Genomic DNA, 115,343 nt, shown 5'->3' with positions numbered 1-115,343 from the left:
GGCAGCACAAAACGAGGCTGTATGTCCCGATTTTTTTCAGCCTCGCCCTGTTTCCCACTGCCCGTAAACGGAGTAAGGAAGATATTCTTGTCAGATGTTCACTTAATTCACACTCGAGAACTTTCAATTCCCGCTGTATTACGATATCAACATGACGCCATTAATCAAAAGTTTCATAATATTCTTCTTCATACACTTCCATACTGTACTTCAAATCTACGGCCTTCCACTCACCATCTTGATACTCATAAGTAAATGTCAGATCACCCGCATATAAAGCTGCGCCGTAAGATCCTGCTGCTGATACGACAAGCTGGCCATCTTCTATACTGTAATAGGTTACTCCACCGAATCCCAACTCTTCGTTATATACGCCGCCACTCGTATCTTCCTCGATCCGTAAAGGTTCTGCTTGAACGCCATCAACGGTGACATCAACATCCACACGGTCTGATCTAACCGTAACTTTTGACTTCACATGCTGTTTCGCAATCTCGTCCAGAGATTGCATCTTTATCTCTTCCAGCGTTACCGGATTAATAATACGTGCTTGTCCCAAATAAATACCTGTTCCATGACCTTCCGTGTACAGAACAATAATTTCTTTCTGACCGTCTCCATTCAGATCCAGCGCGTGCACTTCGGGTTTGTAAGACCCGCCTTCTCCCTGCCAATCCCTAAATTCTCGCGTTTTGCCGTCCACTTCCAAAATCATTCCGTTATATATATAACCTGAACCCTCAACTTTCATAGGGTATAATCTGACTTTCTTATTCTCTGGAGCTACCGAAACGTATTCCTCTTTCACGGGAATGGATTCCTGTGTTGTCTTCGCTGTGTCATGCAGTTTATCTATATTGGAAGCCTCGACCACTGCGGTCTGGCTGGATTGATCATCTATGTTAAGCTGTTTTTGCGATTCATTCATGGTTCTGGCAGCCGAAGTTGTACTAATCGTAGCTACCGCCAAAATAATCATCAGCAGGATACCTGTCCAAGTTTTCAATATACTGGGCTCCTTTATCTGTTGTGATAATCCTATTATATCTTCATTTATCGCCTGCAAGTTGCGAATTTGTTAATCTTTCATAAAATAATCTTTACAAATTTTCGTTTTCACGAAAGAACGTTCGGCTTTAACCAGAATAAGCAAATTATCATGCCAAAACTGTTCTCCAAAAACAAAAAAAATCCCGAACACAGCTTAAGGCTGCATCCGGAATGCTTTGGTTTTGTCCAATAACCGATCGGTTAATTGTCTCAGTTCTTCAGCCGAGGATGAAATCTCCTCCATGATGGCTGTCTCTTCGTGTGCGGCATCCATAATTCGTCTCGCCTCATCCGAGAACGATCCGGCTTTCCCCTGGATCTTCTTCACATGACCGTGCGTTTGCTCCACGCGACCGGTCTGTTCTGCGATCTTGGAACCGATATCATGAGCACCCTTCATAAATACTTCCACTGTGCCTGTCAGCTCATGCAACGTCTGATCCACAGAGATGGTCCGCTCCGATTCATTGACCACGAGACCATGCTGCTCATGAGACAGTTGGGCTGTCTCCCTGATCCGTTGCTGCACACGACTTATCAGCTCATTAATACGATGTACCGATTCCTTACTTTCGTCTGCCAGCTTGCGGATCTGCTGCGCCACGACTGCAAAACCAGAACCCTCTTCTCCAGCTCGTGCAGCCTCAATTGAAGCATTCAGGGCAAGTAACCCTGTTTCCTCAGCAATGTTTTTGACAGAATGGGTAATTACCTCGATATCGGAGGCTTCCTTCTCCAGCAGCAGCATAATGTCACGGGAACGATTGTGCGACTCGGCCAGCTCGTCCATCCCTTTCATCAACGATGAGAAAGTCTGTTTGGTATGATCCACTGATCGTTCCATCTGACCGGACATCTCTGTCATGTCCATGGACTGGCTATGCATACGCTGGAAATCGTTCAGCATCTCATCCGCAGTGATCAGAGATTGATGGGAAGTGACCTTCTGCTCTTCTACGCCTAGCGCAATATGATCCACCGCATCCGACATCATCTCGATCTGTTCGGCGGCCTGGGTAATCGCTTCACTCAGAGACTGTGCGTTCTGTGAAGTCGTTCTTGTGCTGTCTGCAATATCATTTACAATGCTTCGAAGGTTAGAAACCATTGCGCGAAAAGCATCATATAATACGGTAAGTTCATCCTGCGTGCGTCGCTGCGGAATTTCGGTTGTCAGGTCACCCGCTGACACCTGCTGTGCAGCCCGGGACAGGTGAACGATTGGACGAGTCAGCCAGCGTGAGGCAAACCATCCCAGAATCCCGTTCCAGCATACTCCCATGATCAGGATAATCGATATGTATACCCAATTCGGAATATCTAACGTAATCCAGTCTTTGACAAAAAATATAAAAAAGCCGCTAGTTCCGTAGGTAATAATCGAAATCAGTACCAGACCTGCGACAGTCTTTGCTCCTAAAGTCCATTTCATGTGCACACCCCGTAGTCCTTTTTTCCTATTTTACCAATCAAGTACCAAATTTCATGTGACATACATCACTGAAAACGTTCTATCCCTTCCATACTTGCCGTTCATGCATGACTTCTCTACCATAAAGCGCATAATGTATAAGACAAGCTTGGCCCCCCTCCCTTTCTTAAAAGTTGAATAATATCCCAATTTAATATCCCTAATTTTATTTATTATCGGCACAAGAGGACAAATGATTTAGATTGGCATCCATTTTGCTTAAATGATATACTGAGTGCGCTTCAGCAACACTGAAGCCGAACTATTTTTATTGATGCCACTGGAGGCGAACGAGATGTCTACTATGTCCACACGGACGGAGAAAGATTTTATCGGTGAAAAAGAAATCCCGGCTTATGCTTATTACGGAATTCAGACGGTACGGGCCGTGGAAAACTTCCCGATTACCGGCGTTCCGGTACACCGGGAGCTGATCACGGCTCTGGCTGCGGTGAAGAAGGCAGCAGCGATTACCAACATGGAGTTGAAAATGCTGCCGAGCAAGATTGGCGATGTGATCGTCATGGCGGCTGAAGAAATGATGAAAGGCCATCATTTGGATCATTTTATTGTAGACTCCATTCAGGGTGGTGCAGGCACCTCCATGAATATGAATATGAACGAAATTTTGGCCAACCGCGGGCTGGAACTGTTAACGAAAAGCAAGGGAGACTACTTCCATTGCAATCCAAATAATCATGTGAACATGTCCCAGTCTACTAATGACGTGGTTCCTACAGCACTGCGCATTGCGGCGTACCAACTGTCGGAGACGTTACTCGCTACCATGAGAAGACTACAGGATGCATTCCGTAAAAAAGAACTGGAATTCAACGATGTGGTCAAGGTTGGCCGTACCCATCTTCAGGATGCCGTACCTATTCGCCTTGGACAAGAATTCGGAGCCTATGCCCGTGTAATCGGACGGGATATTGAGCGTCTTGAATTCGCCAATCGCCGCTTGCTTACCATTAATATGGGTGCAACTGCCGTAGGTACAGGACTTAATGCCAAACCCGAATACATCGTCAAGGTTACAGAGCACCTGTCTGATGTTACCGGACTTCCACTACAAACAGCTGAGGATCTCGTGGATGCAACGCAGAACACAGATGCCTATCTGGAACTTTCAGCGGCGCTGAAGGTATGTGCGGTTAGCCTTTCCAAAATCTGTAATGATATTCGCATGATGGCTTCAGGTCCGCGTGCAGGATTCAATGAATTGCGCTTGCCACCACGTCAGCCAGGTTCGTCCATTATGCCGGGCAAAGTTAACCCCGTTATGGCGGAAGTCATTAACCAGGTATCCTTCCAGGTGATGGGGAACGACCATACAATCTGTATGGCGTGTGAAGCCGGTCAATTCGAGCTGAATGTCATGGGCCCAGTTATTGCGTTTAACTTGCTGCAATCGCTGAAAATTATGAATAACGGCATTGATGTTTTCACGCGTTATGCAGTTGAAGAGATGGAAGCTAACCGTGAGCGCTGTGAATTAATCATGAACCAAAGTTTCAGTGTGGTTACGGCGTTGAACCCGCATTTAGGTTATAATGTAGCAGCTTCCATCGTGAAGGAAGCGCTCAAGACTGGACTTTCCTTGCAAGAGATTATTCTGGAACGCGGATTGCTCACACCGGAAGAACTGGAAGAGATTCTTCATCCGGAACAGATGACTACACCAGGGATTGCCGGAGAACACTTCCTGCGTAATATGGAACGTTTGTAGGTAATCAGGAAAACTGGTACAGCAACCCATACACGAATGATTAACAAGAACCCCCGCAGACCGTTCATCCGGTTTGCGGGGGTTCTTGTGTATTCAGAGATGATAAGACGCCAGTTATTCGATTAAGCCCACCGTTTACGCTCAAGGGAAGGCAGAATCTGAAGTTCCTCCCTGTACTTGGCAACCGTTCTGCGGGAGATGACAATCCCTTCCTCGGCGAGCAGTGTAGCCAAACGACTATCCGAGTATGGACGCTGAGCCTGCTCCGTGCGAATGATTTCTTTTAATCTGCGTTTTACCACTGATGCTGATGTTTTATCCCCTGACGTTGTACTGATTCCCGAGGCAAAAAAAGCCTTGAGTTCATATACACCATGTGGGGTCTCAATGTATTTACCGTTCACCGCACGACTTACCGTTGATTCATGCATGCCAATCTTCTCTGCAATAACAGCCAGATTAAGCGGTTTTAGCGCGGATGGGCCTTTGACCAAAAAATGCTTCTGCTCTTCCATCACTGCCGCCAGCACACGTACTAAAGTCCTGCGCCGCAAGTGTACACTCCGAATAATAGCCCTCGCCTCTGCCACCCGGGTAGACCAGATAGCGTCCGGAGCCTCTTCCCTGATCCAGCGGAAGCACGCTTCATTCATCGATACCCGAGGGTTACCTGCTGCATGCAAACTGTAATGGACCTCACCGTTACGCAATCCAACAATGGCATCCGGAATAATGTAATGTGGCCGTTCTGTACATCCGATGGATCGACAGGGCTTGGGGTCCAGACGTGTAATATAGTCATAGGCAGTCTGAGCTTCCTGTGAAGTCATACCTAATCGACTCCCTGTTCTACTTGGGTGAAAAGGAACCAGTGCTTCCAATCCGGCTTCCACCATACGTTCAGCGTACTGAACAGCCAATGGATCGCGTCTGATCTGAAGCAATAGACATTCTTGCAGATTCCGCGCACCTACACCAGCAGGGTCCAGCGATTGGAGAAGCCCCAGTCCTGCTGCAATCTTGCTCATCGGAAGCTCAAGTGTTGCTTGCACCTCTGCCAGTTCAACCGTCAGATAACCATCATCATTAACGCACCCTGCCAAATATACGGCCATATTTTCCAATTCGTCTGGAATTGTCATCACTCGAATTTGCGCAATCAGCAATTGTTCCAGAGTAGGTTCGGCACCTTTGGCCTGAAGCAGCGGATCATAGGAACCATACCTGCGCTGATCCATTCGCCGCGGAATCCGGGCGAGGGGCCCGGCTTGTTCTTCCAGTTCGAGCACCGGATTTTCCTCCGCCGCATCCAGCAAGTAACGGGTCAGATCCTGGCCAGACATGGTTAGCAAATGAAAGGATTGTTTCATCTCCGGCGTGATGGACAGCCGAATACGTTGTTCCTGTACCAACTGAACACCTAACATCCGTTTCCCTCCTTATGCCTTCGGCAATAAGCATCTGTGTTTCTTATACGAACAAAAGGATTTGCAGGGATAATAGCATACTATTCAAGCGAATGTAAGAAGTTTTTAGTCGGATCATCAGATTCTGTCTAGTATTTCTCCGATACCAGCTTTGCCTGTGTAAACAGCAGCAGATAGTCTCTTCCACCTGCCTTGGAATCCGTGCCTGACATGTTAAATCCGCCAAATGGATGTGTGCCTACCAGTGCTCCGGTACATTTCCGGTTGAAATACAGATTACCCGCAAAGTACTCGCGTCTTGCCTGTTCCAGATGTTCACGATTACGTGAGATTACCGCGCCGGTCAGGCCATAGTCGGTATTATTGGCGATATCCAATGCATCCTGAAAGGAGTCTGCTTTGATGAACGCAAGCACAGGTCCAAAAATCTCATCTTGAGCAATCCGGGCTTTGGGGTCCACATCCGCAATTATGGTTGGTTCAATGAAATAACCTTCAACGTTCCCTGTACCGCCGCCGTGCACAAGACGCCCCTCCCCCTTGCCGATTTCAATATATTCCGTGATCTTTGCATATGCCTTGTCATCGATAACCGGTCCAACCTGACTGCCAACTTCAAGCGGACTACCCATCGTCAGTTTCTGTGTCCGTTCAATCACTTTTTGCAATACTTCATCATATACATCCTTATGAATAATGGCACGGGAACACGCCGAACATTTCTGTCCTGAGAAACCAAATGCCGAAGCGGTAATGGACTCTGCCGCGAGTTCCAGATCACTGTCACTGTCTACAACGATAGAATCCTTGCCGCCCATTTCTGCAATAACCCGTTTGATCCACTTTTGACCTGGAGCTGTTCGTGCCGCACGTTCATTAATTCGCAGTCCTACATCTCTGGAACCGGTGAAGCTGATAAACCGGGTAAGCGCATGATCCACGAGATAATCACCCACTTCACTGCCTGGTCCTGGTAAAAAGTTCACGACGCCATCCGGCAGGCCAACTTCTGCGAGCAGCTCCATAAACTTCGCGGCAATCACCGGAGTTGTGCTGGCGGGCTTTAATACTACCGTGTTGCCGGAGACCAGTGCAGCAGAGGTCATGCCTGCCATAATCGCCAGTGGGAAGTTCCAAGGTGGAATGACAATGCCCACGCCCAGCGGTATATAACTCAGTTCATTATCTTCCCCTGCAATTCGCACAAGGGGCTGCGATTCACTCAGTCGCTGCATATCCCGTGCATAAAATTCCATAAAATCAATGGCTTCCGCTGTATCCGCATCGGCTTCAGGCCAAGTCTTGCCGGCTTCATAGACCATCCATGCGGAGAACTCATGCTTGCGACGGCGCATAATGGCAGCTGCTTTGTATAGATAACGAGCCCGTTCATTCGGGTCCGTATGTTTCCATGTGTGGAATGTCTCCGCTGCTGTCTGAATGGCCTTTTCGGCCAATTCCTGATCTGCCTGATGGATCGTTCCGACAACTTGATTCTTGGCTGCGGGGTTCACGGAAGTTAACGTGCGGCTGCTTGTTATTTTTTGCCCACCAATAATAATCGGGTATTCCTTCCCAAGTTCAGCTTCTACCTGACGAAGTGCGTCTTCAAATGCTTCCTGGTTCGCCTGGACTGCAAAGGGTGTGAATGGTTCGTTAACAAAAGGGATATTCATCAAATGATTCCTCCTTCAGGATGTGGGATTCGCTGGCTGCTCGCCTGAATTATTTTGCATGTTACTCATCACCAAATATATGTAGCAAAATCCGTGCCAACTCCGGTTGGAATTGAAATATTTTTCTCGTTAAATTTAACTTAAGAAAATTCACACTGCCCACTCCGATGACAGAACAACCTTCAAAGTTCAATTTAAACAGAAAATTTCCATGAAAAATAATAGATCATCGCCAAATCTGGCACGTTTCTTGCTTGAATTAAGGATGCACAATGCTGAAGGAGGAAACAAAAATGAGTGTGGGAACGGAAATATATCGCAAAACCTTATTAACCGTGGCAGGCAACAAAGCTGTAGAAAACCTGTCCATTAGATATGGTAAGAAGCTGGCAGGCAAATTTATTGCAGGAAACACCTTGGAAGAAGCTCTCGAAGAGATCCACATACTCAATAATAAAGGCATTATGGCTACGCTCGATCATCTTGGCGAAGGCATCACCCGCCTGAACGAAGCGGCATTGTACAGGGATGAGTATGTACGACTGGTAGAAGGCATTGCACGTGAAGGGGCAGACTCCAACGTCTCGCTGAAACCGACACAAATGGGCCTCGCACTTGACCCGGAAGAGGGTTATCGAAATATCCGTACCGTTGCCACACAAGCCAAATTGCATGATCTATTTGTCCGAATTGATATGGAGGATAGTCCATTTACTCAAGCAACGCTGGATATTGTTCGAAGATTGCACTCGGAAGGACTGAACAATACAGGCACAGTATTGCAAGCCTACCTGCATCGCACCGAAGAAGATACACGTGATATGATTCGGGAAGGCATTCGGCTTCGGCTGGTTAAAGGTGCTTACAAAGAACCCGGATCAGTCGCCTATCAGAATACTTCTGAAGTCATTCATCAATTCAAAACGATGATTCGTAATCACCTCGATCAGGGTGTGTACACTGCGGTTGCCTCGCATGATGATCACATCATTAACTGGACGAAACAATACGCCAAGGATCGGGGGATCTCGCAGGATGCCTTTGAATTCCAGATGTTATATGGTCTGCGCATGAGCGAACAGGAACGTCTCGCCAAAGAAGGCTATCGCATTCGCTGTTACGTACCTTATGGCACCATGTGGTATCCGTACTATACCCGCCGTTTGGCCGAAAAACCGGCTAATCTTTGGATGGTCGTTAAGAATATGTTCCGATAATTATTCTCCAGCTGGATCAATATATATGAAAAAAGACAAAAGAAAACCATGTTGCCTCTTTTTTTCTGGGCACATGGTTTTTTCAGTACGAACACCTCACCAGAGCATCCAACTTTCCTTTTCTCCGATTCATCTCTTAATGTCTAAAAAATTAGCATCCCCAATTTTAACTGTCTATTTTTCTGGACACATCCATTTATTAATTAAAATTACAAGCTCGAAAAGCCTTTTAACTACTTAATTGTTGAATAAGAATAGAAGCATTAGCATTGGTCTGTGTTCCACCTGCTAGTGTTTGCAGATCAACAGCGGATGCGCTGGAATGATTCCGTAATGTCAGCACATCACCGGGAGCAGCCGTAATAATGACCATGCCTGGATTCGGTTGAGTCCCAGCTCCTGAACCATAGACACTGCCACCTACAGGGGCTCCGTTTTGATAAAGGGTGAATTGGTTTGCCTGCACACCTGCAACGTTGAAAAATACCGCATAGTCCCCGGCATTACCAATAATAATCGCAGCGGTATTGAGTGTGTGAGTAATACCGGTAAGATTTGCGTTGCTGTCGAAGATTACATCCGCTTCAATAGCTACAGTTTGAGCTGAAGTATTAAAAATATAGGCGTACGAGGACAACCCTTGCCCTGCTGTACCGGTTGCTCCAGTGACACCTGTCGTTCCGGTAACCCCAGTGCTTCCTGTTACTCCCGTAACACCAGTCGCTCCTGTCACTCCAGTAGCTCCAGTAGCTCCAGTGCTTCCCGTTACTCCCGTAATGCCCGTGGCTCCTGTTACTCCGGTAGCCCCGGTGCTTCCCGTTACTCCCGTAATGCCCGTGGCTCCTGTCACTCCAGTAGCTCCGGTGCTTCCCGTTGCTCCCGTAACACCCGTGGCTCCTGTCACTCCAGTAGCTCCGGTGCTTCCCTTTGCTCCCGTAACACCCGTGGCTCCTGTCACTCCGGTGGCCCCGATGCTTCCCGTTACTCCCGTAACGCCCGTGGCTCCTGTTATTCCGGTGGCCCCTGTGCCTCCTGTTACTACTGTAACGCCAGTGGTTCCTGTTACTCCGGTAGTCCCCGTTGCTCCCGTAACGCCCGTGGCTCCTGTTACTCCAGTAGCCCCGGTGCTTCCCGTTACTCCAGAAATGCCCGTGGCTCCTGTTACTCCGGTAGCCCCGGTGCTTCCCGTTGCTCCCGTAACGCCCGTGGCTCCTGTTACTCCGGTAGCCCCGGTGCTTCCCGTTGCTCCCGTAATGCCCGTGGCTCCTGTTACTCCAGTAGGTCCGGTGCCCCCTGTCGCACCCGTAAACCCTGTGACGCCCGTGGCTCCTGTGGCTCCAGTTACACCCGTTGTGCTCAGCGTTTCTCCCAATAACTCTTGGGATACCAATCGGTGAGCCGCGACTAATTCGCCTGCGGCATCTTTGCCCCATACAGATATTTGTGCTTCTGGAGCAGCCGTGTCTGAGGTCGAAAATACAAACTCAAAAGCATCAAAATTCCCATTATAAACTTTGGTTATGACCTGATTAGGTGATACATTGAGCAGTTCTTCTACATATAATGTTCTCAATCCATTAAGGTAATAGCCCCGAAGAAGCACCGTGAACATTTCTGTCGCATTCCGGTTATCGATTTTGACAGTAACGGATTGAGTTGGCCGGATCCCCGTTATTCCTGAAATATTATTCTCAATGGGCCCAGTTGATAGAATGGCCATTTCATCACACTCCTTTAGTTCTTCTTCATGCGGATGGCCTTCATACAGCATTATTCAGAAGTTTCTTAATGGTGTGGACAATTCATGTTCTATATGAATAATCACTTCAACTGTCCGTGGAGCAGATTGAGAAATAACAGTTTAATCAGGTAACTCAAATGTCATTTATAATAACTCAACCCTCACCCAAAATACTGAATGGACCGTTAGAATTAGCATTAATTCCTTAAAATAATAGTAAAAGGAAATATCAGAAATGAAAATTCAACATTGATCTCTTCTGTGCCGACAACATGTATGCTTCATGTCAAAAAATATATACACACCTCATTTGGAAAGTTATAATATGGGTAACCATCATTCTCCAGTCATTTCATATGTAGATCACTTATAAGTAACTCGTGTAAAAGAAGTCGTTTCCAAAAGTTATGCCCTAACTGAGGTGATATCGATGAAACATTTACTTCCAGAATTAATGTCTTTATTGCGTACGGATATGGATATTCTGGATACAGACCTCCCCACATTTACCATTCCGTCCTCAACATCGTTGGTAGATGCCTTCTGCTTATTCAACACATCTTCTTATCTATACATTCAGGATGATGGACCCCTATTGGGATATATCGCCGTATCCGATGTTTTGCATGCCATGATGCATGCGCATCGCCTAATAGAAGCTTATTTTGAGACCACACTGGAGACAGCGGGTTCAGCTCTGACATTAATTAATGAAGATGCCAAGGTGGCTTACTGGACAACTGGCGCGGAGCATGTTTTTTCGATCAGCAAAAAAGACATCATCGGACAACCCGCAGCGGACTTTTTTCCTCCAGATCGGCTACAGTCTCTCAAGACGTTGTATACCGGCGAAACGGTCTATCGCAAACAGCATCAGCCACGGCCCGACCTGTTCGCCCTGATTAATGCTCGTCCTGTCCAACTGGATGGACATATTGTGGGTGCAGTTGCTGCCGAAGTGGATATAACAACCGAAATCCGATTACATCAGGAACTATTACATATGACCTCCAAAGTCCAGCACTTGGAGAAAGCCGTTGCTCGGCTACGTCCCGAATTAGATCCATTTGCCAGAATCAAGGGCAGTAGCTTGGTTATTAAGCAGTGCATGGAGACCATTCGCAAGATCAGTACCACCTCAGCAACCGTACTTATACTCGGTGAGAGCGGCACAGGCAAGGAGTTATTCGCCAAAGCTATTCATGATCTTCGTGAATTGCAGACTGCACCGTTTATCGCTATTAACTGCGGGGCAATCCCCGCTTCCTTGTTTGAAAGTGAGCTATTCGGCTATGAAAAAGGCGCATTTTCCGGAGCGGATCCCAAAGGCAAAAAGGGTAAGATTGAGCTTGCCGAAGGGGGCACTCTTTTTCTGGATGAGATCGGTGAGATGCCATTGGAATTGCAAGTGAAGCTGCTTCGGGTGTTACAGGAGAAGAGTTACTTTCCTGTGGGGGGAACGCGAATGAAACAGGCCGACTGCCGGATTATCGCTGCGACCAACCAGAATCTACTAAGTATGATTGCCCGCAATCAATTCCGAGAAGATCTCTACTATCGGCTGAATGTCATTAACCTTGTCATCCCTCCTTTGCGCATGCGCAAGGAAGATATATATGAATTAACCCAGACGTTCCTGCAAGAGTTCTCATTGCTCTATAATCGTCACATTGAGTTGGTTCCACCTGAAGTGTTCAAGTTACTGTTCCAATATGATTGGCCAGGCAATGTACGTGAATTACGCAATGTGATCGAACGCCTGACCATTCTGACGACAGATGGTGAGGTGAAGCAGGAATACCTGCCTGATACCCTCACTTCCCTCACCATGCATGAACAGTCCGAAGTTCAACTGACATCCGGAATTCATTCATATGCCAACAACGAAAATCAGCAACGTCAGGATTCGGCGGGAGCAGAACAAGAACCTCGATCCGTTGCAAATGTGGACGAATTAGATACCTCGAATGATTCCGAACTTGTCTCAGGTGTTACCTACCAGCAAAAATTGGACACCTATGAGGCGCAACTTCTAATTCAATATCTGAAAGCAGCAGGTGGCAACAAACGAACACTCGCCAAGCAACTTGGCATCTCCAGGGCAACGCTCTATAACCGCATGAAGAGGCTTGGTCTATGACCAGCCTCTTCTTATCGTCATTATCGGTATGATGAACGAATAGAACCCTACAAAATCCGCGCCAGGCGAGTCAGCGCTGTTCTGAGATGGCGATAGAATGTCGCCCGACTCATGGAACACGTCTGGGCTGCGGCAGTTGGATTGCCAGCATGCGTCCAGTAAGCCGCGTATAACAGCATCTGATCCTGTGGAGATAGGCCGTGTACCCTGCCTTCCAACAGATCCATGACATACAGCTGTAACTGGATTCCATCCTTTACTCCTCTAACCCTGTCAGCATATTCATGCAATTCTCCTGGGGAACGAAGATCCCCCAACATCTTGCGAACATCCTGTTCAGTCCAGATAACACCATCCACTTCCGTTGTTTCCGGCTGTATACGATCTTCTGTTGATTTCGGATCAAGCAGAGACATGACCCACTCTCCGAATTGCCCGCTACGCAAATCCAAATCAAGTATGTCCGCCCGGTCCCCGAATCTGTCACAGACACGAGTGCGGGTTCTTCGCATCTGGAATCCAATACTTTGCAAAAATAGTTTCAGGTGAGGATTCGTTGCAACGAGCATCGCTCGTGCACCATCACCCAGTAGAGATAGTCGATCCAGTGCCATGTATCCCACCAGTTCTTCTCGTGTATAACCAGGCACATCATCTCTTGCTGCAGCCAGCAATGCAAAGTGAGTATCACTCTGATCCGGGTCATTCTCAAGCTCCTGTAGAGTGAAGCATTCATGCATCTCATTCGGAAAATACTTCAGTAGCAGCCCGCTACTTTCCCTATGTACTAGCACTGTAATGAACATGGCGATCGGCTCTCCAAGCTGGTCACGCATCAATACGATCCCTTCGGGATAACGGTGCGCCAGCTCATCCAGGAACGGGCCATAGGACACAGCCTGCCATGGTTCCACGCTGTACTCGCACCATTGCTGTAACAAGCTGTGCAGAGCGGGCAGATCCTCTTTTCTCATCGTCTCAAGAGGGGAGAACAGGGAATCACGAGACACGTCTGCGTACTTGCGGTATTGAAGCATGGATTCCTGACAGAGCAGAAGCATCTTTCGGGCGATTTGACGACGCGCATGAGCCCCTGCGTGTTCATGTAGCGGTTTCAGCAGCTTCGCAATCTTGATACGCAATGTCTGCAACCGATGTGGCTCACGCTGTCGAAAATCCCGTAGCAGATGCACCCTGGCCATATCATGCAGTCCAAGACCATCCGGACCGGAACGGATAAACGACATCTGTCTCAGCATGTGGTAGTCTTCTTGCGTCACAGTCATATCCAGTACTGATGATAATAATTCCTGATTGGCTGTCTCAAGCAGTGTTAGTACCTCCACCACAGGATGCAGACGGGGTGTCGTAAGTTCCAATAATAATCGAGCACTGATCATATGCGACAGTTCAGCCCATTCGGACTGCGGAAGATTCCTCTTCTGACCCGCAGCTTCTACAGCAAGGGCCAGCCCCAGCGGATGCCCATCGGTCATTCTCGTAATGGTACCTGCCATCCCCTGATTCAGAAAGCCTGCCACCGTGATGTATTCCGTAATCTCATCCACTGTGAAATGTTGAAGCCGCATCTGTATAAACCTCTGATGTAATCGGGGATGTGTCCGCCAGGTGGACGCCAGTTCCGGGCGTGATGCCAGAATGACAAGTATCCCTCTTAACGGAAGTTTGGATACAAAGACTTCCATGAACCAGCTTTCTAACAGAGCAAGCTCTTCATAATTATCCACGGCCAGAACCAATCTCTTCTCGATCGATGTGTCTCTCAGCAGACTCATTGGTCGCGGGTATCCTTCACTATCCATTGTTTCCAAGCCTAATGTAGAGGACAAATAATCCATAAAAACGGAGGGAGTCGCCCCACATGATCGACCATCCATCCAGATTGCCGTCGCACCTCGATCCCGAGAGACAGATAACATCTCTGAAAGCAAGGAAGATTTACCAATGCCTCCCATGCCCGTAATTGAAAATATGGTTAATGGGGCTTCCGGATGATTGAACCACCGCTCCAGTGTCGTCAGTTCCTTGGTTCGACCAATGAAACGTTTGCCATCCTCAACATATTTGTCGTATTTCGCCTCACTACTGTTTCCCATATATGTCCTCCGTACTAGATACTGGTACTTTTAATATACTTTTTTCTCTCACAAAATTGAGACTATATTGAGACGCGCAATTGCATGTGAAGTGATAGAATCTTGTTAAAAGCCAATTTAATGGAAATATTCAAAACAGCGGACATGGAAACGTATAACAAGGTATACATAAACGCCTCTGCATTATTTCTTAACTTAATGAATCATTCCGCCGATCCAGCACAGCCAACATGCATATGAGTATTTACTGATCTCGAATTCATGCTTCCCTTTCATACCCTACTACCAGCCCGATATTCCAGGAAAGGCGGATTTGTGTGAGAATAAACCTCGATATCTGTAATCTGAGCGGACAACTTGGAATCAATCCCAAACGACTTAATGAATGGCTGCACCAAAGTGGCATTTCAATGGAGGACAACGACGCAGAACCGGAAGTACGCCCTGACCGGTCATCCCCCCCGTATCGGCTGGCTGCACCTTCTTCCTTATCACTGGCACCATCCTCCGGTCAAACGAAGCTATATCGGGGCCGACGCTCCACTTCCATTCTGCAACGCCTGCCTGCTTCATTACAACATACCCGGCGGATTAGTAGAAACTGCTAGACTGTGCTCAAAGTAGTGTAAGATGGGTGCACAGTCTGTCTTGCATTTCATTCACCTCATCAAGAGGATTGCCACTGCCCATTCTCAATCATCGCGTGCGCGAGCAGCGCCATCTCCAGACAGATTCTTCTCCCTTGATCCATGTAATCTGGACCCATCAGTTCTTCCAGCTTCTCCAGTCTGTTGTACAACGTTTGCCGATGAATAAATAACTGGGCAGCCGCATCCCGTTTGGAACCAAAGTTCTGCAGGTACGCATCCAACGTATCCACCAATCGCAGGTGATGCGTTTGGTCATGTTCAATCAACATACCCAGGTGATCCTGGACAAAGGGTTGCAGGAAGGATTGGGGTAACGCTTTTAACATTTGATATATACCCATACGTTCGTAAAAGTGAACATGTTCCATCAGATCTACCGATCTTGAAACTTCGATCACCTGATAGGCCTCCTGAAGGCTCTCCGGCAGGCTGGTCAAACGGTTGCGTAACTTGCCAAATCCCACATGAATCATAACCTGTTTCAAGTTACGACTGGCAAACCGTTTCACGTCTTGCGCAATCCCCTCCAGCAATCGCAGCAGTTGATGACGTGCAGCAGCCGTTACCGCTTCCTTCGCACAGCACACATATACCTGGTTGTTCTTCAGCATAATCAGGCTAGGCAGATTGTTCTTCTTGAGCAGGGAACGCAGCAGGACAAGAACATCCTGATGATTGGCTTCCATTCGCTCCCGGCCTGTACCCTTCAATCGATGCTCAATCTCGATGACCCCTCCTGCAAACCAGTACTGTCCCTTCACCAGCAAACGAAGCCCCATTCTAGTCTGTGCCTGTTCCTCCTGATGGATGTTGCCATTCATCAGATCCTGGATCAGCTCGTTCTGATTGCGGACCATCTTCTCTTCAAGAAACTGGGATCGAAGCGTGAGCGCTGCCGCCGCCTTCGCTGTATAGTCGAGCAACAACTTGAGATATTCGACTGGAGCTGCGGGATGCACAATCATGCCTACAGCCGAAAATACCTGGCCAAAACAGACGACCGGATGACACAGCAGAGCCTTCTCTTCGTCGATGTGGAACCATAATTCGGTATCTGAATCATTCAAATCCAGATGTTCTACCTCCTGCTCATACCAGGTATAGATGGCCTGTTCCATCTCCGGAACAAGTTCGGGCACAAAACTGCCTGGCTCCATGGACGAAATGTACACCACCGGTTTGGTAGCATACTCATGCAACAGGTTCAGCAGAGCAGACATATCCGTACTCTGTAATGTTCGTTGCTGAAGCTGACGGGAGTATGCTTCCAGACTTTTCAGCAACTGGTGTTGATGATTAATGAGCAGAGAGTGAATATCCTGTGTAATCTCGACAAAACGGACCGGTTGTTCAAATACGATCAGCGGAAACTGGTGTCTGTCCGCCAGTTCAATCAGTTCTTCCGGGATTCCGTATATGCTGGTACCAAACTCCACACATAGCCCCGCTGCCTCACTGCCAATGAGCTGAAGCAGATACTCTTCGCGCCCTTCTTCCGATTGAAGCCACAGTCCAGTGGATAAAATAAGATCATGGGGGCTTACGAATGGAGATACATTGGTAATCTCCAATACATGAACCCAACCAACCTGACGGTTCACTCCATCCTTCCCTGCCGCTAGTCGTGCTCGGCCAAATACCGGACGTGCAAGGATATCTTTGATCGTAAACACACGGTCATTTCGCAATGTCGATCCCTCTTTGTGTTATTTTTTCTTACATTATAATCTATGGACAAATGTCCTGAACAGTCTTTTTCGACAATATGTTGAGTTCAATTCCTAAAAATTAGACATCAAGTAAGGTGCAAAACGAATATCCAAGTCATAAACTTGTAGTATAATCTAACAACCAATAAATGGACGAGGTGCATGGTGATGAGAATCGGAATTCCCAAAGAAATCAAGAACAATGAGAATCGTGTAGCAATGACTCCGGCCGGGGCTGCTGATTTCATCAGAGCCGGTCACCAGGTACTGATTGAACAAGGCGCGGGGATCGGCAGTGGATTCACGGATCATGAATATCAAGCTGCGGGCGCCGAGATTCAGATTGATGCCAAGTCAGTGTGGACCGAAGCCGATATGATCATCAAGGTGAAAGAACCGCTTGCCAGTGAATATGGATATTTTCGTCCGGGACTAATTCTGTTCACCTACCTGCACCTCGCAGCGGAACCGGAGCTTGCCAAAGCGCTTATTAAAAGTCGGGTAACGGCTATTGCGTATGAGACGTTGGAGGTTAACAATACCCTCCCCCTGCTAACCCCTATGAGTGAAGTTGCAGGCCGCATGGCCTCCCAGATCGGGGCACAGTTACTGGAGAAGACCGAAGGTGGCAAGGGCATTCTGTTGTCCGGTGTACCAGGCGTCAGTCGGGGGAAAGTGGTCATTATTGGTGGTGGAACGGTGGGAACAAATGCAGCCAAAATTGCTATTGGTCTTGGCGCCGATGTGACCATCCTTGATCTGAATCTGAATCGTCTGCGCCAGTTGGATGATATCTTCGGCAATCAGATCCACACGCTGGTATCCAGCCCGTCCAACATCGCAACAGCTGTTGCCGCGGCAGATCTGTTGATCTGTGCGGTGCTGATTCCGGGCGCCAAGGCGCCAACGCTTGTCAGCGAGCAGGTGGTGAAGACGATGGCACCGGGTTCGGTCATTGTGGATGTGGCGATTGATCAGGGCGGGATCGTTGAGACCATTGATCATATCACAACCCACGATGAACCGACCTATGTGAAACACGGCGTCGTGCACTACGCGGTGGCGAACATGCCAGGCGCCGTGCCGCGGACGTCCACGGTGGCGCTGACCAACGCCACCATGCCTTATGCGCTGCAGCTGGCCAACCACGGTGCAGCCGCCGCGATTCGCGGCAGTTCGTCCATTCGCAGCGCGGTCAACGTGCTGAATGGACACATCACGTATGAGGCGGTTGCCCGGGATCTCGGGCATGCCTATGTTCCTGCGGGTCAGGCGCTGGAGAATACCGCCGCCGTCCAGTAATCTTGATATGATCGTTCCACCCCGGCGCCTTGTCGCCAGGCCTGTGGAACGCAATAGAAGCGCAAGTCGGGCAGATGATGTTCCCGGCTTGCGCTTCTTGATTTTTTTCACATATGAAATAACTCATTAGTTGGTATAAGGCCTTTAGGTTCCTCCGGTTTTGGAGCTTTAGATCGCCCGTTCGCTGCATACTTCGCGGAAGTTGCAATCCCGGCAGGACCGGTGCGAAGGCATCGCTGTAAAGTAGGTGACGTCCTTTGGACGGTTATAGTATTCATCCTCAACACAGGATCGCATCTCCTCGATGTAACGACCCACGTTCTCCTCCACCTTCCGGATATCCTCTTCTGTGGCTGTAAACTCTCGGTGTTTTCCGGTTATCAGGTACTCCACTCGCAGCTCAATCTGTTCCAACGGAACCCGGTAATGCTCTCTCACATAGGATGCGTACAGCATTAACTGATCGGAGAAGTCATCTTCCTTGCCCGTCTTCCAGTCCACTATGACAATATTGCCGTTACTGCGCCGATACAATAAATCCATCTTCACATACACACGCGTATCGTGCAGCATCATCGTATCCCATTTCTCAATCTCCAGAATGTCCGTACTTGCCCGGGACAAGTCCTCCCACGTAAGCGTCTGGTACAGGTTGCTGACACAGGCCGAAGCACGTTCCTTAATCGTGGCAATCCGGTCATTCAACGTATCATCCCCATAATAGATCTCGGACAGCATCGCGCGATTCTTGGGGTTCAGCCGCCACTGATCCACATCCATGGATTCCACATACGCCTGATTCAGCAGCTTGCGTATGGTCTGTTCCAGGAAGTGTTCACGCGGTTTATCTTTGCCCTCTTCCCTGCTGCGTACCGCCGACTCACACATCCGATGCGCGAGGTCCCCGAAGACAAGATACAGATTGCTGAGCTGCTTCAGACGGTACAGACGAACCTGCATCTCATCAGCAGAGTCTGTCTTCCAGCCGTTATGGGCACCGTAATAATGATAATAATATTTGCGCAGGCACTCATCGAACATACTCGCCCGCGACTGCGAATAAGACCATTGCGGGTATTGTGCCATAAGGTATTCTGCCTTTCTGTATGCCGGATCTGCATGAGATCCCTTAATGCTCACAGTATAAAGCCCGGGCAACATTGCCGCAAGCATGCTTCCGTTATTTTCTTCTGACGCAACCGTTTCCGATTCGATCCGTATCGTTTATATAGTAACATCACCAAAAGATGAAATTGCGGAGCAGAACGCTTAATATACTCTATAGAGGGCAGCGAATCCGGAACCGGGATGCTTGTACGGGTCCAGCCCGGGGCCAGTGTGGGCCCGGCGCTAACGAATCTCACACACCTTATCACGTGGATCACGAGGTTTTACGGAATCTAACGAACTCCAGACACGCTAATTAGTCTTATTTTGGTTGTAGAACGTGTATACTGCAAGCTATGAGCCAATAACGTGTCTCTGATTCGTTACATTTTCAGATCTGCTAGTTTACGTGAAATAAGACTTACTCGGTTCGCTAGAAAATGATTATATGAAAAAAATTGTACAGGCATATCCTAAAAGGGGGCACCACCCATGAATCGACCGGATTGGTTCCAGGCGGAAGAAGCATTACAACATATCCAAGTCATCGGAAGCGACCGGAATGAGCTCGTGAACATCATCGGCGATGTAGAAGGATTGAATTGCATTGGCACAGGTACGGATGCGGCTGTATTTACGTATGACGGCTTGCCGCAGTATGCCTTCAAGATGTACTCGGATCATGCCTTGGACAAACTCGAAAATGAAAAACAGGTATACGAGCAGCTCAAAGGTCTGCCATACTTCCCTACCTATTACGGCAGCGGCCGGAATGTACTCGTGATCAGTTTTGAACCCGGGGATACACTGCTAGAATGTTTGGAAAAGGGAATCCCCGTCCCCGAGCAGGTGATGCTCGATGTGGACGCAGCGCGAGAAGCCGTTCGCAGCCGCGGGTTGAACCCTCGCGACATTCATCTGAAAAATGTAATTCTCCAGAACGGACGCGGGAAAGTGATTGACGTATCCGAGTATGTTCAGGACGGCAATGACAATCGCTGGGAGCATCTTGTCTGGGCTTATCACAACATCTATCCACGGATCAAAGGAACGCCCATATCTCCACGCATGCTGCAAACGATCAAATGGGGATATAATCAGTTCGATCATGCCAACATCAAAATGGACGATCTCTCCAAAAAGGCGAATCGTCTGTTCTCCAGATTTATGAAATGAGTACGTTGTACACAGTAGAGGATTGTCTTGTTGTTTTTATTGAAACCAAACCGCCCGGATAATAGCCTTGAAATGGCCTTTATCCGGGTGGTTTTTTGTGAAGGTGCGTATACGTATGTGTATGTGTGTATGTGTGTGTGTGCTGACTGTTATGGTAGTCACTGCTGTGCGCTCTGCTTCTGCTTACTTTTGTGATTGTGAGTTGCACTTGTCTACAACCTTCGTTATGGACCTTTTATTCGAGACTACTGGTAAACTGGTCGTGCTCAACCTTCTTTTCTTCCACGTCCCTGCGAGGGGGTCATGCCCTTGTATTGTTTGTATAACTTCGTAAAATAGTTGGCATTGTCGCAGCCGACTCTGGCTGCGATCTCCGTAATGGTCAGACTGCTGCCTTGCAGCAGCTGCTCTGCTTCACTCATCCTGCACCCGTTCACGTATTCCACAAAGGTACGTCCGGTCAGCTTTTTGAACATTTTGCAGAAGTGATACGCATTCAATCCCACATGACTTGCCGCTTCCGTAACAGACATCTTACCTGTGGGGTCCGCTTCAATCTGTGCGATCAACTGTTTGAAACGTTCGCGGTTGGGAAAATACGATCCGACCGTTTTATCCGGTAGCTGCTGCGGCATAAAGGTTCGCGCAAGCAGGGTGAACAAGGCATGCAGCTTGGATTTCACCACGAGCTGATAAGCCGGGGGCTGTAACGCCATTTCCTCCACAGCTTCATTCAATAAAGAATAATAGCCTGTGCAGGCTGTGTTTTCCTCTGCCGGTTTGACCGGAAATCTCACTCTTCCTTCCAAATACGGCGCGACATATTGCTCATGCACAGGATCATGAGTGAAATCATGGAACAGTGCACGGTTGACCACAACGGAATCATAATGCACATCCCCGTCATCCAGAGCATATCCAACATGCAATGTACCTCCAGGAATGATGATGACCTCACCTGCTCGAACTATATAAGGTTTGCTATCAATATGAAAAAGCGCACTGCCCTTACGCATAATAATCAGTTCAAAATGTTCATGCCAATGCAAATACAGAATACATTCTTCAGCTTTCATATCTGAACACCGATTTTGGAACAGCTGAAATGGATGTGATTTATGGTCAATTCGGGTATTTTCGTGAAGCGCTTTCAGATCCAGCACGACTTCTTCCCCCTCTTCACAAGATCCGACTATTAATACACAAGATTGTTTAGAGCCATCCCGTTAATCCACGGCTATAATGAGTGTCACGAAGTACTATAAGCCAATATTGGAGTGAATTACAACCATGAATAAATCATTACGCATCGGTACCCTTGTAGGCGGGCAGGACGCCGTCCGCGTTATCCCGCAGATCATGCAACACGGCTTCGAATCATTTAACCTGACATTCTGGCAAACGACAGGCGATCTGGACCTGGCCGAGACAGCCAAACGTGTCCGTGAAATCGTGGACGAACAAGGCATTGTCATCTCCGCGGTGAGTGTATTTGGTAATCCGCTCACCGGAGCCGGAGACAACGCCGATACATTGGCGAGCTGGGAGCGAGTGATCGATCACGCACAGCTCTTCGGTGCAGATATCGTCTCCGGATTTACCGGACGTCTAACCGATCAACCCATTAATGAGTCCATCCCCCGGTTCAAGGAAGTATTTGGTGAACTGGCACGCCGGGCAGCAGACCGGGGTGTACGGATTGCTTTTGAAAACTGTGATATGGGAGGAACCTGGCAGACAGGCGACTGGAACATTGCCCATAACCCAACGGCCTGGGAGATGATGTTTGATGCTGTTCCGGATGAAAATGTAGGCCTGGAATGGGAGCCTTGCCATCAAATGTCCAGCCTGATTGATCCTATTCCACAGCTACGCAAATGGGCTCATAAAGTCTTCCACGTACATGGCAAAGATGCCACGATTGCCTGGGATATTGTCAAGGAATACGGCGTACACGGTCCACGTGAATTTGTCTGGCACCGCACACCCGGCTTCGGGGATAACAACTGGGCAGACATCATCACCATTCTGCGTCAGAACGGTTATCAGGGCACGATTGATATCGAAGGCTGGCATGATCCCGTCTACAAAGACGAACTCGAAATGACAGGACAGGTACATGCATTACGATATTTGAAACAATGCCGCGGCGGCGATTTTGTGCCCAATCCGGTATAAAGTACTACACAACACAATCCATACGAAGGAGATGAGCTGATGAGTCATCCTTATCGGGTAATTATCGCTGGCTGCGGTGCCATGGCAAACACGTGGGCGGACTATGCCTTGCAAAGGCCGGATACAGAAATCGTCGGGCTGGTTGATCTGTATGAACAGACAGCCCTTGCTTTTGCTACAAGACACGGCCTCACCTGCCCTACGTTCACCGATATCCGTGAAGGCATTCAAGCTACTGGCGCGAATATCGTATTCGATGTCACGATTCCGGCGAGTCATTACGGCATTGCCATGACAGCGCTGAAGGAAGGATGTCATGTATTTGGCGAGAAACCACTAGCAGAGTCCTTCTCCGAATGCACAGACATTGTGCAAACCGCTCGCAGCACAGGACACATTCAAGCCGTCATGCAGAATCGTCGTTTCGATCCGCGTATCCGCGCCTACCAGCACCTCATTTCCGGCGGGGCTATAGGACAGGTAGGTTACGCAGGAGCCGACTTCTTCCTCGGGCCACACTTCAGCGGATTCCGGGATCTGATGGATAGTCCGCTGCTGCTCGATATGGCAATACATACGTTTGATCAGGCACGGTATATTCTCGGAGCTAACCCGGTCTCGGTATACTGCCATGAGTTCAATCCTCCAGGTTCATGGTATCAGGGCAATGCGATGGCGTTATGTATATTTGAGATGTCTGACGGGTCCGTATTCAACTATCGCGGATCCTGGTGCGCAGAAGGCGTACCCACATCATGGGAAGCAAGTTGGCGCGTAATCGGTGAAAAAGGAACCGCCATCTGGGATGGTCACGATGACATCTATGCTGAAGTAGTTACTGCGCAAAGCCTGGATGCTGACGGCAAACCATCCTTTTTCCAGTCAAGTGAGCGAATTGAAGCGGAACTGCCTGTCATGGACAAAACAGGACATCACGGCTGTCTCGAAGACATGTTCGCCGCACTGGAATCCGGACGACTACCTGAGACCGATTGCAGCGATAACCAGTTTAGCATGGCCATGGTCCTCGCATCCTTGGAAAGCGCACGCACAGGCCAGAAAGTGTTCATCGCCGATCTGATGAGAACGGGGAATGTGTAAAAATACTATGCCCCTCCATCACATTATGAGTGCATATTACAATTAAGAAACGAAGAGGGTTCATCACTAGTCAAACCCACCCGTTAACTTTACATAGCAATAAAAGAATCCCTTGCCAGCAAATAGCTGCAAGGGATTCTTGAGGTTAATTCAATTAGTATTTCACATCTACTGGATATTCGATAACAATTGGCTTTTTAGTACCATTTAAATAGGTGTAACCAGCATTTTCAGCAACTCTTCCTTGGAATACTGTTCCAACATATTCATCATAGTAATCATATTTTACTACTACAATATTATATTGATCGTAGTTCATAGCTGCATAATAGTTTCTTGTATTGAAAGCAGAACTTTCAGGGGGGCCAGAGTATACCTCAGTAGTACCCCATTCTTTAGAAATTGTACCGCTTGCCTCGCCTGTCAGACTCTGATTGACTACGTATTTAATGCCTATATCAGCTTTTGCAGAAAACTTCACCGTACCACTTACAGATGATTTAGAAGTCTTTGATGAAGTTTTACCCTTTGGGACACTTATCAAAAGAGTTTGTTGTTCAATGGGCCCTACAGAGTAACCAGTAATTACGGATTTACTTACAGAATAACCTGATTTCACATAAATACGACGATCACCTGCTTGTGGTGTGATCTCACTATTGTTTTTTCTTACAAGCTTAGGATCAACAAATTCATATGTAGCATTCGGGTTGCCAGGCGTCTCATACTTCTTATTACCATCCAAGTCTTGACTAACTATAAATTCAGTACTCGGGGTCGTCACATCAACTATCGGATTAGGGTTTAATTGAATCTCATTGCCAAACTCACTTTCTGCAGAAGCCGCAGGTACTAGAATAGTTAAAGCTGTGGATAAAGATAATAACACCGATGTAATTTTTTTCAATTTAAATCCTTCTTTCCCATGTATTTTTTTGGTATACAACACTAATATACGACAAAAAACTTATTTATCCTTCTTTATTTTTACAAAAAAAATAAATAAATGTATAATAAACCTATAACTACAAAGGAGTGATACATATGTTTAAGGATTCGAAGCTAATTGTCCCCTCATTAATCATTGGCGTTTCATTGATTCTAAGCAGCTTCGTTAACAGCTATTTTACCTCTGAACAGAAATCAGAAAATCTACCGACAATTCAAACTTCAGTAAATTCCACTATGTTAACGAAAGAAGATGCGGCTGAATATTTACGGCTCTCTGTATCTGAGTTGGATGATATCATAAATAAAGATATTGATCGGAAACAGAATACATCATCAGTTTATGACACATATCAGTTTATACCTTATGCTAATTTGAACGGTAAACTCATTTTCACTAAGACTAACTTAGATCAGTGGATCGATTACAACACAGGTAAAAAATAAATAAAGCCCGCACTGCAGTCTTCCTGCAACGCGGGCTTCATTTGCACTATCCCTATATATAAACTGACACACAAGAAAACGGAGAGTACAATCTCATTTTACATCATTTTATAAAATTCCTTTTTTCATTGCCTTATACACCAGTTGCGAGAACAGGCTGTTGGACCAAGCAAACCATGGTCTGGTGAACGTGTTGGGATCATCGACGTGGAAACCCTCGTGCATATATCCCGTATCCGCATCCGTGTTCTCCAGTAGTTCAATCATCGCCAGTATTTCCTCGTCATTGTCTGCAGTCAGACCCTGCATGGATAGCGCCATGTGCCAGATATATCCCGGAGGGGTATGGGGGCTACCAATACCTTTGGCTACCCGCCCTTCATAATAGAACGGATTTTCCTTACTCAAAATGAATCGCCGTGTGTTCTGATACACCCTGTCTTCAATCGAAGCATACTCCATATATGGTATAGACATCAGTCCAGGCGTGCCCGCATCATCCATCAGACAAAAGTTGCCGTAACCGTCCGTCTCATAGGCATAAATCTGCCCATACTCTGGATGACGATAAGTACCGTACAGGGAGATACCGTGTCGTATTTCTTCTTCCAAACGAGCCATCCGGTTTACCAGTTGTTCATCGCGGAACACCCACTTCGCGATCTCTCCCATCTGGCGCAAGGTTACCGCAGCGAACATGTTCGCCGGAATATTATAATGAAAATCACAGGCATCATCACTCGGACGAAATCCGGACCAGATCATGCCCGTGTAATTCACAGGCATACCCGATCCTTCATTTCGCAGCGTATCATGGGCTGGACAATTGCGACGCATGAACCGGTAAGGTGATTGCTCTGTGTGATGCTGTTCTGTCTCCCATAGTTGTACGATATTCTCCATCACTTTCTTGAAGCACTCATCGAATATATCCGTAAGTTCCGTCTCCCGCCAATATGTATAAGCCAGCTTCATGGAAAAACAAAGAGAATCCAGCTCAAACTTCCGTTCCCACACCCAGGGTGACATCTCCGTCTCATCATTAGCATCCCAATGCCATCCATTCGCCGTTTCATTGAATGCATTGGCATAGATATCCTTATCAGCGTAGAACGTATGCCGTTTGATCAGGCCTCCGATAATACGCTGCAACTTCTCATCATCCTTCGCAAGTGGAACATAATGCATGACCTGCTCTACGGAATCCCTTAACCACATGGCGGGAATATCCCCTGTAATCACAAAGGTTGTCCCATCCTCCAGTAGCTTCGTGGTCGTTTCCAGCGTATTCGGAAAACAATTGCGAAACTGAGCCAGCAATCTCGGTCGATGTTGCAAACGCTCGTCCGCCTCAGTCAGAATATCCTGCACAGCTTGTGGCAATTCCAGTTGTGGCATAGAGATTTTCGGTAATCTGAACTGTTCCATAGATGTTGTCTCCTTTGAATTGAAGTTTAGCAAATTGGTTTAGATTAAGCCTAACACTCTCACACTATTGTTATTTTTGTTATGATAAATTATAATAACATTATTATTTGTAAGTGTACTGTGTCAGAAGATGATCGTCAAATGAAGGAGTAATGATATGTCACGCAAAGTATCCATTCAGACGCTGGCTGACCAGCTCGGATTATCCAAATATGCCGTTTCCCGCGCACTCAGTGGCAAGACAGGCGTTAGTGAAGCAACACGTGCACGAGTACTTGAACTCGCTCGGGCTTTGGGATATCGCCAAAGTACCCCGGGGGCTACCAACAGTCCTACCGCCGCAAACCATACGGATCTGTCCGATCCCCCGTTTGTTCTCATATGCATGAATCAGCTCAACCGCGGTGAACCTCACTACTGGCAACGTGTTCTGTCAGGCATGATCTCCGCCTGTAATGAGCGTGGTTGGCATCATGCCATTGTATCTCCCTCACTCGGAGTGACGGACGAGAACACCTCTCCCGAAAAAGCTATTGCTCCTCACTTGGACTGGGAACGTTGTGCCGGGATTATTGTCATGGGGGCTTTCCCTCATACGGTTCTGCAACGACTCTCTCAGACGGGTCGGCCTATTATTCTCGTAGATCATCAGGAGCCATTGCTGAATTGTGATACGATCAGCCATGATAATCTGGAAGCTGGCATCACCGTGGCTAGATATCTAATGTCTATGAATTGCCGAAGGATCGGCCTCATCACAGATGATGGTCGTGCTGCGAGCTTCGCCCAGCGGAAGATCGGGATTGAGTTGGCTTTGAACCATTTCCATGTGGACACCAGTCATACGACCAGCTTCAGAGAATGGAACATTCCGTATGAGAACGGCGAATGGGTTAACCAATTGGCTACCACCATTCAAAACATGCCAGATGACAAACGTCCCGATGCCTGGATTGGTGTTAATGATGATATTGCTTTGCAATGGATGCACAAATTACAGGAGATGGGCATCTCCACGCCTAAAGATTGCCTTGTCATTGGTATCGACAATGTACATTCTGCCGTTACGTCCTCCCCACCACTGACCACGGTTAACCTGTGCAAAGAGGAGCTTGGACAGCGAGCCGTCGAGGCTTTGCAACGCCGGATTGAACGCCCGGGGACACCAAAAGAAACGGTTATGTTATCGACCACGTTGATTCCAAGGGAATCGGCATAATTCGGAAAGGGTACTGTTCTCTTCTGAAGATGAATTCGTTAGATACTTGCCTTCGCCGTAAATCTGGTAACATACAAAAGAGGCCCCACATACCATTATGCAGGGCCTTTTCGTATATTAGGCTTATATCCTTATATTCCTGTACATTTACACTTAAATCTACTGATCCATCCACCCATCCTTATACATCCATTCGAAGCTTCATTTACTTTATGTCTGAGAATTGCACTACTGGTTATTTCAGCCAAGGCAGGCTATCGTACGACGGAAGATCCACTTCCCAATTCACATCGCGATACTCTCTATTGACTACGGTTCTTTTCAAAGTGAATTTTGTACCCTTTTCTTCGTTAAACCCCCGAATTTTTAATTGCAGATCATCTTCAACGTATTCACCGTTATTATTAGGTTGATCTGGATAACCGTTCACTTCAACAGGATACTCTTTTCCATCCGAATCTACTGCAACCCAGCGATCACCCATGAAAGCATTTCGGAACGTCCCACTCCCCTTCAGAACTAGTGAATACCCTTCCTTTACATCAATCTTCGGAGGATCATACGATTCCATCAGTGGCTCGTACTCAAAATCATAGAATAATATTTTATCTCCAAGCTGTTCAAATTCTGCAAAAGTATAAAAATTCGTGTCCTTACGCCTCTTCTCCAGATCAACTTCCACTGATTTCTCTTCTTTCACCGGCAGGGTGTAACCATCCAGAACAAAGCGAATGTTCTTCGCATCTACCGTTACCAACGCAGGGTCCCATGTCTCTGACAACTTCAACGGCCCACCATTTCTTAAGTCACTCTGATCTTGGAGCTGGAACTTGGCTTGACGGGCATCTGGTCTTATTCCATTGAAAATTCGATATTCATTTGTTTCAGGAATCTCAAGATGGTAGATGATACTCATATAGCTCGCCCAATTCTCATCAACTTTGGCACGAAGTTCATCATCCAGACTCACATTCAGGTCAAGCCGGGTTCCGTTTGGCGTGCGTACAAGCTGTGTCATATCAAGCTTTAGTCCTTCTGGCGTCGTATATGTGTTATCCATAGAATTTTCAACAGCCAATGATTTGGCTTTGGTCATATCGATCTTGAATTTGAAGCTCCAATCCACCGTAACATCTCTATCTTCGTAGGATTTCTTCTCGTAATCATAATATCTGCCCACATTTAAATTACGCAGTTCACCCCGCACGACCACTTGATCCGGAATTTCATCATGAAACTGGAATAACAATCGTTCAGTTAGAGGGCCCTTTGTTCTTGCATCTCTTGCAAGAGTGGCAACCTGTCGCCCCTCTTCATCCGTAACATGAATTCTCCCCAAATCAGGCAGAAACCGTGATACCCCTAATCCATCAGGTGTTGTTTGTTGCATGGTCATTACCATATGAGATCGGTCTACAAGCACGTCTTCAATTTTAAGCGTGTAGCCCTGGTCATTGATATTGATATCCGGATTAACCACAAGTCCAAGAGGTTTAAGACGTTTATAATCATCCGCAAAATAGGAATATTTCAATGCTTCAGGCACAGGTATGTTAGGCAATGGCAGACGATCTACAGCATTTACCGCGGGTTGTGCTGGCTCTGCTGTTCGGTCAAAAGCAAACCAGGCCCCTCCGGCAAGTATTACAACTGCCGCTGCAGCAATTCCAGTCCGACGCATCCAATGCGCTCTCATGGATTTTTTCACGAATGGATACTGATCTTCTCCACTTTCCATAGACACGCCATCCAGCTTCTGCATGACCTTAAGCGTAAAATCTGCGTCCGGCTCCTCACGGTACAGGTGCTCCTCCCATAACCGATCTTCATCCCTTGAAATAGGCTTCATACGTAGCTAAACCTCCTTTGCGTTCCATTTGCTTCCTTAGCGTTTTTTTCCCGCGATAAAGGGCGTTACGCACTTTGGTTGAACTCATGCCTGTAATGTCTGCAATCTCTTCATAGCTCAACTCGTTTGTGTACTTCAGTAATAACACCAGGCGATATGATTCCGGTAACTGTTCTAGCTGTCGATATATTTCACGCTGCATCTCTTTATGCAGCACACGTTTTTCCGGTGTTTCATTACTGACAGGTTCGATCCCCTGATCGACCGGAGACATGACGGGTTTCTTTTCCCGTATAAAATCCCGCATCCGATTCACCGCAATGGTGTATACCCACGACGAGAAACTGCTTCCCTCCCGCCGCGATGGGAGATAACGATAGATGCGAATAAACGTATCCTGAGCGAGATCCTGTGCATCCGGATGACTCGCGCCCATTCCGCGCATGATGCCGTAGACTTTATTTTTATATCGATCCACAAGCACAGAGAACAACTGCTTATCCCCTGCAACAATGCGCTGAATAAGCTCCTCCTCCGGTATCTGTTGAGTCATGTAATCCCCCTTCTCTACAGCTTCCATGCATGGTTCTGTACTATATAGACGGAAGCCGTTCCCGAAACCTCTCACTTTATCCAAAAAAAAAGAATTCGCCCTTATCGGCGAAGCCGACTGGGTGAACTCTGCGTACTTGCCTCTTAATCTTCCCTGTTCTTCTCCGTGACAAAATCAGCAAGCTGGGAATAGATCGCCACAATCTCATCCATCGACATGCGCACGAGTCCACTGGACGAGGGAGCAACGAACTCCTGAATCTCCTTGACGACCGGGTCGTCTTGGAATCCCCATTGCACTTTGGCACGTTTGCTGTACTGGGTGTACACTCCTTTTCCGACAAAACAGGCGATGTCCGGTCGGTATTTCTCCAGCTTTTGCCGCAAAATCTGGCGTCCTTCTGCATACTCTTCCTTCGTAATATCTTCCATACCTCTGGTGGGCCGGGCCACGATATTTGTGAATCCGTACCCCAGCTTCAGCAACTCTCCATCCTCCTGTGCATCATATAAACGTGGGGTTAATCCCGAACGTTCAAGAATACGCCAGAACCGGTTTCCTTTGTAAGCATAATGATGGCCCGTCTCTCCAGACGTAATGCTCGGATTGAAACCAATAAACAATATCGATAAACCAACATCCAGATGATCTGGAATCATGATGGGAAGCCCCCTTATCTTTTTTAGCTAATTACATCTTTCGTGTGTGTATAAAATGATATAATAAGCAAAGCATTTTCGAAATCGGATTGAAATTTTCATGAAAAAGGAAGCTGAACTAATGATTGCAGACATCATGCTTGAAGTCGTCCTGCCCGTCTTTCTCTTGATCGCCGTCGGGTCCTGGATGCAAAAGGTGTTCAAGCTGGACTTGTACACACTCGCCAAAATCAATTTCTATTGTATTACCCCCGCAGCCGTCTTTATGAGCATGTACCACTCGGATATGTCCGGCGAACTGCTTGGGACCGTGACACTCTTTTACGCGATATATGTATTGATTCTCTATATTGTAGGTTCTGTATTTGCGCGCTCGCTTCGGATGAATAAAGGCATGAAGGCTGCTTTCAACAACAGTATTATGCTGGATAACGCAGGCAACTATGGTCTGCCCATCAATGCACTGGTATTCCGCGGCGATCCACTCGCCTCTTCCATTCAGGCACTGGTCATGTCTTTACAGGCATTACTGACATTCACCTATGGCGTGTTGTCCATTCAGGGCGCGAAGCTCAAAGGTAATTACCGTGCGGTGATTATTGGATTTCTTAAAATGCCCGTTCCATATGCGCTCTTGCTGGGGATTCTGTTCCACATGTGGAAGGTTCCCTTGCCTACGTTCCTGTCCATGCCGCTGACCTATGCGCAGCAAAGTATGGTCGCTGTGGCACTGTTGACACTCGGGGCACAGATTGTAAAATATCCAATTCAACTGTACCGTCTTGATGTGTATATTAGCACATTTTTGCGTCTCCTGATTGGCCCGGCTATCGGGATTTCGATCGTGCTACTGCTTGGGCTGGAAGGTATCGCTGCACAGGCACTCATTATCGCTTCCGGTATGCCGACGGGTGTCAACGCATCCATTCTCGCGGAAGAATACGATAACGAACCAGATTTTGCAGCCCAGACGGTGCTAATCTCAACGTTGCTTAACATCATTACAATAACGGCACTGATCTCTTATGCCAAAACGTTCTGAAATGAAAAATAAGTCCATGACCCATGAGCAAGGTTGTGGACTTATTTTGCGGTGCTGAAACTATGATTCAAACGTCGTTCGTTCCGGGAACTTGCCGCCTTCCCTGAATAAACATCGTACCAGTCGCTGCGCGGCTCGGTTAAAGAAAAAACTCGGGCTTACCCCATCCACCTGGACAGGTTCCAGTTCCCTCACACTTTCCTTGATCTTATTCATCTCAATGAGCCCCATCTTACGCTCATTCGGTCCGAAGCGATAAATAACCTTCTCATCGTCCTCCGTCTGTTTCACCAGAAGAATCACAGATGCCATACAGGTTACCCCCTATCGTTACGTTATGAGATTCCATTAATCACTTGCCTACTATAATTATTACCCAGATTCTAGTGGAAGGATATAGGACTTAAGTTAGTTATACCTAAATTAAATATCCTGATATAAAGATTCTCTGGAATGAGTCGTTAGGCTCACAAACACCGTGTTTACACTATCCTAATGGATAGTCACTGTCATGAAAGTGCGTACTGCCCAAGTCGTTTTTCTCCGTTTATACTAACCTTATCTTGAAATTCAAAGGAGAAGAACATATATGTCTACAGCTCAAATCTATAACCACGGTGTCCCGTGGGAAGAGGCATTCAGCGTTGCTCAGGGATACAGTGTTAACGGTACGATCTACATTGCAGGACAATTTTCGCATGATATGCAGGGAGACTTTATTGGTGTCGATGATATTGAAGCACAGGTTCGCCAGACATTGGATAACTTGGATCGCGTGCTCGCAGGATTTAACGTGACCAAGTCGAACATTGCTGAACTGGAGATTTTTTTGGTTCACCCGCAGGAGCATCTTGAGCCATGTGTTGCTGTGTATAAAGAGTACATTGGTACGCATCGTCCGGCTGTTACGATGGTTGGGACATCGGGTCTGGCCTTCCCTCATCAACTGATTGAGATTCGCGCCGTTGCTCATACCAACTGATCCAGATCATGTCAAAAGTTGCAGTGCCAATTAAAATGGCCTGATGAGGGTTCGCTTTAACGAAGTTCATATACAAAAAAAGAAGCAGGGCCGGATAAACTCCGAACCTGCTTCATCATTTATTATTCTTTTTCTTTAAAAATTTACAAACGCGGGTCTACTCGCTCTGATTCTAGCGAAAGCGTCGCCAGCACGCATTCATGAATTCGTTCCAATGGCTCTCTGCGTATAAAGCGCTCAATCCCCTCTATGCCCAAAGCACTCTCCATTAAGGCGTGACGTTCTTTTTTGGACGTTTTGCGTTTACGAAGTCGGGACAGATTCTCAGGTGCCAGGTAATCCATACCATAGATGATGTGCAAATATGCACGTCCTCGTACTTTTATCGCAGGCTGGATGATTTTGTTGTTATTCCAGGCGCGGAATGTTTCGGGTTTGATCACAATCCCCTCATGTCCTTCCGCCGTAATCTCATCCCACCAACGAATGACATCCGTTTCATCTGCCTCACTTGCGATCACGCGATATTCCGTCTCCATCATCAAGGTCGACATCCGGGCGAACTCACGGTTTTGTTCCATATGCCATTCATGTGTTTGCTCCCAAAATGCTCCCGTGCTATGTGCAAGTGTATGGAAAGGCGCAATCCGAATGTCCGCGATATCATCCACATCCCAGCAGTATTTCTGGAATACATCGCGGAACGTTTGGGAATTAGTGAGTTTACCTACTGTTTCCTGCAACCACTCCTCTACGTTACGACCTGCTGCTTGAGCTTCGCGCAGTTTGTCCAGTACCGTAGAGCGATCCATCATGGAGGCTTCAGCCACATGTGCATATTGTGAAGCAATCAGCTCACGCGCCTTTAGATTCCAAGGTACAATCTCCGCATCGAGCAGTACAAACTCTGTCTGATGACGCTCAAAATAACCGTCTACTGTCAAGTCCGCATGTAATCTGGAAAGCACATCTTGCTCTGTCGAAGGGTCAAAAAAGGATCGGCCCGTCCGGGTCACAATGTTCCCCAACATCGGCCTACCCACTCGCTGCACCGCAGCTTGCTCATCACGGAAAAGAAGCAAAATGGCCCGGCTGCCCATGTGTTTTTTCTCGGCAACCATACGGGTAACACCCTGTGAGCGATAATATTGGAACGCATCCTGTGGATGCTCCAGATATCCCTCTACAGAACATACACCTGGCGGAGGACTCATTGTAGGCGGGATGTAAATCAGTTCTTCCAGCGGTACAGTATAATGGGAAAACGTATCAATCGCCGTCTTCGCCACCTCACCGTGCACAGACACATCCAGTTTGGATGCTGTCTGAACCGTGAAACCCTCCTTGAACTTACGTATGTTGGGTGGAGCAAAACGCCGCTGTTCCCAGCGCTTTAATGGACTATCTGGATCTCCCGCATAATCCTGCTTCGCCGGAACGCTGACTGCCTCACGTTCTGGCATTCGCCAAGCAGTGAGCATGCCACCAAAAACGACACCTTGATCAATGTTGACCGTATCATTCACAATCGTAGGATATGGACGGGGATCATGTCCCCAGACGATGCATTCACCCGAATTGTGATCCACGTACCAATCCTTGCGCACAGGCCGCCCCTGCTCATCCGTGCCTTCCACATCGCCATATCGGCAGTAATCCTGAATGCGTTTGGACTGTTTTCCGATAAAATGATCTCGAATCCCTGCGTGTGCAACAACCACTTGTCTTACCCCGTTGCGGGAAAAGACCAGATGAGACGGTGCATCAAGCAGAAAGCTCCTTAGCTCTGCACGTACTCGCTTTGCTGTCTCTTGGCCTTGCTCCCGCTCAAACTGTAGCAGTTCCATCTCCACCCGTTCGTCACCATGACTCAACGTAACGTCTCGACCATCCAGATAACGCGCGATCTTCCAGCCGTGATTACTGTCAATCATGTAGGCAAGCTCGGCGGCACAATGTCGTTGCCAGAACAACAGACATTTTAACGATTCTGGCCCACGGCTCGTTACGTCACCAACGGAGATCAATTTGCGTCCTTCAGGGTGACGGTACAGACCAGTTCCATCCTCGTCCACATACCCGAGACGCACGATTAATTCCATCATTTCATCGTAACAACCATGAATATCTCCGATGATATCAATACCTGCACCCATGTCGGTCACCAGCGGATTGGATGTGCGGACAAATGTAATCTCATCCGGCTGCTTCAGCACATAGCTGGCATCGAAGCCATCCTCACGGATCGAGCGCAATGTGCGCTTGAACTGCTGCACCTGTTGTTTCACCCGTGGACGTCCACGCGGATACTCCCGCTGGGCATCACGTTCCAGCAGTTCTTTTTCCGGGATGTCCAGCACCACAGCAATTACAGGCACATGAGCTTTCCTTGCCACCTGAATCAGGCGCTCGCGATCCTCGGGATAGAGATGTGTCGCATCGACCCAGGTCAGCTTGTTCAGACGACAGCGGGTTGCGAGCATCGCTTCCATCGCTTCAAATGCTTTGGCCGATACTTGCTGATACTCCGCATAGATCACATTCGCTTCGCTGCGGGGACGTTGTTTCCAATCCACATACTCATCATCTCCAACCATCATGCGGAATTGATCGGATGAGACGGCTTCCGTGCGGCGAATGACACTTTCTGCAACGAGACGATCCAGAAGCGTACTTTTGCCACTGTTGGATGGGCCGACGAGAACGACAATGCCTGCATGGGGTAGACGAATCTCACGTTGTCTTTCCTCCATCCCATTTTTCCGATCCTGCTGTCCTCTGCCCACACCAACTGTTTCGCTAGAACCCGTTTTTCCACTCATGATAGACTCTCCTTTCTCCGTTCAAAAATGACCAGTTGGGTAGGTTGTCCATAGCCCTCTACATGCTCACCGATACCCTTAATTTCATAGCCATAGTTCCCGTGCTGCGTCCATTCCTCACACCGGGAAGCCAGCTCCGCACGAGTCCATTCAAAGCGATGATCATGGTGACGGAAACTTTCCTGCTCCATTGCATACACTTCGTTATATTCCTTGTTCGGCGTAGTGACTAGCAGCACTTCTGGCTGATATTCGTTCATGATTGTATCCATAATTCCGTTCAGACGATATTCCTCAATATGCTCAATCACTTCGCACAGAATCATAACGTCCTGGTTTTGCATCTGCTCGTCAAAATAAAACAATGAACCGATGATCGGCTCCGGCATAGCCACCACTCCAGAACGACCCTCGAGCTTCGCGAAGCGCTCCATGGCCCGAAGTCGTGACTGGCCCGAAGGTTCAACGGCCAGAATCGACTCCACACCGGGGATGTACGCCAATCGGGCAGATAGCTTGCCTTCCCCTGCTCCCATATCTACAATGCTCCGTTTCACTGGTAACGCTGCAACCACATCTGTGATTGCACGATAACGCAACTCGTTTAACCTCACAGGAGGTTCTGATTGGCTGCCATCGCTAACAGACTCGGACACACGTTGCTCTTGTTCTCCGTCTTCTCGATGTTCCACGTTAACCTCCTGAATAACCGCCTCCGAGGTGTGACCTATTCCTCTCTCCTGTCCAAAAGACGCAGACAAAGCACCCTCTTGACGCTCATACTGCCGAATCAGTTCGGCAAAACGTAGCGTACGCTTCACTATGAGTTCTTTCAGTGGATGAGCATCAAGCCACCCTTCACCATAACGTTTGATTTTATCGATCTCATCTTCACTGATGAAATAATGTTTGTAATTATCCAGCACTGGAATCAGCAGAAAGAGCTGACGTAGTGCATGTTGTACCGTGTTACGTCCACGCAGGATGATATGGCGAACTGTACTTTTATTTTTCAGATCAAATGAATACGATAGCTCTCCGCGCTCCACCGAAACTGCGTATCCTAATGGCGAGAATAATTCCTCCACAACCCGATCCGGCAGATCGGACGCCACCGGGCCAAAGGTCAGTTCCAACTCGAAACCATGCCCTACCCATTGCACATAGTCTTCCTTCGGCTTACCATTCAGGGCCGTCCCAAGCGCCGCACGTATGTAGGAGCAGAACAGACTGCTGGTCACGAACTCACGATCGTTAATATATTGCGTAATGTCATATCCATCAGGTGTTCCTCTGACCAGATCCACAGGATCAGGCTCGGCATGAATCAGCACTTCCGTTTCGTTCTCTGTAGCCGCAGTGTACACCATTCTTACACGCACACCTTTGTCTACGCGGTCATATATATTCAGCGGATTCTTCGCTAACAGATGGGATACAACCCCCGCGTCAGCGCCGCTTGTTTTCAAGATCAGATGCATCGTTTCTCCTCCTTCGGATCAATTCTATTCTCTTTCACGATTTCCGTTGTCATCAAGCCCTAATTAGTTCCCCATACCTCTTGCAATGCAAATCGAAAAATCCGGTCCAATTCTTCAATTTGAATAATTTGCTCATTCTCCATCTGGCCAGCCAGTCGTTCAAAATGCTCGATCTTCTCTGTCAAAAAAGCTTGTATTGCTGGCAACTGCGGCTCCAGATCCAGTTCCTCGCCCGCCCTTTTCCGGCGCAGCAATTCATGAATCTCCGTATATAGCGGTGTAGTCGCAGGTACAAGTTCTTGCACCAGCTCTTCAAATGCCATCGGTGGCATTGCATTATAACGTTCGATCCAGCCACAAGCGAGTAAGGGACGTAACACATAGAAGTACTTTTTGATCTTCACCCGCTCACCTTGTAAATAATCTCGGAAATTACCCTTCGCCATATTCAGATAATGATACATGCAGGACTTGGGCGAGAAGGTTAACGGCGACAGCGCACGGATATGCTGTGCCACGTTATACTGTTCATCATACTGAATGGGGGATTGCAGCCACTCCAATAACGGTGGATTGGATTTGCGAAACAGCTTCAACGCCTTGCGCAGATCCCAACCATTGATGTCGAGCTGATCACTGATTGGGCGTTCGATCACATCCCTTTTATCCTCAATCGACAAATACCATTCCAGCGGTCTCACATACAGAAAACGCACATCATAATCACTCTCCTGTGAAGGAAATCCCCACGCTCGACTGCCCGATTCACAGGCATAGATGATCCGTACCTGCTCCTCCTGTTCAATCTGCTTCAGCTGTTGTCCAATCGTATCTTTCATTTCTTCATGAACGTAGGTCATGTCAGTCGCCTCCTTTTAAAAAATTACATTATGTATCACAGATTCCTAATCCCTTCTCGCATTGTTCACCAGATCGATTAATCGTGTTTCCCTGCCTCGCTCATACCCTCATTATGACCCAAGCATGATACATACGAACATGGCAGAAGTATGGCGACGAATCACTTTCATCACTCATTAAATTATCGTTTACCTTCATAAGTTTAAATGAAACCTGCCGCTCATCCTGCTACAATGAAGGGATAACAAGGAGTGAATGTTCATGGCAAGAGAGAGTTTTGACAAAGAAATTCAGTTCTTACGCATGTTATCCCTAACAAGCGGTGCGTATAACCGCAAACAATATGCCGAGCGGCTTGGCATATCCGTACATACCTTTGATAAAACCAATCGCAGATTAAAAGAAATCATGCAGACCGTTGCCGACCAGCGCTCAGGTGCCGAAGCAAGCCGGGAAATAGCGGATCTCGTTCGCTTCCAGTATGGAGAGTCGGCTGAACCCATGCTGCTCTTCCTCTTCCGCGCCAAGTCGATGAAAGAGACTGAAGTTCAGCGGCTTTCTGTCCTTTTGCATACCTTACAACATAAAGCCTTAACCGCGATGGAACTGCTGGACGCCTGCTGTGCTGATCTGCCGGAAGATCTGGCGTTACCTGACGAGAAAACCATTCGCTCCGATCTAAAGTATCTGGAAGAGGTTGGGGTTATTCGAAAAGAGCCAGGTGGCAGACCATATCGCTATGCTTTACAACAGGATGTCCTTACCGAATTAACAGTGGAGGAACAGCTGGAGTTGTATGATTTTGTGGATATGATGGCAAACACTCAGGTACCGTCCGTACAGGGATATTTATTGCGGGATAGTCTGAAAAAAGCCATTACGGCAAGTTTCCCGCAAGAAGAAGTTACCGAGCCCTATATCTATAAGTATCACTATTATTCTCGTATCCTGGACGAAGCTCATCTCTACACGCTGCTTAGTGCGATTCGTCAGCGTAAACGTGTGCAGTTCCTATACTATTCACCGAAAAAACCATCCAGCTACAGTTCACAGAATACGAATCCACGCTTTGAACGGGAAGCAGGCGGACGATCCAACCGGATCGTGCCCCTTGAAGTGATTTATGACCATCAGTATGGTCGTTGGTATGTAATTGGATATCAGGGCCGCCGCGGCTTTGTAAAATTCCGCATGGAAGGCATAACCCAACTTGAGGAACAGGATTCAGTAGAAGAGCAATACATGCTCGAACTGAAGCAGCAGTGGACCGACATTAGTCGCTACAGTTGGCTCGTGGATACGGGAAATACCGTGACGGTTCAAGCTCGCTTTTTCCACCCGGAGCGTGGTCAGCGCAACTTCATTCTGGATCGGGTTCGTCTGCAAGGTCAATGGGGCAAAATTATACCCGAAACGGATCATACCTTTCTCTACGAAATTCAGGTCAACGGTACCACCGAGATCAAACCATGGTTACGGAGTTTTGGCTCAAGCTGCGAAGTAATCGCACCCCATAGACTACGCCAGGAGATGATTAAGGAATGGAAGGAGATTGCGGAATATTATGAACCTGTTCGAGAAGATGTTCAATTACCAGATGATGACGCGATTGAATGAAACCGGACTATTCACCTGGACCTCTCAGGAACGGGCCTGGCTTCGCATGATGCTGAATCACCCTGCTGCGAGAGAAGCGCTGAGCCCTGTTACATTGGATAAAATGTACAAAATGCTGAATGGTGAGCAGGACCTGAACCTTCAAGATTACCTGACTGAAAAAGCCAAAAGCCAAGAAAACAATGTCTCTCACCCACTTCTTCGACAGTTACGACTAATCATTCTTCATCATCAGGGATTTCGCATGACAGGTCGCGTCCGCAATGGACGCACGAGCCATGATGAATTTGGCTTCCCGTATAAACTGGAGTATTCCATGGTCAAAAAAGAATGGTACGTGCTCTGGTATGCGCCTCGCTTCGACAAACTAATGTCAACCAAGCTGCACAGCATCGTTACCGTGGAAGCCCAACCGGTTGAACCGGATACCGCTTCGGGTTACACTGCCCGAATTGCTGCGATAACGGAGAAGCGCAAAACGACCATCACCATCGAGGTACTGCCCGAGTTCAATCAGGAGCTGTCCCGAATCCTCTATGCATTCTCCTGCTTTGAGAAACAGGTCGAGTACCTGGAAGCCAAGCAGACATATCGGATCGAGCTGACCGTTCCGCGCAATGAGATGGATTACGTCTTATCCAAAATGCGTTTTCTCGGCAAACGGGTTCGCATCGCTGACCACACAGTGCTACGGGAGCGGATGTCCGAAACAGCTGCGAAGGCACTGACACGTTATGCGGAAAAAGATCCTGATACGCACTCCGAATGCTCCAATGAAGTTCAGCACCGCCAACGTGAGGAAGGCTCCCTTGCGAAAGCCGATGGTCAATGATTTTGTAAGATTGGGTTAACCATAACTATTGCTCAAAAGACAAATCCATATCCATATACGAAAAAAGGTCTGGATCATCTCATCCAAACCTTTTATTGCGATACTTGCTTGCTCGTAAAAAGTCATAAACTTATCAGCGGAAGTAACTCTATTCGTTCCACTTACGTCGCTCCGCCACTGCTGGCAGCCGAGTTCCGTCTTTTATTAATCGCGTGCACGCCCATGACCACTGCAATTAATTCATACGTGTCCAGTTGTTCCGACTGGTTATCTAATACAAATGCCCCTGAACTAAACCAGCCGCTGGTACGGCGGAAGCTTGCCACGATGCGGCCACCACTGCCACTTATATCATATTCCTGCGAAAATGCTGGAGCAGACACATCATATGTACCGCGTGATCCTGCGTCATATTCATACTTTTTACTAAAAAAACTGAATCTCGCCCGCAACACACCCAGATGTCTCCCATCTGTTGCAGTGATATCCCAACGATTGGTTAACATGCGGAATTTACCGCTGCAGACTAATCCTGAGTTATCTGATACATCGAGTGAAGAACCAAAGACACTTTTCAAATCCAGATGCCCAGCCTGTTCCTGATTCGGATTCATAATCTCGGTGTAACCTGCGTTAAAAAAGTTATCCCTGAAGTATAATTCCATAACACTTTCTCCTTTCCCTTACAGATCCTTTTGTTCTCTTTAACCTAATCTCGCATCGAGCACACAATATATCTATATTTACGTATCATTAATGGGATTCGATTCAAAAAGTGGATTATTACTGGATGCAAAAAACGAGCAACCCTGGTTGCTCGCATCACGTTCAAGTTATCCTGTTATCAGACTTCGACTTTTTTGTTGTTCAGGTAAATGGTAGCCCACACCAGGATGACCGCCACAATAACTTCAAATACAATGCTTCCCCACATGCCGTCCGACCATAATACGCCATTGGCTGTGATCGAGATCCCTGTACTTTCTTCCGTATACCGGAACATTTCATTTGGACTAAAACGTCCTGTCGTAATGATATTCTCCAACCAGCCAAGCAGATTAACGAGGACCAAGAATGCAACGATTCCGATCCATGGCCCAGTTCTCCAACGGAAGCTGCCTGCAATCGAGATCGAAAGGAAAATGATAACGGTCATGAATACCATAACCCATGCGCTAAACAGCAACAAACTAATATAGTCCGAAACATGCAGACCCGAAAGATCAATATTGGTAGCCATGTTCATTCGTAGCTTCATTGAGATATAGATGTAGGCATGAGTCGCGAATATAATGACTAACCCCAACCCGCAAAGTAGTCCAAAGATCAAAGGAGACAACACATGTGATAGGCCCGTTACGGGTAACAGACGGCGATTATAAGAGCGGATATTGGACGTGTATGTTTTGATCATTTTCACATAAATAGCCACACCAACTCCAACATAACCCATAATGCCAAGCACAATCCCTGTGACCTCAGACACGAAAAGGGAAAGCCCCACTTGAGCGATAATCAAAATAACTAGCCCAGCCAGCAGTGTATTCCAGTTCCTTCTAAAGTCATACTTCAATAATGTCATCATTCCGCATAGACCTCCTTGAACATCTCATCCACACTTTTCCCATATTTCAGACGGAGCGTTTCCACTTCTTCCCGCATCACCAACTCACCCTCGCGAATAAAGACAACTTCATCAAAAATCCGTTCGATATCATTCACAAGATGCGTGGAGATGATCAGACTGCTGTCTTCATCATAGAATTTGACGATCGCATCCAGAATCTTGCCACGCGCAACCGGGTCAACTCCACCGATAGGTTCATCCAGCAAATACAGACGAGCCTTACGAGAAAGTGCCAGTGTTAGTTGTAGTCGTTCATTCATGCCTTTAGACAGATGCCGTACCCGGTCACTCTCGACAAGGTTCATAAAGTCCAGCATCTCCCGTGCCTTCTCTTCATCAAAATCAGCATAGAAATCGCGATAGTATGCAATCGCATCCCGCACTCTCATCCACTTCTCGGTTAATGGGCGATCCGGCATGAACGAAACCAGCGCCTTCGTCTCCAGCCCAACAGGCTTACCTGTGACTTGAATCGTTCCGCTGCTCGGATGCAACAAACCTGCAACCAGCTTCATGAGCGTACTTTTTCCACTACCGTTGCTACCCAGCAGACCTACGATTCGTCCTGGAGCAATATCCAATGTAATATTACTGAGCGCTTTCTTATTGCCATATGTTTTATTGATCTGGTTCAGTTCAAGGATGTTACTCATGCGTTGTTCCTCCCTTTCCTTCCGCAACAGCATCGGCTACGATGGATAAGATGTCCTGCTCTTCGATCCCCAGTTCCTGCATTCCGGTCAGAAAGCGTTCCAGCAATTCACCGGCCATCTCTTTTTTGATCGTCATAATCTTCCGCTCCTCACTGGTTACGTATCTGCCCAAGCCCCGTTTGGTTTCAACCACTTCTTCCCGCTCAAGCTCCTGAAATGTCCGTTGTACTGTATTGGGATTGATCTGTAGTTCAGCCGCCAGTTCACGAACCGAAGGTATTTTGTCACCTGCCTGAAGTGTCCCGGTTACAATCTGTCTTTTGATATACTGCATGATCTGCAGATAGATTGGTAAATTGTTATCAAATTCCATAGTCACAAAGCTCTCGCTCCTCTCTGTACTGGTGTGTTAGTTACATAGTACACTAGTGAAATAGTGTTGTAAAGCCCATTTGTTAAAACCTATTTTCGCTTTGGTCCTGCGGAAGCTTCGGTTATCTGTTTATGGGAGCAGGTCTGTATAGATACATGGACACAAAAAAGAGCAGATCGGGTAGATCTGCTCCGCATGACTTATTAATCGTATTTTCATCTATTTCACACGATATCTAGAGGTACTTTGCCTTCAGGCGCAGGGAATGCCTTATCCAAACGGGTGAGTTCCTCTTGTGTCAAAACGATATTCACTGCTGCTGCATTGTCTGCTACATGATTCAGCTGTACCGCCTTGGGAATCGCCAGCACATCTCCATCCCTGATCACCCAGGCTAATGCGATCTGCGAAGTCGTAACTCCTCGACCCTGTGCAATCTCCTGAATGACGGGATGCTCCAACAATTCACTTCGAAGTCTGCCACCCTGAGCCAGGGGACAATACGCCATTACAGGAACGCTCCGTTCCCGCATCCAGGGAAGCAGATCATGTTCAATACCACGCGAAGCTGCATGGTAGAGCACCTGGTTCACCATGCACTTAGCCCCCTCCGGCAGACTCCATAACTCCTGCATATCCCTTGTATCCAGATTTGATACACCCCAGCGAATGATTTTACCGGATTGCTTCAATTGTTCCAAAGCCTCAACCGTCTCTTCGAGCGGTACTCCTCCACGCCAGTGAAGCAAATACAGATCCAGACGATCTGTACCAAGACGCGTGAGACTACGCTCACAAGCCGTAATCATCTGCTTGCGATCCGCATGATGGGGATATACTTTGGATACGAGAAAAACTTCATCACGATGGCCCGAGATGGCCTTTCCCGTAACAACTTCTGCCCCACCTTCTGCATACATCTCCGCCGTATCAATCACGGTCATTCCCTGTTCAATACCGGAACGAAGTGCTCGTACTTCTTCTTCTTGGCTAGATTGCTTCTCTCCCATGTTCCATGTGCCTTGTCCTATCGCAGGCAGGGCAGTTCCATCCGGAAGTAGAATCGTGCGTGTTGCATCACCATGCATCATCTCTATTCCTCCATTCTGAAGACTTATGGACGTTCTGACCTCTCTAACGACGATTATACGAATCATACATCATGTTATCACTCACATGTCTCCAGTGGCTCATCATCATGATATACAATTGATCCAGTGGCACTGTGAGGCTACTTTGGGCAACGCTGATGGTCGCATCGACCATATTGCTGTTGAACGTCATCAATTTACGTTTCATCCCGTTCTGGCGATCCAGAAAGGCTTTCTCGTCCCGCAATTTGACCCCGATCATTTTCTGTCCCATTAATTCATACATAAAAATATTCTCAACGTCTTTCCAGGCCACGGCTCCTCCTGCAGTATAAGAAGATGCATCCACAAACCCATCCTCATCGATTACAAAAGAAGGTTCCTTCTTAATCATCTTTACCAGACTGTAGCAGAAACATAGCCCAAAAAACAAAATGGAAAGAAGTCCAATCACATCCGAAAGGATGGAATCATTCGTAACTGAAGAACTATCAAAAATCAAAAAAAATCCGGCTGCCACAAAGAGTGCCGCCCCTGCCGTAAGCCACGCCATTCGTTTCCGGCTTGGATATTCCACATGCTGCTCATAGGATGTGCTCAACGTGACGTTCCTCCTCCATTGTGACTGAATCATACAAGTTCTATATAAACGAATGGCTATGAACCAAATAGCTGAATGTAGAACAGGAATTGCATTGTACATTAAACCAAATTCACCAATGTTAAACATTAAAATTAGACCGTTTTTCGTCATTTCTGCGCTTATTCAACATTAGGATTCGTCATCCTTCGAGCAAATCCTTTTAACACACCTATATGAATTGAACTAAAGAATGTTTACACTTGCCACTCCGATGACAGAACAACCTTCCGATCGCTGTTATCCCCAGATTTTTCGATTCCACTTTTTCAAAGTGAAAATCCGGGGATAAAGGCGAACGCTCCGCTTCTTCAGGTTATTTCTGTCCTCTACGTTACGTGCAAATATTTTATTCAATGAATATACATTGTTAAATGTCTTGCCACTCCTTCATTACCCTTATTGTCCTGTCCCTAGCTTTCCGTTAATATAAATGGAAAGGTTAGGAAATTAACCAATTCTAATTCATGGTGGGAGGAAAAACAATGATGAGTCAGCGCGGCATAACATCGGAAGATCTTTATCAGATTACATGGGTTAATGATCCAACTCCGTCCCCTCAAGGCGGACAACTGGTATATGTAAGCCGGAAAACGAATGAAGCACGTGACGGTTATTGTTCTCACCTGAGATTGCTGCATCTGGGGAGTCAAAAGGACAGGCCCTTTACCTCTGGTGAGAAGGATCATTCCCCAGCCTGGTCGCCCGATGGGTCTCAGTTGGCCTTTTTAAGAGAGGTTGATGGGAAATCCCAAGTGTGGATTATCGCATCAGATGGCGGAGAAGCACAGCAAATCAGTCACCTGAAACATGGCGTCAGTTCCCTGCTCTGGTCACCGGATGGTCATACTTTGCTTGTGAAATCATCCGTGGATATGAGCGGAGATGAGGAATCAGAACCTACAGATCCTATAGACGATAAACCCAAACTGCTGCAAGAACATGTCGTAGACCGGATTCGCATGAAATCAGATGCCAGCGGATTATGGAACGGTAGACGTTCCCACCTCTTCGCTCTCGCACCGATCGATGTGGAACCACTCCCTGTAACTACAGGTCATTATGACGTTGGAGACTACGCTTGGTCACCGGACGGAAGATCCATTGCATGGATTGCCCAGCTGCCCGAAGATGGCGAGGATCATAACGATTACACTCTAACCAATCATGTGTACCTTGCCAAGGCAGACGGATCGGATGTGCAGCAGTTGACCCCGGAAGGATATACGTTCAGCCGGCTGGCCTTTGCACCGGATGGACAATCCATTGCACTGCTCGCCAGTGACCGTTCCTATGGAAATGCCACGCTTGTGAAGTTATACAACCTTCCAATATCAGGTGGTGAACTCGTATGTCTGAGCACCGATTGGGACGTACAGTTGAATCACAGCATTGTTGGCGACATGCGATCACATCTGACAACCACGGGGCCTGTATTCAGTCGGGATGGTTCCTCCATCCTGTGTCTAGCAACCATACATGGCAGTGTCCGCATTGCCAAATTCGCACGAGACGGCAGCAGTGCCGACTATATATGGCCTGACGAACGTGAGATTTATCAATTTGCCGAGTTGGAAAACGGGCAGATCGTGGCCGCTGTTGCCGACACACGAAATCCTGGCGATCTCTATATGTATGAACAACCGGAAAATCCCGGTGTAGAGCCGGTTCGGCTCACCCGCAGCAATCCACAGCTTGAGGATGAGATCCATCTCAGTACGCCAGAGACCTTCTGGTTTAATTCCTCGGATGGCCTGCGGTTGCAAGGATGGATCATGAAACCTCATGGCATGGTCGACGGGGTCAAAATCCCGACCATTCTGGAGATTCATGGCGGTCCACACATGATGTATGGTTTTACATTTATGCACGAGTTCCAGATTCTCGCCGCACAAGGCTACGCTGTTATATATATCAATCCACGCGGTGGCCTCGGATACGGGCAGCAGTTTGTAGACGCATGTCGCGGAGATTACGGTGGTGGCGATTATCGCGATCTCATGGAGAGTGTGGATTATGCCCTGTCCCAATATGCGTTTATCGATGAATCCAGACTGGGCGTAACCGGAGGCAGTTATGGCGGATTCATGACCAACTGGATTGTTGGACACACGGACCGCTTTAAGGCCGCTGTTACCCAGCGTTCCATATCCAACTGGCTATCTTTCTACGGCGTAAGTGACATTGGATATTTCTTCACGGAAGACCAGATTGGCGGTAACGCGTGGGATGACACGGAAAAACTGTGGAAACATTCCCCGCTCGCTTATGTCGGTAACGTGAACACCCCGCTGCTCATTTTGCACGGCGAACAGGACCTGCGATGTCCAATTGAACAGGCCGAGCAGTTGTTCATTGCGTTGAAACGGCGCAAACAGACCACAAGGCTTGTTCGTTTCCCAGGTGCCAACCATGAGTTGTCCCGTGGAGGTCACCCTCACTTGAGGGTACGCCGTTTGGAGCATATTGCCGGATGGTTTAACGAGTACCTGTAACGGACTATTAATTAGACTATTAATTTTCAGAGTATAGAACCAAATATGGATTCAACCCTAAAAGCCGCCCAATGAAATCGGTTATGATTTCCACGGGCGGCTTTTGCTGTTCACCTTTTATAGAAGGAAAGATTACTCTTCGCCCCAAACTACGGTGATTTCATTCAGATCCTTGTTGGTTGCAGATACCGAACCTGTGATGGTTACGGCATATTTGCCATCTTCACGACCCACGATGCTGAAGCCGTCTGCCTGGATATCCTGAGTGTTCTCACTCAGATTTTTGGTCTGGTAGTAGTCTTTGTAGGATGTTCCAACGGTTAGCAACGTTTCTTTGGTTGTGTATGTGAGCACTACTTTTTTATTGTCGCCGTCTACATTGCTCTCAATGAGGCTGGTTGCCTTCGCATCCTTCGGTAATGGGAAATCTGCTGGCAGATACTTGGACTTCACGCCTGCAGCCTGTGTGTTAGTACCTGTTGAGGGTGATGTTGATCCGCTGTTGCCTGTGGATGTGGACCCACCGGAGGAGCTTGAGGAGCCGATGCTTACTTTATTGTTTTGGGAATCATACTTCACTTCGGTCTTCAACGCATCGGCAATCGAACGAACAGGGAGATATGTACTGCCCTGATATGTAATTGGCGCAAGCTTTTTGCCCTGATCACCTGTCGGTGTAAATTTCTGTCCGTTCACTTCGATGGCGAGCCCATGGTTCAGATAAGCTTTGATTGTCTCCAGTTGTGTACCTGCATATACACCTGCCGATCCGGTTAACACCATGCCAAACACACCCGCAGCAACCAACCACTTTTTGCTTTTCATCCCTAAACGCCTCCTGAGTTCAAATGTCAGCCTTATGCATAATACGATTCAAGACGATCGCTCGATGTACGCGAAAGACTCATGTAGTTATGCTCATCATGTATGGGTACGAGCTTATTCGGATAACAACCCGTTGTTCCACCAAATGTTAGCAATATAATAGCATCTGACAAGAGGTTGTAAACGATAAATGGACAAAACAGGACCAAGGGCGTACAAAAATAGTCTTTGTCGTATGCCCGCTGTTCTCTGGCTCGTTAAGTTGTTCTTATATGAATAAAGTCCCGAAATCCGGACCATACATATGAAGCTAATCATACACGCACAACAGTTGCGAAATTAACCAATGTATTAGATAATTATTTGTCGATTTGTGGTCGAAGGAACGGAACTCAAGGGGGATTAAATACGATGAACAACAATAACAGTACATTTGACCAGCCTATTAACCGGATCTCTACCGGATCAGAAAAATGGGATGCGCTTGAGGATATCTTCGGAGCCGCTGATGCGCTTCCGATGTGGGTGGCCGATATGGATTTCGCTGCTCCACCATCCGTCATTCAGGCCCTGCAAACACGGATGGAGCACGGGATTTTTGGTTATACAGTACGGACTGAAGCGTATCATGCAGCTGTTGCAGACTGGATGGAACGGCGTCACAACTGGAAAATTAACGATGACTGGATCGTATTCACTCCAGGTATTGTGCCCGCACTCAGCATTGCTGTACAACGATTCACTCAACCGGGAGATGCAGTGGTCATCCAAACTCCGGTCTATGCTCCCTTCTATGAAGTAGTACGTGGTCAGGGCCGTGAACTGATCACCAATCCTTTGGTAGAGAATAACGGTCATTACACGATGGATCTGGAACAACTGGAATCCAGCTTGCAGACCGGTCGGGTCAAAATGCTGATTCTGTGCAGTCCTCATAACCCGGTTGGACGGGTATGGACTCGTGAAGAGCTTGAAGGGCTTACGTCACTGTGTCTGCAATACAACGTACTGATGGTTTCAGATGAAATCCATGCCGATCTTGTTCATCAGCGCGGAACTCATACACCACTGACCCTGATCTCGGACGCCGTCTCTGATCTAAGTATCATCTGTACGGCTCCAAGCAAAACGTTCAACATTCCTGGCCTCTGCACATCCAACATCATCATCCCCAATGCCAAGTTGCGAGAATCGTTTGCGCAGGGTGTAAAAACGATGGGACTTGCCAGTATCAGTACACTGGGAGCTGTGGCAACCGAAGCCGCATACAATGGGGCCGAGGAATGGCTGGATGAGTGCCTTGCCTATATCCGTGGAAATATGGAGTATGTACAACAGTATGTTACGGAACACATGCCACAGATCAAAATGCATCTGCCCGAAGCAACCTATCTGTTATGGATGGATTTCCGGGAATTGAATATTCCCCATGCACAACTATGCAACATGCTGCTTCATGAAGCAGGGCTTGCTTTCAATGACGGGAGCTTCTTTGGAACAGAGGGTACAGGGTTCATGCGTATTAATGTAGCCTGTCCACGTTCTACGGTTGAAGAGGCGATGCGCAGGTTATCTGTGTTGGTCAGCAATGTGTCGGGCAAATAAACTGTCAGTTACATCTATGTACGTTGCGAACAGAACGTGTACTGTTCGTTAAATGACGAATATTTGTCAAAATAGAAAAAGGGGTGCCCCGTAGTCAAGTCCATGACTCACATTCATGGTCAACGACTCCACAAGGGGCACCCTTTTGTATTCGATCTTTTTATTTATTCGAACATATTTAAAATTACAGTGACATCGATATCGGCATCGGTGTCATTCTGTCGCACAACCTGTTGAGCAAATCCCGATCATGGCTTATGATCAGTAATCCCAGATCACGCTGGCGAGCCACTTCCATCACGGTATGCCAGATCTGTGCCTGTGTGATCGCATCCAGCATCGTTGTCATCTCATCTGCGATCACGTAACGTGTCGCTGTCCCAAGTGCTCGCGCCACACAGAAACGCTGCAGTTCTCCACCGGATAATTCACTCGGCCTGCGGTCAAACCAGGTTTGCTGAATACCCAAAGCTTCGAGCAACTGTTCATCTTGCACAGACGCCTCCTGCAACACGCGGCGCATTCGCCAGCGTGAATTCACAGCTTTCTCCGGGTGCTGGAACACCAGCTGAACCGGACATACTCCTGCACGTGGGAGTGGGTTCCCATCCAGAAGCACTTGTCCTGCCACAGGTTCGGCATATCCTGCCAGGATGCGTCCAAGGCTTGTTTTTCCACAGCCACTTGGTCCCCACAAGCCCACGACTTCGCCTTGTTGCACCTGCATATTCATCTGCTGGAACACCCACGATTTCGGATCATAACGGTAACTCACGTCCCGTGCTTCAAGTGACATGGAAACACCTCACTTCTCCGCCCCGTACCTTACGAAGTTCTGGACGTTCGCGGGTACATGCAACGGTTGCTACGCTACATCGGGGAGCAAATGAACATCCTGTCGTAATCTCTTGACCTGCCAACGGCTGGGAGCCTGGGAGTGGCTGAAATCCGTTCTGCGGCAACGCATTCCAGAGCGCTTTTGTATATGGATGACGCAGACATTCTCCATTCCCTTTAAAATCATCCACCTGCGCCGTCTCTACATTGGTCCCCGCATAAAATACAGCGATGCGATCGGCTGCAGTCAGGGCGGTCGTGATATCATGAGTAATCCACAGAATGCCTACACCTTGATCTGCAAGTTCGCGAAATTGCTTCATCGTCTCGGCCAGCACTTCGGGATGAATGCCTGGTGTCGGCTCATCTGCAATGATCAGCTTGGGCTGACCCGTGGTTGCTGTCGCCATCAACACCCGCCTTGCCATACCTCCGGACAACTCAAACGGATATTTGCCGGCTGTTCCTTGAGGAAGATGATATCGCTCGGTCAGCTCCTGCTCCGTCTTTTTCAAGTGGGTTTGATTCATGAATCTACGCTTCCTTCCCAAATCTCGGGTTACCGGCTGAACTTGTCTCCCCACCTTCATCAACGGGTCCAAATAACTAACGGATTGCGGGATTAACATCAATTCATCACCGCGCAGTTGTAACTGCCGCTCTGGAGTCAAAGGCTCGCCACTATAGCTAATACACCCCTCCAACCTGGCATTGGCAGGCAGAATGCCCATGATGGCCTGCGCCAGCACACTTTTACCCGATCCACTTGCGCCTACAACAGCCACGATCTCGCCCTCGTTTATGGAAAGATCCAGATTCTGAATGACATACGTCTGTTCGTGTCCAAACCAACCACGAGCGCGCCGAAATGACACCGATACCCCCTCAATATCAAGAAGAGCCATATTTACCTCACCTCCCTTGAACTACCCGTACCCGTCAATCTCTTCAGACTATTGCCCAATACATCAAACGCACGAACAACCAGCAACAGCGCGAGTCCCGGGAAAAAGGCAAGCCACCACATGCCAGCAGATAAATATCTCATCGACTCTGACAAAATAATTCCAATTGCCGGTTGTTGCGGGGACAACCCCAGCCCCAGAAACGTAATGGCTGCCTCATGCAGAATTGCATGGGGAAAGATTAGCAGTACGCCCACGAACAGCTGCGGGACCAGATGTGGCAGCATATGCTGCATCGCAATCTGTAACCGCGATTGACCCAACTTGTGTGAAATCTGAATGTACTCTGCGGATTTCAGTTGGATCATCTCCGCTCGTACAATCCGGGCCAGATTCGGCCAGTGCGTCATCGCGATCGCTGCCGCTACTCCTGCCAGACCTCCACCGAATACAAAGGCCAGCATGACCAGCGATACCAGATGTGGCACACTCAGAAACAGGTCGATGATCCATGAGATTACCCGGTCAGCAACCTTGCTAGAAGCCGCCCCCAGTCCAAGCAGTAGTGCGATCAGTCCGCCACCACAAGCTGCAAGCAAACCAACTTGAATGCTGGTTGCCAATCCTTTTAACGTACGCATGAACATATCTCTTCCGAGCCAATCTGTGCCAAATGGATGCGCCCAGGTTGGAGCCAAATTCCGATCCATTAGTGAAGTCAGCGTAGAACCAGCCGGAAGCAACCTGCCCGTCAACCACACAACGGCAATCCAGATCACCGCGAGGCTTCCCCAGATCACCGCTCTTTGGCGAGGGTTGCGGAAATTTTGGTCTCTGGTAGCCGTATAATCTTTTCTCGATGGGCGTGATGTTCCTGTTCCATTCCCAGCTTGTAGAGACTCGGTATTAATGTTGTACCGTACCTCTTGATTCGCAGTTTTCACTTTCTGTATTTTGGCTGTTTCTGTCGTCTGCTCGGAGGAGCGTTCTACCGTCTGCTTCATGACATCAGCTCCTCCTTCATCCGTGGATCAATCAAGCGATACAGAATGTCGGCAACCATATTACCTGTGAAAACAAAAATCGCACTGCACATCACAAGTCCAAGCAGCAGTGGAACATCTCCACGCAACCCCGCCTGAACCGTCGCCTGACCAAGGCCGGGGTATGAAAATACCTGTTCTGCAAGCACAGCCCCACCAAACAGTTCACTGAACGAAGCAAATTGTAGTGTTATGGCTGGCAAAACAACATGTCTGAACCCATGTCGACGGAACAGCTGAAATCCACGCTCACCTCGCGCTCTCGCAAACAGAATATAATCTGACTCGAGCACATCTGTGAGCTTCTGCCGGGTATGCAAAGCAATAGAGGCTACCCCGGTCAGGCTGAGAGTCAACGCTGGCAAAATCATATGAATAACCCGATCTCCCCATGTAACCTGATCAGCTGACATCCCGGCGGGTACTCCAAGCCCAACCGGAAGCCATCCAAGCCACACACCAAATACCATCAGCAGCAACAGCGCAATCCAGAATACTGGCGTGGAAGCCAGCGTATAACAATACCAACAGATCAGGCGATCCAGCTTCGAATCCCGTCTCATGGCGGCAACTACACCAAGAGTGAAACCAATGATGCCGGATAATATCCAAGCCACAGCCATAAGCGCAACAGAATTCATGAACCGTTCCTGGATAATATCCGCTACAGGCTGTCTGTAGATCATTGATGTCCCCAGATCTCCCTGAATCAGCGTTTGTCCCCAGGTTAGTAATCGTTCCACGGGAGATTCATTCAATCCCCAACGTTCTTCGATTAAACTGCGCTGTTCGGCGCTTACCCTGATCATGTCTCCACCAATGTAGGCTTCGATCGGGTCCACAGGAGAGAATTGCATTAATATAAAAGACAACACACTGACTCCAACCAATAAAGATACAAGTCGCAACACTTTAAAACCAACAAATCTGGCCCATCCATTCCTGCCCGTCATCCGATCTCTCCCCAATTCAGGCTAAGCTATTGCTAGGTTTCCTATTTCTTGTTCGTACTGTTATCCCAGGACCATTCCTCCAGATTGGATGTCACCGGCCAGCCGTGACCATGGGGATGGATCTGTTGCTCACCAATGTTCAGGCCATTCTTAACCAGATACAGATGATCTATGTTCACAAGCCATGCCCATGGCGCATCACCCTGATAACTGAAACCTGTTGTTCCATCCCATTCCGCTTTCTGCCAGAACGGCAATGCCTCTTCTTCACTTGTTGCCTGAAGGGCTTTGTCCATCCAAGAATCCACGACAGGGTTACTGTACAGCCCCACATTGTAATACCCTTCTCCTTTATGAGCACTGCTATAGAGGTTATAGGTTTCCAAAGGGTCATGACTGCCCCACCCAAACAATACAGCGTTGGAGTAAGCCATCTTTTTTGTCTCTTCACGGCTTTTGCCTTCAACATTGATTTTGATTCCCGCTTGGGCAACCATATCCGCAGTAGCTAACGCCAGAGATTGTCTTGTTAAATCACCTGCAAAATAAAGCAGATTGAATTCGGCCTTAACGCCGTTTTTCTCGACGATACCATCACCATCCGCATCCACCCAGCCACCAGACGCCAGAATGCGCTTCGCTTCTTCGAGATTGGCATCTGTAAATACAGCTTCTGCATTGCTCCAAGGCAGATCATCACTGACGGAATACGCTGGACGACCGTACCCTTCCAGTACACCCTCAACCAAAGCCTCACGATCAATCACAACATTCACCGCCTGGCGAATCGCCAGATCAGATGTCACATCATTCCCTGCGGGAAGACCATCGCCCGACTTGGCACCAGCAGGTTGCATGGGGAACATGATGCCCCGGTTATCTACGGTTTTCACAGCCTCTAATGTCATGCCATTCACCTCTTGCTTGCTAAACGCTGCTGGGATAGCAGCGATATCCACCGTACCAGCCTGCGCAGCAGCGTAGGCTGCATCTTCATCCAGATAGAGGAAGGTGAGTTTGTGGAATGCAGACTTGTTACCGTAATATTCTTCATTCGCTTCCACGATGGCCTGTTGTCCTTTGTCCCACTGAACCAGCTTGTACGGTCCTGATCCGACCGGATGCTCTGCATAATCGGCACCATAGGCGTGTTCAGGCACAATGCCAAGTGTCGTCAGCAGACTGATGAATGTAGACTGCGGCGATTTCAGTGTAAATATGACCGTGCTATCATCAGGTGCCTGCACATCAGCCATATTTGTCAAATCAATCACAGACCCACTCTGAGCAGCCGTATCAAACGTAAATTTTACATCTTCAGCCGTAAGTGGCTCCCCATCAGAGAATTTTACATCGTTCCGGAGTGTAACCGTCCAGGTCAGCCCATCTTCACTAACGGAGTATGCGGTAGCCAGATCGTTAACCAGTTGTAACTTGGCATCCCTCTTCAGCAAGGTACTCTGGAAAAGCGGTGACCCATATTGCCCCCATCCGGTTGTCGGATCAAACCCACCTTCCGGCTCGGTGCCAACGGCCAGCACCAATTCGTCTTTGGTTAAGGCTGGAACTGACTGTCCATTCTCTGCTGATGAAGCTGTTGGCGCTGTGCTCTGTGCACAACCAGATAAACCAATGGAACATACAAGCAAGATACCTAATCCTGTTCTACCTTTTCGTTTTCCCCATCTCCATGAAAATCTGCCCATTCTGGTCGTTCCCCCTCTAAATATGTGTTGCACTCCCTTTTATCGTGTTACTTTTCAGAGAAATTGTAGCACAAAATACAAATCATATGTCAACAAAGTTAACTTCGCAATCCATATTTTTTCATATTTCAGAATTAATAAATAAAAAGTTGTATAACCGAGCATTTGTAGTGCTCTATAAAGTCAGGTATTATAACAAACAAAAAAAAACAGACAGTTGGCATCTAACCACTGGTCTGTTCTTTAGATTTGCTATATTTTCATAGAAATTACATCCGTATTTGTCTTACTCCGCAGAGCGATGATGATGATGGCTGTGACCATGCTGACCTGCACTTTGATTGTGATCCAGACTTTGATCCGGATTGCCCTCCTGACGACTCTGAGCATGAGCCAGTTTGTTGAGTTCATCTACATAAGTCACAGACAGCTCCGCATACAAAACACCTTTTTGTACCTGGATCTGTTGATGCAAATGACGCAATCGTCCCAGGTTACCCCGTACGGCAATTACCTCCAGGCATTGGTCATGGTTCAAGTGCACGTGCATATTGGAAATGATGTCATGATGCGCCTCATGTTGCAGCTCCATCAAACGAATGGGAAGATCACTGATATGGTGATCGTAGACCATCACAATGGTGCCTGCGACATCCTGATCAGATTGCAGTGCAGAAGGTTGAAGTAATGTTTTGCGAACAAGATCACGGAAAGCCTCGGATCGGTTTTTGTATCCCTGTTCCTCAATATACTGGTCAAACTGCTCAATCAGAGGTGTAGGAAACGCCACCCCGAACCGGGTCAAATCTTCTTTATCTGCCATACTTCTCCTCCTGCGCCCTCATTTGCTTCGAGTGTACCACAGACTTGTCTGCTCATCGACTATACTGTTGCATGAATCGTACTGCCGAATGTATCGCCTGTTGTCCAGCATCACTCTCCAGATCAAATTGATAATCATGTCCCAGCTTCTCTGATGAGTTTGAGAAAAACAAGGTTTCCACCTCAACATCAAGGCGCTTCAATACTTGTACCAGCTCAATCGATTGACTGGTCAACGGGTCATCATTGCCTGAGGTGATGAATGCAGGCGGGTACGCTGCTGTGGCCTGAAGCACGGTCGACATTTCATGCAGACGTGGATAGTCTTCGAATGTTTTGACTCCCGTATATGACCAGAGAAATGTCCGTATGAGTGGAAAGCCTGTATTGGCTACTGTGCTTAGATTGTATGGACCACAGAATAGAAGGACCCCGCGTAACTCTTCCGGCTGGGCGGCTGGTGTTATATTCATCAGCTTGGCGAGGGAAGGATTCGTCACCACTGCCGCAGTCTGACTTGCAATCTGGGCACCTGCCGAATTGCCTGCGAGAAATATGTTTTCCGGGTCACCCTGATACTCAATGACATGGTTCTTCACGTAAGTCAAAGCCTGATTCGCCTGGATCACGGGAGTGGGATATTTCGTATCTGGTGCGAGCGCATAATTCATACTGACAACAACGTAGCCCTGCTTGGCTAATTGTACGGCATAATCTGCGATGTCCACTTTGTCTCCCAAGACCCATCCACCACCATGAACCCACAACACAACAGGCAAAGGTTCCGATGTTACGGAAGGATAATAGATATCCAGCGTACTGTCATTACGCCCATCGTCTGCATAGGGTACATCCGCAACACGAGTTATCCCATCCGAGAGCGTAGTGTCCTTGCTATTTGTGTCTGGATTAGCAATTTCAATCAATGATTTTAATAAAAATACTGTTATTTTGGGTGTCCATTGTGTACCAATCCCAATAAAACCTATGATCAAAATTAGTACAACGCTGGGAATCCAGTAACGTTTACGTTTAAAACCTTTGGCCCCCGTACGTTTCGTTTCCAACTTGGACTGCAATAGCTCCACCTCGTTCCATCATCATCGAAGCGTCTTTACATCTAAAGTTGTGTACGTTGCGGAGAGGACCGGGTTTCCTCTTATTTGGGTCTCTTGGCGATTTCCTGTCTGACTTTCACATACGTAGTGGATACTTTTTGCTCCAGTGTGTGGATATGTTGTTTTGTGCCTGCCCACTTCTCTGCTGCAGACGCCAAGGTGTTCAATGAGCTGAGTACACGTGACGGTTGGCCTTGCTTCGTGCTCTGTTTGAACTGTTGTAGAGCGTTGGAATATCGTTCTTTCGCCAGACTTGCCTGTTTTTTAGCCGTTTGAATCTGTTTCTTCGCGGAGTCGGCCCCTGCTAGCATAGTTCGTAAACGTTTTATTTCAGTGCTCTTCCGTTTGCGTGCTTCAGCAAGTTCCTTTTTCTTGATCCGGATATCTTCTCTGGCAAGCTTCACAACCGGTCTCAACGTCTCTGCCTGAGTGCGGATCGCTGCACTCCATTCCTTATTTTTGATGGCTTTGGCTGCATCCAACTGTCTATTGACTGAACTATAGAGGGCGAATAGCGGTTCATATCGGGCCTGTGTTTGCTTTACCTTTTCAGCTAAAGCTGCGACCTTCGCTTCATCGGTTTGTCTTATTTCTACACGTAATCGCTCCAATTCCGCGGTATTGGCAGCATGAAGTGTCTTTATCTTTTGTTCCCAAGCCTGCTCTTGAGCCTTCCAGTTCCCCACTTTCTCGTAAGCTTGCTTCAACGTTAACTTGGTTTGTGCATCGGCTTTGTTCAATACAGAGTCCCATGCTTTTTGCGCGGTTACGCCAAGATCTATATCCGCTGCCTCGACTGAAGAAGCAAAATAGATCGTGCCTGCGCTGAACAGAATCACAAGCCCTATAAGCAGGCGTGATCTGAAAATAAGATGAGTCATCGATGGCAATTGACGATGCCGTACGTTACTTTGTTCCATCATCTGACTATGGCTACCTGCTATTGCCTCCTGTTCATTTATCGTTTCCTTCCACGCTTCTGTTTGCATGCGTCTCTACACCCTTTCTTCTAATATATTTAGTAGAATAGCCAACGAAATCAGCGAACGACAAAAAAGCACCCGCAAGTCAGGCATTTGCCTGCTCTTACGGGTGCTTCCCTCATAAGCCGTTCCATATGGGATTCGATTGAACGAGTCACTCGAACCCTACCTTTTTCTAATATATTCCATTCATTGTGTCTGGTCAAGTAAATCTGGTTTTACTGGTTGAATAAAACTTTCGATCAACGGGAGAACCCTTCCCGCAGATAGTTAACAACTGATACAGCTCAGCTTATTGATTGACCAAAATAGCTTTCATTGCCTCTGTCAGATCCTCTTCTTTCAACATCATATAGATGTTCTCGCCACGTGTTACATTCAACTTGATCTGATAAATGGTATCTTTCTCTGTTAGATAACCAGACCGTTGACGTTTGAGCAAATCACTAATGATTTCTTTGTTTTTAGTCGCTATCTGTTTGTTACCACTTAGATTTCCATCGATATATTCTGGCTGCGGAGCAGTCCACTGAAGCGAACCCGGACTGTTAATCTCCTGCTTCGCAAACTGAGCGGAGACAATCTCATCTGCCTGGACAAGCAACTGGTCGTATAATTTGTTCTCCTTCAGCCAAGTCAATACCCGATCATAGCTAGGTTTGATCTCAAAATTCCACATCTCCCTCGGTTGAAATGGATCTTTCGAAGTAGAGTCCTGATTCATCTCCGCGTAAGCAAACGACTGCCACGAGGAGCGCTGTTCTTCATAGGTCTGATCCAAAATGTCCTGTTTCAACAATGCTTTGAACTCACGGACTTGCTCCGGATTGCTAATATAAACCTTCCGGTATGAACTTATGGCAGAGCGAATGCCGAAACTTAACGCATCTTCATCCAGCTTATACGTTTCAAAGGCGACTCTTTTGTAATCCTGAGACTGTTTCAGAGCCATTAATTCCTGATGGAATTCCGCTTCTGGAATGTAGTATTTACGTTTCATCACTTTGCCGTTATCCAGCTTGTAGTTAATTAATATAGACTCGTCATTACGCATACCTGTATTAATTGGATCATCCAGTAAAGGAAGATCGGAATCCACGATTTTTTGATGAAGAGCGATAACTGCCCCCATGTATTCCGGATCATTAGAATAGAGGTGAGCATCGTCTTTTTTCTGACTGACACCGTTACTGTAAGTATATCTCTCCCCACCAAGCTTGATGCTGTTCACCTTGCTCATTTCAGGCACTCGAGCGGCGTATCCATTCCAGTCGGCAATAGGTACGTACAGTATCAGACCAGCGATGATACCATATAGAATCAGCTTGGGTAGCAGCCTGCTGCTCCAGATCAGCCATGTTTTGCGAATAATCATCTCCGCAACGATATAACCTACAATTCCTCCGAGGATATATCCGAAGATTCCCCATCCAGATGATCCTCTTGGAGCAATCATTGTAAAGTAACCTCCGCCAATCAGAACCAATGTAAACATCAATCCAAAGCGGAATATAGGTTTTATAAGCTTAAACGTAACTGCTTGAGTAGCAGATTCAACCTGTCTCTTCGCATAAAGCACATAGGTTAGAGGAATAAACAGGATTGCAAATATAGCATAGATTATTAACTCCTGACGGATTACAGGGAGGTTACTGATCGAACCCACACGCAGGACAAGTGAGAGTTTCTCCGCATTAAAGCCCACTTCTTCAGAAGCATATCCGAGCAAATAATGCTGGAGATGAAGTGACATAATGAACCATACGACAACAGGTAACAAGACGAGTGCGTACACGGTGAGTCCCTGCAATACAGATTGACCAATACACATGCCCACCGCCACAGTTAGCATGAACATAAACAGCGAGTAGATACTCATGCTCAAGCCCCACATCCAGATTGTACTGCCATCAAACAGAAACGCAGGTTGATCCAGTACCGCCCATACCCAGCCGGTAATCGCAGTTGTAATCCAGATTGGAATCAGGATCATGACAAATCCGGTCAACAGATTCACCGTTAATAGATGTTTACGACGTAACGGCAAACTATGGAACAGATCCGAAGGTGCACCGGACTGAATATACCGAAAAAGAAAGATGCCAGCCGCTACGGGCAGTGTGATAGCGAACAAAATCTGCACTTCACCATTGGCCTGAAACAAACTTGTAATCTGTTGTGGCACGTCCCTGTACTCGGTAGCGATATATAACGGAAGTGAGAACAACAATGTGATGAGATATAAAATGCCTATCCATCCATGCTGTCTGAAATTTTGGATCAGGATGCCCCGGTTACAGAACAATCGGTTGAATATCATACCCTGCGTCCTCCATTTCGTAAATAAAGATTTCTTCGAGCGTCAAAGGCAGTACATCCAGCAGATACGGATCATGTACACGGAATTGATCGGTTACCTGTTGTCGGTTGCCTTTGACAATATACAGGGACACGCTTCCCCGTTTCTCTTCATGCAAAATATCAATCTGCTCCTCCATGGCTTTGGCATGGTCCGGGTGACGGAAAGCAACTTGGATTTTATGCGTATCCGCCTTCAGATCATCGAGATCCTTCTCTACAATAATTCGGCCTTTATGCATAATCGCCACATGGTCACACAGATCTTCGATCTCACGTAAATTGTGCGACGAGATGACAATGGTTACCTGACGTTCAGCTGCTTCCTGGAACAGCAGGTTTTTGATCTGCTGGCGCATGACCGGGTCAAGCCCGTCAATCGGCTCATCCATCAGCAGTACTTCAGGCATACAGCTAAGTCCCAGCCATACGGCTGCCTGACGGCGCATGCCTTTGGACATGCGATGTAACTTGCGTTTTACATCCAGTTTGAACACGGTAGCCAGTTGCTTGAACCGTTCCTCATTCCAGCGCGGATATACCGAACGATAAAATGCAGCCATCTGAGTTATTGAAGATTGCGGGAAAAAGTAGGGCGAATCGGCCATAAAAATTGTGCGGCCTTTGAGATCCATATTTTCATAAATCTCATTATCTTCGATACGAACAGTCCCGCTGTCCTGACGATAGATGCCAGCCATCATTTTGAGCAGCGATGTCTTGCCTGCCCCGTTGGAACCGAGCAAACCATAGATCGACCCCTTATGTATGTGCATACTTACGCCATCCACTGCCTTTTCCTGTTCAAACGCTTTGACGACTTGATTCAGCTCAATCATGAGGCTCCTCCTTCTCTATACGGGCCATCGCTTCCTCAAATAAAAGCGTCATATCCGCTTTGGTCAAACCGGAATACGAAGCTTCTGCAATCAACTTCACCAGAGACTCTCTGATCTCATCTCTCATGGCTTCATTCGGATGTTCCACTGACGATGATACGAAGCTCCCTTTTCCCTGCAAAGAATAAATGTAACCTTCACGTTCAAGCTCACGATACGCTTTCTGAATCGTATTTGGATTCACGGTCAGCTGCGTGGATAACGCACGAACGGAAGGAAGCTGCTCGTCGGGCTTTAGAATACCGTATACGATCATTTCTTTTACTTTGTCCACTAGTTGCTCGTAGATCGCCTTACGGCTGCGTACATCTAATTCGAACATCCCGCACCTCCTTTCTGTAAATGTGTGAAATAACCCATGGGTTTAAATGACTGTATCTGAGGTGTATGTGTAGTTATCTAGGTGTAAAAAGGCGGTACCTAAGCAGTACAGCTGTAGAGCCGTACATATTCAACTCTTAGGTGTATTAACTGTACTACTATTATTAATACAGTTAAATCGAATTGTCAACCGTTGACTTTGACTTCTTGTTTTATTGGGAGTACGTTAATAAAGATAGGTTATATGGTTTAAATGACATATATAATTTGGGGAAGCAGGTTCATTTCGACTTAGGACGGGGCTCGATCAGGATTGCGTTCACATGAAGTGAAGCAAAACCGCTATCTGAAGCGATGTGGCTAGATGTGGCTACTTGAAGTGATACGGCTACCCAAAACTTTGCTTGACCGCTTTTGACAGAATTACATGCAAAGGTTGTTCAGGTCTTTCCCCTTCCGTTATGATGGAAATGAAATATTGTTCAATAATCACTGCATATTGATTATTTTTTTGTGCGCGTTTAATCTGATTGATTGTTAGGTCTGTTATGCGTTAGATGTGTTGTGTTGTGTTGTGTTGTGTTGTGTTGTGTTGTCTCGCGTTTATAGATCTATTGTCTGCACAAACGGTAGGCCGTAAAGTGGGCAGCTATATCAGAGTTAGCAAAACTGTGTATTTGCTTAAATTCGGGTTTGCACAAATGAGCTACTATGCAGTGGTCAAGTGTAGACTGGGCCCGTTATTCATTTGGCTTGTTGGTCTAAAAATCCGAAGGGCTATATATGATTCGCGTTGGATGGGTCGGGCAGACTCCAGCCTTTTCAATCGTTTATCTGTTCGTTTGGAGGGCCAACTCGAGCTGTCCGCACTGAGCATACATATTGTAGATATGTCTTTCAAAGGGTGGACACGGACATAAGAAAGCACTTCGGAATTGATATTCTACATATAGATCATTTTTAATTTTATATCTGAAAACATCTATATATAGTGTTTCATTTTCCTGGATGGATATAGTATCTTTTTAGAAAAAGTGTCCACTCTTTGAAAGACAAAATGAAGATAAATGTCCCTTTGTAGTGGACAAATATATGCCCGAATTCCATTTATATAAGTTGAACTATACATTTACACGAAAATATAGAAGTAAGTAGTAACCCGAAGAAGTGTAACTAGAAGCTTGCTGTAAGAAAGATACTATGGAGGCATATGTTACACTTCTAATACCTCATAAGGAGAATCCGAGATGAATGAACATAGACAGGATAAAGATCAGAATAATAAACCAAACGCATCATTCGAAAATAGTGGACACCACGGGGATTCAACGGGGGAAATAAACACTTCAGATATAAGTCCGGTACAAGCAAATTCATCACAACGTGTGTTAATTGTAACCGCGGTTGATGCGGAGAAAGATGCGGTCCTCCGTGGTTTGGGAGACACGGGCGCGGAACGATTTGATGTCATCGCTGCGGGCGTTGGCCCAGCCTCGGCCGCAGCAGGAACAGCCGCTACATTGGCATATGCCGTAGCGGCTGCAAGCACTAGGGCGTTGGCGCAGGGTTCCACCGCGCCAAGCCCATCGGATGTGGCACAGGCATCTGCCACATCTTCAAGGCCGGGGCCCCTTGCCGGAGCCGGATCTTCACCAGCCTACATGCTGGTGATCAGTGCCGGCATCGGCGGCGGGTTCCCCGGCCGGGCAGACGTCGGCTCCCTCGTGGTAGCCGACGCTATGGTTGCCGCCGATCTGGGCTCGCAGACGCCAGACGGCTTCCTTAGTGTGGACGAGCTCGGATTCGGCTCGTCCATTGTGGCGGCGGACGCAGAGCTTGCCGCTCGCCTGCGCCATGAGCTACAGCGGGCCGGGCTCGCTGTCAGCGGAGGCACTGCGGTCACCGTGTCCACGGCGACCGGAACAGCGGAGACGGCCGCAGAGCTATTGCGCCGCGTGCCGGATGCCGCCGCCGAAGGTATGGAAGGCTTCGGCGTGGCAACAGCTGCCCAGCAGTTCGCCGTGCCAGCACTCGAACTGCGGGCCATATCCAACGCGGTCGGTCCACGCGACCGCGACGCTTGGCGCATCAAGGATGCCCTCGATGCGCTTCAGGCCGCAAGTTCCATTTTACGGGAGGTTATTACATCATGAAAATTGCATTTTCCCCTTGTCCAAACGATACATTTATCTTTCACGCGTGGGTGCACGGGTTGATCCCGGGCGCACCTGAGCTGGATGTCCGTTATGCTGATATTGATATTACCAATGGTCTGGCGGCAAATCCCGATGGACCCGACACACCTGAAGTGATGAAAATATCTTATGCAGCACTGCCATACGTGTTATCTGACTATGCTCTGCTTCCTGCTGGAGGCGCACTTGGCAGAGGATGTGGCCCTTTGGTTCTGACCGCAAATGGCACGACCGATCCAGCATATCTGTCTGGACGCCGGGTTGCTGTGCCAAGTGAACGCTCAACAGCATATCTGTTGTTCCGTCTTTGGGCAGCGCAAAATGTTCCGGGCGGTGTAGGCGAGATTGTTGTCATGCCATTCGACCAGATCATGCCTGCTGTACGGGACGGCAAGATCGATGCCGGACTTGTCATCCATGAAGCACGTTTCACGTACCAGAACTATGACCTCAAACTAATGACAGATCTTGGGAACTGGTGGGAAAGCGACACCGGCCTTCCGATCCCGCTTGGAGCGATCATCGCACGTCGCAACATGGACGCTCATGCCCTCGCCGGATGGGCACGCGCCTCCGTTGAATATGCATGGGCGCACCCGGATGAGTCGAAAGCATACGTTATGGAACATGCACAAGAAATGGACCCTGACGTAGCTGCACAACATATCGGCCTGTACGTTAACGAGTTCAGCGCCAACCTAGGTGATGATGGTTACGGTGCAATCACTGCACTGCTTGGCCGCGCCATGAAAGAAGGACTCGTTCCCGAGTTCGACCTTGATCTGTTGCGAATCTAACTTTGATTTAATTTGAGTTAGTTTCTCTTCGATCTATATCTAAAGAACCTAGCGCACCTTATCTAGCCGAATAGCGTGTTATGAGAATTCTAAAGAATCTCAGACACCGTATTCGGCTAGAATTCGTTCATATCACCAACAAACTCGCATAATTTCGCACAACAACGATCCTACGATTCGTTAGAAATTGGTATGTGCGTTTTATCAGCGAATAGCGTGTGCTCGATTCGTTTGAGTCCGTTCCAAGGTGTTCTGAGGAGTAAGCTTCGTAGAAGTCTATTCGGGGTTTTCGTGGATACAAACCACTTAGCTAGCCAGGGTGATGGTGGTGTCCTTGCGTCTTGTTTCTTAAGAGCTTAGTTACTTAGGGTTAGTATAGATCGTATTCAGGAGAGCACGAATCGGAGACTGTGCTTTAACTCTCCCTTACCTATTTCGCTAATCCCTACTTTCCAGCAAAAGTTGTATAAGCCTTACCGGGTTTCGGGTTTGCGGTTTGCGGTTTGCGGTTTGCGGTTTCGGGTTTGCGGTTTTAGAGTCTAACCTTTAACTTGGCAAAAAACTTTCATCAAGATACTTGCTGCAGACTAGTGACCTCACTAACCATGTTGGACTACACTACACATGACACATCACACGAAATAGAAAGAGCTGTCCCTAACGTCAGACTTATGACGGTGGGACAGCTCTTTTTTTCACTCTATATTCAACTTCATATTTATACTCATATCCAACACTCTACTCAACCCCAGATCGAAGCAGAAAGAAACCCATGCAACTCCACGCTCTCCACGTCATCTTGAACCCTACTGTAACCGATCCCAACCCACTGCTCTCCCTCTCACAACAGCGGTCTACGAATCCAACCAACCGTCACCTACGATCTGCTGCAACCGCAACCGAACGATTGCAACCATTCCCTACGACTCAGCCACAACCGTGCGAATCATGATCCGCAGCGCATCCAGCATCATGTGAGTAGGTAGCGAAGGGACGGAAGGCTGCAACACCGCCATCTCTGTGGAGGCAGGAAAGTGTACAAATCCTGCACGGATCGGAAGATGCCCTATACGAATGTGATCCAGTACCCGATACATCGTGTTGTTGCAGATATATGTACCTGCTGTATTGGACACGGTAGCTGGAATACCCGCTGCGGACATGTCATTCACCATGGCACGTATGGGTAACGTGGAGAACAAACCGTCCGGGCTGCCGTCTACAATTGGCTCGTCCACAGGACGCTGTCCTTGGTTATCCGCGTAGGAGCCTGGCGGAATGTCTTTGACATTCACGGCGATCCGCTCCGGTGTGATGGATGTTCTGCCCTTGGCCAGCCCACAGGCGATGACGACATCTGGCCGATAGGCTTCCATCTCTGCGATTAGCAGGTCTGCACATTCATCAAAGTGCACGGGCAACAGTACTGTTTTTAGATCAGCACCCTCGATCACTTCGTTTGCAAGAGCATCCATTAATGCCCCCGTCGGATTCACCGCATCCCCGCCAAAAGGTTCAAACCCGGATATCAGAATCTTCACCATCACACGTCAGCTCCTGTCTGTTACTCCGATTTGTAACGTAATCCCCACTGACCCCGAATTGTGTCCATCAGCTTCATGATTTCCAGGGATTCGTCCAGCTTAATGGTGTTACTCTCCGTCCGACCTTCGAGGATACAACGTCCTGCTTCTTCCGCCTCAAAAGCATAACCAATACATGTTCGATCATCCGTGAACTTCTCAGGCTCATCCTGACCATTCACATGCAGATAGGCTTCTTTGCCCGCCAGGAATAAAGGTAGACGAATCTTGCCTTCCGTACCGTATATGACGGCTTCATTGCTGAGGTTCAGACGAATGGCAGCACTCAGTGATGCAGAACGTCCCTCGGAATAGGACAACAATACGGAAAACTGCTCGTCCACACCCGTCTCACCAATATTGGCCGTACTCCAGACATGCTGGGGCTGTTCGCCAAAGATCATCGAAGCAAAGGAGATCGGGTATACCCCTGCATCCAACAATGCGCCTCCACCCAGATCCGGATTAAGCAATCTTCCTTCCGGCTCCCAGCCGACACGGAATCCAAAGTCTGCTTGGAGCAAACGTACTTCACCGATTCGTCCTTCTGCAATCCATGCTCTGGCTTGAGCGATCGGTGGCAAAAAGCGTGTCCACATCCCTTCCATCAGGAAAAGGTTACGCTCCCGTGCCGTCTCCACCAGTTGCTCCAACTGACGTGCATTCATCGTAAACGGCTTTTCACAGAGCACTGCCTTGCCTGCCTCCAGACAAGCCATTACATTCTCCTTATGCACAGGGTGAGGTGTTGCCACATAGATAATATCTACCTCAGGATCTTGCAGCATCTCATCATAAGAACCGTAAGCGCGTGCAAAACCATATTCATCTGCAAACTTCTCCGCACTTCCCGCTGTCCGTGAACCTACCGCTGCTTTCACAGCGTTTCCCGCATGCTCCAGATCCCTTGCAAACTGGGATGCAATCCATCCCGTGCCCATAATGCCCCAGCGTACTTTGTCCCGTCCCACTACTTCTGTCATATTAAAGCCTCCCTACTGCAATTTGAGTTGAAAAGGTTCATGATTCAGATCAGGCCAACATGTTATCCCCTTATATTTTACCAAAAAGAAACGCTTACGTCAGAAAACGATTTCGATGATGTGCTTTCAATAGACTTCGAGCTCATCAGGGCCTCGAACATATCTGTGTACATTTTCAATTCTCCAATAGATTTGCTAAGATTATCAGCAGACTAGAGCCAAGAAGTCTTGTCCCTAAACATACTTGTAACTAGCGACAATCTGGTTAAACTATCGATCACATCTGATAACGGGATCATACCCGTGTGCTATTCATAAAACTTCTGACTATACTGCAAACGCGTTTTTGACAAGGCAGCCAGTAATCATAAAATCATGCAAAACGCATCAATAGACGTTCAAGAAAGACCTTCAGGTCAGAGAAAATATGGTACGTTCCAGATTCAATTATTACCTAAACTGTTCATAAGAGAGGAGGACGCATAACACCATGACTACCATCCCGGGTACCGCCCACAGCGGCATGAATCCACACACGTTGCATCAGCAGACAAGTCCCGATTCAGAAAAGGAATTCTCAACCCGAGCAGAGCTGGATGCATTCTTGAATGATACCCTTATCGAACTTCGTCAGACAGAACATATTATAACCCGTGAGAAATGGCGCTGGTCCACAACTGAGTTAGCTCATCATACCTTCATATACATGCACAAATTCACAGGCCAACTGATCATGAATGGGATCCAATCTCACGTGGTTCGCAAATCAGCTTGTCTGTCCCTACCAGGAAATGCAATTGAACTGATTAGTGATGAAGACCATGATATTGAACTGTATATCATTCACTTTGATATGTATCGGGCTACGGAGAAAACAAAAGCCAGACGAATCTACGAACGTGAGCTCAGTTCACCTGTTACAGGCTGGATTCAGGGCCCATTTTACGGTATACAGCGCATTGCCGCACAGCTTACACAATTAAGCAATGAAGGTTTGGAAACAGGCCTGAAGGCACAGCTCTTCCTGACGGAACTGTTACATATGCTCTGGCCTCAAGAAGACCAGACTGACGAAGGGGCTGGGCAGGATGAACCCGAACAGTGGCTCAGGTCCACCCTGCAATACATGCGCGAAAACTATATGCACGAGATCAAGCTGGAAAAGCTGGCTGAACTGGCTGACATGCACCCGTCCTATTACTCGCAGCTATTCAAGAGCCGCATGCAGAAAAATCCGATTGAATACATCACTCATCTGCGTATGAACCGGGCCAAGGAATTACTGCTCACTTCAGATCTGCGTATCCGTGATGTGGCTCGTGAAGTGGGTTACCGTGACGAATTTTATTTCAGCCGACGTTTCCGAAACCATGCCGGTTATGCGCCAACTTCCTATTCGAAGCAGGTCCACCGAAATATCGTGTCGCTCTCCTATCCATACACGGACCACCTGATGACACTTGGCATCACGCCATGCGCAGCTCAGATCCAAGGCCATCTTCCTCATATGCCCAAATCGCTGACGCTGCCCTTCCACGCCTATGAACCTTGGGAACAGGGACGTCAGGCTTTCCTGGATGTGAATCCTGAATTGATTCTGACCAAGGACAATGCAGCTGCCAAAGCCATGGAGCATATTGGCGATGTCGCGCCCATCATCACGATTCCCTGGAACCAGACAGACGTCTTTGGTCATCTGCATCAGATTGCATCCATTGTGGATCGCACCCAAGCAGCCACAGATTGGCTGGATCGACATGAACGCAAGGCAGAGCGTGCACGCAAAAAAATCAAGGAATTCGTCGGGGACATCACCGTTGCCGTTGGCACGTTAACGCCTAAAGGTCCACGGATGTACAGCCATCGGAACTTTGGACATGTCTTTTATCGAACCTTGCAACTGGCCGCTCCTCAGCGTATTCAGACCGAACTGGCTGGCAAATCTCCCGGCATTGGATTCAACTGGCTGCCCTTCACACCAGGAGAATGGGACGGACTGGAGGCAGATGTGCTGGTACTGGCGATTAATTCCATGCATGAAAAGGCAACACTGTTGAAAGAGATGGCTTCAAATCCACTGTGGAACAGCCATCCTGCGGTAAAAAACGGACGTGTACATCTCATCGACTGGAACTCATGGGTCGTATATGCTCCATATTCCATCAACATCCAGCTCGATGAAGCGCTCTCTATGTTGACGAACAAACCTTCACTTTTGTAATCTAAAAAATGTCCATCTCCAGAATCTTAATTTATGCCATGTACGGGCCTGAATTAAGATTCTATAATGATCACTAATTGATAATGATAATCAATAACAATGAAATGCGTTGTTGGTACCAAAGGAGTGACCCGTATTCAACATCCGGGACTGCCACATCGTCCGTCTAATTCAAGAAAATCTGCAGTAACCGTTGGGCTGACGTTTTTGTCTGCCTTAGCCATACTGCTGCTAAGTATGTTTGTCGCGATCTCTTTAGGTGCCAAAGGGTTAACGCTGGAAACCGTATGGGCTGCCATATTTCAGTACAACCCAGCTTTGACACCACATCAGATTATTCATGAGCTGCGGCTGCCTCGTGTCCTTGCCGCGGTTATTATCGGCGCTGCCTTTGCCGTTGCAGGAGCTTTAATGCAAGGCATTACACGTAATCCGCTGGCAGACACAGGCATTCTGGGCATTAATGCTGGAGCCACTTTTGTCGTAGCACTGAGCTTTGCCTTTTGGCCCGGACTGTCATACGGCTGGATCATGGTTTTATCATTCGTGGGGGCTGTTCTGGGCACACTGCTAATCTTCCTGCTTGGAATGGTAGCACCTGGTGGTATGAATTCCATCAGACTGACCGTTGCCGGGGCCGTTATTGCGGCCATGTTAACCTCGCTCAGCACAGGAGTTGCCATTTATTTTGACCTGAGTCAGGATCTGGTCTTCTGGTATGCGGGAGGTTTTGGCGGAATTGAATGGCGGCATCTGAAGATAATTCTTCCCGTGCTGCTCGTGACGCTGGTGCTGATCATGCCACTCGCCCGGCGTGTATCGCTTATGTCACTCGGTGAAGAAGTCGCGATTAATCTCGGGATCAACCTGCGCTTGACAAGATTTCTTGCCCTCGCTGCGGTTGTTGTGCTGGCTGGTGTGTCCGTGTCGGCAGTAGGCTCGATTGGATTTGTCGGACTCGTCATCCCTCATATCTCACGCAAACTGGTGGGTGTGGATTATCGACTCATCATTCCGATGTCTTCTCTGCTTGGAGCGATATTACTGGTGCTCGCCGATCTGGGCTCACGCATCGTGAACCCGCCCGAGGAGCTCGCGGTAGGCATTATGGTCGCTTTTGTCGGTGTACCGTTCTTCCTCTATCTGGCCCGTAAAGAAAGGAGGGCCTTGTAGCGATGAATTTTAATACACCTTCACGAGGTAAACGTTCGATAGTTGTCAGTATCACGCTGCTCTGTATCGCCATTGCCGTTATTGTGATCAGCCTGAACACGGGAACCATTCGTCTCTCCCCAGCGGCTGTGTTACAGACTTTGCTTGGTAATGGCAGTTCGGATGATCAGATTGTACTGTTTGATTACCGACTGCCTCGCATCCTGGTAACTGTACTGGCTGGAGCAGGACTTGGTATTGCCGGAGCGGCCTTGCAAGGGATCACCCGCAATCCACTTGCGGACCCGGGGATTCTGGGATTACATGCGGGGGCAGCCTTTGGACTAATGGTGTTTGTTAGTCTCTCCTTTACGATGGATGGCTCTGTGGCCTTGCTAATCCCGTTGTTTGCTTTTGCAGGCAGTGTGGCCGCCGCCCTGATCATCATGCTGTTATCTTATGATCGCCATAACGGCGTATCACCCATTAAGCTGATTCTGGTGGGAATCGCGGTAGCGGCCGGGTTCCATGCGTTAACACTCTACCTATCCCTGCGTCTGGATGAAGATACCTATTCCTTTGCCGCTCGCTGGCTGGCAGGAAGCGTCTGGGGCCGGGATTGGATTCATGTGCAAGCTTTGCTTCCTTGGGTGGTGCTATGTATTTCTTATATTTGGAGTCGATCCAAAACACTCGATGCCTTCAATCTTGGAGATGCTGCCGCAACCAGTATCGGGACACCTGTCCGATCCCAGCGTGTTATTTTGCTGCTCTGTGCCGTGGCTTTGTCTGCCGTCAGTGTATCGATGGCTGGTGGGATCGGCTTTATCGGTCTGGCTGCGCCACATCTGGCGCGTAGACTTGTGGGTCCGATGCATCGGCATCTGATTCCAGCCGCCGGGCTCATCGGTATGGTTATTCTGGTGACCGCTGATACGATCGGGCGAACGATCTTTCAGCCTAATGCCATTCCGGCAGGCGTGGTGGTTGCTGCGATTGGTGCACCTTACTTTTTGTACCTGTTAGTACGAAGCAAGTGATCTTTTTCTCAAAAAAAAACAAATAAGACATCCAAGAGATGTTCAAGGAGAATGTGACTACCCATGTTAAAGAAAAATCTTATGCTTGTCATGAGTATCTGTATGGTACTTGTACTCGCAGCCTGTGGAACGGCCAATAATTCACCATCTGCTTCTGGTGGTTCGTCTACGGATACTTCAAGCAACAATCAGGACAACAGTGCAAGTTCAGGAGAGCCCCGTATTGCCTCCATGTCGATCCACTTGACCAATGATCTGCTGTCTCTCGGTATTACTCCGGTTGGTTCCGTTATTGGTGGCGAAGCCAAAGGCTTCCTGTCCCATGTTGCTGATCAACTTCAAAATACAACGCCACTTGGTCCGGTTAAAGACCCGGATATGGAAGCTTTGCTTGCCCTGAAACCCGATGTGATCTATCTGGACGAAGAATTCTCCGGTGGTGATCTTGCCAAATTCGAAAAAATTGCTCCGGTGCATGTCTTCAATCTGGATGACGGTACATGGCGCGACCATCTGAAAGACATTGGCAAACTCGTAAATCGTGAGAAGGAAGCCGAGCAATACATTCAGGACTACGCAACCGAAACGGAAGAAGTGAAATCTCTGGTTCATGACACGATTGGAGAAGATGGTACTGTGATGGCAATCCGTGTTACTGCCAAAGAATTGCGTGTATTCAGTACACGCCGTCCCATGGGTCCCATTTTATATGAGGATCTCGGTCTGACTCCTGCCAAAGGGATCACAGATATCGACTCGACTAAACCTTATCAAGTTGTCTCCCGTGAAATATTGCCAGACTACGATGCAGATGCGATCTTTGTGGTTGTGAATTCGGATGATGAAGCCCAAACCATGTTCAAGGAGCTGCAAAACAATCCGATCTGGCAAGGTCTGAAAGCAGTCAAAGCCGGCCACGTCTACCCGATTGGCGCACAACCTTGGCTCGATTACTCATCGATCGGTAATAAAATGGCCATGGATGAAGCCAAAGAAATGTTCTCCAAAAAATAAACAAAAAACCTCACTTTGAAATCGGAACAGCGTTTGTATGAATCATACGTACACTCTATTCCCCTCAAAGCTGAGGTTTTTTTGCTTTGGATCTGTCAGCAAGCTGCAGTCTCTCCTCTTCGCCAAGTGCGATCACAGTGTACAGACAATGATCTCAACATCCGTATCGGCAAAGGTTGCCTGGATAATTGGACTGACCTTCTCCCATTTCAGCCTGTCCAACCCACATCCTATTCGGGGCATCGCCAATTTCGTAATCCCTTCCCTCACACATACGTCCCGCATGGATTCTACCGCATCCGTCAATGATTGGTACGTCGGCTTGTTGGAGAACTTTGCCTTGGTGACCAGATTCATCGTCCGTCCTACCGGATAACATCGTCCAATCTCAAGCGGCTCCTGTTTGGCCTGCTCTTGAAGATTTTCCAAACCAAATCGCTCCCGAAACTGTACCGCAATGCCCTTGCCCATCCTTGCATCGGCTGATATGCAGTGCGCAAGCGTGTACTCATCCCCCAGTTCAAATAAATCCTGTTCTCTCTCATGATACTGCATGGCATTCCTCTCCTTTAACAAGCGCTCTCATTTAATAGTTGAACTAAAGATTATTTACACTGACACTACGATGACAGAACAACCTTCCAATCGCTGTTATCCCCAGATTTTTTCGATTCCCTTTATCTAGAAGGGAAAATCCGGGGATAGCGTATGCTTCCGATGTAGCTTTGCTTTTTCAGGTTTTTTCTGTCCTCTCCGTTATCGTGCAAATGATTAGTTCAAACTATGTAGATCCCTTATTTTTTTATTAGGCCTCTGTCAAACAACGTTGAAATGCCTTTAATGTTCGCTGACCTGAGGATCGATCATATACAGCAAATACAATTCGTTCAAAGGAGTCCTTAAATCCCTCTCCCACTAACACATCGTGAAAATACTTTGCCACCACTGCCGGTTCATTACGAAATACTCCACAACCATATGCACCGAGAACAATCGTCCGATGACCATTCGTAGCAGCCACGTCCAGAATATAACGGATGCGTTCCTTCATCACGGACTCAATCTGTAGATCATCAGCTTCTCCACGCTCTTTCACCACACCCGCATTCACCGCTGGCGCAGTGATGAAGGATGATACATAATATTGATCCAGCAGTCGGTCTTCATCATCACGAATCACCGGAACATCCGGTGAATAGATCATATAATTCGAATAGAGACCCGATCGCTGTTTGCGATTGTACTCGTACATTTCATCCATTTGGGCGATGCACGGGTATAGTCCTGTCGCTCGGGCCAGACTCTCTTCCTGTGCCTGACTTCCACCAAGGAAACCGCCGCCAGGATTTTTCGCCGATGCAAAGTTCAGACAGACCACATCTTCTCTTCCTTCAGCTACCGTCAAACGTGAAGCCGCTCCAAGTGTAGTCTCGCCAGTAACTTCAATGCGAACTGACACAGCTTCAGCTTCAGTTGATGAGGCTATCGAATGAGTTTCTGCGCGAGCTTCTGTACGGAGCTTTCCCCTGAGTGCGGAAAGCTCCGAAGGACGGTATAATACCGAATTACGGATCGCTTGCTGCACATCGGCGCCCATCTCAACCTTGCGATTATATCCATTCACGTATTGTCCTTCTTCCAGAATAGCCAGCGTCTGCTGTGCGATACTGGCCCGCATGGTACGTGGATTGGAGCTATGTTTATCACTCATCTGAATCACTTCCTATATCTTCTCTTAGACGGGTGAGAATCTCACCCAGCCAGTTGGTTCCCCGCCATGTTCTTCTATTCCGAATACGTGGGTCTTCCTCTGCCAGTCCCACACCCCAGATACGATCATCCGGACTTGCTTCCACGAGGGTCGTTCCACGGGTGGCACGCAGCGCGGTTAGCAGTTCTTCGTTTTGTGAAAATTTGGCCCAATTGCCTTCGTAGACAATGCGCTGGCATTCCGTTTCCCATAAAGTCTGGTCGAAACCTGCGACCTGTCTGCCCAGCTTTTTTTGTACCGAAGCAGAACTTGCCTTCAGAATCTTGTCTGCGATGGTCTGATCGCCAAACAGCAGCGCTTTCTGGTGCATCATGTATTGCTCAGCACTTGTGTAGTGAACCCCGTTCACGGTAAAATCCGCCGGGTGCCACTGTGAGAACGGAGATACAGTCCGCCAGAAAAACGTAAACTTTTCCATCCATATCCCCTCTTTACTTGTTCCTCATGGTTGCAGCGATACCGCCCATGGCTTGAATCACTTCTCCTATTTCATTGATGCTTCCCCTTTTCAGGGTGTCTGCCTCTCTGGGTTCAATCTGTATAAACGTGATGGTCGATGACCGGCACTGCTCGCATACTCTCCCGTCTCAATAACCCAATGGGCGATTTTACGCCGGAAAGCGGCAGCCAGCAGTTTTTTGCCACTAATGATCTCATGTACTTTCTGAAGTGCAGTCAGCGTAAACGTCTCCGGCATCAGATTAAATGCAATATCCGTGTACTCAATCTTGGATCGCAGACGTTCAAGCGCATAATGAATGATTTTGGCATGATCAAATGCAATCCCCTGAATCTCCTCCAACGTCAAACGATGGCTCCGTATTTTTCCTTCTATTGTTTCTTTTGTCTCAACAATTGCCGATAACTCTTCTGTTCCATTGGTCAAAATCAACTGCAACCTGCGTTCTGTCACACGTCCACGCTCATGGATATGGCGCTTCTCCTCCAGAAGCCGCTGCTCCACCCGAAACCAATTGGCCTCACTCGCATCATCGCCAGCCTGAAGTTCCAGCTCGCTGCTATCGACCAGCGCCATATAGGAACAGCTGATGACCCGTGTACGCGGATCTCGTTCCACATCTCCCCAGGTGTACAGTTGCTCCAGATAAATATCATCCAGCCCCGTCTCCGTCAACAATTCCCGCCGAGCAGCATCTTCCAATGATTCCTGCATGGAGACAAACCCACCCGGTAACGCCCACTGTCCCAGATAGGGATGGCCGCCCCGCCGAATCAGCAGCAACTGGAGTTCGGGTTGCGCGAGCTTGCGATAATTCTCCTGAGCTTCACTGCGAATTGTAAATACCAACATGTCCACGGTGACGGAAGGACGTTCGTAATCGCCAGCATCATAGCTGTCCAAAAACTGTTCTTCACTAATGTTTACCTGATCCTGATGCTCTCGGTAATCGGGTGCTTTTCCTCCAGAGGAACCTTCGTAAGTCATCCTATACAAACCCCATTCTGTTATTAACATTATGTTATTAACAATTAGATAATATCAATTTATCATATCATTTTATCTCAGGTCAATATTTCCAGTCCAAAATAAATGATCTGTATTCACTTGACGGTATGTCAAATCAAACTTAAAATTTAGTTAGTCGACTAAGTAAATGTGCGTGTTCAAAAAGTCTAAAAAGATATGAATGGAGCAGATGATATGAACCCAATCCAAAACGATCGGTTAATGGGACAGTTGTCCGAGCTCGTGAAACTGAAACGCTACAAAGTTCATGAGAAACTTGTGAACCACCCCGAGTTATACCCGGGGCAGCCCCCTTTGCTGTTCCAGCTTGAACGGGAAGATGGCCAATCCCAGAAAAACCTGGCCGAACAACTTCAGCGCAGTCCCGCAACGGTAACCGTCATGCTCAAGCGTATGGAATCATCCGGTTATGTGAGACGCGAAGCAGACCCGAAGGATCTGCGCAGTCTGCGGGTATACCTGACGGATCAGGGGCGCTCCGCGCTACAAGAATTGAGAGAAGTGATTCAGGAGTTGGAACAGCAGGCCCAGAAAGATTTTACACCGGAAGAATCCGAGATTATGTCTGCACTTGCACAGCGTATGCTCCAAAACTTGCGTGAATCCTGAGGTGATGCAGATTCGCGATTGAAGCAGCTAAAGGTATTATGAAATTGATTCACTTATGCTATGAAGATTGAGGTGATTCCCTATTGTGGACGTTAAAACGATTCTTGACCCCGTATAAGTCAGCGGCAATCGTCGCCCCACTGCTCATGGTACTTGAGGTTACCATGGACCTGCTCCAGCCCAAGCTGATGTCCAGCATCGTGGATGATGGTGTACTTGCAGGGAACCTGCCCCATATCGCGACTACAGGTCTGATCATGCTACTTGTTGCGTTAATCGGCTGGGTTGGCGGCGCAGGCTGTACACTCTATTCAAGCAAAGCTGCCGTGGGATACGGCACGGATCTGCGTCAGGAACTGTTTGACCATATTCAGACCTTCTCTTTCCGCAATCTGGATACGTTTCAGGAAGGATCTCTGATCACGCGTCTGACCAGTGACATTACCCAGATGCAAACTTTTGTGCAGATGCTGCTGCGGATGTTCATCCGTTCGCCGATGCTGATCATTGGTAGTATCATCATGGCGTTTACGATCAGTGTGAAACTGGCTTTGATTCTTATTGCCACCGTGCCCGTGCTGTTTATTATTTTATTTATTCTGATAAAAGCTTCCTATCCGCTGTTCGCCAGTGTGCAGAGCAAGCTTGATCAGGTCAACGCTGTGCTCCAGGAGAATCTCGCCGGCATCCGTGTCGTCAAGGCGTTTGCACGAGCACGTATGGAGAAAAAGCGGTTCAAGCAATCCAACGAAGATTACACTACAACCGCCGTCAAAGCCTGGCGTATTGTAACGCTGAACGCACCCGTGCTCAGCCTGATGCTGAACGCTACCATTGTAGCGGTGCTGTGGTTTGGAGGTTTCCAGGTAGTCGGAGGCGATATTGCTGCCGGAGATCTGATTGCTTTTATCAACTATGTCACGGTTGTACTCTCTTCCCTCACGTCGATCGGCATGATGATGATGAGCTTCTCCCGCGCCAAGGTATCTGCTGCACGGATCAACGAGGTGTTACATACACAGCCGGATATTCAATCGGGAACCGACAACTCCGGGAATGTACAGTCATCCCCGTCTACCCGTGATCAGTCCCGATACCAAACGTCTTCTCTTTCCTCGCGCACAGGCGGTCAAGTGGAATTCAGAGACGTATCTTTCCGTTATGACGGAGACCATGCACTCACCGGAATTAACCTGAGGGCTCTCCCGGGTGAGAAAGTGGCTCTGATCGGTTCAACAGGTTCAGGCAAAACCTCGTTGGTGCAGCTGATTCCCCGTCTGTATGATGCTTCGCAGGGTGAAGTGCTCGTGAATGGAGTGAACGTTCGCCACTGGGATCTTCATGATCTTCGCAGCCGTGTGTCCATTGTGCTCCAAGAATCCATTCTGTTCAGCGGCAGCATCCGGGATAACATTTGCTTCGGCCGGCCCAATGCAACAGATGCTGAATTGCGTGCTGCGGCGCAAGCTGCGGCAGCGGATGATTTTATTATGAAACTGAAAGATGGGTATGACACGGAGCTGGGTCAGCGCGGGGTCAATCTGTCCGGTGGACAGAAACAACGTATATCCATTGCACGCGCCCTGCTTATGCGACCGGAAGTGCTGATTCTGGATGATAGCACCAGTGCTGTGGATCTGCGCACGGAAGCAAGTATTCAGAAGGCTTTGCAATCCTTGATGCAAGACAACACGACCTTTTTGATTGCACAGCGGATCTCTTCCGTGAAAGATGCAGACTGTATATATGTCATTGATGAAGGACAGATCGTTGCCAGAGGCACACATGATGACCTTATGGCTCATTCATCACACTACCAATCGATCTATTATTCGCAGCAACGGAAGGAGGATGTTCAATTTGGCTAAACCTGCCTCTTCCTCCATACAACAAACGGTCGTGCCTCCCATCGGAAGACCCGGACCGGCGGGCAGAGGATCTGTTCCCAAAGTCAGAGCCAAAAATGCACGCCACGCCCTCATCCGGGTATGGTCATACATGGGACGTCATCGCAAAGGAGTTATTGCTGCATTAGTGCTGACCGCTCTCGGAACACTGCTCAATCTGGCAGGACCTTATCTTCTCGGCCGCGCCGTTAACGAACATATCGTGCCCAAAGTAACAGCGGGTTTGCTGAAAGAATGTCTCCTCTTGCTGAGTGTTTATGTCCTTGGCTCACTCCTGATGTGGGCTCAATCCTATGTCATGATTGGTGTGTCCCAACTGACCGTCAAAGATCTGCGACATGCGTTGTTCTCCCGACTACAAGAGCTGCCTGTCAGCTTTTTTGATAAAAATCAAAGCGGGGATCTCATGAGCCGGGCCACCAATGATATCGATAATGTATCTACAACGCTGAATCAAAGCGTAACCCAATTGATGTCCAGTGCCATCCTGCTCGTTGGTTCCTTGTCGATCATGTTTGCACTTGATGTTCGGCTTACATTGCTCAGTCTGGTAACAGTACCCTTAATTACCATTGCTACTCGTCTAATCGCGTCAAGAACACGCAAACACTTCACCGCCCAGCAGAAATTACTTGGTGAGCTTAATGGGTATGCTCAGGAAACCATTGCTGGACAAAAAGTCGTAGCGGCTTATAACCGTCAGGATCAGACACATCAACATTTTAAGAACCTGAACGAGAAACTGCGCACCTCCAGCACACAAGCCCAGACTGTTTCGGGTTTGGTTGGCCCTACGATGAACGTGATGAACAATATTGGGTTTGCCATACTGGCTTCTGTGGGTGGATGGATGGCTTATCATGATCTGACATCCATCGGATTGATCGTCAGTTTTCTTGCATACTCCCGTCAGATTGAGCGGCCGCTGAGCGATCTGGCCAATCAGTACAATCTGATTCAGGCTGCCATTGCAGGTGCTGAACGGGTGTTTCACATCATGGATACGCCTGGTGAGTATGTGGAGGAACAGAAGAAACAACTGGATCAGATTCAAGGTAAAGTTGTATTTGAAGATGTCTCCTTCGGGTACATTGCAGAGCGAGACATTCTGAAGAAGGTTAGCTTTACTGCCAAACCTGGGGAGATGATTGCACTTGTTGGACCCACCGGCGCAGGCAAAACAACCATTATCAACCTGTTACCCCGTTTCTACGAGATTACAGGCGGACGGATCACCATCGATGGATGTGACATCTCGGAACTGGAGAAGGATCAACTCCGTCGGCAACTCGGCATTGTACTTCAGGATGCCTACCTGTTCTCGGGTACCATTCGTGACAATCTCGCCTATGGCAAGCCGGACGCAACCGATGAACAGATCAGGCAAGCAGCTACGCTTGCGAATGCACACTCGTTCATCCGCAAACTGTCGCAGGGCTACGATACCCCCATCATTTCCGGGGGAAGCAATCTGAGTCAGGGACAACGACAGCTGCTGACCATTGCCCGGGCAATTCTGGCGGATCCAGCCATTCTTATTCTGGATGAGGCAACAAGCAGCATCGATACGCGTACAGAGATGAAGATCCAGGAAGCGATGCGCACTTTAATGAAAGACCGCACCAGCTTTGTCATCGCTCACAGGCTCAGCACGATACGTGAAGCCGATCAGATTCTCGTCATTGATGAAGGACAGATCGCTGAACGGGGAAGCCATGATGAATTGATGCAGCAACAAGGATTCTACTATCAGTTACATCAGGGACAGCTCAATAAGTCGAACCCCATATAGTCTGATCTGAACCGATGTCGTCTCCACACATTAACTTATTAATCGAAATATTAAACGCCGCACGGGGTTCTTCAGGACCCATGCGGCGTTTTTATGTTTTTGTCTAATGACTATGTTTGCTATCTCTGGGTAAGTTATATGATTTACGTCTCCATTGGCAGATGAAGCGTGAAGGTGGAACCAACCCCCATTTCGCTATGGACGGTAATTTTACCATTGTGATCCTGAACGATTTTCTGGCAGAGTGCTAGTCCCAGTCCTGTGCCTTCTTCTTTGGTTGTATAAAATGGATTAAAGATTGTGGATAGCGAATTTTCCGGAATGCCGCTTCCTGTATCTGTAATTGAAATGAGTACTGCGTCTCCATCCTGCAACAAATCCATATGAACCTCACCCGGGTCTGTCATTGCTTCAAAAGCGTTACGAATCAGATTAATCAATACCTGCACAATCTTATCTCGATCCATGATGATCATAACTGGCTCATCAGTCATTTCAAGCATAATTTGATGCCCACGGGATGCCGCATCTGACTCGGTCAAAGACATCACCCGTTCAAGGCAGTGACCCAAATGTTCAGGTTTCATGTGATTGGCATGTGGTTTGGAAAACTGTAAAAATTCAGCCGTCAGGTCAGTTACTCTCGTCACCTCACCCATAATCACTTCATACCATGGCGCGATATTAAACGCTTGTCCACGTGACAGCTGCAAGAAGCCCCGAATTGCGGTAAGTGGGTTCCGAATTTCGTGAGCCATACCCGCGGCCAGTTCACCTACAGCCCTTAGTCTCTCGGAACGAAATACTTCTTCTTCATTTTTCAGCCATTTGCTGCGCTGTTGTTGAAGCAGTCTATCCTCGGCTACCGTCATAAAGTGCTGCAACGAATCCGACATTTCCGGGTACAGAGATATGCTGTAGCTTACCTGAAGTCCTTGAAGCTGAACGGATAGCAGTGACGACATTCGTTCTTCCACATCCTGTATCTCCGGCAAAACGACTGCAAATCGGTCTCCTGCATATCGGGATATGCCGTAGGCCTCAGTGAAATGATTGCTAATCATCTGGCCTGTACCTATGATTACCGTACACCAAGGATCTTCTGAATCTTTTTTAAAGCCGCTAAAGTTATTGACATTCAAAAGGACAAGCAAAAAAGGCCGATGCTCTTCTACTGTCTTATGCAGCACCTCCATGTAACCTTCGTAATTCAACAGTCCCGTAAGCGGATCATGGAGGGTCAGAAACCGATTTTTTTCCCGAAGCCTGCGCTTCTCGACCTCACTGTTGATTAAAGTATGATACAAAAAAATGATAACAACCGAGGTTAACAGGTCAAACAACGAAACGAGCAAAGTATATGTATCTACAGGCACATACGAAAGCCGAATCACCGTATATTGCAGCATAAGCAGCAACGAAATCGGCAAGGTATGCGCCAACCGCTGTTTGTCCTGGATCATTGAAATAATGAGCATATAATACAGCATGTTGCACCAGTTCAGTTCACTGAAATAATGAAATATCCCGAGAAAAAACCACTGAAACTTCCGCAGCACAGGATATCGTCTTTCCCCAAAAATACTTGCTACCAATAATGTCCCTGAAAGCGACATTATTGCCATATGAGGGGTAAGCCTTAGAACATAAGAGGACAGAATGACAAGCAGACAACCTAGCGGGAATATCACCATTTTCATCGTGTAACTTAGCAAACAGCCTCGCCCCCTTTGACATAAAACTCACATCTAACAACTTATGTACATGTATTATATCGATTATGATTAGCTGATGTTGTCGATTAGTGGAGGCTCGTCAAATTCGCATGAATGTATAAGTTATGAAGGCAATAGGACATACGATGTAATTGTAATCAACAAAAGTGAAACAATTCCTCTTCGCATAGATCATTATTGTGGTACAATACATTAATGGATTAATTTAGGATAAATACTTGGTTATGGAGGATATTACATGACAACACAACGAAAACCACTGGGCCTCGGAACGCTCTCTCTACTCGTACTATTGATGGGTCTCGCCTTTAACTTCCAATGGGGCAAAACAAATTTTATGATCAGTCATTATCTTTTAAACTTAATAAACATACCTATTTATAGCAACGGAACTCAAGGACTTCACATTCCTTTTGTAGTAGCAGCCCTCTTCTGGATCCCTACCATCTGGATAGCCAAAAAAAATCGTTCACATTATGGCACAAGTGTTGCCTGTAACGTCGCTGCATTTATGCTAGTGTTTTGCATTATTGGCCCTATAATTACTGTCGTAGATTGGTTTGTAAATGCATAACAATTAAAGCCAGCTCTCTATATCCCGAGGGCTGGCTTCTTTGCTACTTCTCCATATAAGATGAATGGAATTTTTACACCATAACGTAGAGTGCAGAACCAATCTGAAGAAGCGATAGCGTTCGCATTTATCACCGGATTTTCCCCTATTAATATATCGGAATCAAGAAAATCAGGGGATAAGGGCGATCGGAAGATGGTACTGCACTCGGAGTACAACGGTGTAACCTTTTCACGTTAATCTTATTTTTTCGCCATATACTTACGGATATCAAAAGCCACCGCAGCAACAATGATCAATCCTTTGATAATCAACTGCCAGTATGGACTCACACCGATAAACGTCAGACCATAGTTAATGACCCCGAAGATCAGCACACCCGCCATAACCCCAGGTACCGTTCCAATACCTCCTGCCGTTGATACACCGCCTACCACACATGCGGCAATCGCATCCAGCTCATACATGTTACCGTAATTGTTTGTTGCTCCACCTGTGCGTGCTGCCTCAAGCACACCACCCAAACCGTACAGTGCACCCGCAATGGCATACAGGGCAACCAGGTTGCGTGCCACATGAATCCCGGATACATGCGCCGCCTGAATGTTGCCACCAATCGCGTACATGTTTTTGCCGAGCCGGGTTTTGTTAAAGATCACCCAGCAGATTAACGCCACCGCAATCGCAATGAGGACAATATACGGGATGGAATAACCTCCGCCCAGATCAATGTATCCAGAGCCAATGACGGTAAAATCGGGTCTCAATCCTCCGATCGGCTGTGACTGGTTGGGTTCCGTATCAAAATAAATGGAGTTCAGTCCGTACACGGCAACCATCGTACCCAGCGTTGCGATAAAAGGAGGTACATGTAATTTGGCGACAATCAGTCCATTGACCAAACCCACGAATAGACCTGCGGTGATTCCAACCAGAATCGGCAACAACACCGGCAAATGGGGCAGATCGGGGAAGAAGCGGTTGGCATACTCGTCAATTTGCAGCATCGATGCCGATACAACAGCCGTCAGACCAACCACCCGTCCAGCGGACAGATCGACACCACCCGTGACGAGGATAAAGGCTGCACCGAGTGCAATAATGGCCCGTGTGGAGGATTGCTGCAAGATGTCCCGCAGTGTAGAGAAGGCAAGAAAATTCGGATCGGCAATAGCTATTCCAATGATGAGCAGAATCAATACGATAAAGATGGCGCGTTGTGTTACATAATTTTTCACTTGATTGATCATCTGTGTGTTCATCTGTTTCCCTCCTGACTAAGCCATCCGCTGCTGCGCGGCCAGCCTCATAATATCCTGCTCTGTTGCCTCGGCTCCGTCCACGATTCCGGTGAGACGCCCTTCGCTCATCACCATAATGCGATCCGACATACCCAACAGTTCGGGCATCTCCGAGCTAATCATGATAATGCTTTTGCCCTGACGAGCCAGTTCCGTAATAATGGTGTAAATCTCAAACTTGGCCCCTACATCAATTCCACGTGTCGGTTCATCCAGCAACAGAATCTCCGGGTCGGTCAGCAACCAACGGGCCAGCAGAACTTTCTGTTGATTGCCGCCAGACAGGTTGCGAATCAGTGTGTTAACTGAAGGCGTTTTGGTTCTGAACTTCTGCGTCTGTTCCCGTGCCTCTTCCCGGCCCTTTTTCTCGTCCAGCAAGCCCACACGATTTCGGTAGCGCCCCAGACTGGCAATGATCGTGTTCTCATACACCGACAACACAGGGAATATCCCTGTAACCCTTCGTTCTTCCGTAAGCAACGCAATGTTATGACGCTTCGCTGCTGCGGGGGAGTTAATCTTCACCTTGCGCCCATGAATCGAAATCGTACCTGAAGCGAGTCCACGCAGTCCGAACAATGACTCAATCAGTTCTGTCCGCTGTGCTCCAACCAGGCCACCAATGCCAAGAACTTCACCTTTTCGCAGCTCAAAGGATACATCACGAAACGATTTGGACTGGCTTGATGTCAGACCCTCGGCTTTTAATATCACTTCACCGGGTACGTTCGTCCGTTCCGGGAAACGTTCGTCCAGATCACGGCCAACCATACGCGTAATGATCAGATCTGTCGTTAGATCCGCAGCATCCCATGTCCCGACAACGAAGCCATCACGCATGATTGTCACTTCATCCGAGATCGTCAGGATCTCCTCCATCTTGTGTGAAATATAGATAATGGATACGCCGCGACTGCGCAGTTCATTAATAATGGCGAAGAGCTGATCCACTTCCTTGCCTGTCAGGGAAGAAGTTGGCTCATCCATGACGATAACTTTGGATTGAAAAGAGACCGCCTTGGCAATTTCCATGGATTGAATTTTGGAGACAGACAGTGTTCCCGCCTGAGCCTTCGGGTCAATATCCAAGTTCAAGTCTTTGAACAGCGCCAGCGTATCAGTATACATCCGTTTCTCGTCCACCAGTATTCCCCTCATCGGAAAACGACCCAGCCATATATTCTCCATCACCGGACGATGCGGGACCGGGTTCAGCTCCTGATGAATCATGGATATGCCTTGCTGTAGGGCCGCTTTGGAATTCGGAATATCCACACTCTTTCCTTCGATACGTATCGTTCCTTCATCCGGGTGATACATGCCGAACAGACATTTCATAAGTGTGGATTTCCCCGCTCCATTCTCTCCCATCAAGGCGTGAACCGTCCCCGGCTTTACTTTAAATGTGACCTGACTTAGTGCCTGCACACCCGGAAATGCTTTGGAAACTCCATTCATCTCCAGCAGGTAAGGTGACTCCATCTTGGTTCCTCCCTTCCATATGACCGGCAAAAAAGGGACGCTACCCGAATGTCGGACGTCCCTGTCTCGTGCTGTTATTGGGCGTCAGCGATGTTGTCTTTTGTAATCTTTTTGTATGCAATCCAGACGTATTTACCATCTGTAATGTCGTATTTGGTATTTTCCTTTGTTGGTGTCTCACCTTTGGCAAGTACGGAAGCCAGTGCCACCGTGGCTGCACCCTGATTCTTGGCATCATTAAGCACCGTGCCCAGCATCGTGCCATCCTGTAGAGCTTGAATGGCCGGAGCTGTTGCATCTACACCTACAACCGGCATGGATTTGCCATCCTTGAAGTATCCAGCTGCTTTCAATGCTTCAATGGCTCCTAAGGCCATGTCATCATTGTTTGCGAGAACAGCTTCAATCTTGTCGCCATGCGAAGCCAGGAATGCCTGCATTTTCTCCTGACCTTTCACCCGGTCCCACATCGCCGTGTCTTCCGCCAGTGCTTCCACTTCGATTCCGGCATCCTGGATCGCCTGAACCGAATATTTGGTCCGAAGCTCTGCATCCTGATGGCCCGGTTCCCCTTTCAGCATGACGTATTGCAGTTTGCCATCGCCGTTTTTGTCCGCTTCCGGATGTGCTTTCCAGTAATCCACAATCAGCTGACCGGAGATCGTACCGGACTCCTCCGCTTTTGCTCCTACGTAGTACACTTTATCCCACTTGTTCATATCTTCAGCCACCGGCTCACGGTTGAGGAATACCACCGGAATGTTCGCTGCCTTGGCCTTGTCAATGATGACCCCTGCCGCCGTCCGGTCCACCGGGTTCACGGCCATTGCATTGTATTTCTTGGACACAAACAGATCCACTTTCTCATTCTGGGTCGGCTGTGCATTCTGGCTGTCCACGATATCCAGAGTCGCAACGCCTTCCGCTGCTGCGGTCATGGCATTACGTACACCCGTCATGAATGTATCGTCAAATTTGTAGATGGCAACACCAATCTTGGGCGTTTCCGTACCGGCTGCTGTCTGGCCTCCTGTATCTGTTCCCGTACTTCCACCTGCACTGTCTCCACCGCTGCTACATCCCGCCGCCACAACCATACATGCCGTAATCAACAGTGTCATCCATGTTTTCTTCATATTCTTCATATCCTAATGACCTCCCCCAAGTTCATTCGGCTTTACCGATGTCTTTATTATGAAAGGGTTTACATTAAATTCGAATACAATATCTTCACCTGTTCTATCGAAATCTTCCTCAAGTTAACAAACACCTTAATTTCTTCATTCAGCATTCGTTCCGGCACTCGTTCCAGCATTGGTTCATTGTACAAAAGGAAACAACAGCTTCTGGTTATCCATCCAGAACATATTGTCTGTACTAACCAGCTTGGTCTCAAGTAACACTCTCGCTTGCACCTGTTTATTGTTCAGCCGCGCAACGGCCTGATTCAATCCCAGATAACCTGCACTGTATCCATTCTGGACGATGAGATGATCAAAGACCCCTTCTTGCAATTGCTCCAGTTGCTGTTGTTCACTGCCAAATCCAACAATCCTTACCTTGTCCGCAGATTTGCGTCGATTCAGTTCATCAGCTGCTCCCAGAGAAGCAGGTTCCTGAAGAGTAATGAAACCATCTACCTCCTGCTGGTCCAGCAATTGCTTCGCAGTCTGCCAACATCCATCCCGTGTATTACATATCGATTTGGGTTCCACTTGAATATTAGGATACTGTACCAAGGATTCCATAACTCCCTGCTCTCTCTGAATCAGACCAGAATTGAGAGGATCGGGGCCCAATAAGGCCACATGCCCTTTCCCTTCCAGAAGCTCCGCCATAGCCTGGCCGGCCTGTCTTCCCGCCTCAACATTATCCATCGAGATGAAACTGGTGATGCCTTTCACGGGAAATTCATCGTTAAGCACAATGACAGGAACAATGGTTCCATTGGAATTCGTTGTCTGTGCCTCCTGAATGATGTCGCTAAGTGCCTTCTCGCTCAGGGGATCGACTAATAGAGCTGATGCTCCCCGCTTCAGAGCCGATGCGGCGGCCTCCACTTGAGCCTGCTCTCGCGCACTGCGAGACAACGTTCCACGGCCTGCATTGGCCTGCTTAACCTGCATCTGACTTCCAGCAGATTCCAGAATGGCAGGCGTGTACACATCACCATCGGAAGGGTATGCTTCCACAGTAATCAGTTCGGCTCCGTTCTCTTTGGCAGCCGCTTCGGCGCCAAGCCGGATAGCTTCCGCAAGTTCCCCTGTCCCAGCTGGCGTAATGAGCGCAATACGTGGCGGTATTGTCGTAGTATCGGGACTCGATAAGCCACAGGCGCTGCATATGAGCAGACAGCAGCTTGCAGCTGTCTGGGTTACTAACCGACGTTTCCGGATTCCAGGAAAGATCGCAGCAACCTTTTTCCAAAATGTACGGACATCCAATCCTTTACCTCTATGGGCATCGTTCTTATTCACTTGGTTGTCTGTCATCAGGCTCGCCCTCCTTCTGCTGCGATTGAATGGGGATCCGAACCCAGACCGTGGTGCCTTCTTCCAACTCACTTGCAAATTCAAGGCCATATGCCTCACCATAATAGAGCCGGATTCGGTCATGTACGTTACGTACCGCTACGCCTGATCCTGCACCACTTTTGACAACCGGACTGCCACTCAATAATCCCGACATCTGTTCTTCCGTCATGCCGACCCCATTATCTGTAATGCGAAACACCAGCTTATTGTCCTCACGATAGACATCGACCTCAATACTTCCTTCGTCCATGTGGTACTCGATGCCATGAACAATGGCGTTTTCAATCAGGGGTTGAAGCACCAGCTTTAATGTCAGGCATTCCAGAAGCGTCTCATCTGCCTTAATCGTAAAGTTGAATTTGCGCTTGAACCTCATCTGCTGAATCGTCAAATAATGCTGCGCATGCTCCAGCTCTTCCCTGATCGTGATAATCGTTTTGCCTTGACTGAGACTGATGCGGAACAGGCGCGAAAGAGACGTGATCATCGTAATTACTTCTTCATTGCGGCTCATGCCTACCATGCGGACCACGGAATTCAGCGTATTATATAGAAAATGTGGATTGATCTGGGCCTGCAAGGCTTCCAGCTCCAGACGCCTCTTCTGCTCCTGTTCATGGATAATCTCATCCATCAAGGTTCGGATTTTATTGACCATCAGGTTAAAGCGACGGGATAGTCGTTCCACTTCCAGCGGCCCTTCAATAGGCAACTCCACGTTGAAATCCCCGCGCTCCACCGCCTTCATCTTACGTTCCATTCGCCGGATCGGACGCGTCAGACTGGAGGAAAGAAACAGGGATACGAGAATGACCAGTACCAGAACAACGACCAGTACACGAATGAGATATCCATTGACTTCCTGACGCGTTGTCATAATCTCATCCAGATAAGCAACACCGACGATTTTCCACCCGATATTGGCAACGGACTTGACGGTATTCAGCCTTTTCTGTCCATCTGCTTCATCTTCGTAACTGCCGGAAGCCACTAAAGCCTGTTCGATATTCTCGCTTTTGAGTCCCATATACATCAATTGCTGCTGCGGATGGTACACGATATTGCCCGCACTCTCATCAATGATATAGACATATCCCCGTTGCCCCAGACTGACCCGACGGCTCAGTTCATCCATCTGTTTGAAATTGATATCGACCAGCAGAATAACCTGCCGATCCTGACCATTTTGCCGTATCGTTATGCCTTTGCTCATGGAAACGACCCATTTATATGGGCCTGTGTACATATTCTGAATATGAGGCAACGAGAAACTCAGGTGATCCGGCACACGAAGCGCAGACTGAAACCACCCTTGCTGTGTCACATGGGCACTTGGTTTTAATTCAGCTGAAGGTCTGTTCTTGAGCAATTTCCCCGTGGAATCAAGCAGAGTAATCGAGATGATATCTTCACGACTGCTGAGCAGTGTGTCTAGTTGTTTGTCCACCAGTTCCCCTTCCCATGTCCCGTCACGCAGCATGTGTTCCTCAATGGCACGGTACAGATGAGACATACTGCGGACGTAATCCTCCAGGTTATAACTGACCTGATCCACAATCTGTCTCGTCGTCAGTTCCGCACTTCGCTCGGCAGCCTGCGTGAACTTGTCATGCAGAAGCATCGCCATGATGGTCAGTACCAAAACGATGAAGACGGAAAAGGACCACGTAATAATAAACCGGATACTACTGACTCTGGACGAACGCAGACGAGAGCGTAATTGAGATCCCATGGACTTCACCCATCTGGACAAGAACTTCATCGGATCGAACCTTCACTTGCCGTCTGAGAAGCCTGTTTACGATATTCTTTCGGCGAGACGCCAATATGTTTTTTGAAACAAAAACTGAAGTAATTGGGTTCGGCAAAGCCAACCTGCTCCGCAATCTCAAACGATTTCAGTTCTGTCGAGCGAAGCAGTTCCCGCGCTGCCTCCATCCGGATCTGCATCAGGTACTGCAGGAAGGTAAGTTGCACCTCTTTTTTGAAAATGCCACAAAAATAACCGGAGCTGATATGCAAATGCCCGCACACCTTCTGAATGGACAGGTCCGGGTCGGCATAATGCTCTTTGGTGAAGACTAACGCCTGCTCGACAATATCCTTGTATACATGTTGCCGCCCGCTCGCAATGCGATGTTGCACGAGTAGACAGACTTCCTGTACCTTCTTCTGTGCCTCAGTAAGTCCCGGCAGTCGGAACAAATCCGCATATAACTGGAACCCTGCACCAAAGATGTCTTCCATCGCTTCTCCTGATGCCTGTGCTGCCTTCCATACTGTTGTTAACACTTCAATTAAATAGAGCTGAATATCACTTCGCCCGTGTTCCACGTTAATTTCCCGGAAAATGATCGTAAGTGCTTCCTCCAGCTCTGCTTGTGTACCCGCCTTGAGACAACGTGTCAGCGTCTGCTGCTTCAACTCGTCGAATCGCAGCTTGCCCGCCGTCTGTCTCTCCACGTCCGCAATGTATATGATTGAATCTGTCCCGGGTACAAGCCGATAATCCAATGCAAGCAGGGCATCTTCATAGGCATGATTCACATCCGCGAGTGTATCCACAATCTGACCAGAGCCCACCGTAGCCGGGATACGTAAATAGTGGTTGATGCTGCGCATCACATTTTCCAATGCCTTCTGTTGCCTCTTCACTCCATCTGTACCGCCCGTGCGATCCACATAGAGCAGGACAATCGTCTCCTGATGCATAAAGGCATGACCAGCCCCATGCTCCGCCCAAACTTCTGCCGCAATGTTAAGTGCAGCAAAGCGTTTCAGCTCAGCATCCTCAGATTGACGCAAGGAACCTCCGGGAACGAATATCTCAGACTGGTCCGCTACCTCGGATATTGTTTTGTTATGTCGTTGTGGGGGCTCGCTGAATACTCCCTCAGACTTCTCCTTTTGCACATCTCCATCCATATGCAGTGTCAATACGGACACCCCATAACGTTCTCCTGTCAGATCCAATCCGCATTGTTTGGCTTTACTATGAATATATGTTGAGGATTTCTGTCGATGGAGCAAGGTCGCCATCAGATCTGCCTGTAATAAAGGCAAACTGGTATGATAGTGCTCACGCAGCTGCTGTACATCTTCACGCTCAGCCACTTCAGCCGCCATCTGGGCGCGCAATCTTGTGAGCAGTTCGGTGAGATGTCCTGCCGAGAACGGCTTCAGCAGATATTCATCCACACTTAACGAGATGGCTTGCCTCGCATAATCAAATTCATCATAACCAGTCAAAATGACCACCTTCACGAGTGGATTACGCTTCCTCAATCTTTGTGCGAGTTTCAGACCATTCATGAATGGCATGCTGATATCCGTCACCACAATGTCCGGCTCTACCCTCTCCGCCATCTCCAATGCTTCCCGCCCATTCTCAGCCAAACCGACTATCCGCAGATCGAGCGCTTCCCAATCGACCTCTACAACAAGTCCTTCACGCACATCTTCTTCATCATCCACCAGCAGTACCCGGTACACGTTTGGATTCCTCCCTTTTGATGACGGCCTTAGCCCTATCAACGAATATATATGTAGCATTTTGAATCATTTAATTTCTTATTGCTCACCGAATTGAAGCAATATGCAAAGGCTCATGTTGATCTGTTCCAAGGTTGCCATCATAATATACAATATTATCAGGGATATGTAATCGCTTTCTTTGTTAGAGGTAAGGCAACCCTGTCGGGCAATGCCTAAGTGAAATGTGAAGGATCGTATATGAATGCTAAAGGTAGGTTAAAGTAATACAAACACGGAAAATTTCGAAGTACTTCTAAATAAGAGGTGTTTTCATTCTGACTATAATTCAGTCTTCATTCTTGTTCTTTACGGTGATTCGTACTTAATGCTTTAAAATAAATCATTGTTGTATCTGGGTTGGTGTGTCCCATTATCTCGGCCAAACGGTGCAGTGGCGTATGCTCAGCCATGGCGTAGCCAAAACGATGACGCAGATCGTGTGAACTCAATCCTTCCAGCCCTGCTGTTATCATTACTTTTTTAATCAGGTGTCGCAATGCTCTCTCCGTTAAACGATCGTTTGTCTTCTCTGAAGGAAACAGGTAAGCAGGATTGGTAGCAAGATCGGATAAGTACTGATTCAACATGACAACACACTGTATATTCAAAGGGATCTTACGTTGCACGTTGCGTTTATCGGCTCTCACTGTCAGGTGACCGCTTCGTCTACCAAGTTCGATATCCTGAGGCTTGAGGTTGCATACCTCCATCGTTCGCAAGCCTGTGTGAAACATTAGGGTCAGGATCGTCTGATCACGAAGGGAATTACCGTACTCCACTGCCGCGAGGAATGCCTGCTCTTCTTCAAATGTCATTCGGCGTGGACTTACTTTGTCTTCCGGAATGAATTTTAATGGTTTGGAAGGGTCATGACTGAGCCTGGATTCCAAGACAGCCCATTTGAAAAAACGCTTCAGCGTAATCAACCTCCGGTTAATGGTGGCTGGTTTCAATAACATAACGTTGTGAGCATTTTCACGATAACTGACTAAAGTGGATGTATCCACATCTTCAATTCGCAGTGAGAACTCTTCGTTGAGCATGGTGCTTTCCTTGTACCATTCGATAAAGTGTTTCAGATCACTTGTATATTCCTTCACGGTTTTGGGATGCAATTCTCCCTCATTGGCAAGCATATGTACGAATTCCTCTATCGTCGGTTCCCGCTGCACCGAAATCCCTGATGACTGATTCATTAGAAAATACCTCCAAATCTTGACTTATATTAGCGGACATGGTATTATCATATTAATCGATACATTAGCGGACATCAAGTTCGTGGTTTAAATGCACCAGGTGAGTGTCAATTTTTCAATAATACTCGTCATAATGATCGGCTAAAAACTTATTTTTTGGAGGAATCACATGCAAACAGGTACAGTGAAATGGTTCAACGCGGATAAAGGATTCGGCTTTATCGAAACTGAAGAAGGAACAGATGTATTCGTTCATTTCAGTGCAATTCAAGGTGAAGGTTACAAATCTTTGGACGAAGGTCAACGCGTTCAATTTGAAGTAACTCAAGGTAACCGTGGACCACAAGCTGAGAACGTTACTAAACTTTAATTATATGAAAGCTGCCTTATTAATAAGGCAGCTTTTTATTTACTCATATGTGTCACAGCAAAGTTTCCACATCCCAAGAATGAAAGCGAGGTATTCCCCATGGATAAAGAACAATTGATCACAGAAGTAGCTAAGGCTGGCGGTTTCTCCAAGAAGAATGCTGAAAAAGCTGTAACCGTTGTACTGGATTCGATTCTCGAAGCTCTCAAAGAAGGCAAAGAAGTTCAAGTTGTTGGATTTGGGAAATTCGAAGTACAGAAGCGTGAGGCAAGAACAGGAAAAAGCCGGAAAACAGGCAAAGAAATTCAACTACCTGCAGGTAAAGTTCCTGTATTCACAGCAGGCTTAAGTATGAAAGAAGCTTTAAATTAAACCACGTAACAAACGTAACAACCCATTGAAAAGAGGTTTTTATTCAAACACACAATGATAATATGGATTTAAATGTCGTGTTTACTACCGTTGATGATATCATTAACTTTTACTCAGGCAAACAGACAAACTCGGATCATGCAGAAGCTCATACTCATTTAAAGCCCCCATCAGTACAGTCTGATTGCAACCTACGACCATCCACCCGCTAAAATTAACATTTCATCTTGGACAACAAGAGGCCCTGATCCGCTCAAAACGGTCCAGGGCCTGATTTGCTTGGAAGCCGGCTCCGTCAGGAACCAGCTTTTTTTGTCTTTTATGCACAACCATCCTATTTGCTGTTCAAAAGTTCGCGCAAGATCTGGAGATCATATGTAGAGACAAGACGTTCCAAATGCGTATCCAGCCATTCCTCATCCTGATCCCACCACTTCAATTCCAGCAGCAGTGCAATCATCTCTTCGTCAAAACGCTTTTTAATAGTCTTGGCTGGATTACCACCAATAATCGTATAGGGTTCAATGTCCTTAACAACGGTTGAATTAGAGGCAACGATTGCCCCGTCTCCAATCGTGATACCAGGCATGATCGTTACATTTTGTCCAAGCCATACATCGTTGCCCAGTACCGTGTCGCCCTTATATGGAAGTTGTTCCAGTGTAGGTGTCACACGCTCCCATCCTCCACCAAAAATGTTGAACGGATACGTCGTCATACCCTCCATCCGATGATTCGCACCATTCATAATGAATGTCACACCTTCCGCAATTGCACAGAAATTGCCAATGACCAGGCGATCACCAATAAAGTCATAATGATGCTGTATCCGGTCATAGAATTGCTCTGGCGGATTCGTGTTATCGCTATAATACGTATAATCACCGATGTCCACGTTAGAACGCGGAGGCAGGTTTTGAATGTAACATACCGTACGGATATTCTCATTCGGGAAAAGTTTTGTTTTATCAGGGGCCATATTGTAGTCCCTCCTTTTCCCTATTGTAACAGATATTAAATCTTAAACGGACTAAGTGAGGTCTGGAGCTCTGTCGACACATCGGACAAAATAGCCGCAGATGCCTTGATCTGCTCTACCGACTTGAGCTGTTCATGAAAAGATCCGGCAGCCTGCTGTGAATAGGACGAACCTTTAGGGTGAATCTTAAATAAATGATTCATAACAAAAAGTAGCCCATCAGGCTACATAAGTTGAACTATAAATGTTACACCTTATCACTCCGATTGCAGTATGGTGTAATATTGAGCTTCAACTTATATAGACGCCTGCCAGGCTACTTGTTCTGATTCTCTATAACTCGGTAACTGTAACACCTGCTGCTTTGTAGTAGTCCTCATCTACATTGTTTAGAATGTTGGCCTTCATTAGAATGTTTACTCCGGCAAAGAGGCCGATTCCGTTTGCATTCCCTTCAATAAGGTTATTTTCAATCCACACATTCTCAGGGTCCCCTTCGCCGACATTGCCTGCTCCGGCATCACCTTTGTCGCGCTCAAGCCTCACACCCCAGTAACCACTCGCCGTATTGTTACGAATTACATTGCCGCGAATCACCGTGCCCGGTCCGTTCAACACTTTGATCCCTGCTGCCTCTGCAATCATAGTGGTATTCTCGATGAGATTATCCTCAATTAGGGTATCGGGGGTACCCATGGTTACCGAAATACCGATTCGACTGTTGGTAATTGTGTTGTCATGAATGTAGTTCCCTTTGCCAGACTTGCTGTGGTTGCTGGGCGCCGAACCCCCGGTATTGCCAAGCCCAACCCCTGCACCTGTCAATACGTCCGTAATGACATTGCCGGAAATTTCATTTAAATACTCCAGTTCACCATGAAGGTCGATGGCGTCCAACTTTGTTCCGCTAAAAGTATTGCCACGCAGTACGTTATTATGGGCCACAAACTGGATCAACGCTCCATGTCTCAGATAAGGCCCCTCAAACACGCTATCCTCCACCACATTCCATAACGTATCATTGTCAAATCCGAGCCGATCGGTTTTGGCAGTCCCCTGAATGGACACACCGTAACCTGAACCTCCAGGGCCCAGATCTGTTGCATTGCGGAAGGTTGCATGCTTCACAACAACATCGCGACTGTGCTCAATGCGGATCGCCATTCGTTTGAACTTTTCCACAATAACGCCGTCAATCGTAACGTCATACGATGGTGCTTCGCCATAATTGGCGATGTGGATCATGCTATCCGGTCCCCCTGCGGAGGGGTTATTGGATTGATGATCGGTCGTGTAGCTACCGGACCAGGATGAAGTTATGGTCATGTTGGATACGAGTATGCTATGCTGAGCCGAAGCTTTCAGAACGGCACTTCCCGTCACCTGATCCAGCGATGTCTTGAGCACGGTTGCTTCACGGCTCTCACCTCTCAGATTTACTCCGGATTTGAGCATCAGATTGGTGCTGCCATCCGGCCCGGATAACAAATTGTACACTCCATCAGGCAAAAACACTTCATCCCCAACGTTAGCCTCGTCCATCGCAGCCTGTATAGCAGGGCGGTCATCACTCGTGTTGTCAGCAGGATCTGCTCCATAATCCCGTACATCAATTGTACGTCCAGTCACAGCATGTGGAGCATGGACAGCATGTGGTGTGCCGTCTGTTTCCGTCAGACCTGGTGCGATAAAGGGCATCGTCCCTTCAGGTGGTTGTGGCACGATGTATGGAATCAGAGCCACAGGTGTCCCTCCCCCTGCAAAAGGAGCATACAGATGCACATCGGTCAGACTTGTGTAAATACTTGCATCGGAATTGCCCCGTCCGGTGATTCGCACATAACGTGCAGATATGTCCGGGATATCAAACGCCTGCATTTCAGTTGTATCCCCACTGCTTTCGCCGTTAAATATCTGGGTCCACTGCTCACCGTCAACAGACGATTCCATCTCCAAAAATGTCTTTCGGATATCCCCTTTGTAAAAACCAATCCCAACATAACCCACTGGCTGTACCTGCCCCAGATCAAATGTAATCCATTGCCCCTCTCCTGCAACAGACCAGCGTGTATAGCTGTTATTGTCGAGGGTATTGGTAGCAAGGTTGCCGTCGCTACCACTTGCCGTGAGGGAAGCCACAGGCAGGGACGATACCGGAACGCCAAGGGTTGTCATTTCGGTTGATAAAGCACTGCTGACGTTGCCCGCTTCGTCAATCGACCTCACTTGAAATGTATATGGTGTTTCCGCTGCAAGTCCGCTGTCCCGAAATGACTGCTTACCTTGTTCGCTCAGCAGAACGCCATCCCGATAAATCCGGTAGGCAGATACAGCCGTATCGTCACTGGCAGCGGGCCATCTCAGTTCCGCAAAATCCGTTCCCCAGTTGCGAATCTCCAGCTCGGCTCCCTGCTCCCATTCGGGTGAATGCGTGTCACTTCCCTCTTCAATTAAAGCAATGACCGATAACTGTGGACGTGGATTGCTCGTTCCGTTGGCTTCCTTAGTATAGACGTTTACAGAGACGCCTGTTGCTCCCGCATCCGCGAGCAGAAATGCCACTTGCCCAACATTTGCACGTTCCTTCACATAATCGGTTACATCCACTTCATAGACTGCCGGACTTCCATTCCGATCTGCCGTGACCTGGAATTTTCCCAGCAACGAAGCTTCGCTCAGACTTTGTACGGGGGCATTCGACCAGGTTAATGATGATTCATTCCAGTCTGTAGCATCCAAACCGTAAAGGGACAACTCCGTATCGGTATTTGAAGTGCCTTTCTTGGCCGCAATCCGTAATCGATAACGATCTCCTTCTGGCTCATTTCCGGTCATATCAAATTTGAAATAAACATACTTCTTGGTGGAAGTAGTCGAAGAAATACTTAGTAATCCGGTGCTGGAACCTGTAGCTTGATTGAGATTCAGATCAGGCTTGCTGCTATCAATCGCCGCATCGTCGGTTGGCAACTTGCTGGCGATGACCTTCTCCATCAACGGTCGTTCTTCTTCATCTTCGCCCTCGCCAGATGAAGTATCTTCGGAGTTGCTTTTGAAAATAATGGGCTCCGTAACGATCCGGTTCTTCACATGTTCATCCAGGAAGGCCCATGCCTCCGCATTGGCATTCTCAGAAGCTGCACCTGTAAATCCATGGCCCTGACCAGGTACAATCTTCACATCCACAATCGGCACACCCGCAGATTGAAGCTGCTCTGCAAAAGTAACACTGTCCGTGTATGGAATGGTGGCGTCAGCGTCCCCGTGACGAATCCAGAACGGTGGATCATCCGGTGAAGCATAGGTGCCCGGCATCGCAAGTCTAGCCTGTTCCGGTACATCCAATGCGCGATGACCGCCAAGCAGAGCCGTGACCGAGCTATAATTATTGGCAAATGTCGTCGTAAAATCAGCGGGTCCGTACCAGTCGGCAACCGCCTGCACTTTGTCCGAATACTCAGGCCATCCACCAGAACCTTCGAGATCCGGTACCTCTACCGTGACTCCTGTATCAAGCACGACGGGATCACCAGCGACCAAGTCCCCCGTGGTCCCGAGTAATGCGGCCAGGTGACCACCTGCAGATGATCCCCAGACGCCGATACGACTTGGGTCCAGATTGTACTGGGCGGCATGGGCCCGCAAATATCGAATAGCAAGTTTGACATCCTGAATCTGGGCAGGGAAAGGCGCCTCAGGCGTGAGCCGGTAGTCCAGAGATACACCGATGTAACCGCGTTTGAGTACATAATTGCATATGGAGTTCAATGCCTGCTTCCGATCCCCGTGATTCCACCCACCTCCGTGAATATAGATCATGACTGGCATCGGTTCAGCTGCCGCTGTCTCGGGAACGGCAATGGATGAATACATCGCCCGCCCACCAGCCATGCCAATCTCCACATCCTCGTATAAAGTCACTCCTTGTGGTGGCGTAAACTCAGTATCCTCTTCTCCAGGCGGCACTGGGGAAGGAGCAGGCGTTATACCCGGAATGGCCTGACCGTAAATGGCAACATTGTCGATATACATGTTGGCCTGCATGGCATCTCCTGTCCGAAATCGAATATTCACTGTACTGTTATTGTTCGCTTCGGAACCCAGCGTCCAGCTTTTTAAGGTATTGCCTTCCTTATTCTTCATATCTGGAGTTCCTGGAGGAAGTTCAAACGTCTCCAACGTCGTCCAGGAACTGCCTCCATCCTTCGACCATTCAATAATCACGCTTCCGCTTATATAGGATGAAGCTCTTGTGTAGTAACTTAGCCGGATGTTTCCGTACCCGGTCAGATCAAGTGGCAGCGCGAGTGCATCGGTTCCATCTATCTTGACCATGTTGGGTTGGGATGGTGCGGTTGTTGAAGAAGACGTTTTGGCCTTGCTCCCGCCCGCACCATCCTGACGCCATGGTGCCTTCAATGCAATTCCGCCCGTAGAGCCAAAATTGTCGGGATCATCAAAGTTTTCCGCGTAAATCTCCAGCTCGGGCCCCTCGGGTTCCGGGATATTTTCTTCCTGTGCAGCAGCATTGATAACAGAATGAGGAATATCGTCTTCCATCGCCCGGACTTCATGCACAGGAATGGCGATACCGGTAATGAGTATGAAAGATATGGCAACAAGTACAGCCCGCTTCGTCCACGTTTTGAACAAGTCCTTCACTTGTATCCCCTCCGTATTCAACTGACTCATTGCACTGCTTTCAGTCACTCATTCTGCTATTCTAGCGACGCGGGGCTGACACTCCCTCACCCTTCTTAAATTTCTCCGTAGCTTCCTCGATGGCCTGATCGCCGCCTTTGGATTTCCATTCCTCAACCACTTTTGGCCAATCGGAGATGGGCTCCTTACCATAAACCATCTTGATCATGTGTGTGAGCAATACTTGAGGAGGTGTATCCGAATTGGGAGCAATCTCGGGATTCTGCACAAAGGCCTCCAACCGCGGATCAAAGTTGATGCCATCCCGGCCTTCTTTGGCTAAAATCGTATCGTAAATATTCATCAGTTTCCTGCCTTCTTCTGTCAGCGATAACGATCCTTTATTGTACGTTGTGTCCTGTACAAACCATAAGAACGACTGACGGTAACGCTCTTCATCCACGCCAGCGGAATCCGTTGGAGCGGTGTATGAAATCACGCCATTATCCTCAGTGTAAGTTTCTCCTTCCGTGCCGTACGTGAAAAACTTCTCCGCTTCATCGGAAACCATCCAGTTAAAAAAACGGATAATGGAAGCCGGATCAGCCGCATCCTTATTGATAAAGTAGGCACGTGTCACCGGACCGTACAGATAATAACCACCCTTTCCGTCGGGACCGACAGGGGAAGGGATAATTTCGATTTTGGCATCGGGAACCGACGCTTTAATCTGCTTCTCCCATTGAATCAGTTCGTTGGCGTTCATGGACCACATGCCCGCCTTACCGGAGAGAATCGTATTTTTGAATACCGTCGAATTGATGGTCGCAAACTCTTTGTTAATCAGCCCTTCTTCGTACATCGTCTTATAAACCGTCAGGGCTTGCTGCATATTCTCGTTATCCATGAACTTGGGTACAATCTGGTCGCCTTGCTGCTCCATCATGGACAGGAACTGCTGCACATCATAGGCACCAAAGAAGGTATCCGCATATTTGAAATCTTCACGCCCCATATATGGATTCTCCACGCCAAGCTTTTTAAAGGCGCGCAACACTTCCAATGTTTCATCAACCGTGGTGGGCACAGGCAATCCCGTTTGATCCAGCAGATCCTTACGAATCCAGGTTGCTCGGCGGGATGGATTGGATAAATATTCGGGAATGGCATAGATCTGGCCGTCATGGGTGACCTGGTCCCAGGCTTCCTTCGGCACGACTTTGAGCAAATCTTGCCCATACTTTTGCAACAGCTCATCCAGCGGTTGGAATACTCCGGCTTCAACCGAGCCAGCCATCTCCTTGCCGTTGACACCCCCATCACCCTGCACCACATCAGGAATATCATTGGTGGCAAACATCTGGACCATTTTCTGCTCATATTCCTTATGAGGCACAAGCACGATTTTCAGATCGCTATTGGTCAGCTCCTCCAGCTTTTTCACCCATTTATCCTGGTTGATGTCCGGCGACTTCTCCACATACGTATACGCCAGCGTTCGCAGTGACATGGAGAATCTCGTCTTGCCGTCTCCTCCATTCTCACCGGATTCCGCCCCGCTTCCCTTGCTGCATCCCGCCATGAAGGTTGCCGCCAGCAACAGCGCCATGCCTGTGACCATCCACTTTTTCATGCTACCCCTCTTTTCATCCTGATTTAAGTTTAGGTATCACTTATATGTGAAGCGCTTTCATGAAGATGATAAAACATCCCCACCGCCTGCAACAATGGGGATGTTTTAGATGAGATTGCGTTTTCTTTAGGTCAGCACTTATCTAGTACGTCTTGGATACCTCGATCTTCTTTGTTACACCGTTGTCGGTAAAATAGAGATGAATGCCGTGATCTTGGTCATCGATGAAATAGGGGACATACTTCGGCTCCTCGATCTTATATGGTACAAGCAGCGTAACAATTGTATGACTTGTGGCAGGCCGCGTTTCCGCGCTCAGATGATAATGTCTGTCCAACCCTTCGTACTCTGCCGGGTCCACCTCTGCAAATTGATCCGTCTGGCTAAGCGCCAGCTCACCGGAGGAAGCATAGACAAATGTCCCCTCAAGCCCCGCCTTAGTACCGTTCAGGCGGAAGCTCTGCCCTTTCAACTGTAGCGGGTGCAGTGCATGGAATAGCCATTGAATGCTGTCCGGTTTCTCCAGATCAATGTGGTCTACAATGACGAAGTAGGATGATTGCAGAAAATGAATCTCCCGTACAACACGCTTCACATGGGGGACGGTGCTGGCATAGGCATCGGTCGCAACCGCGCGCACATAACCATCGCCATCCCGCCAATAGGCCTCTTCGATCTGCCCGGTTGCGGCCATATTCAGCACCTTGTTGTTCTCGGCATACTGCCCTTCTCCGCCAATCAGCAGATTGTTTTTGGAGCGTGTCTGCCTGCGCCATTCCCGGTGAAAGGAGCTTCCGTGCGCGATATAATAGCCGGTATCCGCGGCGAGTGGCTCACCGAATGCATGCAAAGTGAAGCTGTTCTGATCCGCATGACTGTGGCTGATGGAGCCATAACGGCTCGACTTGAGCAGAAGCATCATATGTTCATCCGGATCGTCCATCCGGTGATGCATGGCTACCCATCCCACATCACGGAACCACTTCAGCGGCTCGATGTCCACAGGCGACTCTTCCTCCACCTGCTGATAATCGTGGCGGTATACTAATTCGTCAAAGTTAAAGTCCCACCAACCGTAGTTATAAAAAGCACCCTCTGTCCCCGGATCAGATTGACGTACACGCTCAAAATACCACTGGTACCAGCGATTGCCTGTAACCCCAGCCAGTTGGCGCACAAGATAACCTGTTTTCAAGTTTACCGGGTCACCCAGCGTAGACTGGTCCCCAAAGCTGGCGCGCCGTGCATCAGGCGGATAGACGTAGAACGGAAAATCCCCGGTACGCTGGAAGAATGGTCGACGAAAGAAATCGATGGCCGCATAGTTTCGCAGCAAATTCATCGCTTCGGTCACATAGGCCATGCCTGTTGTCCAATACATCGGACCTTCGGCCCAACCTCCATCACTGCCTCCCCATGGGGAGTACAGACAGGCATAATAATCGATTGCATAATCCAGCCACTCTGCAGCCTGCTGCTCCTCATGCAACAAGGACATACAGCAAGGTACAAGCACGGAGGATAATGAACGCACCGCATGGCTGTCATAGGGCACATGATGAATCTTCGAGCGAACCATCACATGCTGGGCTACCTGTTCTGTCCGCCGCAGTAAACTGCACCTGACCACTTCCTGCTCTTCACTGTTCAACTCATCATGCAGCCAGTCATAACCCCAAGCGAGCGCAGCGGCAACCCGAAAAGCCGCCTCGTCATTATAATCACGGGAGGTCGTTCCCTCCGTATCCCAAGCTGCCACATGCAACAGCCAGGTTTTCGCCGCATCAAGCAGCCGTTCGTCTCGAAGCACTCGCCCAGCGATACTCAGATGACGAATCGCATATAACACCTCCTGACAGTCAATGTACATTTGCCTCCACAGTGCGGCGACACGTTTGTTCTCCGGATAGGGCTGCGGTTCACAAATGGGCTCACGGTTTGCCCACGGCTCTACGGAATTTGCCATAAACGCATCCCAGCCGCAATACGTGGAATCGGAAGAAATGGCAGCGGCAAGTGCATTCAACCCACGCTCACCAAGCCACAGCCGTGGGTGAGACGTGTCTGTGGAAATATATCGCTGTGCCCGGGAAGGCAGCGGTGTTTCCGGTAATCCCGCTGACACCGTAAACCGCCGCACCTCACTCCAAGCCGACATTTCCCCTTGCTTCCCTTGCGAGGCATGCCCTTCGGCTTCACTCCCTTGCTCACCCTGTGAGACATGCGCTTCGTATTCGCTCCCTTGCTGCGCGGGGTGATCTACAAGCAGCGCATATCGCCAATAATAATCCCCAGGTTCAAACACCCGGTCAGGCGTGAAAAAGTTATACGGGAGCGGCGCAAAGGTCATCGTCTCTTCTTCCTGAAAAGAAGGGCTCGCCGACACTTGCAGCAGATAGGCATTCTCATCCTCCTGCTGTGCCGCCATCCAGGTAAACCTTGGCGGGTTCTCTGCCAGAACGGTATGTTCGTCAGGGGCATAGTCCACATGGAACGGCCCGCTGATGGGTTGGTACAACGATCTTTCTGCAAGCTTTCGCTTCACTTCCATCGTTTTGTCCCCTCCTTATCGCAATGTTGTAACATCAACGCATATACATGCCGCCATTGATTTCAAGCGTTTCTCCGGTAATAAAAGAACCCAGGTCGGAACACAGGTACAACGCCGCTCCTGCGACATCCTCGGGAGTCCCTTCCCGTCCAAGCGGGATGCTATTTACCGCAGAAGACCGACCTTCTGCCGAGGTGAACGTAGTATGGAAAGCCGTCTGTCCGATGAAGCCCGGGGAAAGGGCATTGACCGTAATCCCGCCCGGGGCAAGCTCTTTGGCAAGCCCTTTGGTTAACGTCATGACAGCCGCCTTGGAGGCTGCGTAAATAGCTGCACCCGGCCCGCCACCATTATGAGCTGCTACGGAGGTCAGATTGATAATTCGTCCGCCACCAGCCGCCTTCATGCCAGGAATGACCGCTTTGGAGACAAAGACGGCGCTCTTCAGATTAACATCCATAATCCGGCTGTACAGCTCCTCACTCATCGTTTCAATGGGACTTCGCTCCACCAGATGTCCCGCGTTGTTAACCAACAGGTCAATTGGGCCGCCGAAACGGCGTGTAATCTCTTCAACCATCGCTCTGATCGCATCCGTATCCGTCACATCTGCCTGAAATGCCGCCGCTTCACCACCAGCATCCCGGATTGTAGCCACAACTTCCTCCGCTCGCTCCATATTATGCAGACCATTCACAGCGACCTTCGCCCCGCAACGAGCCAACGCTCCAGCGATAGCAGCACCAATCCCTCCACTGGAACCTGTTACCAATGCAATTTTGTTCTGTAAATTGATATTCATGTTTTATCTTCCTCCCACTATAAAGTAATGTTTTCGCCTGTTTTCTCGTCCATTCGTAGATTTACAACTTCGACATCTTGGCTTGATGGGAGAATATTGGTTCAGAACCAGATTTTGCTGTAATGACCGGTGACGGGAACAGAGCTTGGACTCCATTTTTTATCCAAACTGTGGTCATACTTATGATCGCACAGTGGATCTCCACATCTCCCTCGGGGTTCACCCTCCCATGTCACGCGGGGTCATTGCCCTTACATTCCTTCGTTCTACCTGCCAAGGGGTGGAGGCCGATTCTTGCTCCTAAACGGGGTCGTTGCCCTTATGGAATGGTATTCTTCGGCTTCTCCGGTGCTTCAATTGTCTCGTTATACATCTGTGAACGAGTCGAGATTTCAGGCTATTGATTCTTTGAACTAAGCTGCAATCTGTTGTAACTGCGCTTGTCGTACAGGACCAAGAACTTCGTTTGCGTTGTACTCTATTTCCTTCGTCCCCAGCGTGTGCAGGACGCGTATCAGTTTGCCGCAGAGCGCGATTAGCGACTGTTTTTTCTTCAGCGGATTTTGACTTCGTGTTGTGAAATACTTGTGAAGGGCCTTGAACTCCTCATTCTTAGCTACCATTGGCATGACGCAACGGAACAATAGAGCTCTTAGTCGAGATCGTCCACGCTTGGTAATGCCAGTTTTACCCTTACGCTTACCAGAACTATTTTCTTTTAGATTCAAGCCCGCCAATCGGATGATTTGTTGTCCGTGGTCGTAATGACTCAAATCGCCAACCTCAGCCAGAAATCCTGCAACGGTAACCGCGCCAACGCCTGGGATATTCAACATCTGCGTTGTTCCCGGTATCTCACTTAAGATGTCCATGACCTGTTTCATGGTCGTTTCCACCTGTTTAGAGAAAAGCTCATACTGGTCGAGCAAGCTCAGAAGCTCCAGTCTCGCAGCTCGTAACCCTTCGGTAAGCCCGATGGATATCCCGGCTGTCGCAAAGAGCTTTTCCGCTCTCTTAATACCGACTCCGCGCTTCACTTCCGTTTTCCAGTGTGCGAGAACGCCTCTGGCGCCTGTAGAGACGATCTCTTCCGGTGTCGGAAACTGGCGCATGGTCATCAAGGAAGTTTTGCCTTCCCAATCTTTAAACACGCTCAAATACTCTGGAAAATAGCGGTCGAACCAATTATGCACACGTGCCTTGACTTGGTTTAAACTCACCATAACCTTCTCACGGAAATTCATGAGGATGCGTAGTTCGGCATATTCCATTGCCGGCAATTTGGGCTCCGAGTACTTCCCGTTTCGAATGAGATCTGCAATGACTTTGGCATCCTTATAGTCACTCTTCGTCGGCGAGTTATCCTCAAGTTCCTTGCTCTTGTTTACGTGATGCGGGTTCACAATGACGATCTTGATATCTCGAGCTTGCAGAAAAGCGGCTAGCGGAAACCAGTAGTGCCCGGTAGGCTCGATTCCGAAAACAATGTCCGTTTTCAGATGAACCTCCTGAAGTTCTTTCATCCATGTTACTAGCTTCGTTAACCCTTCCTGATCGTTGTGGAACACGCAGTCTTTTCCTAATTCAATGCCACGGAAATCTACCGCTCTAGCTACGTGAATCTTTTTAGCAATGTCTGCTCCAATGACTAGCGTTTCTTCCGTAATTCGCGTAATCCGTTGATTCTGTTTCTGTTTCATCTTATACTTCATTATGTGCGCCTCTTTTCGTATGTGGGTATTGTTCTTGTCCGGAACAACGATTCCCAGTATACTAGAGGCGCATTTTTCATTCAAAGCTCAAATTACTTCATTACAGGAATGGCTCCTTATTATTGGTTTCATTAAATTCGCTTGCTGTGCTGGTCCGCCGGAAGCGCCATCGTAATGGTCGTTCCCAAGCCTTCCTCACTTTCCATCATCAAGCCGTACGTCTCTCCAAATACGAGCTGAATCCGGCGATGTACATTCATAAGTCCGATGCCCCCGCGATGATAAACATCATCGGTGTCTTCACCTGCCAGACGGTTCAGTTCCAGACGGCGACGCAGTTTCTCCAGACGTGCCTTGCTCATGCCCATACCATTATCCTGAACGATGACAAGAAATCGATCATCCAGACGCCGAGCATCGATACGGATAAAATGACCCGGTTCCATGCCCCGTGGAAACGCATGTTGCAGCACATTTTCCACCAGGGGCTGGAGGGTGAGACGAACCATTTTTTCCAACAATAGATCCGGTGCAATGATGACCTCAACTTCAAGCTCCCGATCCATACGATGTTTCATGATGGAAAGGTAGGCCAGCACATGCTTCAGCTCATTGGCAACCGTAATTTCCTCCAGATTGGTCTGAATGGAATAACGGAGCATATGAGCCATTGATTCCACCATCTGCGTAATTTCTTCGGAATCCTGTACGACGGCATAACATTTGATCGTCTCCAATGTGTTGTAGAGAAAATGCGGATTGATCTGCAACTGGAGCGCCTGAAATTCCGCACGGTGTCGTTCCAACGCTTCCTGTTGTAGCTCAATTTCCGACTTCTGGCGGCGCAGCTCCGACTCATATACACTCTCAATCATGTCCGACAAACGGCTGACCATCAGATTATAGCTGCGGATCAACACTCCGATCTCATCGCGCCTTTCCTTCATCTCCACCTTGTTCCAGATTCCCTTCTCCGTCTGTCTCATTCCGTTCATCAGCACACGAATGGGTTCTACTTGAGATGCTCCGATCCGATAGGCCACCACAAGCGCAGCGAGCAAGGTCCCTGCACCAACCCATAATGTAGCTGAGCGGATCGTTGCAATCGGCCTTTGAAGCTCCGACAGCGGCACGGAAGCAACAAACCGCCAGCCCGAATAGGCAGACAGCTCCGATATAAACAGCCGTTTGGTGCCATCCGTGTTCTGTTCCAGTGACCCTGCCTCCATGTGCATAAGTCTGTCCACGGTGCTGGACGACATCACGGTCTGCGCCTCCTCGTCCCCAGGAGTGTAGATGACATTTCCGTTCTGATCCATCACATACTGATAGCCCCCTTGACCGAGGTCGAGTTCTCCCCAGATGTTGTCAAGTTCCAGCACATTCACTTCCATCGCCAGCACTCCGTTTGGTGTATAGGAGGATACCCCCCTGATCCGGCGCGCAATCGTAATGACGTTTGCATTCTGTCCACTGCGAATACTGCGGGTGAGCAGAGTCGATTCACCATTCGCAGGGGTTGCAGCGAGCAACTCCTTATACTGCTGTGCAGCATCGATATCGGGTATGCCCGCTGAATTCTGGTTGTCATCGATGACAACCCGCCCGTTCTCCCCGATAACATACAGGAACTTGATCTGTGGATATAACATAAAAACAGGCGGGAACACGTTCCTTTTAATCTGGCGGCTATACTCGTAATAGGCATAACTATCCTCCGAACTCATATCGAGGAAGTGCTTCACACTTCCATTTGAGAGGATGGAGTAGGTTGCGCGATCATAATTTTGCAAATACAGATCGGTCTGGTACGCCGTGTTACGCATCGTTTGGGCGATGTTGTCCGCCAGTTGATCGTTCATCTCAGTCGAGGCATAGGTATAGGTAAACAAGCCAATGGCAGACAGGGACAACGTAATTACGATGGCAAAATGAAAGAACAGGCGGATCGACAGGCTGCGCTTCATCATTCAATGCCCAACTTACTGCGATATTCGGACGGGGTCAGTCCGGTAATTTTCTTGAATGTCTTCGTAAAATGGGGATGATCCGCATACCCCACTTCGTAGGATATATCCGTAATCCGGTTGCCCGGCTGTTCCAGCATGCGTTTGGCCAGTTCCATTTTGCTGCGTATCCGGTATTGGATAAAGGTCTGACCGGTCGTCTGTTTAAACAGCTGGCTGAAGTAGGACGGGTTCAGGCCCAACTTGGCAGCAATCTCGTCCAGTGAAACTTCACGGCGCAAGTGCTTCTCCAGATAGGCTTTTGCTTCTTCCACTGGATGCTTGCGCTTGCCACTGCGCTTTTCCTTGATCGTCTTCATTAACGTGTGGATCTCGTTGCCCAGAGCCTCGAAGCACTCTTCTGAGGAAGCGCTTACAATTATCTTACTGGACGTACTCATCGTTCCGTTGCCACGGGCGTTCATGCGGGCCACAATCAATTCCAGCAATTCCTGAAAAAGCTCCGCTGTCTGCTCAGGCATCAGGGCATATGCCGGATAACGACCAGACCATGCTGCGAGCAGCTCCGTCACATCGGATTGCCTTAACTCCCATATAGCCTCTTCCAGACGCATGGCCCAATCATTCAGCTCCCTCACGGGTACAAGGGATACCTTAGGTTTATCCTCTTCGGATGCCAGCAATTTGAGCAGCAGTTCATGAAGCTCCTGTCGTCCCACTGGCTTGAGCAGATATCGTTTTACCCCATAATCCATACAGGCTCTTGCATATTCAAAGTCTGAATAACCGGAGACTACAATAATGCGCATCGTACTGCCTTGCTCGGATAAACGTCGGCACAACTCAATGCCATCCATCGTTGGCATGCGAATATCCGTGAACAGGATGTGTGGTCGAAAGTCCTTCACCACCTGAAGGGCCTCTTCCCCATGCGCCGCCTGCCGGATCTCACAATCGAACAGACCTGCTTGCTCAATCATCTTCGCCAGACCCATCCGAATCATCGGTTCATCGTCCGTAATCAAGATTCTGAACATCGCCATTCCCCCGTTTCCGTCAGATCTGTATGCTGCTTGTAGTTAAGATTTGACGGAGCCGACCATGATTCCTTTTACAAAATGCTTTTGCAGGAAAGGGTAAATGATAATGATTGGCAAGGTGGCGATGATAATGGTCGCCATTTTGATACCTTCCGGCGAAGTATGTGCAAGAGTGCTATAGACCGCAGAACCCGGATCGACGGAAATATCGTCACTCTCAAACAGCTTCTTGAGTGTGACCTGGATCGGCCACCAGGCGGGATCATTCAGATAATAAAGCGCGGTAGAATACGCATTCCAGTGGCCCACCGCATAGAAAATGCCGAGTGATGCCATAGCCGGTTTGGATAATGGAATAACGATACGCCAGATGATGCCGAACTCCCCACAGCCATCGATGCGGGCGGCATCGATCAGTTCACCCGGCAGCTGTGAGAAGAACGAACGCATGACGAAAAAGTTAAAGGCGTTAATCGCTCCTGGCACAATCAGCACCAGTGGATTGTTAACCAGATGCAGCTCCTTCATCAGGATAAAATTCGGAATGAGCGGCGCCGAGAATACGACGGTCACCAGGACAAACATGACAACAAGAGATCGCCCCTTGTACTCTGGACGTGACACGGGATACGCGAGTGATGCCGTTGCGGCGAGATTGACCAGCGTACCCACTAACGTTACCCCAACCGATACCGCAAAGGCCCGCCAGAAGGCAGCATCGCCGAATACATATTCGTAATTGATCCAGGTAAAAGCTACAGGCCAGAAGCTAACCTTTCCGCCCATGATCGCTTCCGAGCTGCTAAGTGACTGGGCCAGTACATTAATGAAAGGCAGAATCATCGTCAACGAGAGCAGCGTAAGAAAAACGAGATTTCCAATGCGAAATATACGGTAACGGACACTGGGGGTACGCATCCACCTCGCCTCCTAATACAGGCTTTCGCCGGTTGTTTTTTTGCTAAAGAAGTTACCGAGTAGAATAAGCATCAAGCCTACCACCGACTTGAACAACCCGATGGCTGTTGTATAGCTGTATTGCTGTGAGAGAAGCCCGGCTTTGTAGATGTACGTATCGAGAATCTCGCCAGATTCCAGATTGAGCGGATTCAGGAATACAAATACACGCTCAAAGCCCAGATCAAGGAACTTCCCGATGTGCAGCAGCAACAAAATCATAATCGTTGGCAGCAAGGATGGCAGAGTAATCGACCATATTTGCTTCAAACGTCCAGCTCCATCCACCTCTGCCGCCTCATACAGATCGGGATTGATGCCCGCAATGGCAGCCAGGAAAATAATCGTGCCGTACCCGGAGTCACGCCAGATCCCGGAACCGATCAGAATGGAACGAATATACGAGTCTTCCCCTAGAAAGTAGACCGGCTGCATGCCCAGAAATCCAAGTGCCTTGTTCACCACTCCGGCATCCATTGAGAAAATACCCATGAAAATCCCGCTAATGACAACCCAGGACAGAAAGTGAGGCATGTAAACAATCGTTTGCAGCAAACGCTTAAACACAATCATCCGTACTTCATTCAACAGAATCGCCAGTAAGATCGGGACCGGGAATGCAATCACCAGATCATATAGTCCAAGCAGAAGTGTGTTATTGAGAATTCTTAAAAAATCATAATGGCTGAACATCTTCTGGAAATGCTCCAGACCTACCCAATCACTTCCGGTGATGCCTTTGAAAATGTTGTAGTTCTGAAAAGCAATGACTGAACCGAATAAAGGCACATATTTGAAGAGGAAAAAATACAGGATACCCGGTAAGGAAAGCAGATATAATATCCGGTATCGCCACAGATAACGTCCCGCATCTCCCAGCCGAGCGCCTATACCAGACGAGTGAAGTCCGGTTGCACCCCGGCTTGGTGGCACGATATCTGCCGGCTTCACGTCTTCTCTCCTCCCTGCTTCTGTGATTGCGTGCTTCTCAAGTTATCAGGAACGTTCTCGTCCCATGGAATTTCATTGAATTCGATAGAAATGTAATCCGGCTCACGGTCGATAATACGCGAGAGCTCGCGTGTGAACACCTCCACTATCTCCTGCTTTTGCTCATCCGTCCTGCCTTCATACAGCCTGATCGTAATTTCTGGCATCCGATTTAAGCTCCCTTCATTACGTGATGTAAACGCTTTAACAACTTCATCTTAGCGTTCCTGCGAAAGGGGAACAATGGACTGTCTTTTCGTTCACTTGTGTTTTCTTTAGGTCATGACAAACAAGCCCAAAAGGCCCCATACGAATGGGGACCTCGCTAGAACCTTGCATTAACAAACGTAATAATAAAGATCTAAAACGAAAAACACGCCCACAGAACCAGTACCTTAGAACCATTTTTGCTCTAAAAGCTAATATTAATATGACTTTATAACGATATAATCTACGAAGTAACTTACCTGGGGGTCCTATAAGTGAAGTAGAACATGGAACAATGCAAAAAGCACACTGAAGCATGAGAGAATGTCACGTAACCACAGCAAAAATCAGAATTATAGAAGTTGCACGATAACAATTTTTCACTAAATATTCATTAGATTACATAGCGTATAGCATCCCATCCAGGTATAGTGCATTTTCACAATCGTAGAAGGAGTGAATCATCTTGTTTAATAAGCTTCGCTGGAGTACCATGCCTTTCTTCATCAAAAATTTGGTGATTTCATTCGGCAGCATCATGTTGATCGGTGTAATCCTGATTACTGCCGCGTATCAATTGCAAAAAAATATCTTGGTTGAACAGTTGCACGACCAAGCTACCGTCATCACCCAGAAATGGTATGACGATCTCGACACTGCCAAAGTGGCAGAAGCGGCTAAGGAAAAAAGCTACTCCGGTCCTGTACAGCTGGAAATGAAAGCTTATCTTGATTCCATCCATGAATTCTATCCAAACATCGCGCAAGCATACATTTTTGGTTCAGAACTTGAGGAAGGAAACGGAACGTCCATCATCGCGATTCCAACCAACCTGTTGGAACCATTCGAGGAAGGTAATCTGCCCGCAGGTGCCATGTACCCGCTGCCTCAGAATAACGTCGTAGTGCTGGAACAGATGAAAAAGGACGGAAAGCCTGCCTTCAGTGATTTCTACACGGATGAGTACGGAACCTGGACCACTCTGATCTATCCGATTAATAACGCAGATGGCTCCATGTACGCTGCTCTTTACTTCGATGTAGATGCAAGTGCCGTTCCAAAAGGCCTGAACAAACTGCTTACGTACGGTTTGATGTTCCTGATCGGTTTCCTGATCCTGTTCATGGTGTTACAATTCATTTTGCTGAAAAGAACGTTGCTTCCGATCCGCAATCTGATGAAAGGTATCGAAGAAGTCAGCACGGGTAATCTGGACGTAACCATCGATACCGGACGAGATGATCTGGGTATCATCAACGAGAAGTTCAATGCGATGATCCATCGATTCAATACAACCATCTATAAAGTACAGAATACTTCGCATCACCTCTCGGAATCTTCCAAACAACTACTGGGCATTTCCGAGAAAAATAATGTGAACATTCAATCCATCAGCACCAATATTCGAGAAATATCTACTGGACTGGTGTCACAAGACAAAGCCACTGTGGAGAACGCACGTGCCATGACAGAGATGTCCACGGTAGTGCAGACGATCGCCAGCAGCTCAGCCGATGTGGCAGATGAAGCACTCAGCATGGAGCAGCGCTCCAGCACAGGTAATGTGGTGATGCAACAAGTTATTGAACAGATGCGCCTGATCTCCGGTGCGGTGCAAAATACGTCAAACTCGATTCAGTCTTTGGAAAATAACTCGAACCAGATTAGCAACATTGTTAACGTGATTACGGAAATTGCCGGACAAACCAACTTGCTTGCACTTAACGCTTCAATCGAGGCAGCCCGCGCAGGTGAAGAAGGAAGAGGTTTTGCGGTGGTTGCAGGTGAGGTACGTAACCTGGCAGAGCAATCGCAGGAATCAGCGAAGCAAATTCGACAGTTAATTGAAGAAATTCAACGGGATATCATGCAGTCTTCCGAAGCGATGCAGTTGGGTTCCAAGGAAGTTACCAAAGGCTTGGAAGTTACCCAAGAGACTGGTGTATTCTTCGAGAATATTCTGAATGCTACGAATAAAGTTGCAAACCAGATTCAGGATATCTCCAGTTCTACTGAAGAAATCTCGGCAAGCACACAGGAAATGTCTGCCACGGCCGATGAACTCTCTGCCAATGTCAGCAAGGCAGCAAGCAGCAGTAAACAAATTGAGCAGTCAATTGATGAGCAGGAAGCCTCCATGGCAGCCATTGTGAGTGCCTCCGATGAGCTATCGGTTGTATCCGAGCAACTGCAAGAACTGATCTCATTCTTTAAAGTACGCGCAGAATAGATTTAATAGGATACCGTAAAAACACCAGGGCTTATGAGTGATTTAACTCGAAGCCCTGGTGTTTTTTTAATGAAGCTTCATTTTTTGGTGCATATATAATCCTCTTGTTCTCTTCACCAAAGCCGAGTTAAAAAGTGAGGGGTACACATAAAAAAAATCCCTGTCTCATTCTTCGCTTTTTGGTATACCTCATCGTGTGAATTCATTAGTGGTATTAGGAGCACAGTTAGATAACGAAGCCGTGCTCTACCTCTTCCCCAATTTCAATTCACGCACTCCATACAGAGTGCGACTTATCTCCATCACCCAATACGATTGCCGGTCTGTTATTTCAATCCACACACTCCATACAGAGTGCGACGTCCAACTTACCCATGAGCATCCGCTTGTTATCATTTCAATCCACGCACTCCATACAGAGTGCGACTTGATTGGAAAGAGACCTTTGTCTTTTATCCAGATATTTCAATCCACGCACTCTATACAGAGTGCGACGAAATGTACATCGTAGAGAACGTACCGGGCATGAAATTTCAATCCACGCACTCCATACAGAGTGCGACCCGATAATTGCCAAACCGATTGTTCCGGCTGTTCCATTTCAATCCACGCACTCCATACAGAGTGCGACTATCAAGTCAGTGGTACCGGATCATCCAGTACATATTTCAATCCACGCACTCCATACAGAGTGCGACAGGGCACCATGAGAGGCCTTAATGAAGTCATCGGAATTTCAATCCACGCACTCCATACAGAGTGCGACTTGTAGATGGTGGCCGGGCCTGTGCCGGATATCCTATTTCAATCCACGCACTCATACAGAGTGCGACGGGCGCCTTCGTTGGATCTACGATCTTGCGCTGCAATTTCAATCCACGCACTCATACAGAGTGCGACTGCCCTGGTGTGCAGCTGGTCTGCAGATCCGGAAATTTCAATCCACGCACTCATACAGAGTGCGACAGTTTTTGTTCAAATCTTCTAACTCTGGCACGTCTAATTTCAATCCACGCACTCATACAGAGTGCGACCGCACTCCTATTCTTCGCAACCTCCGCCGGTATGTATTTCAATCCACGCACTCATACAGAGTGCGACGCTAGGGACTATTTCGACACTGAGCGCTTGACCATTTCAATCCACGCACTCATACAGAGTGCGACCCGACTACGGTGTATACCGGGTCTATGACACCCCAATTTCAATCCACGCACTCATACAGAGTGCGACGCGAAATGATTGGTAAAATCGTTGACGATTTGTTGATTTCAATCCACGCACTCCATACGGAGTGCGACGTATCAGAGCAAAAAAATGTTTGCCAATCTGGACGAAATTTCAATCCACGCACTCCATACGGAGTGCGACGGCCGATTAGTGCAACTACATTTGCGGATCGTAATTTCAATCCACGCACTCCATACGGAGTGCGACCTCACGGCTTGGATTGCTGATCGTGGCTGTAACAGATTTCAATCCACGCACTCCATACGGAGTGCGACTGAAGCTTGGACATGGAGGTGCCGTACTCCTTGGCATTTCAATCCACGCACTCCATACGGAGTGCGACTAAATAGCTATTCTCCACCGTTGGCTTGACGTATATTTCAATCCACGCACTCCATACGGAGTGCGACATCTTCGTTCTGTTTATCGTGATGATTGTCGTGCATTTCAATCCACGCACTCCATACGGAGTGCGACGGCAAGTCTTATCATGCGCTAGAAGATATTGTATTTCAATCCACGCACTCCATACGGAGTGCGACCAGGTTAAGCGTAAAGAGTGGGTGGCAGAGAGCAATTTCAATCCACGCACTCCATACGGAGTGCGACTGAACTTGAAGAGAATGCGGGGTGATGATCAATATTTCAATCCACGCACTCCATACGGAGTGCGACAGCGAAAAAACACGTATCTTAACAATTTTATCTACCACAAATACGTTTTTTCACTATTATTCTATGACTTTCCATATCATAATTCAATCTATTCCTGTCTATGTTATGCCAAAAGGCAATAAAACACCCCTTTTCGACAACATCTGAGGTGCGAATCCCCCAGGGTTTTCATGTGAGCATCACATTCGCACCTGTCTGAGTCACATACGGATACCCCTAATAACCTTCTTCATCCCCCATCCACTCCATGACAAAGATCACATCCATCATCCCTGTTCAAGTGCTACAGTTA

The 115,343-nt window shown here is 48.0% G+C and carries 91 protein-coding genes; 29 read left to right on the top strand and 62 right to left on the bottom strand.

Going from position 1 to position 115,343, the window contains the following annotated elements:
- Positions 1 to 160: 160 nt before the first annotated feature.
- Entirely contained in the window at positions 161 to 1,006 is an 846-nt protein-coding gene (locus MKY66_RS05855) for a hypothetical protein (protein ID WP_076214523.1), read from the bottom strand.
- 198 nt (positions 1,007 to 1,204) lie between these two features.
- Complete coding sequence (locus MKY66_RS05850) at positions 1,205 to 2,482, bottom strand: methyl-accepting chemotaxis protein (RefSeq protein WP_076214520.1); 1,278 nt, start codon at positions 2,480 to 2,482, stop codon at positions 1,205 to 1,207.
- Between the two features lie 334 nt (positions 2,483 to 2,816).
- Between MKY66_RS05850 and MKY66_RS05845 the strand changes: the two genes are divergently transcribed.
- Positions 2,817 to 4,250, top strand: a complete 1,434-nt coding sequence (locus tag MKY66_RS05845; protein ID WP_076214517.1) for an aspartate ammonia-lyase — start codon at positions 2,817 to 2,819, stop codon at positions 4,248 to 4,250.
- Between the two features lie 122 nt (positions 4,251 to 4,372).
- Here the strand turns inward: MKY66_RS05845 and rpoN are convergent, their stop codons facing one another.
- Together rpoN and pruA are read right to left on the bottom strand one after the other, a co-directional pair.
- A complete protein-coding gene (gene rpoN, locus MKY66_RS05840) occupies positions 4,373 to 5,677 on the bottom strand; it encodes an RNA polymerase factor sigma-54 (protein ID WP_076214515.1) in 1,305 nt (434 codons plus the stop codon).
- 128 nt (positions 5,678 to 5,805) lie between these two features.
- Entirely contained in the window at positions 5,806 to 7,353 is a 1,548-nt protein-coding gene (gene pruA, locus MKY66_RS05835) for an L-glutamate gamma-semialdehyde dehydrogenase (protein ID WP_076214512.1), read from the bottom strand.
- Between the two features lie 293 nt (positions 7,354 to 7,646).
- On the opposite strand from pruA, the gene MKY66_RS05830 reads away from it, so the two are divergent.
- A complete protein-coding gene (locus tag MKY66_RS05830) occupies positions 7,647 to 8,570 on the top strand; it encodes a proline dehydrogenase family protein (RefSeq protein WP_076214509.1) in 924 nt (307 codons plus the stop codon).
- A gap of 229 nt (positions 8,571 to 8,799) precedes the next feature.
- Here MKY66_RS05830 and MKY66_RS05825 read toward each other — a convergent pair whose 3' ends face one another.
- The gene (locus MKY66_RS05825) at positions 8,800 to 10,290 is read right to left on the bottom strand and encodes a collagen-like protein (protein WP_076214506.1); all 1,491 of its coding nucleotides are present in this window, start codon (positions 10,288 to 10,290) and stop codon (positions 8,800 to 8,802) included.
- 475 nt (positions 10,291 to 10,765) lie between these two features.
- Here MKY66_RS05825 and MKY66_RS05820 point away from each other — a divergent pair, with 475 nt between their 5' ends.
- Entirely contained in the window at positions 10,766 to 12,451 is a 1,686-nt protein-coding gene (locus tag MKY66_RS05820; RefSeq protein ID WP_339807019.1) for a sigma 54-interacting transcriptional regulator, read from the top strand.
- A gap of 47 nt (positions 12,452 to 12,498) precedes the next feature.
- On the opposite strand, the gene MKY66_RS05815 is transcribed toward MKY66_RS05820, so the two are convergent.
- Positions 12,499 to 14,568 carry an ATP-binding protein gene (locus tag MKY66_RS05815; RefSeq protein ID WP_076214501.1) on the bottom strand — a complete coding sequence of 690 codons (2,070 nt, stop codon included), beginning with the start codon at positions 14,566 to 14,568 and terminating at the stop codon, positions 12,499 to 12,501.
- 317 nt (positions 14,569 to 14,885) lie between these two features.
- On the opposite strand from MKY66_RS05815, the gene MKY66_RS05810 reads away from it, so the two are divergent.
- Positions 14,886 to 15,176, top strand: coding sequence for a hypothetical protein (locus MKY66_RS05810; protein WP_143760370.1), 291 nt, complete (start codon positions 14,886 to 14,888; stop codon positions 15,174 to 15,176).
- A 59-nt stretch (positions 15,177 to 15,235) separates the two neighbouring features.
- On the opposite strand, the gene MKY66_RS05805 is transcribed toward MKY66_RS05810, so the two are convergent.
- The gene (locus MKY66_RS05805) at positions 15,236 to 16,906 is read right to left on the bottom strand and encodes a PucR family transcriptional regulator (RefSeq protein ID WP_076214498.1); all 1,671 of its coding nucleotides are present in this window, start codon (positions 16,904 to 16,906) and stop codon (positions 15,236 to 15,238) included.
- A 189-nt stretch (positions 16,907 to 17,095) separates the two neighbouring features.
- Between MKY66_RS05805 and ald the strand changes: the two genes are divergently transcribed.
- Positions 17,096 to 18,229 (top strand): alanine dehydrogenase, encoded by a 1,134-nt coding sequence (gene ald / locus MKY66_RS05800; protein ID WP_076214496.1) that lies wholly within the window; start codon positions 17,096 to 17,098, stop codon positions 18,227 to 18,229.
- A gap of 168 nt (positions 18,230 to 18,397) precedes the next feature.
- On the opposite strand, the gene MKY66_RS05795 is transcribed toward ald, so the two are convergent.
- Entirely contained in the window at positions 18,398 to 19,315 is a 918-nt protein-coding gene (locus MKY66_RS05795; RefSeq protein WP_076214648.1) for a PD-(D/E)XK nuclease family protein, read from the bottom strand.
- Positions 19,316 to 19,828: 513 nt separating this feature from the next.
- Here MKY66_RS05795 and MKY66_RS05790 point away from each other — a divergent pair.
- Positions 19,829 to 20,512, top strand: a complete 684-nt coding sequence (locus tag MKY66_RS05790; RefSeq protein WP_076214493.1) for a serine/threonine protein kinase — start codon at positions 19,829 to 19,831, stop codon at positions 20,510 to 20,512.
- Positions 20,513 to 20,778: 266 nt separating this feature from the next.
- Here the strand turns inward: MKY66_RS05790 and MKY66_RS05785 are convergent, their stop codons facing one another.
- Entirely contained in the window at positions 20,779 to 21,675 is an 897-nt protein-coding gene (locus tag MKY66_RS05785) for an AraC family transcriptional regulator (protein WP_076214490.1), read from the bottom strand.
- Positions 21,676 to 21,802: 127 nt separating this feature from the next.
- On the opposite strand from MKY66_RS05785, the gene MKY66_RS05780 reads away from it, so the two are divergent.
- Positions 21,803 to 22,690, top strand: coding sequence for a sugar phosphate isomerase/epimerase (locus tag MKY66_RS05780; protein WP_076214488.1), 888 nt, complete (start codon positions 21,803 to 21,805; stop codon positions 22,688 to 22,690).
- 39 nt (positions 22,691 to 22,729) lie between these two features.
- On the top strand, positions 22,730 to 23,791 hold the full coding sequence (locus tag MKY66_RS05775; protein ID WP_076214485.1) for a Gfo/Idh/MocA family oxidoreductase: 1,062 nt from the start codon (positions 22,730 to 22,732) through the stop codon (positions 23,789 to 23,791).
- A gap of 154 nt (positions 23,792 to 23,945) precedes the next feature.
- Here the strand turns inward: MKY66_RS05775 and MKY66_RS05770 are convergent, their stop codons facing one another.
- Entirely contained in the window at positions 23,946 to 24,737 is a 792-nt protein-coding gene (locus tag MKY66_RS05770; protein ID WP_339807015.1) for a hypothetical protein, read from the bottom strand.
- Between the two features lie 98 nt (positions 24,738 to 24,835).
- On the opposite strand from MKY66_RS05770, the gene MKY66_RS05765 reads away from it, so the two are divergent.
- Complete coding sequence (locus MKY66_RS05765; RefSeq protein WP_076214480.1) at positions 24,836 to 25,186, top strand: helix-turn-helix domain-containing protein; 351 nt, start codon at positions 24,836 to 24,838, stop codon at positions 25,184 to 25,186.
- Positions 25,187 to 25,294: 108 nt separating this feature from the next.
- Here MKY66_RS05765 and MKY66_RS05760 read toward each other — a convergent pair whose 3' ends face one another.
- Positions 25,295 to 26,614 carry a glycoside hydrolase family 125 protein gene (locus tag MKY66_RS05760; RefSeq protein ID WP_076214478.1) on the bottom strand — a complete coding sequence of 440 codons (1,320 nt, stop codon included), beginning with the start codon at positions 26,612 to 26,614 and terminating at the stop codon, positions 25,295 to 25,297.
- A gap of 157 nt (positions 26,615 to 26,771) precedes the next feature.
- Between MKY66_RS05760 and MKY66_RS05755 the strand changes: the two genes are divergently transcribed.
- On the top strand, positions 26,772 to 27,833 hold the full coding sequence (locus MKY66_RS05755) for a LacI family DNA-binding transcriptional regulator (protein WP_076214476.1): 1,062 nt from the start codon (positions 26,772 to 26,774) through the stop codon (positions 27,831 to 27,833).
- A gap of 235 nt (positions 27,834 to 28,068) precedes the next feature.
- Here the strand turns inward: MKY66_RS05755 and MKY66_RS05750 are convergent, their stop codons facing one another.
- From MKY66_RS05750 to MKY66_RS05740, 3 genes are all read right to left on the bottom strand, one after another.
- Positions 28,069 to 29,682, bottom strand: a complete 1,614-nt coding sequence (locus tag MKY66_RS05750; RefSeq protein ID WP_076214474.1) for a hypothetical protein — start codon at positions 29,680 to 29,682, stop codon at positions 28,069 to 28,071.
- A complete protein-coding gene (locus MKY66_RS05745) occupies positions 29,660 to 30,235 on the bottom strand; it encodes a sigma-70 family RNA polymerase sigma factor (protein ID WP_062832928.1) in 576 nt (191 codons plus the stop codon). The genes MKY66_RS05750 and MKY66_RS05745 overlap by 23 nt, the downstream gene beginning before the upstream one ends.
- A 143-nt stretch (positions 30,236 to 30,378) precedes the next feature.
- The gene (locus tag MKY66_RS05740; RefSeq protein ID WP_076214471.1) at positions 30,379 to 30,894 is read right to left on the bottom strand and encodes a mismatch-specific DNA-glycosylase; all 516 of its coding nucleotides are present in this window, start codon (positions 30,892 to 30,894) and stop codon (positions 30,379 to 30,381) included.
- 121 nt (positions 30,895 to 31,015) lie between these two features.
- Here MKY66_RS05740 and MKY66_RS05735 point away from each other — a divergent pair, with 121 nt between their 5' ends.
- Entirely contained in the window at positions 31,016 to 31,936 is a 921-nt protein-coding gene (locus MKY66_RS05735; protein WP_076214468.1) for an AEC family transporter, read from the top strand.
- A gap of 60 nt (positions 31,937 to 31,996) precedes the next feature.
- Here the strand turns inward: MKY66_RS05735 and MKY66_RS05730 are convergent, their stop codons facing one another.
- Positions 31,997 to 32,248 (bottom strand): hypothetical protein, encoded by a 252-nt coding sequence (locus MKY66_RS05730; protein WP_047841868.1) that lies wholly within the window; start codon positions 32,246 to 32,248, stop codon positions 31,997 to 31,999.
- Between the two features lie 277 nt (positions 32,249 to 32,525).
- On the opposite strand from MKY66_RS05730, the gene MKY66_RS05725 reads away from it, so the two are divergent.
- Positions 32,526 to 32,918 carry a RidA family protein gene (locus tag MKY66_RS05725; RefSeq protein WP_076214465.1) on the top strand — a complete coding sequence of 131 codons (393 nt, stop codon included), beginning with the start codon at positions 32,526 to 32,528 and terminating at the stop codon, positions 32,916 to 32,918.
- A gap of 143 nt (positions 32,919 to 33,061) precedes the next feature.
- Here the strand turns inward: MKY66_RS05725 and MKY66_RS05720 are convergent, their stop codons facing one another.
- The 3 genes from MKY66_RS05720 to MKY66_RS05710 form a co-directional block, all read right to left on the bottom strand.
- Positions 33,062 to 35,671, bottom strand: coding sequence for a polynucleotide kinase-phosphatase (locus tag MKY66_RS05720; RefSeq protein WP_076214645.1), 2,610 nt, complete (start codon positions 35,669 to 35,671; stop codon positions 33,062 to 33,064).
- A 65-nt stretch (positions 35,672 to 35,736) separates the two neighbouring features.
- On the bottom strand, positions 35,737 to 37,221 hold the full coding sequence (locus tag MKY66_RS05715; RefSeq protein ID WP_076214463.1) for a 3' terminal RNA ribose 2'-O-methyltransferase Hen1: 1,485 nt from the start codon (positions 37,219 to 37,221) through the stop codon (positions 35,737 to 35,739).
- 59 nt (positions 37,222 to 37,280) lie between these two features.
- Entirely contained in the window at positions 37,281 to 38,081 is an 801-nt protein-coding gene (locus MKY66_RS05710; RefSeq protein WP_076214460.1) for a nucleotidyltransferase domain-containing protein, read from the bottom strand.
- Between the two features lie 262 nt (positions 38,082 to 38,343).
- Between MKY66_RS05710 and MKY66_RS05705 the strand changes: the two genes are divergently transcribed.
- Together MKY66_RS05705 and MKY66_RS05700 are read left to right on the top strand one after the other, a co-directional pair.
- On the top strand, positions 38,344 to 39,699 hold the full coding sequence (locus MKY66_RS05705) for a WYL domain-containing protein (protein ID WP_076214458.1): 1,356 nt from the start codon (positions 38,344 to 38,346) through the stop codon (positions 39,697 to 39,699).
- Positions 39,647 to 40,531: a WYL domain-containing protein gene (locus MKY66_RS05700; RefSeq protein WP_076214455.1), complete on the top strand. Its 885-nt coding sequence runs from the start codon at positions 39,647 to 39,649 to the stop codon at positions 40,529 to 40,531. The genes MKY66_RS05705 and MKY66_RS05700 overlap by 53 nt, the downstream gene beginning before the upstream one ends.
- A 161-nt stretch (positions 40,532 to 40,692) precedes the next feature.
- On the opposite strand, the gene MKY66_RS05695 is transcribed toward MKY66_RS05700, so the two are convergent.
- From MKY66_RS05695 to MKY66_RS05670, 6 genes are all read right to left on the bottom strand, one after another.
- Positions 40,693 to 41,196 carry a hypothetical protein gene (locus MKY66_RS05695; RefSeq protein WP_076214452.1) on the bottom strand — a complete coding sequence of 168 codons (504 nt, stop codon included), beginning with the start codon at positions 41,194 to 41,196 and terminating at the stop codon, positions 40,693 to 40,695.
- A gap of 179 nt (positions 41,197 to 41,375) precedes the next feature.
- A complete protein-coding gene (locus MKY66_RS05690) occupies positions 41,376 to 42,116 on the bottom strand; it encodes a hypothetical protein (protein ID WP_076214449.1) in 741 nt (246 codons plus the stop codon).
- The gene (locus MKY66_RS05685; protein WP_017690291.1) at positions 42,113 to 42,811 is read right to left on the bottom strand and encodes an ABC transporter ATP-binding protein; all 699 of its coding nucleotides are present in this window, start codon (positions 42,809 to 42,811) and stop codon (positions 42,113 to 42,115) included. The genes MKY66_RS05690 and MKY66_RS05685 overlap by 4 nt, the downstream gene beginning before the upstream one ends.
- The gene (locus MKY66_RS05680) at positions 42,804 to 43,190 is read right to left on the bottom strand and encodes a GntR family transcriptional regulator (protein WP_026081254.1); all 387 of its coding nucleotides are present in this window, start codon (positions 43,188 to 43,190) and stop codon (positions 42,804 to 42,806) included. Before MKY66_RS05680 ends, MKY66_RS05685 begins: the two co-directional genes overlap by 8 nt.
- Before the next feature lie 218 nt (positions 43,191 to 43,408).
- The gene (locus MKY66_RS05675) at positions 43,409 to 44,275 is read right to left on the bottom strand and encodes an aldo/keto reductase (RefSeq protein ID WP_083657277.1); all 867 of its coding nucleotides are present in this window, start codon (positions 44,273 to 44,275) and stop codon (positions 43,409 to 43,411) included.
- A gap of 43 nt (positions 44,276 to 44,318) precedes the next feature.
- Positions 44,319 to 44,876, bottom strand: a complete 558-nt coding sequence (locus MKY66_RS05670; protein ID WP_076214447.1) for an STM3941 family protein — start codon at positions 44,874 to 44,876, stop codon at positions 44,319 to 44,321.
- A 524-nt stretch (positions 44,877 to 45,400) separates the two neighbouring features.
- On the opposite strand from MKY66_RS05670, the gene MKY66_RS05665 reads away from it, so the two are divergent.
- On the top strand, positions 45,401 to 47,410 hold the full coding sequence (locus MKY66_RS05665; protein WP_076214444.1) for a S9 family peptidase: 2,010 nt from the start codon (positions 45,401 to 45,403) through the stop codon (positions 47,408 to 47,410).
- Positions 47,411 to 47,542: 132 nt separating this feature from the next.
- Here the strand turns inward: MKY66_RS05665 and MKY66_RS05660 are convergent, their stop codons facing one another.
- Positions 47,543 to 48,235 (bottom strand): stalk domain-containing protein, encoded by a 693-nt coding sequence (locus MKY66_RS05660; protein ID WP_076214441.1) that lies wholly within the window; start codon positions 48,233 to 48,235, stop codon positions 47,543 to 47,545.
- A gap of 411 nt (positions 48,236 to 48,646) precedes the next feature.
- On the opposite strand from MKY66_RS05660, the gene MKY66_RS05655 reads away from it, so the two are divergent.
- A complete protein-coding gene (locus MKY66_RS05655) occupies positions 48,647 to 49,840 on the top strand; it encodes a MalY/PatB family protein (RefSeq protein WP_076214439.1) in 1,194 nt (397 codons plus the stop codon).
- A 184-nt stretch (positions 49,841 to 50,024) separates the two neighbouring features.
- On the opposite strand, the gene MKY66_RS05650 is transcribed toward MKY66_RS05655, so the two are convergent.
- The 11 genes from MKY66_RS05650 to MKY66_RS05600 form a co-directional block, all read right to left on the bottom strand.
- On the bottom strand, positions 50,025 to 50,636 hold the full coding sequence (locus MKY66_RS05650; protein WP_076214436.1) for an ATP-binding cassette domain-containing protein: 612 nt from the start codon (positions 50,634 to 50,636) through the stop codon (positions 50,025 to 50,027).
- Positions 50,626 to 51,582 carry an ABC transporter ATP-binding protein gene (locus tag MKY66_RS05645; RefSeq protein WP_076214433.1) on the bottom strand — a complete coding sequence of 319 codons (957 nt, stop codon included), beginning with the start codon at positions 51,580 to 51,582 and terminating at the stop codon, positions 50,626 to 50,628. Before MKY66_RS05645 ends, MKY66_RS05650 begins: the two co-directional genes overlap by 11 nt.
- A gap of 2 nt (positions 51,583 to 51,584) precedes the next feature.
- Entirely contained in the window at positions 51,585 to 52,586 is a 1,002-nt protein-coding gene (locus MKY66_RS05640) for an ABC transporter permease (protein WP_143760367.1), read from the bottom strand.
- A complete protein-coding gene (locus tag MKY66_RS05635) occupies positions 52,583 to 53,578 on the bottom strand; it encodes an ABC transporter permease (RefSeq protein ID WP_076214429.1) in 996 nt (331 codons plus the stop codon). The genes MKY66_RS05640 and MKY66_RS05635 overlap by 4 nt, the downstream gene beginning before the upstream one ends.
- Before the next feature lie 41 nt (positions 53,579 to 53,619).
- Positions 53,620 to 55,284, bottom strand: a complete 1,665-nt coding sequence (locus MKY66_RS05630; RefSeq protein ID WP_076214424.1) for an ABC transporter substrate-binding protein — start codon at positions 55,282 to 55,284, stop codon at positions 53,620 to 53,622.
- Between the two features lie 286 nt (positions 55,285 to 55,570).
- On the bottom strand, positions 55,571 to 56,107 hold the full coding sequence (gene nikR, locus MKY66_RS05625; RefSeq protein ID WP_076214421.1) for a nickel-responsive transcriptional regulator NikR: 537 nt from the start codon (positions 56,105 to 56,107) through the stop codon (positions 55,571 to 55,573).
- A 52-nt stretch (positions 56,108 to 56,159) separates the two neighbouring features.
- Positions 56,160 to 57,173 (bottom strand): alpha/beta hydrolase, encoded by a 1,014-nt coding sequence (locus tag MKY66_RS05620; RefSeq protein WP_076214637.1) that lies wholly within the window; start codon positions 57,171 to 57,173, stop codon positions 56,160 to 56,162.
- Between the two features lie 92 nt (positions 57,174 to 57,265).
- Entirely contained in the window at positions 57,266 to 58,213 is a 948-nt protein-coding gene (locus tag MKY66_RS05615) for a hypothetical protein (RefSeq protein ID WP_076214418.1), read from the bottom strand.
- Between the two features lie 286 nt (positions 58,214 to 58,499).
- On the bottom strand, positions 58,500 to 60,527 hold the full coding sequence (locus MKY66_RS05610; protein WP_076214415.1) for a hypothetical protein: 2,028 nt from the start codon (positions 60,525 to 60,527) through the stop codon (positions 58,500 to 58,502).
- The gene (locus MKY66_RS05605) at positions 60,502 to 61,404 is read right to left on the bottom strand and encodes an ABC transporter ATP-binding protein (RefSeq protein ID WP_076214413.1); all 903 of its coding nucleotides are present in this window, start codon (positions 61,402 to 61,404) and stop codon (positions 60,502 to 60,504) included. The genes MKY66_RS05610 and MKY66_RS05605 overlap by 26 nt, the downstream gene beginning before the upstream one ends.
- On the bottom strand, positions 61,397 to 61,786 hold the full coding sequence (locus tag MKY66_RS05600) for a GntR family transcriptional regulator (protein WP_036606399.1): 390 nt from the start codon (positions 61,784 to 61,786) through the stop codon (positions 61,397 to 61,399). The genes MKY66_RS05605 and MKY66_RS05600 overlap by 8 nt, the downstream gene beginning before the upstream one ends.
- A gap of 1,351 nt (positions 61,787 to 63,137) precedes the next feature.
- Here MKY66_RS05600 and MKY66_RS05595 point away from each other — a divergent pair.
- The gene (locus MKY66_RS05595) at positions 63,138 to 63,938 is read left to right on the top strand and encodes a futalosine hydrolase (RefSeq protein WP_339807175.1); all 801 of its coding nucleotides are present in this window, start codon (positions 63,138 to 63,140) and stop codon (positions 63,936 to 63,938) included.
- The gene (locus MKY66_RS05590) at positions 63,935 to 64,777 is read left to right on the top strand and encodes a 1,4-dihydroxy-6-naphthoate synthase (protein WP_076214407.1); all 843 of its coding nucleotides are present in this window, start codon (positions 63,935 to 63,937) and stop codon (positions 64,775 to 64,777) included. The genes MKY66_RS05595 and MKY66_RS05590 overlap by 4 nt, the downstream gene beginning before the upstream one ends.
- A gap of 920 nt (positions 64,778 to 65,697) precedes the next feature.
- Here MKY66_RS05590 and MKY66_RS05585 read toward each other — a convergent pair.
- The gene (locus tag MKY66_RS05585) at positions 65,698 to 66,321 is read right to left on the bottom strand and encodes a pyroglutamyl-peptidase I (RefSeq protein ID WP_076214405.1); all 624 of its coding nucleotides are present in this window, start codon (positions 66,319 to 66,321) and stop codon (positions 65,698 to 65,700) included.
- A 20-nt stretch (positions 66,322 to 66,341) separates the two neighbouring features.
- On the bottom strand, positions 66,342 to 67,343 hold the full coding sequence (locus MKY66_RS05580) for a Gfo/Idh/MocA family oxidoreductase (protein ID WP_076214403.1): 1,002 nt from the start codon (positions 67,341 to 67,343) through the stop codon (positions 66,342 to 66,344).
- Between the two features lie 490 nt (positions 67,344 to 67,833).
- Here MKY66_RS05580 and MKY66_RS05575 point away from each other — a divergent pair, with 490 nt between their 5' ends.
- The 4 genes from MKY66_RS05575 to MKY66_RS05560 all read left to right on the top strand — a co-directional run bounded on the left by MKY66_RS05575 (position 67,834) and on the right by MKY66_RS05560 (position 72,770).
- Positions 67,834 to 69,564, top strand: coding sequence for an AraC family transcriptional regulator (locus MKY66_RS05575; RefSeq protein ID WP_076214401.1), 1,731 nt, complete (start codon positions 67,834 to 67,836; stop codon positions 69,562 to 69,564).
- A 99-nt stretch (positions 69,565 to 69,663) separates the two neighbouring features.
- Positions 69,664 to 70,737 carry an iron ABC transporter permease gene (locus MKY66_RS05570; protein WP_083657274.1) on the top strand — a complete coding sequence of 358 codons (1,074 nt, stop codon included), beginning with the start codon at positions 69,664 to 69,666 and terminating at the stop codon, positions 70,735 to 70,737.
- 2 nt (positions 70,738 to 70,739) lie between these two features.
- Positions 70,740 to 71,756, top strand: a complete 1,017-nt coding sequence (locus MKY66_RS05565; protein ID WP_076214398.1) for an iron ABC transporter permease — start codon at positions 70,740 to 70,742, stop codon at positions 71,754 to 71,756.
- Positions 71,757 to 71,819: 63 nt separating this feature from the next.
- A complete protein-coding gene (locus MKY66_RS05560) occupies positions 71,820 to 72,770 on the top strand; it encodes an iron-hydroxamate ABC transporter substrate-binding protein (protein ID WP_076214395.1) in 951 nt (316 codons plus the stop codon).
- A 132-nt stretch (positions 72,771 to 72,902) separates the two neighbouring features.
- Here the strand turns inward: MKY66_RS05560 and MKY66_RS05555 are convergent, their stop codons facing one another.
- The 4 genes from MKY66_RS05555 to MKY66_RS05540 form a co-directional block, all read right to left on the bottom strand.
- Entirely contained in the window at positions 72,903 to 73,325 is a 423-nt protein-coding gene (locus MKY66_RS05555) for a macro domain-containing protein (protein ID WP_076214392.1), read from the bottom strand.
- A gap of 250 nt (positions 73,326 to 73,575) precedes the next feature.
- Positions 73,576 to 74,481, bottom strand: coding sequence for a TIGR02452 family protein (locus MKY66_RS05550; protein ID WP_076214389.1), 906 nt, complete (start codon positions 74,479 to 74,481; stop codon positions 73,576 to 73,578).
- Positions 74,474 to 74,959: an NADAR family protein gene (locus MKY66_RS05545; protein WP_076214386.1), complete on the bottom strand. Its 486-nt coding sequence runs from the start codon at positions 74,957 to 74,959 to the stop codon at positions 74,474 to 74,476. The genes MKY66_RS05550 and MKY66_RS05545 overlap by 8 nt, the downstream gene beginning before the upstream one ends.
- A gap of 90 nt (positions 74,960 to 75,049) precedes the next feature.
- A complete protein-coding gene (locus tag MKY66_RS05540; RefSeq protein WP_179088564.1) occupies positions 75,050 to 75,988 on the bottom strand; it encodes an NUDIX domain-containing protein in 939 nt (312 codons plus the stop codon).
- A gap of 216 nt (positions 75,989 to 76,204) precedes the next feature.
- Between MKY66_RS05540 and MKY66_RS05535 the strand changes: the two genes are divergently transcribed.
- The 3 genes from MKY66_RS05535 to MKY66_RS05525 all read left to right on the top strand — a co-directional run bounded on the left by MKY66_RS05535 (position 76,205) and on the right by MKY66_RS05525 (position 80,338).
- On the top strand, positions 76,205 to 76,639 hold the full coding sequence (locus tag MKY66_RS05535; protein WP_076214383.1) for a MarR family transcriptional regulator: 435 nt from the start codon (positions 76,205 to 76,207) through the stop codon (positions 76,637 to 76,639).
- 83 nt (positions 76,640 to 76,722) lie between these two features.
- Complete coding sequence (locus MKY66_RS05530) at positions 76,723 to 78,507, top strand: ABC transporter ATP-binding protein (protein ID WP_076214381.1); 1,785 nt, start codon at positions 76,723 to 76,725, stop codon at positions 78,505 to 78,507.
- Positions 78,500 to 80,338: an ABC transporter ATP-binding protein gene (locus MKY66_RS05525; protein WP_143760366.1), complete on the top strand. Its 1,839-nt coding sequence runs from the start codon at positions 78,500 to 78,502 to the stop codon at positions 80,336 to 80,338. The genes MKY66_RS05530 and MKY66_RS05525 overlap by 8 nt, the downstream gene beginning before the upstream one ends.
- Before the next feature lie 143 nt (positions 80,339 to 80,481).
- Here the strand turns inward: MKY66_RS05525 and MKY66_RS05520 are convergent, their stop codons facing one another.
- Entirely contained in the window at positions 80,482 to 82,038 is a 1,557-nt protein-coding gene (locus tag MKY66_RS05520; protein ID WP_076214630.1) for an ATP-binding protein, read from the bottom strand.
- A 274-nt stretch (positions 82,039 to 82,312) separates the two neighbouring features.
- Here MKY66_RS05520 and MKY66_RS05515 point away from each other — a divergent pair, with 274 nt between their 5' ends.
- Entirely contained in the window at positions 82,313 to 82,648 is a 336-nt protein-coding gene (locus tag MKY66_RS05515) for a hypothetical protein (protein WP_076214376.1), read from the top strand.
- Positions 82,649 to 82,890: 242 nt separating this feature from the next.
- Here the strand turns inward: MKY66_RS05515 and mglC are convergent, their stop codons facing one another.
- The 7 genes from mglC to MKY66_RS05480 all read right to left on the bottom strand — a co-directional run bounded on the left by mglC (position 82,891) and on the right by MKY66_RS05480 (position 92,695).
- The gene (gene mglC, locus MKY66_RS05510; RefSeq protein ID WP_076214373.1) at positions 82,891 to 83,910 is read right to left on the bottom strand and encodes a galactose/methyl galactoside ABC transporter permease MglC; all 1,020 of its coding nucleotides are present in this window, start codon (positions 83,908 to 83,910) and stop codon (positions 82,891 to 82,893) included.
- Between the two features lie 15 nt (positions 83,911 to 83,925).
- Complete coding sequence (locus MKY66_RS05505) at positions 83,926 to 85,431, bottom strand: sugar ABC transporter ATP-binding protein (RefSeq protein WP_076214371.1); 1,506 nt, start codon at positions 85,429 to 85,431, stop codon at positions 83,926 to 83,928.
- A gap of 74 nt (positions 85,432 to 85,505) precedes the next feature.
- Positions 85,506 to 86,567: a galactose ABC transporter substrate-binding protein gene (locus tag MKY66_RS05500; protein ID WP_036606548.1), complete on the bottom strand. Its 1,062-nt coding sequence runs from the start codon at positions 86,565 to 86,567 to the stop codon at positions 85,506 to 85,508.
- A gap of 183 nt (positions 86,568 to 86,750) precedes the next feature.
- Entirely contained in the window at positions 86,751 to 87,923 is a 1,173-nt protein-coding gene (locus MKY66_RS05495) for a substrate-binding domain-containing protein (RefSeq protein WP_076214368.1), read from the bottom strand.
- Complete coding sequence (locus tag MKY66_RS05490) at positions 87,901 to 89,697, bottom strand: sensor histidine kinase (protein WP_076214627.1); 1,797 nt, start codon at positions 89,695 to 89,697, stop codon at positions 87,901 to 87,903. The genes MKY66_RS05495 and MKY66_RS05490 overlap by 23 nt, the downstream gene beginning before the upstream one ends.
- Positions 89,698 to 89,723: 26 nt before the next feature.
- Positions 89,724 to 91,457, bottom strand: coding sequence for a response regulator (locus tag MKY66_RS05485; RefSeq protein WP_076214366.1), 1,734 nt, complete (start codon positions 91,455 to 91,457; stop codon positions 89,724 to 89,726).
- Between the two features lie 335 nt (positions 91,458 to 91,792).
- A complete protein-coding gene (locus tag MKY66_RS05480) occupies positions 91,793 to 92,695 on the bottom strand; it encodes a tyrosine-type recombinase/integrase (RefSeq protein ID WP_076214363.1) in 903 nt (300 codons plus the stop codon).
- Positions 92,696 to 92,864: 169 nt separating this feature from the next.
- On the opposite strand from MKY66_RS05480, the gene MKY66_RS05475 reads away from it, so the two are divergent.
- Both MKY66_RS05475 and MKY66_RS05470 read left to right on the top strand, forming a co-directional pair.
- Positions 92,865 to 93,065: a cold-shock protein gene (locus MKY66_RS05475; RefSeq protein WP_017690333.1), complete on the top strand. Its 201-nt coding sequence runs from the start codon at positions 92,865 to 92,867 to the stop codon at positions 93,063 to 93,065.
- A gap of 99 nt (positions 93,066 to 93,164) precedes the next feature.
- The gene (locus MKY66_RS05470) at positions 93,165 to 93,437 is read left to right on the top strand and encodes an HU family DNA-binding protein (RefSeq protein ID WP_076214360.1); all 273 of its coding nucleotides are present in this window, start codon (positions 93,165 to 93,167) and stop codon (positions 93,435 to 93,437) included.
- Positions 93,438 to 93,771: 334 nt separating this feature from the next.
- Here the strand turns inward: MKY66_RS05470 and MKY66_RS05465 are convergent, their stop codons facing one another.
- From MKY66_RS05465 to MKY66_RS05410, 12 genes are all read right to left on the bottom strand, one after another.
- Positions 93,772 to 94,416, bottom strand: a complete 645-nt coding sequence (locus MKY66_RS05465; RefSeq protein ID WP_076214358.1) for a Vat family streptogramin A O-acetyltransferase — start codon at positions 94,414 to 94,416, stop codon at positions 93,772 to 93,774.
- Between the two features lie 35 nt (positions 94,417 to 94,451).
- Positions 94,452 to 94,619, bottom strand: a complete 168-nt coding sequence (locus tag MKY66_RS05460; protein ID WP_179088563.1) for a hypothetical protein — start codon at positions 94,617 to 94,619, stop codon at positions 94,452 to 94,454.
- Positions 94,620 to 94,749: 130 nt separating this feature from the next.
- Positions 94,750 to 99,126 (bottom strand): alpha/beta hydrolase fold domain-containing protein, encoded by a 4,377-nt coding sequence (locus tag MKY66_RS05455; RefSeq protein ID WP_339806994.1) that lies wholly within the window; start codon positions 99,124 to 99,126, stop codon positions 94,750 to 94,752.
- A 13-nt stretch (positions 99,127 to 99,139) separates the two neighbouring features.
- A complete protein-coding gene (locus MKY66_RS05450; RefSeq protein WP_076214352.1) occupies positions 99,140 to 100,690 on the bottom strand; it encodes an extracellular solute-binding protein in 1,551 nt (516 codons plus the stop codon).
- A 142-nt stretch (positions 100,691 to 100,832) separates the two neighbouring features.
- Positions 100,833 to 103,241 (bottom strand): DUF4962 domain-containing protein, encoded by a 2,409-nt coding sequence (locus tag MKY66_RS05445; protein ID WP_076214350.1) that lies wholly within the window; start codon positions 103,239 to 103,241, stop codon positions 100,833 to 100,835.
- A 34-nt stretch (positions 103,242 to 103,275) separates the two neighbouring features.
- Positions 103,276 to 104,043, bottom strand: coding sequence for a glucose 1-dehydrogenase (locus MKY66_RS05440; RefSeq protein WP_076214347.1), 768 nt, complete (start codon positions 104,041 to 104,043; stop codon positions 103,276 to 103,278).
- 413 nt (positions 104,044 to 104,456) lie between these two features.
- A complete protein-coding gene (locus MKY66_RS05435) occupies positions 104,457 to 105,743 on the bottom strand; it encodes an IS110 family transposase (protein WP_339805241.1) in 1,287 nt (428 codons plus the stop codon).
- Between the two features lie 143 nt (positions 105,744 to 105,886).
- Positions 105,887 to 107,725, bottom strand: coding sequence for a sensor histidine kinase (locus MKY66_RS05430; protein ID WP_076213561.1), 1,839 nt, complete (start codon positions 107,723 to 107,725; stop codon positions 105,887 to 105,889).
- Complete coding sequence (locus MKY66_RS05425; protein ID WP_076213558.1) at positions 107,722 to 108,759, bottom strand: response regulator; 1,038 nt, start codon at positions 108,757 to 108,759, stop codon at positions 107,722 to 107,724. Before MKY66_RS05425 ends, MKY66_RS05430 begins: the two co-directional genes overlap by 4 nt.
- Positions 108,760 to 108,801: 42 nt before the next feature.
- The gene (locus tag MKY66_RS05420; protein WP_074093756.1) at positions 108,802 to 109,680 is read right to left on the bottom strand and encodes a carbohydrate ABC transporter permease; all 879 of its coding nucleotides are present in this window, start codon (positions 109,678 to 109,680) and stop codon (positions 108,802 to 108,804) included.
- Between the two features lie 12 nt (positions 109,681 to 109,692).
- Positions 109,693 to 110,610, bottom strand: coding sequence for an ABC transporter permease subunit (locus tag MKY66_RS05415; protein WP_076213628.1), 918 nt, complete (start codon positions 110,608 to 110,610; stop codon positions 109,693 to 109,695).
- A 56-nt stretch (positions 110,611 to 110,666) separates the two neighbouring features.
- Positions 110,667 to 110,876 (bottom strand): tautomerase family protein, encoded by a 210-nt coding sequence (locus MKY66_RS05410; RefSeq protein ID WP_076213555.1) that lies wholly within the window; start codon positions 110,874 to 110,876, stop codon positions 110,667 to 110,669.
- Positions 110,877 to 111,409: 533 nt separating this feature from the next.
- Here MKY66_RS05410 and MKY66_RS05405 point away from each other — a divergent pair.
- A complete protein-coding gene (locus tag MKY66_RS05405) occupies positions 111,410 to 113,146 on the top strand; it encodes a HAMP domain-containing methyl-accepting chemotaxis protein (protein WP_076213626.1) in 1,737 nt (578 codons plus the stop codon).
- Positions 113,147 to 115,343: the final 2,197 nt, after the last annotated feature.

Origin of the sequence: Paenibacillus sp. FSL R5-0766 (assembly GCF_037971845.1) — a bacterium.
Taxonomy (GTDB): Bacteria; Bacillota; Bacilli; order Paenibacillales; family Paenibacillaceae; genus Paenibacillus.
The sequence above is the reverse complement of the archived record's forward strand: the minus strand, read 5'-3'. Positions and strand labels throughout refer to the sequence as shown.

Excerpts from the sequence above, each read along its gene's own strand:
- MKY66_RS05850 (WP_076214520.1), bottom strand. The coding sequence starts at position 2,482 with ATGAAATGGACTTTAGGAGCAAAGACTGTCGCAGGTCTGGTACTGATT.
- MKY66_RS05845 (WP_076214517.1), top strand. The coding sequence starts at position 2,817 with ATGTCTACTATGTCCACACGGACGGAGAAAGATTTTATCGGTGAAAAA.
- rpoN (WP_076214515.1), bottom strand. The coding sequence starts at position 5,677 with ATGTTAGGTGTTCAGTTGGTACAGGAACAACGTATTCGGCTGTCCATC.
- pruA (WP_076214512.1), bottom strand. The coding sequence starts at position 7,353 with ATGAATATCCCTTTTGTTAACGAACCATTCACACCCTTTGCAGTCCAG.
- MKY66_RS05830 (WP_076214509.1), top strand. The coding sequence starts at position 7,647 with ATGAGTGTGGGAACGGAAATATATCGCAAAACCTTATTAACCGTGGCA.
- MKY66_RS05825 (WP_076214506.1), bottom strand. The coding sequence starts at position 10,290 with ATGGCCATTCTATCAACTGGGCCCATTGAGAATAATATTTCAGGAATA.
- MKY66_RS05820 (WP_339807019.1), top strand. The coding sequence starts at position 10,766 with ATGTCTTTATTGCGTACGGATATGGATATTCTGGATACAGACCTCCCC.
- MKY66_RS05815 (WP_076214501.1), bottom strand. The coding sequence starts at position 14,568 with ATGGGAAACAGTAGTGAGGCGAAATACGACAAATATGTTGAGGATGGC.
- ald (WP_076214496.1), top strand. The coding sequence starts at position 17,096 with ATGAGAATCGGAATTCCCAAAGAAATCAAGAACAATGAGAATCGTGTA.
- MKY66_RS05795 (WP_076214648.1), bottom strand. The coding sequence starts at position 19,315 with ATGGCACAATACCCGCAATGGTCTTATTCGCAGTCGCGGGCGAGTATG.
- MKY66_RS05790 (WP_076214493.1), top strand. The coding sequence starts at position 19,829 with ATGAATCGACCGGATTGGTTCCAGGCGGAAGAAGCATTACAACATATC.
- MKY66_RS05780 (WP_076214488.1), top strand. The coding sequence starts at position 21,803 with ATGAATAAATCATTACGCATCGGTACCCTTGTAGGCGGGCAGGACGCC.
- MKY66_RS05775 (WP_076214485.1), top strand. The coding sequence starts at position 22,730 with ATGAGTCATCCTTATCGGGTAATTATCGCTGGCTGCGGTGCCATGGCA.
- MKY66_RS05765 (WP_076214480.1), top strand. The coding sequence starts at position 24,836 with ATGTTTAAGGATTCGAAGCTAATTGTCCCCTCATTAATCATTGGCGTT.
- MKY66_RS05760 (WP_076214478.1), bottom strand. The coding sequence starts at position 26,614 with ATGGAACAGTTCAGATTACCGAAAATCTCTATGCCACAACTGGAATTG.
- MKY66_RS05755 (WP_076214476.1), top strand. The coding sequence starts at position 26,772 with ATGTCACGCAAAGTATCCATTCAGACGCTGGCTGACCAGCTCGGATTA.
- MKY66_RS05750 (WP_076214474.1), bottom strand. The coding sequence starts at position 29,682 with ATGAAGCCTATTTCAAGGGATGAAGATCGGTTATGGGAGGAGCACCTG.
- MKY66_RS05745 (WP_062832928.1), bottom strand. The coding sequence starts at position 30,235 with ATGACTCAACAGATACCGGAGGAGGAGCTTATTCAGCGCATTGTTGCA.
- MKY66_RS05740 (WP_076214471.1), bottom strand. The coding sequence starts at position 30,894 with ATGATTCCAGATCATCTGGATGTTGGTTTATCGATATTGTTTATTGGT.
- MKY66_RS05735 (WP_076214468.1), top strand. The coding sequence starts at position 31,016 with ATGATTGCAGACATCATGCTTGAAGTCGTCCTGCCCGTCTTTCTCTTG.
- MKY66_RS05730 (WP_047841868.1), bottom strand. The coding sequence starts at position 32,248 with ATGGCATCTGTGATTCTTCTGGTGAAACAGACGGAGGACGATGAGAAG.
- MKY66_RS05725 (WP_076214465.1), top strand. The coding sequence starts at position 32,526 with ATGTCTACAGCTCAAATCTATAACCACGGTGTCCCGTGGGAAGAGGCA.
- MKY66_RS05720 (WP_076214645.1), bottom strand. The coding sequence starts at position 35,671 with ATGGAGGAAAGACAACGTGAGATTCGTCTACCCCATGCAGGCATTGTC.
- MKY66_RS05715 (WP_076214463.1), bottom strand. The coding sequence starts at position 37,221 with ATGCATCTGATCTTGAAAACAAGCGGCGCTGACGCGGGGGTTGTATCC.
- MKY66_RS05710 (WP_076214460.1), bottom strand. The coding sequence starts at position 38,081 with ATGACCTACGTTCATGAAGAAATGAAAGATACGATTGGACAACAGCTG.
- MKY66_RS05705 (WP_076214458.1), top strand. The coding sequence starts at position 38,344 with ATGGCAAGAGAGAGTTTTGACAAAGAAATTCAGTTCTTACGCATGTTA.
- MKY66_RS05700 (WP_076214455.1), top strand. The coding sequence starts at position 39,647 with ATGAACCTGTTCGAGAAGATGTTCAATTACCAGATGATGACGCGATTG.
- MKY66_RS05695 (WP_076214452.1), bottom strand. The coding sequence starts at position 41,196 with ATGGAATTATACTTCAGGGATAACTTTTTTAACGCAGGTTACACCGAG.
- MKY66_RS05690 (WP_076214449.1), bottom strand. The coding sequence starts at position 42,116 with ATGATGACATTATTGAAGTATGACTTTAGAAGGAACTGGAATACACTG.
- MKY66_RS05685 (WP_017690291.1), bottom strand. The coding sequence starts at position 42,811 with ATGAGTAACATCCTTGAACTGAACCAGATCAATAAAACATATGGCAAT.
- MKY66_RS05675 (WP_083657277.1), bottom strand. The coding sequence starts at position 44,275 with ATGATGCATGGTGATGCAACACGCACGATTCTACTTCCGGATGGAACT.
- MKY66_RS05665 (WP_076214444.1), top strand. The coding sequence starts at position 45,401 with ATGATGAGTCAGCGCGGCATAACATCGGAAGATCTTTATCAGATTACA.
- MKY66_RS05660 (WP_076214441.1), bottom strand. The coding sequence starts at position 48,235 with ATGAAAAGCAAAAAGTGGTTGGTTGCTGCGGGTGTGTTTGGCATGGTG.
- MKY66_RS05655 (WP_076214439.1), top strand. The coding sequence starts at position 48,647 with ATGAACAACAATAACAGTACATTTGACCAGCCTATTAACCGGATCTCT.
- MKY66_RS05650 (WP_076214436.1), bottom strand. The coding sequence starts at position 50,636 with ATGTCACTTGAAGCACGGGACGTGAGTTACCGTTATGATCCGAAATCG.
- MKY66_RS05645 (WP_076214433.1), bottom strand. The coding sequence starts at position 51,582 with ATGGCTCTTCTTGATATTGAGGGGGTATCGGTGTCATTTCGGCGCGCT.
- MKY66_RS05640 (WP_143760367.1), bottom strand. The coding sequence starts at position 52,586 with ATGAAGCAGACGGTAGAACGCTCCTCCGAGCAGACGACAGAAACAGCC.
- MKY66_RS05635 (WP_076214429.1), bottom strand. The coding sequence starts at position 53,578 with ATGACGGGCAGGAATGGATGGGCCAGATTTGTTGGTTTTAAAGTGTTG.
- MKY66_RS05630 (WP_076214424.1), bottom strand. The coding sequence starts at position 55,284 with ATGGGCAGATTTTCATGGAGATGGGGAAAACGAAAAGGTAGAACAGGA.
- nikR (WP_076214421.1), bottom strand. The coding sequence starts at position 56,107 with ATGGCAGATAAAGAAGATTTGACCCGGTTCGGGGTGGCGTTTCCTACA.
- MKY66_RS05615 (WP_076214418.1), bottom strand. The coding sequence starts at position 58,213 with ATGCAAACAGAAGCGTGGAAGGAAACGATAAATGAACAGGAGGCAATA.
- MKY66_RS05610 (WP_076214415.1), bottom strand. The coding sequence starts at position 60,527 with ATGATATTCAACCGATTGTTCTGTAACCGGGGCATCCTGATCCAAAAT.
- MKY66_RS05605 (WP_076214413.1), bottom strand. The coding sequence starts at position 61,404 with ATGATTGAGCTGAATCAAGTCGTCAAAGCGTTTGAACAGGAAAAGGCA.
- MKY66_RS05600 (WP_036606399.1), bottom strand. The coding sequence starts at position 61,786 with ATGTTCGAATTAGATGTACGCAGCCGTAAGGCGATCTACGAGCAACTA.
- MKY66_RS05590 (WP_076214407.1), top strand. The coding sequence starts at position 63,935 with ATGAAAATTGCATTTTCCCCTTGTCCAAACGATACATTTATCTTTCAC.
- MKY66_RS05585 (WP_076214405.1), bottom strand. The coding sequence starts at position 66,321 with ATGGTGAAGATTCTGATATCCGGGTTTGAACCTTTTGGCGGGGATGCG.
- MKY66_RS05580 (WP_076214403.1), bottom strand. The coding sequence starts at position 67,343 with ATGACAGAAGTAGTGGGACGGGACAAAGTACGCTGGGGCATTATGGGC.
- MKY66_RS05575 (WP_076214401.1), top strand. The coding sequence starts at position 67,834 with ATGACTACCATCCCGGGTACCGCCCACAGCGGCATGAATCCACACACG.
- MKY66_RS05570 (WP_083657274.1), top strand. The coding sequence starts at position 69,664 with ATGAAATGCGTTGTTGGTACCAAAGGAGTGACCCGTATTCAACATCCG.
- MKY66_RS05565 (WP_076214398.1), top strand. The coding sequence starts at position 70,740 with ATGAATTTTAATACACCTTCACGAGGTAAACGTTCGATAGTTGTCAGT.
- MKY66_RS05560 (WP_076214395.1), top strand. The coding sequence starts at position 71,820 with ATGTTAAAGAAAAATCTTATGCTTGTCATGAGTATCTGTATGGTACTT.
- MKY66_RS05555 (WP_076214392.1), bottom strand. The coding sequence starts at position 73,325 with ATGCAGTATCATGAGAGAGAACAGGATTTATTTGAACTGGGGGATGAG.
- MKY66_RS05550 (WP_076214389.1), bottom strand. The coding sequence starts at position 74,481 with ATGAGTGATAAACATAGCTCCAATCCACGTACCATGCGGGCCAGTATC.
- MKY66_RS05545 (WP_076214386.1), bottom strand. The coding sequence starts at position 74,959 with ATGGAAAAGTTTACGTTTTTCTGGCGGACTGTATCTCCGTTCTCACAG.
- MKY66_RS05540 (WP_179088564.1), bottom strand. The coding sequence starts at position 75,988 with ATGACTTACGAAGGTTCCTCTGGAGGAAAAGCACCCGATTACCGAGAG.
- MKY66_RS05535 (WP_076214383.1), top strand. The coding sequence starts at position 76,205 with ATGAACCCAATCCAAAACGATCGGTTAATGGGACAGTTGTCCGAGCTC.
- MKY66_RS05520 (WP_076214630.1), bottom strand. The coding sequence starts at position 82,038 with ATGAAAATGGTGATATTCCCGCTAGGTTGTCTGCTTGTCATTCTGTCC.
- MKY66_RS05515 (WP_076214376.1), top strand. The coding sequence starts at position 82,313 with ATGACAACACAACGAAAACCACTGGGCCTCGGAACGCTCTCTCTACTC.
- mglC (WP_076214373.1), bottom strand. The coding sequence starts at position 83,910 with ATGAACACACAGATGATCAATCAAGTGAAAAATTATGTAACACAACGC.
- MKY66_RS05505 (WP_076214371.1), bottom strand. The coding sequence starts at position 85,431 with ATGGAGTCACCTTACCTGCTGGAGATGAATGGAGTTTCCAAAGCATTT.
- MKY66_RS05500 (WP_036606548.1), bottom strand. The coding sequence starts at position 86,567 with ATGAAGAAAACATGGATGACACTGTTGATTACGGCATGTATGGTTGTG.
- MKY66_RS05495 (WP_076214368.1), bottom strand. The coding sequence starts at position 87,923 with ATGACAGACAACCAAGTGAATAAGAACGATGCCCATAGAGGTAAAGGA.
- MKY66_RS05490 (WP_076214627.1), bottom strand. The coding sequence starts at position 89,697 with ATGGGATCTCAATTACGCTCTCGTCTGCGTTCGTCCAGAGTCAGTAGT.
- MKY66_RS05480 (WP_076214363.1), bottom strand. The coding sequence starts at position 92,695 with ATGAATCAGTCATCAGGGATTTCGGTGCAGCGGGAACCGACGATAGAG.
- MKY66_RS05475 (WP_017690333.1), top strand. The coding sequence starts at position 92,865 with ATGCAAACAGGTACAGTGAAATGGTTCAACGCGGATAAAGGATTCGGC.
- MKY66_RS05470 (WP_076214360.1), top strand. The coding sequence starts at position 93,165 with ATGGATAAAGAACAATTGATCACAGAAGTAGCTAAGGCTGGCGGTTTC.
- MKY66_RS05465 (WP_076214358.1), bottom strand. The coding sequence starts at position 94,416 with ATGGCCCCTGATAAAACAAAACTTTTCCCGAATGAGAATATCCGTACG.
- MKY66_RS05460 (WP_179088563.1), bottom strand. The coding sequence starts at position 94,619 with ATGAATCATTTATTTAAGATTCACCCTAAAGGTTCGTCCTATTCACAG.
- MKY66_RS05450 (WP_076214352.1), bottom strand. The coding sequence starts at position 100,690 with ATGAAAAAGTGGATGGTCACAGGCATGGCGCTGTTGCTGGCGGCAACC.
- MKY66_RS05445 (WP_076214350.1), bottom strand. The coding sequence starts at position 103,241 with ATGGAAGTGAAGCGAAAGCTTGCAGAAAGATCGTTGTACCAACCCATC.
- MKY66_RS05440 (WP_076214347.1), bottom strand. The coding sequence starts at position 104,043 with ATGAATATCAATTTACAGAACAAAATTGCATTGGTAACAGGTTCCAGT.
- MKY66_RS05435 (WP_339805241.1), bottom strand. The coding sequence starts at position 105,743 with ATGAAACAGAAACAGAATCAACGGATTACGCGAATTACGGAAGAAACG.
- MKY66_RS05430 (WP_076213561.1), bottom strand. The coding sequence starts at position 107,725 with ATGATGAAGCGCAGCCTGTCGATCCGCCTGTTCTTTCATTTTGCCATC.
- MKY66_RS05425 (WP_076213558.1), bottom strand. The coding sequence starts at position 108,759 with ATGTTCAGAATCTTGATTACGGACGATGAACCGATGATTCGGATGGGT.
- MKY66_RS05420 (WP_074093756.1), bottom strand. The coding sequence starts at position 109,680 with ATGCGTACCCCCAGTGTCCGTTACCGTATATTTCGCATTGGAAATCTC.
- MKY66_RS05410 (WP_076213555.1), bottom strand. The coding sequence starts at position 110,876 with ATGCCAGAAATTACGATCAGGCTGTATGAAGGCAGGACGGATGAGCAA.
- MKY66_RS05405 (WP_076213626.1), top strand. The coding sequence starts at position 111,410 with ATGCCTTTCTTCATCAAAAATTTGGTGATTTCATTCGGCAGCATCATG.